We start from the raw sequence: 103,637 nt of genomic DNA, 5'->3' as shown, positions 1-103,637 counted from the left end.
GGGCTCGTCGAGAACGCAATCCGGGACGTGCAACTTCGGCGTATTGCGGATGCTGCAGCGGGTGATGCGCGAATCGGTCTCAGTATTCTCCGGAGCGCTGCCCGCCGCGCTGATCAGGCTGGTGATGAGCAGATTACTGATGAGCAAATCGACACCGCAATTCCCGCCGGTCGTGAGGAAGTCCGACAGAAGAGCATCGAGACGCTCATTCATCACCAACGCGTCCTCTATAGAATTATCGAGGAATACGGCGAGATCGAACCGAGCGAACTCTACGACGCGTATCGAGAGCGCGTCGAGGAGCCGAAATCCGATCGGACGGTGCGGAACTACCTGACGAAGATGGTCCACTACAACCTCATCATCGCAGATGGGACGAGTCGGGATCGGATCTATCGACTTCTCAAGTGACGACTGTCAGGAGGTTACAACCACTTTCTCGAGACTGATCTGGAAGTTACTGGTTCAGTGGTCACTTCGATAAGGCACTGTCTAGTTTAGCACCTCCGCTGGCGTCTGTCCGCTGAGTGATTGATGTGATCGTTGTGTTTTGTAGTAGTGTACGAACTGCTCAAGACATCCTCTGACGCTTGTCCGACTGCTCACCCACGAGTTATGCAAGCGGTCAACTCGCATTTTGAGGGTAGGAAACCACTTTCGATTAGGTCTCGTTTGACGTAGTCGAGTTGACCGCTCAATCCTAATCGGAAGAGGGCAGTCAGATATCATAACCATCGACGAGAAACACCGTGTCTTCAAGATCGTGTTTCTCAGTCAATCGATGCAGGAACGCAGCGGCTGGATCAGTGCCTCGCCGTCCGAACACTGCGATATCAAGAAGTAGCTGTGAATCTAGGCCTATTGCAGTGTACATCCAAGACTGACCGCCGTCAGTTTTGGCAGGATTCTGATCAATGGCGACCCGCGACGGCTAAGCCGTCGGCGGGTCTGGCACGCTATCAGAAAGCCGATATATCCAGTTCCAGATTGCTTGATGAGCACGTTCTACGCTGAACGAAGAATTGCTTGTGTCTCTCGAAGTGAACAACCGGTCGAGTGGAGCCGGACGGCAACACCCGTCAGGGTGTTCGCCGTCCGCTCACGCTCCCAAGGTTCATCAAATTCCGCCGCGTAGCACTCGCTGAACCGGTCTGTGAGCGACATGGCCAAACTAGCTCTACGGAATGTCATTTCTCAAATCAGTATAACTAGTGCTATTTCAACCGTGAGTGGATGAGTCAAATCGATAGACAAATCAAGCTTTGAGGTAATTTAAATGAATACTACAATTAACTTACACTACCATAATATTGTATTGCAAAATATTATTACAGATCTCAATAGACAATCAAAATCGGCTGTGCTAAACTATACGGTGGCTTGAGATTGAGGGTGTCGAACGAGACTAAAAAGATCTTATCACGACAACGAACATACCCAGAATAGTATATAACCAACACAACTTTTACACTCATACTGCCGTAATTGATGGGTGGTCTGATTCTGTGGTCGTTTCCAGGAGAAATCAGTAGCTGTAATTGAGAAACTGAATGTTTTTGCTCCACCGACTGGTTATACGCGGAGCAGGCGCAATACCACAGCATGAACGCCGTGGATACGCGCAGCCACTCAATGCCACGACCCAGCGCAGGAGCATAGCCTGAGTTTCCAACCCATACATTTAATTGATAAGAACAACCGCACGAGGGTACGGTCAGGTCGGAACAGAGCGGATTCCGAACGACGTTCAGAGGCGGTCTATCCGCCAACCCAATGAGACAGTATCCGAAACGCCGACGTGGTGAACGCGAATCCTCGAAGGGTTCATCTCGTGCCTCGTCGGTGGAGCAAGCCCATGACAACTCCAAGTCCGTCGACGTGTCAGCGACTCCCTGCTGGCAAAAACAACAGATGAGAGTCACCACGCCGAGGATAGGGGCAACGGCGGTTTGGCATCGTCCTCAGAACGTAACGCGTTCTGATGGGCTGCACGAGAGCTTCGCTCTCGTGAACGCCAGTCAGACACCGACCACGACGACTGGGTGAAACGGATTTCCGTAAAGTGGCGGAGTCATGGTTGCAAACCTGAAACTCCCACCGTTCGGGATTCCTGCATCTTCAGGCGCAGGAGAATGTCTATGGCACACGCCTCAGCTGTCACAGCAACCGATCGTCACTCGACAGTTCGGGTGCGTCCCCGATTATCACGACTGCTTCACCGTCAACTAACGCCGTATCTCGGTCCTCGGCATTAATTGTCGTTGAAAGACGATACTGATCGCCACCAATGAGTTCTCGAACTTCTACCCTGCTGCTCACTCGGTCGCCGATTCGTACCGGGTGGAGGAACTCTAAATCCTGTGCGAGGTAGATCGTCAGCCCAGGTAAGCGGGCGAGTGCGGCGCTGATGAGGCCCGCAACGAGCGTGCCGTGTACGATACGTCCTCCGAACCGCGTTTCAGTCGCGTACGCGTCGTCCAGATGCAGGCGATTGGTGTCACCCGTAACGCAAGCGAACGCCCGAACGTCTTCCTCGTCGAGAACCTTCGAGAAGGTGACCGTATCGCCGACCGTAATGTTGTCAGGATCGTCGACGGAGCGCTCGAACTTCCACCCCTGCTGTTCAAAGGCGTTCGAGTCAATATCCGGCGGCTTATCCTCCCGTGTCGACTCCAGAAGGAACGAGGACAGGACCGCCCGGTTCACCTCCAACGACCCTCGAATCATCGACCTCCCCACCTCAGTCCAAGGATTCATTGCCATGTGTTATCGTATATAGCGGTCCTACTTGCTAATTTCGGATCTAATACCGAAGGAAGGAGGGACTAGCGAGTTGTCAAATCGCCGCCCGTTCCCGGAAAATCCATATTGTGCGGGGGCGTTCAATTTCGCCACAGCATATCGTGGGGTTCCAATGTTCAAGGTGAAATGCCGGACATGCCAGGAGACGACGTCGTTCGTGCGATACACCGACGCTGACGCGTGGCAGCGCCAACATCTGAACGACGGACACGTTATCGAACTAATATACAAATCAGATAGGACGTACGTCAAGCGGTGACCGCCGCTTCAGGCCGTACCGAGCGGTGATCGCAATCGGACGGTCGGACCGCGAACGGTAGTAGGTACACCGACCACCACTAGCACACCGTTCGGAACAGGTGAATCAGTTATCCGGTTCGGATGCGTCGCTGATGGTGGTGCTTCCGGAGTCGTCGCGAACTTCCTAAAACTGTGCTCTCTGCGTTCCACACACGTCGCAGACGAGCGCGACGTTCCCTTGTATGCTGCCACCTCGAGCGCCCCGTCTTCGCAGTGGTGACAGCGGTCTTCGTCAATGTGCACCAGTACAAATCGCGTCGACCGTTCGGGTGACTCCCAATCGACTGCACCGACGGCCGGTTTAAAACCTCCCTCACAGTCGACGTGACAGCTAAACATTTCGATGGATATCGGAGATCTCAATGTTGGTTCTAGAGTCATTCTACCTGTCGAGATCGTCAGCAGAATCAGAAGAGGTCGGAACTGCGATTTAACCCTCGTCGTGAATCCTAGTACTAGTGGAACTTTCTCCTAGTAAAACTCAGCCATGATGATCTGCACACCGAAATCATGAGCATCCCCGAGTCTGTTGCGGATCACCAATGCGTTGAGACGGCTGCGTCACGAGCGGTCCACGGTGTCTCCCTTGAGAGCGGCGATGGGTCGGAACTCGTAACTGCTGGTAGTTGCCGTCCTTGGGCTGGGTCAGCTCTTGCCGGGTGGATTTTCGCATTGATTATGACACCAGAAATCGTGATACGGTGAGATGATCGTTGAACAAACTGGGCGCTTCTCCGATAGCACCCTGCTGGGCTCTCAGCGTTCGGTGTCCACTAGGGTTCTGGCGACTCCTGGAGAAGTTCTTGGGTGGCTGTTCGGACGGCGACCTCGCTTTCCATGGAGGGTTCCCAGCCTAGTGCTGAGAGTTTCTCGATCGAGAGTCGCATCTTTGGAACGTCGCCGGTCCAGCCGCGATTGCCACCTGTATACTCGTATTTCGGGTCGAGTCCCATTTCTTCGGAGACAATATCCGCGATCCGGGATACGGACGTCGTCGTTCGCGTCCCGAGATTGACTGACGACATCGGCCCGGTAGCTTCGTTGAGAACGTGGAGCATGGCGTCGATACAATCGTCGATGTGCATGAAGGACTTCTCTTGGCGGCCGTCACCGAGGATGGTCAGCGTCTCCGGAGTAGTACGGAGTTTCTCGATGAAGTCGGGAATGACGGCACCCTGAAGTCGTGGACCAATGATATTGGCAAATCGGACATTTCGGACCGTTACACCGTGCGAGTGAGCGGCCGTCGAGAGCATGCCTTCGCAAGCGAGTTTACTTGCTCCGTAGATGCTGATCGGCTCAAGGGGCGCGTAGTCCTCTGGCGTCGGTCGCGGTGCTTCGCCGTAGACGGTCGACGACGAGGTGAAACACAGCGTTCCCACGTCGTTCTTGCGTATCGCGTTCAAGAGTTTGGCGGTCATGGCCGTATTCTCGCGGAATTGACTCCGCGGATCGTCGTCGTCGACTCTAGTTCGAGAGGCGAGATGAAATACGACATCTAGGTCGGGCGTGATGACTGTATCAATCGTCGTGTCTTCCAGAAGATTGCCGTCGACGAAACGAGCATCAGCCGGGGCCCAGTTTCGACGCCCGTTCGAGAGATCGTCGACGACCGTGACGGTATCGCCTTGCTCGATCAGTCGCTCCGCGAGATGCGAGCCGATAAACCCGGCTCCCCCCGTAACAAGAACGTTCATTTTTCTCTGAAATCACTCCGCTGAATTTGATTGTGGCGACTGTCCGACAGTAGTTCCGGTTCTTCGATAGCGAGACTTGGTCCCTCCACGGTAAGGAAGGTAGCTCGCTTCGAGTCCAGTGATCTCCGCCCGATTACAAACGGACATACCAGACGACTGGACTACAATCGGTATAAATCCGTAGTACGAACGGACGTCATTCCACCCCTTAGGGCCGTATTCTAGGTGTTCACGGGCCGAGGCCACGCATTTCCCTCGTTACTAGTACCCAACATTATTTCGGTGGTCGTGGAATCCCGTTCCGGGATGGAAAATCGACGAATACTGGTAACCGGAGGCGCGGGATTCATCGGGTCGAACCTCGCAAACACCCTCGCCAACACGAACGACGTGATCGTCGTCGACGACTGTTTTCTAGGGACGCCAGAGAACCTCTCGTCCGACGTCGAATTTCACGAGATGAGCGTCCTCGCGGAAGCCTTGCCGACGGACGTCGATGTCGTGTTCCACCTCGCGGCACTGTCCTCGTACGCTATGCACGAAGAGAACCCGCGTATCGGCGCCCGGGTGAACGTCGAAGGGTTCGTAAACGTCGCCGAGCAGGCGCAGGCGGACGGCTGTCAAACGGTGGTTTACGCTTCGACGTCATCAATTTACGGAAGTCGAACGAAACCGTCGCCGGAAGAGATGCATGTGGCAGTGAATACGGGTTACGAAGCGTCGAAACTGGCACGAGAACGATACGCAGAGTACTTCTCGAACCACTACGGACTGGACACAGCCGGAATGCGCTTTTTTTCGGTCTACCAGGGATACGGCGGCGCCGAAGCGCACAAGGGCGAGTACGCAAACGTGATCGCACAGTTCGCGGACGATATTGCGAACGGTCGATCGCCGACGCTGTACGGTGATGGGACGCAGACGCGAGATTTTACGCACGTCGACGATATCGTTCGGGGACTAGTGGCGGCGGCAGAGCACGAACTCGATGGGATATACAACCTCGGAACGGGCGAATCGTACGCGTTCAACACAGTGGTCGAGATGTTGAATGACGAATTCGGGACCAAAGTCGAACCGGAGTACGTCGAGTGTCCGATTCCCGAATCCGTCTACGTCCACGATACCTGTGCTGACCCGTCGAAAATACGCCGGGAGACGGACTGGGAACCAAAGATCGATTTCGAAGAGGGTATTCGACGCGTCTGTGCACAGTACACCAAGGAACCTGCTGCAGTGCACCGACTACAGTGAGATGTCCACTGGTCTCAGGACGGAGGAGCGCCTCTCGACGTATGATCACCACGAATGAGGCCAAGTGCTATTAGAAGGATATATGTAAATAAAAAATTGTCTTGGTTAGATATAATACTTATATAGCTCTCGATAGAATATTGGAATGGTGACAGTTAGGATGCAGTTGCAGCCTACCGCGACTCAATCCTTGGCCGACTACAAGTCGATCGCAGACGACAAGCAACTCGACCGCCTTCGAAGGCTCGCTACTGACCTCGAGGGCGTCCGGGTGCTACACGTCAATTCGACGGCCAACGGCGGCGGCGTCGCAGAGATCTTGCAATCACTCGTACCGCTGTCGAACATCCTCGGAATTAATACTGACTGGCGAGTCATGGAGGCTGACAAGTTATTTTTTGATGTCACGAAAACGATGCACAATGGTCTTCAGGGACAGGACGTCGTGCTCGCTGACGCGATGAAGACGACGTATCGCCGGGAGACCCAACGAAATGCGGCAGCGCTCACTGATGAGTACGATATCATCGTGCTTCACGACCCGCAGACGCTAGGGATGGCGAAGGACTTAGCCGACCGGTTTCCGGACACGCAACTCATCTGGCGGTGTCATATCGACCTCACCGCCGCGTCCGAGCCGTGTTTGCAGTTCCTTGCGGACGATATTCGGCACGTCGACCACGTGGTTTTCAGCCGCCCCGAGTACGGCCGGGATTTTGATCTCCCGACGACCGTGATTCATCCCTCGATCGATCCGTTGTCGGAGAAAAACCGACCGCTGGATCCTGATGAAATCGCCGCCGAGCGTGATCGCCTCGCCCCGATCGACTTTACTGACGATTCGCCGGTAATCACGCAGGTCTCCCGATTCGATCCCTGGAAAGATCAGTTCGGCGTGATCGATGCGTATCGCCAGGTGAAAACGAGTTTTCCGTCCGCACAACTCCTTCTTGCGGGCGGAATGGCGGACGACGATCCGGAAGGCGTCGAAATCTACGAGCGTGTCGCCGACGAAACCGCGGACGATCCGGATATTCATTTGTTGACGAACGAACCAGATACGACGATCAATTTCCTGCAGCGTAAGTCGGATATTGTTGTCCAGAAATCGATTCGAGAAGGATTCGGGCTCGTCGTCTCCGAAGCCCTCTGGAAAAAGACTCCTGTTATCGGTTCGCGCGTTGGTGGGATCCCGCTACAACTTGATGACGGTACGAACGGCCATCTCATCTCCCCCGACGCTGCCGACATACTCGTTGACCGTCTCGAAGGACTGCTTACCGCCGACGCTCGTCGTCGGCAATTAGGAAAGCATGGACGCGAAACCGTCCGCGAGCAATTCCTCCTTCCACGACACCTCCTAGACTACTGCGAACTGTTTCGGGTCGTGCAAACCAAGGCAAGTCGCACAACCGAAAGCCTTGCAGAATAACCGGTGGTTGCGCTGGCTCGAAATTCAGTGCGTGGAACGGAAGAGTAGAGGTATGATTGCTGAATAGAACGATCCGAAATACCCATCTAACAGGCTGGACAGCGCTATACTCCTTGAACTGCCTCCGAGCGGTTGAGGAGTTCCTCTGCCCGATCCCGATCTTCAGGGTATCCGATATCAACTCGCCAGCCATCCATCCGAATCGCGTCGATGGTGCGCCCGGATTGCAATAACAGGTCAATCGCATCAGGGAGTTCGTACTCGCCGCGGTCCGATGGTTGCACGAGGTGGCAGGCGTGGAAAATCGCCGGCGAAAACGTGTAGATCCCGGTCATCACGAGATTTGATGGCGGATCGTCGGGTTTCTCCATTACTTCGATGATTTCCCCGTACTCGTTTGTATCAAGGACGCCGTATCTGCTCGCCTCCTCGTAAGGGACCTGTTCGACGAGGAATGCCGCATCGGTACGGTTCTCGCGCTGACGGTTGACTACATCACCAAGGTTCGCTCGGAAGATGTTATCTCCGAGCATGAGAACAAAGTCATTATCGACGTGGGGCTGTGCCTGAAGAATTGCATGGGCTAGCCCGAGCTGCTCCCGCTGGTGGGCGTACGTGATCGGAACACCCTTGTACTCATCACCATACCGTTCAATAATTTTTTCCTGCATATATCCAACGACGAGGATGAGTTCAGTCGCACCGATCTCAAGGAGGTTATCGAAGACGTCCTCGATGATCGGCTTCTCGTTGACCTCGACGAGCGCCTTGGGTTTGGTTTCGGTGAGCGGCCGAAGCCGAGTCCCCTTGCCTGCGGCAAGAACGACTGCCTGCATGCACTTACCGATCCCGAATTCTTGTAAATAGGAACGGCCTGCAGGTGCAGGTCACACCCCTCATTGCGGATTTTCGGGTTCGCTGCGCCGTTTTTCAGTAGATGCGTACATCATCGACTCGGTTCGATCGGTCCTCTCCTCGCTGAGTCGTTTAGAGGATTTGACCAATGTTTGTGAATTGACCCGTCACGTCTCCTAGCGGCTACAGGTATCGACTTACGTTTCAGATCCCATATTAGCACTAGGAAACTCGACCCATCTGTTGCAGCCCACCGGTGGCGTCTCGATCGCACCATTGTATTCGGTTCGCTAGATTCCGCTACTGGAGCAAACCTTACTACCCGATCTACTGAATTGGAAGGTGATCATGGGACGTTCGAACTCGACATCGGATACAGCGACAGTGGTTGCCGCTCCGGAGCAGATTTCCACAACGCTAGACGAGGAGGAGGTAATTCTTCACCTCGACTCGAATACGTATTTCGGTCTCAACGAAGTGGGCACCCGGATCTGGGAGCTCGTTCAGGAACCGCGGACAGTAGCCGAGGTATGCGATGCGATCGTAACCGAATACGACGTCGATCCTGCCCGTTGTGAGTCCGACGTTCGCGTCTTTCTCGATCGTCTCGCAGAAGCGGATTTGATTGAGCGACATCCTGACGCATGTCAGTCGTGAGTCTCTCTTCCGTGTATGGACTGGCCCAATTAGAGCGTCGTGATCGCTATCTGCTGGCGGAGACCATCATCTGGCTCGTTCTCGCCCGATTTACCCTCCGGTGGGCGCCAGTGAGGTGGATTTCACAGCTTCTCGGATGGATCGATTATATGACGGACACTAATAAGAAAGAGATCGTATCCGTCGAACGGATCGGGTGGGCTGTGAGGACCGCTGCCGATCGTCTTCCTGGACGGACGACTTGCTTTGCGCGGGCCATTGCAGGATACTCGTTGTTGGCAAGACACGGCCACCGTCCTCAGTTTCGGATCGGCGTGACGCAAACGACCGATAGGATGGAAGCACACGCGTGGATCGAGTGCGAAAATGAACCCGTAATCGGTAACATCGAAGCGTTAGCCGAATATCGACCGCTTCCCATTACTGAGGGTGAGCCGTGAGCGCGATCACCGGAATATATCGTCGTTCGGAGGAGCAACTCGACACGAACGGTCTCACACGGATGGCAAGGACGCTCTCTCATAGAGGGCCAGATGGTGTTGGCATCTGGAGCGGTGGCTCGGTTGAGTTCGGCCATCGAATGCTGTACACAACACCGGAATCGCGTCACGCGACCTATCCGCTCCAGCGTGGAAAGTACGTCCTCACTGCTGACGTCCGACTCGATAACCGTGCTGAATTAATTGCCGAACTCGATCTGGAAAGAAGACGGAATCGACCGACAACGGACGGCGAACTGCTCCTCGCGGCGTACGAGAGATGGGGAGATCGGTGCCCGAACCGCCTTTTGGGCGCGTTCGTGTTTGCGATCTGGGACGACGAGCAAAACCGGGTATTTTGCGCGCGCGATCATGTCGGGATCAGACCTTTGTATTACCATCTGTCCGACAACCTCTTCGTATTCGGATCCGAAATCAGGGCGCTTCGGGCCTCTCCGGACGTTCCGACTCCGCTGAACGAAGTGCGCATCGGTGAACACCTGGCGGGACTGTTCGAAGACAAAACGGGCACCGCCTATCGCTCCATCTCACGCCTCCCGCCAGCACACACGATGACTGTGACGCCCGAAGATGTGACCAGTCGAAACTACTGGACGCCCGATCCGTCACGAGAACTGCAATTAGACTCGGACCAGGCATACGCGGAGAGGTTCAAGGAACTCTTCGAGAAAGCAGTTCGATGTCGTCTTAGGAGCACACGTCCGGTCGGAGCAACGCTGAGTGGCGGACTCGACTCCTCGTCCATAACGACCACGGCAGCTGACCTCACTCCGGATCAATATGAACTTCCTACGTTCTCCGCCGTATTCGACGCTGTTCCCGAAAGTAACGAGCGGCGATTTATCGAGGACGTTATCGACGAGACTACCGTTGCTCCTACGTTCGTTTCCCCCAATAAAACGAGCCCGTTACCCGATACTGACGGTTTCGCGAGTAGAGATGGACCGATCGCGATTCCGACACTGTACGTACATCGGGAACTATGTCGTGCAGCTTCCCAGAGGAACGTTCGAGTGCTTCTGCATGGCTTCGGTGGAGACTCAACCGTTTCGTACGGGTTCACGGCGCTTCCGGAGTATACCCATACGGGATATTGGAGGCGTCTGCTTCACGAGACGGAATGTGTTGCCGACCGGTTCGATGTTCCAGTCAGAACCGTGCTCTGGGGTACCGTTCTCAAACCGATGATCCCGTCCCTGGTTAGAGACGTATGGGGCCGAGTGCAGGGTTGGGATTCGCTGATCGAACGGATCAATTCGACGATCGATCCTGAGTTTGCCGATCGTATCGGGCTCCAAGAACGGATTCAGCGGTTTGAGATCGATCGGCCGCCAGTGAAGGATTTCGTACGCGGACACCATTACCGCAATCTTACCTCGGGTTTCGTCCCATTCTCACTCGAATCGAGCGATCGAACGGCAGCACGGTTCGGTCTGGAAGTCCGCTATCCCTTCCTCGATAAGCGACTCATCGAATACTGCCTTGCGCTTCCCCCAGAGCAATTCCTCCGAAACGGGTGGAGTCGGTCGATATTACGGCGGGCGATGGGGACTCGGTTACCCGACACGGTTGCAGCTCGCGTCTGGAAGACGGACCTCTCTGAGGCGTTCAGTTCCGCGCTGATAACGCACGAACGTGACCGCCTCGAGAAACTCAGCAACTCACCCGCTCATGTTGATGCCTATATTGACCGACCCGCCCTCCAGCAAGCAATCGATCGGTTGCTCACCGATCAGACTCTCGATGATGCGCGACCGGTGTGGCGCGCGCTCACGCTCGAGGATTGGCTCCGAGGGTTATCATTTTCCTGACTGTCTCTTCTCGAAGCGTGGATAGTTTCCATACGAAGTTATCTGTATTGATACGAAAAGGATATGTTGGCTGGTGTTCCATGTTAACATATGTCAGAAAATGATAATAACGAGTATAACCCACCTAAATTAATCGAGTATGGGGATGCTATTGAGATAACCCAAAAGCGAGGACGGGGACAAGATTTGTTTCAGAATCAGGCGCAAGCATCAGGTCGACCACCCGGACAAAGTCGTTGGGGCCGAAAATAAGGAATGCCACGGAGAAGCGTATTACAATCACACTAATGTAATGAACATGTATTTTGTGAATGGACTTCGGATCCGATCCGCAGTTCCATTACCGGAATTACCCTCGATCGACTCCTCAGAGACACCAGGACCTGAAATCGCAATCCGGAAGCAGCCACTATCAGAACCCGTCGAGTCCGCCTCGGAGAAAAACGGGTGTCTTCGAGCGACTTCTGAAGAAGTGTGGTACCGATACGAGGGGACGGGAACGGCAGTCATCAGGAACGGTACCGAAATCATCGTCGATCCAGTTGAAGATGCCACTGCACACCGTCTTCGGCGCTTTCTTTTCGGTCACTGGTTAGGTGTATTGTTACACCAACGGGGACTGCTCGTCCTCCATGCTAGTGCAGTCAGCGTTTCCGACCGTGGACTCGCGTTCGTCGGGAACGCGGGCGCCGGCAAGTCCACGATCGCCGCCGCGTTCGCAGGGGACGGCCACGAAGTCTTGGCTGACGATCTCCTCGCGATTCGGCTAACAGATGACGGTCCCGTGATCGTACCGGGTCCTCCCGTACTGAAGCTCAAGCCAGCGGTCGTCTCGGCCCTTGATATTGATCTCCAGGCTGCCGCCCCAGCGAACGGATCAAAAACGCTGTACGCTGTCCCGGCTGGGAGTCCCCGAGAACCGATACCGCTCACACAAGTGTTCGTACTGACCGAGCCTGATCACGAGGAGGTGACGCTCACCGGCTCGGATGCGTTCTTTCCGTTACTCGAGAACACCTACACAGTCAATCTTCTCGAGGCGACGTGTACTCGGCAAGAACACTTCCAGCGGTGTGCTCGTCTCGCAGATTCGGTGACGGTTTCGCGGTTGCAACGTGAAGCAAACGTGGAAACGATCCCGAACCTCGTCGAGCGTGTCTACCATTTCGTTCACTAATGACCGGCCGCATCAAGGAAGACACGAGCGTCCGTCCCGAAGCGGCGTTGTTGATTCAGTGTAGCCGGCCGATCGTCGACGCAGACGCAAAACGACGAATCGAGCAACTCATCCGATCCGACGTAGAGTGGGAGTACCTGCGTCGAATCGCACGATTTCACGGTCTCCTTCCCGCCCTGTATCAGCGTCTGGCACGCACGTGTGCCGATTCGGTGCCATCTGCCCAATTGGCCATGCTTCAAGCGGACGCGAATCAAATTACCGGACGAACGCTACAGTTGACGCGGGAGTTACTTGACTTGCTCGAGCAGTGTGAAGCGCACGGGATCGATGCGGTCCCGTTCAAAGGGCCGATACTCTCGGTGAGCGCCTACGGCGATGTCGGGCGCCGTGACTTTCGCGATCTTGACCTCTTGGTCCGCCGGACAGACGTCTCGAAGACGATCACGATGCTCCGTGTGCGTGGATACGAACCAGCGTCGCAGATCAGCACCGAGCGACTGTCTGCGCTTTTCCAGTTCGATCACGAATACGAGTTATTTCACTCGGCCGATAATATCCACGTCGGCCTCCACTGGCAGATTGCAGACGACGACTATCTATTCCCTGTACATTACCAGTCGGTGGCCGATCGTCTCGAGCAGGTTCGGATGGGCGGGAGGAGTATCCAGGTGCTTCCGAAAACTGATCGAATCATCGCGCTGTGTGTCCATGGAACGAAACATCGATGGGGGCGGCTGCTCTGGGTAGCAGATATCGCAGGTCTCACGCAGAATTGGGAAGTAAGTTGGGGAGCTATCCTCGATCGCGCCCGACAACTGCACAAAGAGCGAATCCTCCTTCTAGGGATGCGTTTGGCGAACGTTCTCTACCGAATCGAACTACCCGAGGCGGTCCGAGAGCGATTAAACGCCCATTCCGCCGTCGATTCGTTGGTAGCTGAAGCGCGGGCGACGTTCCTGCACTCACCACTCGAGTGGCCGAACTACTTCGACAGATCGTGGTACTACATCAGAGCACACGAGCGACGAATGGACCGAGCGCGTTGTGCGGGGAGGCTCCTGCTGTCGCCGGAGAAGCAGGATGTGGAATTTGCGTCCGACTCCTTTGATCTCGACGAATGGCACTACTTAATACGGCCAGTTCGGATTCTTTTCGATCTGGTTCCTGTTGACAAACCAATAAGCCGGTGAACCGCCTCGGGGTCAAGCCCCAAGGCACTCAGCCTGCTTTTTTGTAGATAGTAGCGCCCACCGGTTTGTCGGGGTTCGAACATCCCCACTAGTAATCCTAGGTATGTCTCACAGACTCGGTTTGCATCCGGTTATTCGGGTGTCAAACGGACGACCGGAGCGTTCCCCTGATCCACGAGCACGTAGAGATAGCCCGTGTCAGGTGCGGCCTCCACGTCTCTGATCCGCCACCCTCGGTCGTCCAGCAGCGACTCGGCTTCCTCAACGGCGATATCCTCGTCATCCGCCCCGTCGACGGTAAACCGGCCGAGGTACTCGTCAGCCAGGTTGCCGATAAAAAGGTCACCCTGCCACTCCGGAAAGGCGTCGCCGTTATAAAACGTCGTGCCGCTAGGCGGAAAGCCACCGCTGGTACACTCCCAGTAGTAGATCGGATCCACCACGTCGTCGCGCTCTTCAGGCATGTCGCCGATCGGCTCTTCAGTGTCGTACTCACAGCCGTAGTGGGCGACCGGCCAGCCGTAGTTGCCACCCGCCTCGATGATGTTAATTTCGTCGCCGTCCTCTTCGCCGTGCTCGCTCTGCCAAATGTCGCCCGTCTCCGGGTGGACCGCCATGCCCTGTGAATTCCGGTGCCCGTAGCTATAGATCGCATCCGCTACGTCGTCCTCGTCGACGAACGGGTTGTCGTCGGGAATCGAGCCGTCCGGCTCGAGGCGCAGCGTTGCCCCGAGTTCGTTGGATCTATCCTGAGAGACGTGATCCGGGCCGAAATCCTTGAAGTCCTGATCACCAGTAGTCATGTAAAGCAGCCCATCCTCGCCGAAGACAACACGAGAGCCGAAGTGGAAGTTCGAGCCGGTGAACGGTTCGGCAACGTGCAGCTCTTCGAACTCCTCAAGCGTTGCCTCGTCGAGGTCGAGCTGCCCTCGGCCGACGTGCGTAGCGGACTCGTCGTCGCCATTCGTCGCGGAGTAGGTGAGATAGATCCATTGCTCGTCGGAGAAGTCGGGATGTATCGTAACGTCGAGTAGCCCGCCCTGGTGTTGCACGTGCAACTCGGGCATCCCGTCGACCTCCTCAAGGTCACCGGTCTCCCGATCGAGGAGCGAGAGGTGCCCGTCACGTTCCGTGACGAGCATCTGTGTCTCGTCCGGGAGGAACGCCATTCCCCAGGGATGGCTGAGTCCATGTTCCAGTTCCTCGACTTCGAACCCGTCAGTGTCTTCCTCCTCGTCGCGGACGCTACTGTAGCCGGCAACGGACATCATCAGGACCCCGCCGGAAACCGAAAGGATCGTACGTCGGTTCACGAGATAAGATGGCGAGAAAGACAGATAAAAACTTTCTATGGCCTTAATCCGGACAATCGACGTCGTGTAAAGTTATCGCCTCTTATCTAAAATGATCCTTAGTTAACAGAAAAGGATTGATTTGAAATATCGGATATAGAGAGGACCTCCTCACAGCGATCAGCCTCTTCTGAAACCGGTCGACGGGCCCTCGATATGATCGACTTCTTCTCGTCGAAGAGCCGGTCCTGTGGAACGAGAGGCCGAACAGTCCACACTAACGTATTAACTATTCTCCAGAGAACAACCAGTATGGCACTCCATCGACGGGCATTGCGCCTCTACAAAACCGAGGGATTCCTGTGGCTCGTGATCGAGGCTGCTGGCTTTTTGACGCGACATGTCCCGATACTGGGGTCTCACGTCCGGTATACTCGGCAATATTGCGAAGACTATCGTTCCGAAGGAGCACGCGCCTTCGTTGGTATCTACATCCGATACCTAGTCGGTCGATGTCTGGGTCACACCCTCTCGCACCGTGTGTCGGAACAGAAACTACGGAAACGACGGCGAACGGAAACGTCGACCTCCGACGTGATCGACACGGTTTATGAGTTCAGTGGCCTCGGTAGATACTGTTCGATCCGCCCGATGCAGGTTCGGCAGGATTTAGAAACGGTAGTGCAACGAGTCGACACAGCGGAACCAGAGACGATCGTCGAAATCGGGACGGCACGAGGGGGGACGCTCTACGCCTGGTGCCGGTGCGTTGAGACAGCATCGACCGTTGTGAGCGTTGATTTACCCGAGGGTGATAACCGACGATACACGTACGATATCATCCCGCTATTTTCCTCGTTGTTCGAAGACAAGCGACTCGTCTTCGTCCGGGGTGATTCGCAAACTGACGCGACCGTCAGAGAGGTGGCCGACTCGGCCACAAATGGGATCGGTTTTCTGTTCATCGACGCAGACCACAGTTACGAAGGCGTCAAGCGCGATTTCGAAGCGTACGAACCCTTAGTCGGTGATGATGGGATAATTGCCCTCCACGATATCCACAACCCCGCATTTGGCGTCCAGACCTTTTGGGAGGAACTCAAGTGCGAGTACGCCACGGAAGAGATTCACCATCCACCTGGCAGATATCGATTCGACGACCCGGGGATCGGCCTCGTTCACGTGGACCGGTGATACGGGTACCGAGATAGCCCACTTCCGATACTGAATCATCCGATACGGTGCGTACGGAGTGGCTTCGCGCTTCGTGAACCGATGACCCGGTGATTTCAACAGATCTGGTACGATACGCTCACGCCTCTCTCGGCGCCTCGACGCAGTCCCTGAACGTGGTGAACTCAACGTCATCGGCGCGTTTCACGTAACGCAGGTGCTCGTCTAGGACGTCCCACTTGCTCTCGCGCCTCTGCAGGAGCCCGCGAGCCAGGGATTTCGCGACGACGATCACTGGAAGCTCGTGATCTAGATAGGTCGTCACTGTCCCTAGGACCGACGTTGCCCAGCGGCCGGGATGAATGCACAGGACGTACAGTCCGTCACGGCGTTCACAGACGCGATCGAATCGCTGATTCCAGACGGCCGTCCCGAATTTCCCATTGTGTGTTACACCCCACTGTAACTGATCAGCCCCGTCCGGGATGGTATCGACCGAGGAGTATGGAAACCCGTCCGGATACGTGAGTCCGCACCCGAGTCCGAGTTCGTCGAGGATCGAGACGACGCGTTCGTCGAAGTCGCCGCAGGGATACGCGAAACTCGCGACCGAGTACTCGAGACCGGCCGACCGCAACCCCCGCTCGATGTCCTCGACGTTGCGTTCGATCGCCGCCCGGATCTCTGCCTCCGACAGCAAGCTGAGTTTCGGATGCGACCGCGTGTGTCCGCCTAGTTCCCAGCCGTACTCCTCGATCATTGTTCGAGCGCGCTGCCATGATCGCCGATCCCACGCCCGCTGCGTCTCCATCGCGAACGCTGCGCACGGAACGTCAGGATGATACGTCTCGAACCAGTCCGCGAGCGCCACCAGGCCTGGCCCGATGATGTCATCTGCGCGTACGATGACTCGAACCATTCGTTATCCGGGTTCCGACTCGTTCGTCCCGGAGTGCCCGTTTCCATTGTCGGTCGGGGGATGGCCATCGATGACGGTCGCCGGATTCCCGGCCACCGTCGCTGCCGCTGGGACGTCGTCCGTCACTACCGCCCCTGCGCCGACCGTTGCACCGGAGCCGATTCGAACACCCGGGAGTACGACTGCGCCCGCCCCGATCCCGACATCGTCTTCGATATGGGTCTCTTCCAGTTCCCATTCGTCCGAGGCGCTCGGGTATCGATCGTTCGTGAACGTGACGTTAGGGCCCACGAACACACGGTCACCGATCGTTACGCCCGTCGGAATGAACGTGGACGCTCTGATCGTACAGTTCGTGCCGATGGAGACATCCGATTCGACGTACACGAAGGCGTCAATCTTCGTTCCTTGGCCGATCCGACACTTGTAGAGGTTGACCTGATCGTGGATTGTGCAGTCGTCACCGACGTCAACGCCCTCGAGAATCGCGAAGCGGCTGTCGTCCATCGTTACCTCACCTCCGTGTGGATCTCGTCGATTACGTCGACCGTCCGGGCGCCGACGATCGCCGAGTTGAACGTGTTCTGTCCGGTCTCGATCGCGTTGATGAAGTTCTGCGCTTCCGTTCGTATTGTGTTGTTTTTCACCACATCGATTGGATCGGGAGCCGTCCCGGCTACGTCGATCGTCTGGTCGACGCACTCAACCACCGCGCTCCGCTCGGCACCGACGATCTCGAGCTGTCGGCGTCGCACTGGATCGACCCAGCTGAGCTGTACGACGGCGGTGAACTCCTCGAACTCGAGCGAGGCGGTTGCGAACTCCAGTCGGTCCGGTCGTCGGCAGGCGTCACCGATCACGACGGCGTCATCCGGCCAGTCACGGGCGACGAAATTGAGGATGTCCAGCGGGTGGGGGAGCAAATCCCAGAGTACATCCGTCCCGTCGATCGGCTCGGTCTGATGAGTCCAGCGGAGGGTGACGTAGTAGACGTCCCCAAAGTAGCCGTCATCGTACAGGTCGCGGACCTTCCGTACCACGTTGGCGAACCGGAACACGTGGCCGGACTGGAGAATCCGACCGCGCTCGCTCGCCAGTTCGACGAGATGGTACGCGTTCCGACGATCTAGCGTGAGAGGTTTCTCGAGGAGCACATCGGTGTCGCTGCGGAGGGCGCGCTGGGCGATCGGATAGTGCGACTCGTTGTTCGTACACACGTGGACGGCGTCGGCGGCTTCGAGCGTCTCCTCAAGCGATTCGTAGGTCGCGTCTGCGCCGTCGATGGCAGCCAACTGCCCGGGATCGGTGTCGCAGCCGACGACGGCGTCGGTAACTCCCTCGTCTCGTAAGCGTGCGTACTCTTCGAACACTCTGCGCCCCCAACTCCCCAGCCCGATGACGCCGATCTTCATGGGCGATAGCTCCTTAGCACGGCGAGTAGTTTGAATGTTACCCCGCGCACGGTGGCGCGGGGAATCCTCATCTCACGAGGGCAGGCTTCCTGTTTCTACGACGTGACTTGCAGACACGCGCTGGAAATCAGCGGTGTCCACAGCGGTCACAGTCTCCACAGGCGTTGATTCGGGCCATCCCAGCCCTAATTCGGAAAACCGCGTTGCAGGACGTTCATCGCCGCGTTCACATCCCTATCCGTCTCAAACCCGCACGACGGGCACGAATGCTCACGCACCCACAACGGTTTCTCAGTCTCGACGCCACACGACGCACACTCTTTCGTCGTACCTCGTGCTTCAACCTGCACGACGTGCGTGCCATACAGGTCGCTCTTGTATTCGAGGAGCGTGATGAACTGCCGCCACGCCGCATCCTGCTTGTTACGAGCGTTCCCCTCTCCTTGAAGCATTCCAGCAACGTCGAGGTCTTCCACGAACACAGCGTCGTACTCCTTGACAAGCCACGTCGTCAACTTGTGCTGGTAGTCCAACACCTTCCGGCGGATGCGCCGCTTCGCCGTGGCGACCTTCCGGCGTTGTTTCTCATAGTTATTCGACCCCTTCTCCTTGCGAGACAACTTCCGTTGTTCGCGCTGGAGACGCTCCTACTCGTCGTCTCGAGGTCGAGCCATTCGACGGTCTTCCCGTCACTGGTGTGGATGTAGTTGAGGATGCCGAGGTCAACACCGACGCTGTTACTCGCATCCAGCGAGTCCACGTCGGGTTTCTCGGGGACGTGTTCATCGTCGGTTGCCAGGCTAAGCGTGACGAACCACTCGCCGGTCCGCTCTTTCTTGAACGTGGCTTCCTTGATGGAAGCGTGGCCGGGAATCGGGCGTGAATATCGGATTTTGACCCAGCCGATTTTGCTGAAGCGCACGTACGCATACTTATCGTGGCCCCTCTTTTCATCGAGGTCGAAGCCAGACTGGTTGTACGTGACACTCCGGTAGTCGGTGGGTGATTGCCGCTTGAGCCGACCGACGTTGTATCCCTTCTCTTTCTTTTAGCGAAGGTTGGAGAGGTTGCGGTGAAAGCGTGCGACGGTGGCTTGTGCGGCCTTCGAGTGCAGTTCACTGAACACTGGCCACTTGCGCTTCCACTCGGGGAGTTTGTTATTCTGGTCGTACTCAGACGGTTTGTCGTCCTCTGGGCTGTTCCCGTAGTCCCAGCGGACGTGGTTGTAGAGTTGGCGATGAACGTTGAGATGGTGTTCCAGTCGTTCCGCTACCACTTGTGTCGGGTAAGCACGGTAGCGGTGACTGTATTCCATCGCTGTCTGTTGTTTTGTGGTATGTCTACTTAGTAGTCTGTTTTGCTAGCTGTCGGCTTCAGCCCCGACCACGGTGGGTCGGGGTATTCGCCTCGCAATCCAGTATAAATCCGAATCTCGTCTCACCGGTGCCGTACCCCTAGTCTGCCGACTAGTTACGACGGCGGTACCACTGGACCGGTGGGTCACCTAGGATGCACCTCTAGAGCGTTCAGTCGGTTGTAGAGCCCGACGAGCTCATCTACCCGTTTGTCCCAGGTGTAATCCGTCGCGAGCTCCCGTGCGGTGCGCCCGACCGCAGCCCGGCGGTCATCGTCTCGGAGAAGCACGCGTACATTGTGGACGAAATCCGCCCTGTCGTCGGGATCGGCAAACACTGCGGCATCCTCCGACTTGAACCGCGCCCAGATGTCACTGTCGCTGACGTCGTCAAGCACCATCGCTTTCCCCAGTGCAGCGTAGTCGAAAATCTTGCGGGAGGAAAGCATTCTCGTGTGGAGTGACTCCCGTATCGGGTACACGACGACCTGAGAGCTGGCTAGCAGCCCCATTGCCTTCTCGTGAGGGAGGCGGCCGGTCAGTGTGATCGTCCCGCTCGTTCGTCGTGCTAGCCTCTCCAGTTGTTGGTGCATCGATCCGTCGCCGATGACAACGACCGACTCCACTTCGGGTGCACCTGCAACCGCCGCGAAGGTCTGGAGGTCGAGTTTCGGGTGGAGCGTGCCGATGAAGCCGACCCGGCCGGAAACTTCTGGTACGTCGAGAAATCCGTCCGTTCGAACCGGGGAAAACCCGTTTGGGATCACCGAGATGCGACCTCGCGGAACGCCCCACCGCTCGACGAGGAATTCCTTTATCGGCGATGAGACGACGATAACGTGGTCCGATCGCTCGACCCCGGCGCGTTCGATGCGCGAGAGTACGCGTTTCGAGACGGGATCGAGGAGCGGAAGTCGATACTGGGGCGATGGAAAGACCAGATCGTGCATGTCCAACACGAAGCCCGATTTTCCCATAAGGGCAGCAACACCCGCCTGCGACGAGTGCTCGATTTGCACGTAGGCGTCGCGACGGCGGGCGATCCGGAACGCCCGATGAGACACCATCGCCGCACGGATCGGCTGATCGACGGTCCGTCGCGGCGTGATCGGAACGGTGACGTGTTCGACGCCCTCGAGATCCGCCGACAACCCATTCGACGGTTGGGGAGTCACGAGCGTCACGTCGTGTCCGACATCGACCAGACCAGTCGCAAACGTCGCGATGCGGTCCGTACCGCCGCTCGGATCGCTCGGATCACCACCGTGAGCGATACAGAGATTCATGATCGAGCTATTGACGTCGGGATAGTATACGGGTCTCGTAGTGAATGTAGGGGGTGTTCACGTACCGTCATGTGCCGAACACGGATCGATACCGGTCGTTCGGAATCGGCGATCGATACTATAAGAGTGGATTCTCCGCTGAATTCGAATCCGATTATCTTTCCGTGAGAACCGACGTGACCGATGTGCCAGAGAGCACTCTAGTCCGACTCGCGGTTCTCCGAACGCAGCGTGCGACGGGAACTACGTGCGGACACTACTCGATCCGTTGCGCGACCCCGTTTAGGACAGCTTCGAATCCGTCTCGAATTGAAACCGCCGGCTCCCAGTTCAATTCATTTTTCATTCGCGTCGTCTCCGCACACCGAAATCGCGGCCCCTCCGGCTTCTCAGGGAGCGTCTCGATGGACGGGTCGTATCCGGCGAGGTCCGCGAACGTTTCGGCGACTTCAATGAAGTCGGTCGGCGTGCCCGTGCCGACGTTGACCGCGGAGCCGTCAGATATTTGATCAACCGCTCTCAGCATCGCGTCGATGCAGTCGTCGATGTAGATGAAATCGCGGACCTGTCTCCCCGATCCCCAGATGATAAGCGGGTCCTCCTGATGGTGCGCCCGCCTCGCGATCGACGGGATCGGATAGTCGAAGCTCTGGTCCTCACCGTATCCCGAAAACGGTCTGATGACGGCTACCGACAGCCCGTACTCCGATGCAGCCGTTCGAGCCAGGTACTCCCCAGTGAGCTTCGACCATCCATACGTCATGTCCGGACTCCCAATCTTCGGTTCGAACCGAACGTGATCTTCCCGGAGCTTCACCGGGTCGGACCCGTTCTGCAAGTGTGTGGGATACGCCGCACTCGAACTGGCGTACAGGATGCGTCCCGGCCGATGGTCGATCGCCCAGTTGAAAAACTGAGAGTCAATGGAGAGGTCGGTGGCGACTTTCAGAGGTTCCCCCTCGATCGTGGAACGACCACCGATGATCGCTGCGAGGTGCCACACGTAGTCGTAGCTCGCTTCGCCGTCTGCTCTCTCGAAAAACTCTCTCACGTCACATTCGAATACCGTCAGAGACCCGTTCTCGTATTCGTATCTCGTCGACGACTGATCGTCGGCCGAGTTGGCCGTCGTACCGATCGGATTCGGCGCCCACGTTTCCGGTGGGGAACCGCTAACGAATGTGTCGACCACGTGAATGTCTGCGCCCGCATCGAGCAATCGGCGAGTGAGGTGGCGACCGACGAATCCACACCCGCCGGTTACTAGGTGCGTCGTTGACTGGGGATACATACTGGATTCGTCACCGTCAGTCCTATTGACGCGAGCGGACGTAGTGATTCCACGGGGTGACCCTAACCTAGGATCTACTTGTGTCGAAAGGCAGGTCCTAGGGATATCGACCGCGGATAGCCTAGTGCAGTACCACATCGCTTCCGAGGATCGGCCAGCTCTTCGAACGTTTCAACGTTTGACCACTAGTTCGAGCGACAAAACCTGCGCTATATGGCGGTTCCGATAGGAGTTATCGTGATCGCACATGACCTCGAGACAGACGACAAGAACAGATTCGGACCCTGGTGTCCGAAGAGGAGGATCGGGACTCGACGTCCTCTTTTGTGCCGATTACCTGCCACCGAGCGACGGCGGCGTCGAGCATGTCGTCGACGGTCTGGCGCGGCGATTGTCGGCTCGTGGGTACGCGGTTGGCGTTTTCACGCTCGCCGCGGACGACGAATCGATCGATCTCTGCAATCATCCCGACGTCTCCGTCTTCGCCGCGAGGAAGATCGAACTGACTGATTACATCGGTCTCCAAAGCGCAATTTCACCCGCTGCCGTTCGACGTTTCAAACGCGTGCTCGGCGAGACGAACCCGTCGATCGTCCACGTTCACAATCGGTTCTTCTTCACGTCCTATCTCGCCCTTGCGTACAAGCATTACTCCGGGTATTCACTCGTGACGACGTTGCACCTAGGTGAACTCGACCACCTGGACGGGCTCGGCGGCGGCGCCGCGAAGCTGTTCCAGCGGACCCTCGCTCGGCAACTCGTCACCCGGAGCGACGCCATCGTCTGCGTGAGCGACGCGGTGGGATCGGTCGCCCGCGAGCTCGGGTCGCCACCGGACCGGACACGCGTCCTACGGAACGCCGTCGATCTCGAAGCGTTCGACGTCGCGCCGTCGGCGTTCGACAAGACGCTGTTGTACGTCGGACGCCAGGTCCGAAACAACGGGCCACAGGATCTGATCGCGGCCGCGCCGGCCGTCGCCGACCGTCATCCGGACGCGAGTATTCACCTCGTCGGAGGTGGGCCCCTTGAGGACGAGCTGACAGCACGGGCGGTGACGCTCGGCGTCGACGACGTGGTCCACGTCCACGGATTCGTCGACGATGTGACGGAGTATTATTTGGACGCCGATGTCTTCTGTCGGCCCTCGTATTCGGAGGGGCTCCCCCTAACGTTGCTCGAATCGATGGCGACGTACACTGTTCCGGTCGTCACGCCCGTGGCGGGTTCTCGCGAGATTCTCGCCAACGGCTCGACGGGGCGATTCGTCCCCGTCGGCGACCCTGACGCGATCGCCGAGACGATCGCCGACCTCTTCGACCGCCCCGAGACCGTCGAGCACGTCTCGCGGAGGGCACGGGCGTACGTCGAGGAGAACCATTCCTGGGAGCAGCGGACAGACGATATGATTGGCATTTACGAGGAACTAGGGATGAAACCGTCGGCCGCCGCTACCGCTCGAAGCCGACGTAAATCACAAACGTCCGCCACGAGAAGCGACGGAGGAAACCAATGATCGAACGTCCCCTTCGAGGGGCGATTTGGCTTCGGGAGGGACTACAATGACGGAATTCACAATCGGTGTCGCGGGCTGCGGGGCGATCGCGACGGAGCGCCACATTCCTGCGATACAGGCCAACAAGCGGACCGATCTCGTGAGCGTCTATGATCACAAGTATCCAAACGCCGAACGGGCTGCCTCAAAATTCGAGATCAATGATATATACGACGATTTCGACTCGTTCCTCGACACCGTCGACGTAGTGACGATCGCCACGCCGCCGTTCACCCACGCCGAACTGTCGATCGCGGCGCTCGAGGCCGGGACGCACGTACTCTGCGAGAAACCGATGGCGGTCGATCGAGCCGCCGCCGAGCGGATGCTCGACGCCGCCGACAGATGTGATGCACGTCTCGGTCTCGTCCACAACTTCCTGTTCTCCAAGTCGATGCTGAAGGCTCGACGGATGGTCGAGCGGGGGGATGTTGGGACCATCCAGTACGTGAAGGGGTTCCAGCTGAGTTCGCCGGCGCGAGGACTGCCGTCCTGGTACACGGAGCTGCCCTACGATCTCTTCTTCGACGAGTCGCCCCACTTGCTGTACCTGATGGAGCACTTCATCGGGACGCCTCAGCCGCGACACGTGAAGCCGCAGTTCGCCGACGGCCGACTGCGGTCGTTGACGGCGACCCTCGACGGGGAGACCGACGCGGTCGGTCAGCTCACGATGCACTTCGACGCACCGCTCTCGGAGTGGTACCTGATCGTCGTCGGCGACCGGAAGGTGCTGATCGTCGACGTGTTCCGGGACGTCCTCTACCAGTTCGGTCGCGAAACGTCGCACTCGGCGCTGGAGGTCCTTGAGGTGTCACTCTCCGCCGTCTCCCAGATCCTCCTCGGCGTGGCCAAGTCCGGTACGAGACTGGTCCGCGATGACCTCTACTTCGGATTCGACGAACTGCTCGACCGATACGTCGAGGCCGTACGGTGGGATGGCGACCTTCCCGTAAGCGCTACCGACGGCCATCGGATCTTCGAGACGACGTACGAGATCATCGAGCTCGAGGAGCGGAGGTTCAAGGAGGAAGAGATCGGGGAGCGAGAGGTTGCGGACCGCAAGCCTGGGTAATCGTTTTCGTCTGGGTGACGTCGAGTCAGGGTGATTCGTTACCCCGCTCTCGTCGCTCCTGCCACTCAAGACCACCGTATACGAAGAGGAAGGTGAGCGTAGAGGCGACGCCGTATCCGTCGATGACCCCGTACGTGTTCTCGGTGACGTCTGGGTCCGTGGCGTGCCCGAGGCGCGGCTCGCCGAACTCCAGTGCGACTGGCGGTCCCTCGAGCGCGAACCAGAGCGCCCCCGCGTCCGGGCCGAAGACCACCGTCATGGGATAGGTGAAGCCGACGCCCGTCGCGACGAGCGGGTAGAGCAGCGGCACAGTCACGCCCTCGAGGATATCGAGGACCGGATGGCTCAGAACGAACGCCGATGTGAGGAGTCCGTACGTCGTGTCGTCACGGTACCAGTAGTCGATCACGATTAGTATCAGGCAGATTGGTACGAGCGTCACGAGCGAGTGGAGCAGTCCAGGCACGCCGAGCGGCTTGTCGAGGTCGGAGACCAAGCCAAAGAGGCCAAGGAGAAGATACTGTGGCTGCTGAAAGAGGTCCCGACGGAGGACGTAGGCGATCGTGAGCGGGAGGAAGACATGCGTGAGCGCGTCCATGATGGCGTCCGTTCGCAGCGTTGGACGAGAAGCTCACCCGTCGAGATAGCCCAGCGACTTGAGTCGATCTTTCACTTCCTCCTCGTCGACGGGCTCGAAGTCGTCGTCCTCAGTTTCCTGCTCGACGCGGTAGAGGACCTCCTCCATTACGTACTCGACGTACTCGTCGGCGGACTCGAATTCCGTGTACGGGAGGCGATCCTCTACTCGATCGACGATACGCGTTGGAAGTTCGACCGTTTCAGTTTCTTCGTATACTGCCATCGGTGCAGATTTTTACTTGGGCAGATTCAATAAAGATTCCAATCTACTAGTTGATCGCTCTCAATGCGCTTGGGTCTAGGACACAGTTCAGATCCGTACTAGTATCTAAAATCCGCTACCGATAGCTCGATTCCGATCGTCGGTCTCATCACAGTCTACGAGTGCTCGATCCGCGAGATACGGGAATCCTCACTCTCGTAACCGCCGGTTCCCCACTCGATATAATGAAATCGGCCCTCTGGACCGATCGCCATATCGATCGGCGATCTCAGGTCTAGGTCAGGCAGGAACGGTTCGAGTTCGAGCAATTCTTGATCTTCGTCGAACGAAGCATAGTGGAACGAACCAGTATTGAAGCCCGCGATGAACCACTTTCCGTCGAAGTAGTCGGGGAGGGCGTCGTCGGCACGCTCTTCAGGCAGCCGAACAAGGGGACCGCCTTTCGGGGCGCCGTCGGACAGTTCCGGAAACGGCGCGCTATCCGGAACGTCCCAAACATCCTCTTCCCACGGGTGGTCTTCCGGGGCATCGGTGTAGGCGTCCCAGTTCCCACCCGTCGGTACGTAGAACGTTGCAGGCTCAACCGGGGGCAGTTCCTCGAGGCCGTCGTTGTTGACGGAGTCGTTAGTCGGGCCATCGAGATCGAATGGACCGTTCGGTTCCTCGGCCTCGAAGTCGTAGTCCACGTAGGGGTACCTCGGACCGGTAACGAGCGGCCAACCGTGATTGCCAGGCTCCCGTATTTGGCGGTAGTTGCGGAGTCCGATCGGCCCGCGATCGACCTCCCAAGACGAAGCGCCCGGTCCGTGGTCGCCGACGTACACCCAGCCGGTCTCTTCGTCTACGCCGAACCGGAACGGGTTTCGCAATCCCATCGCGAAGATCTCCGGCCGGACGAGGCCCTCTTCAATCTCGTCTCCGTACCCTCGCGCCTCGGAGAAGAGGTTGTCGTCGTGGGTTGCGTACGATCCGTCCTCGCGGGGCCTGATGCGGAGGATCTTCCCCCGCAGGTCAGACGTATCGCCGGACGTCCCTCTCGCGTCCGTCGTGTTGGGATCGGTAGATTGGTCATCGATTGCAGCGTATGCGTCGGCCGGGGTGACGTTGTCTCCCGTCGAAAGGTACAGCCACCCGTCAGGACCGAACCGGAGAGCGCCTGCGGAGTGGCAACACGTCTGGCGCTGCTCGTGGACTCGGAGGATCTCAACCTCCGAATCGGGATCGATCTCGTCGTTTTCGACCGGAAAGCGCGACAGCTGGTTGTACGGCATCGGCTCGTCCGGGTCGAGATCCTCCTCCACTGGCGAGTAGTAGAGGTAGAGCCAGCCGTTCTCCTCGAACGCCGGATCCAGAGCGATTCCCAACCCACCCCAATTATGCCTTGGAGTGTCATGCTCGACATCAAGAGAGAGCGCAACGGTGACTCGGTCGGATTCCGGATCGATGATGACGACATCACCGGTACGCTCGATACAGAAAATTCGACCGTCGGGGGCGATCGCCATCGACATCGGTTCCTCAAGGTCGTCAGGTCCCGCGAGTTCGACGCGATCGTAGGCGTCCCACACGGTGGCCGTAGCATCCCCCTCAATCCAGCCAGCCGCCCACATGATGCCGCTGATTATGTGATAGATGAACGAGTCGTCCTCCCAATTCTCGGCAGTGTGTCCGCCCGCCGTGTACCACGAGCGGCCTTCTTCGACCTCCTGACACCACGCAATTGGATGGTCGGCTCGACCGTCCGTCATCGTCGCCCCTTCGTACGTGTCCTCGTCGATGGTCGCGAGCACGTGTACGTCACCCCGCGGGTTGGGGTCGAAGTCGTACCACTCGTCGGTGCGTTCCCAGACGCTCGGCAGGCCTGCCGTCGAGGGATGAACTTGGTCAGTGACGGCGAGTTCTGCGGACTGGACGTCCTCCGGCCGTCCGTCAGCTCGGGCACCGACGAGGTCCTCGTACCACGACCACTCCTCGTGGGCCTCGATGGCCGCGTGGATCCCCACATAGCCGCCACCCGATTCGAGGTACTCCTCGAACGCCGCCCGCTGGTCTTCGTTGAGGACGTTGCCCGTGACGTTGTGCCAAACGACGACGTCGTAGTGGGTTAGCTCCTCCATATCGTCGGGAAAAGCTGCGGCGTTGCCGTCCGTGTCGTCGATAATGTCAACCTGGATATCTTCGGCTTCCGTAGGGCCCAGGTGTCGCTCAATCGCGACCGAGCCGAGGCTCGTCAGGACTTCGTTACCGGCTTCGATGGCGTCCGCGTGTCGGTCTCCTGCGGTCGTCGACAGAACGAGGATCGCAGGGTCATCGCCTAAGCGGTCGTCATCGTAGACAGTCAGGGTCGTCGTGGCCGAATCGTCGGACGAGTGGGAAGCGAGGGTGTGTTCCCCCGGATCCTGGTTCTGCAGATTGTCGAATTCGACGGTGATGGATTCGGTGTCGCTTGGGCCGAGTAAGACCCGTTCACTAGCGAACTCGTCGTCGTTGAGGCGGAACTCAATAGCCTGTGTGTCCCGCTCGGTGCCGGTGTTCGTCACTGTCGCGTCGACTTGGAGGGGCTCGTCAGTCCCGTGAGTGGCGTCGTTCGGCAAGATCCGGCTCACCTCGAAGTAGGGTCCACTCGGAGAATCATCGCCGTCGTTCAGATTTTCGTCACCAAGACAACCGACGACGGCCGTGACGCCAGCTGCGCCGATGGTCCGCAAGAGCTGCCTTCGTTTGGGTCGGTTTGGTGGAGATTTCCGTCCGGCCGAAGCGATGGCAATGTGCGAATCCGTAAACTGACCATCGATCCGTTTGTCTTGGAACTTGTTCCGGTTGGCTGCAATGATCTGTTTGGGCACTAGTACTAGGGGATAGCGTCTCCCGGCCATACCGAGCATTGCGACTTGCACGATCATAATGTCTTAATCACCTTGTGTGAATAATCAATCGAGAAAGGTGATCGTTTTCGGAATGTAGAGAAGAAACAGACAGGACGAATCAGAACACCTCGTTCGATGCTCTTTTCCCTTTGAAACCGAGATTATGGACAGATGGCGTTCTTTACAAATTCTTTTTGTAGTTGTGGTCGAATACCTGACTATACTAGCGCGCCAAGCGGTCCGAAAATCCGAGAAGGCGGTCAAACTGACGACTTATCCTGCTGCTGTCTGCGGGTTCAATAGAACCCTCGGTTACTGCGTTAATCCGCTCGATACGTCGGCGGCGCAACTTAATTGCTGAGATATGGTCATGCTAGCCGATGTGTCATTCAAGCGTGTCCTAGTGCTAAGGTATGGTCACTAGCCGGGTGTCATTCAAGCGTGTCCTCGTAATTGGGTCCGTGTAGTGGCACTTATGATCGGCGCAATAGCCGAACGGGGTCGTACGAACGCATGACGCGATACGATTCGGAGGAAGAAGGTTCAAACCAGCTGAGCAGGCGACAACTGGTAGCAGCGCTCGCCGCTACTGGATCAATCGGGGGAGTGACTATAGGAGGCCTCGGAATCTCTACCGGCGCCACAAGTGACGGAAAACCGATGAGCGACGATCTCTCGGAGTTGCGAATCGAGTGGTACAAACTCTCCGAAGACGGGCTACCGGAACCGGGCATCGAGAACCGATTTGTCCTGATCAACGAAGCCGGAGATGAGTATGAGGTAGGCGAGATCCTTCAAGATACGGGAGAAGAGTGGGTGCGGTTCCCCCTCGACGTGTTCATCAACGTCTTCGAGGTAGACGACGGCACGCTAAGCCTGGCAGACGACATCGACGAAATCGAGCTCGGCGACGTGCCACTCGGTGTCGATCGTCTTCGTATCGAAGACACGGGTGAAGATCCGACTGAAGACGGCGAGATAACGAGGAACGGCGGCGCGTTACGCACTCGGAGCGGCGGGGACGTACACGATGTCGTTCCAGGCTGGCTCCGTGCTCACCGTGCGTTCACGTTCATCGATACGGAGACGGACGAGTACGTGACGCTCGCCGCCCGATACGTTGGCGCGAAACCCGAGGAAGTGTACCGCGGCGACGATGCCGCGACGGCAATCATGTCCGGCCAGAACGCGCTGCGCAACGTTGACGACGCGAGTAAAACCGACGATTTCGGCGACTTTTCGCACGAAGAGTCCGGAAACGACCGCGGTATGCAGTTCATTGCACCGGGAGTCTATAACCTGGATACGCCGATCACCCCACGCAGCAACTGTTTCTTCCACGGGTGGGGGGGCGCGGGTCACGGTGGAGCAGGCAACACTACGCTGACGGCTGAGAACGATGACGTCATAGACGACGCCGTGGTGGTCCTTCAACCCGAGGACGACGACCGCTATGGATGGGGCTCGAGCGGCTACGAGAACGTCCAATTCCACCACTTACGTGTCACCGGTAACAGCCAGCGAGATACCTGCGATCTCATCGTCAACGAGGCCGGCGGGCGTCAGAACTTCCTGAGCAATCTCGAGCTCGGAAACACGCAAGGGACTGCGCTCGATTTAGCGACGGGATCGCGGGAACAGGAGGCGCACAACATCCGTGCGAGCGACGTGGGAACCGGCAGTCACACCGATACCGTGGTCGATCTAGGAGGCCATGGTACACACCGAAACATCTGGGTCCAGGGCGTCGCGGATGAGGACGATCCGCCCGCGCACATGATCCGGATTCGGCAGCAGTGTTCGGTCGTCGGTGCATACACGTACCGCAGAGCGGTCGCCATGGACTCCCTTGTACGGATCGAAGACGACGCTACGTGCACTAGCGTGGAAGCTATCGGGAACGCACCGCGGGCGGTCGAGGTGCGCGACGGCGCGACCGTTTACAGCCCGCGCATCTCCACGGAATCAGACGGTGGTACCGGAATTTACGTAGCCGATCGAGGAGCCGTAGTCCGGCCGGAGGTGAGTTCTGGGGCGGACGGAATCGTCGTCGACGGTCAGGGATCGGTGTGGCACCCGATAATTTCCGAAGCATCGCTCGCCGATGCCGGCGAATTCGACGCGATCGTGTTCAAGGGAAGCGACGGCGGCGCCGTCTATTACCCTGACATCGCGACTGCTGATGCGCGATACGGCATTCGGTTTCAGTCGGATTCGTCAGAAGTGTACGGAATTCAGCAAATCGCGAACCAAAGCGACGCACGGATCCGATGGGACAACGTCGGCGATTGCTCCGTCTGGACCTCGGGTGTTCCAGGGAGGTATCCACTGACGGTCGACGACGTATCCGTCTCCGGGAATGCCGACCGCCCGCGGTGGAATGGCGTCATCGGCGGCGGGCCTCTCGACGGAAGAGATCTGACCGAAACCCGCAACGGCGGTGCGTTCGAGGGCGATGTGGCGATATCTGACGGATCCGGCGAGGAGTTCGACAGGGGCGATCTCTGCCGGTGGGATGCGGCGAACGAGGAGTGGCGAATCTGGAAGCCTGACGAAACGTACGCCCCGTCGTAATTGTCGATGACTACATTGACAATTCGAGATTCTCATCGTGGACCGTCCGTGATGTTACGCAGAGCGGCACCCGGTCCAGGTGGCCTTGTTTAGATGCTCGCAAGAGCGACTCTGTGGCTTAGCTCGACCCCCACATGCAAATTTTCATCGGGAGTTTTGGCACCTAATCGAAACAGAAGTGTTCTTCATCCACAATAGAACGGCTGAGATTAAGAAATTATGGAGATCAGTTCCCGTATGGCAGCTACATTTCCACCTCTTCCGCCACTACTTCCGTCTTGTAGTCGCTATAACCCCCAAATTCCGACGTCCAAACACAACCGTCGGCAGGGAATACCAGCGGTTCGTCTATAGGGTGACGACCGAGAATTGTCAGTAGCGGCTGTGACGGCGTCCTAGAATCAACCTTTATACCTCATTTTAGCAAAGGATTTCAGCGTACAGCGGTCCGGTCCTCTACCAACAATGAACGACCAAAATTACACGAGACGAGATATTCTCCGCGGTCTCATTGACGTCGCCAGATTCAATCCGAAACTCAGCGCGGTAATACTCTGCCTCGGGCTTGTCACGGCGGTGCTAGAGGGGATCGGCCTCACGTTCCTCTTGCCGATCATCGAAATCGCACAGCACGAAGATCCGACCGCCGAGGCTGAAGGAATTATGCTCGCGTTTGTCCTGATATATGAGACATTCGGGATCCCCTTCACGCTCGGATCCGTCATCCTCGGAGTCACGCTCGTCATGGGCCTCCGGTTCGGGACGCTATTTTTCCTGAAGTGGTTCAAGGAGGTTCTCAGATCCGCGTATATCAGAGATCTTCGTCGCCGCGGGTTCGAAAACGCGCTCAACGCCCGAACCGCTTATTACGACCAGAAGGGATCGGACGAGGTTCTCAACGCAATTATCACCCAGACCCAGTACGCAGGCAAGGTAATCGAGAAAGTGATCTTCTTCCTCGAGAAGGCGTTTCTCGCAATCGTGTTCGCTGCGATCGCGTTCTACCTCTCTCCGTTTCTCTCGATCTTCGCCGCAGTTACCTTCGTTGTTCTGACGTTCATCGTACAAAACGCGGTCGAAAAGGGGACCTCAGTCGGCAATCGGGTCGCAGACGCGAACGAGCGGATACAGGAGGTCGTTCAGATGGGCACCCAAGGTATCCGAGACGTGAAGATGTTCGGTATGGTTGAGGAAATCTACGGGGACTTTTCGACTGCGATCGATCAGTTCGTCGAATCCCGGGTCTCCGTGAAGCGCAACAAGGCCGCGATAAACAGTAGCTACCAATTCATCTCTGCCGCGATGCTCTTCGTGCTCATCTATCTCGCACTGACGATCGGAGCCATGTCGCTGGCTGCGCTCGGCGTCTTCCTCTTCGCCATGTTTCGACTGGCGCCGATCGTGAGCAACCTGAACGAAGAGGGGTACGACATCCTCGCCGACATGCCGCACTTGATCCGGACACAACGGTTTGTCGATGGGTTGCAAGAATATACCGAACCGTCCGCCGGCGACAAACAGGTGCCGGATCGGATCGATACAATCCAATTCGAGAATGTCACGTTCGCCTACAACGATGAGAACGTCCTGAAGAACGTTTCCTTCGAACTCACGAGCGGTGACTTCGTCGCGTTCGTCGGGCAGTCGGGGGCCGGGAAGTCCACGATCGCTTTGCTTTTGGCGAGTCTGTACGTGCCCGACTCGGGGCGGATAACGGTGAACGGGGCGCCGTTGAGTGACTTTCCGGTCACGGAGTGGCGCGAGAAGATCGCGATCGTTCGACAGGATCCGTTCATATTCAACGACACGCTAAGGTACAATCTGACGATCGGCAACCGTGAGGCAACTCAGCGGGAAATCGAACGTGCCTGCGAGATCGCCATGGTCACGGAGTTCCTCGACGGCTTGCCGAACGGCTACGATTCGATGCTCGGCGACGACGGAGTCCAGCTCTCGGGCGGACAGAAACAACGCGTGGCGATTGCCAGAGCACTCCTCAAGGACGCCGAGATCCTGATTCTCGACGAGGCCACCAGCGATCTGGACACGAATCTTGAAGACCGAATCAAACGATCACTCGAGGAGACGGCCCGTGAGTTCACGACCCTGGCGATCGCCCACCGGCTGTCAACCGTTCGCAACGCGGATCGAATATACACGCTCGAAGGCGGTCGAATCACGGAAACCGGCGAGCACGGGGAACTGCTTGACGAGGGCGGCAAGTATTCCGAACTCTACCGGAGCCAGGTGACCACCGATTGAGATGACCGACAAACCCAACTTTATATTCTACGTCTCAGACAGCCTGCGCGCGGACCACCTATCTTGTTACGGGTACGGACGGAAGACATCGCCACACATCGATTGCCTCTCGAGGGATGGAATTCGGTTCGAGCGGGCGTTCGCACAGGCTTACAAGACGGTCGAATCGAGCGTCTCCATCCTCACCGGTCTATACCCGCCAGCGCACCAGGCCAGGACGACCTACGACATCGTTCCCGACGAGGCTCCGCGCATCGCTTGCCGATTCGCTGACCACGGCTACACGACCGCCGGCTTCTCTTCACTCGTGCAAATCTCAAAACGACGGGGATTCGACGAGGGATTCCACACCTTCGAGGAGCTGTTTCGGACGCAAGAGGCGACCGACGGATTCACCGATTGGGCCGGCGTCTGTACTGACCAGGCTATCAATTGGATAGAAGAGTGCGACGGCGGCCCGTTCTTCCTCTTCGTGTGGTCGAATGGAACGCATGACCCGTACGGTCCGCGAGCGGACGTCTTCGCGGAAGATGACCCCGACCATCCGATCGACGGCAGTTTAGAATCGCTCCGGAGTGCGGATCCGGATCAAGCCTCACGTGTTCGCAACCTGTACGACGACACGATCCGCCACGCTGACGCGCATTTTGGGCGGCTTCTCGACTACTTGGAACGGAGCGGCCTGTACGACGAGACGGTTATCGTTTTCACAGCGGACCACGGCGAACTGCTCTCAGAACACGGTCGACTGGAGCACACATACGCGCCGATCCGGCGGGGAATGCAGGCTCTTGCCCCGAGATTCATTCACTCGCAAACGCTGTTTGAGCCGGGTGCGTTCGTCGGCCATCTAGCAACGTTACCATACGACGAGTTGTTACACGTCCCGGCAATTGTCAAACCGGATGGTAGAACCTACGATGGAGATACGCGAACCGGACTCGTCGAAACGGTTGATCTGATGCCGACGGTCGCGGATTTGGCGGGAATCCCGTTCGAGACGCAAGGAGAATCACTTCAGCCCCTGTTTGAGTACGATCGACCGTTCAAAGACCATGTCTTTTCCCACACAGACATTTCTCGAGGCCTGACAAACACGCAATCGGTGCGGTCAATGGACCACAAACTCGTGAGGGTGAACTGGGAGTTATCGCGTCTTCGCTCACGCGAGACGCTGGACCTTGAAAACACACTGTTGTCCGTATTCAAGAAATCGATTACAAAATCGGAACTTCTCTTTGAGCTCCCCGACGAGAATGCAGATGTTACGTCTCACCTCCCGGAGGCACGAGATGTGTTACGAAAGGCCCTCAACAAGTGGATCGAGAACGTTCGGGAGGTGTCGATCGACCCAGAGACATCTGAACTAGACGCAGTGACGAAGCAACAGTTGCGAGAGCTAGGGTATCGAAAATAGTTGAAAATAATATCTGATATATTATTTTGCCATCCTTAATAAAATTAACTTACTCTAATCAAAACGATGGGATTGGCATTGGTCAATCCGCGGTATCCGGAGGCAGAAGGAAGTAGCGGCGTACAGTTTGATTGAAAACTCTACACATGTACTTATTAGATCGGAATAGTTTATTTTTCGACCAGCAGATCATGGAGATCCGGATGAGTGGTGTATTCAGCAAGTGATGAGGTGGTTTCTTTCTGATCAGTTAGATTAGCCAGTATCCATCGTTTTTTCTGCCATCCTAAGTGGCGTGCTGCGACAACCACGGGGATTGAATCAACATCCAGTAATTTCGCAATTGATAGTCGGTGTGCACCAAAATTCGTCCATAACATTTCACCGTTGCGCCCGATGTCAACAGTTACTTCATTAAGTTCAGTCGGTACCGGTTCATTATTTAAATTATCTGTGCTCGATTGGTCTCTATCCATAAGTTCTTGTTGGGACAGGTACCCATCAGAATTAATTGAGTTATGAAGTGTCTGAATTTCTTGAAGGCGGTCATCAAACGTTTCAATTGAATTGTGCCCCCAGGGCCTTCCCCGTGGATGCATAAGCTTACTTTTGTAGTGTTCTCGAAGAAGAGACGGATCATCGTCAAATAGATATGATCGAATAGCTTCATAGGTTTGGTTTTTCTTTTTGAACGACCCTCCTTTCCGGTCCCAGTTTCCCTGACAAACGCATCCATAGAGATTTGGACTGAGTTCTGAAACATGCGTGATTTCGTCCGGTGAAACCTCAATGACCTTGAACGGGTCAGCATCGGTAAACCCACAACGGATATCTGTATGTAACCGAATGATGCGTTGTGATATTGAAGGGAATGAGTTTAGACCTCGTTCATACCCTCTCCCAAGAATTTCTCGACGTCCATCCCGGAATAGGGATAGAACTCCTTCTGTTCGAGCCTTGTTAATCCCTATTTTGGCTAATCTGATCATATTCTTTATAATTATTTCATAATTTTATATATCTAATAACATTCATGTCTTAGCGGTTGGTATAGTTCATCGGAACAATGAGCTAATGCATCAGAATACCTGTCTTCATTAGCATTTAGCAGTGCCACTACAGTTAATGGTATTGTGATGACTATTTCATGGGGTAACATTGTTCGGATATTATGTGTGAAAATCTGTTTTTCTGAGAAACCAATACGGTACATCGCCTGTACATCACGATACCAATCAGAAAGACGTTCTAAGGGAGTCATATCTTTTGACTGTTCTGCTGCAACAAATATGTCACCAGATGGTAACTGGACCTTCTCTACCCTCATATCACCATTTTCTTCGACAGAAGGAGGGGGTCCGAGGACACGGAGGACACCTGCCTTGTAGAGTCGATCATGGAGAGCGTGGTCCTCTCGATACTGTATAGGACGATAATGATATTGTTTTAGTAATGTTGTCGGGGCAACAATTAGACCATTGTTACCACGAACTAGTAACGCTATATTTTGTTCATCTATCCCTTCATAAGCTTCGAGGACGGCACCGAGCCCGGAATACTGAACATCAGGATCAATCTCGCTGATAATGTGGTCGTTTTGAGCAATCTCCACAGCGTGCTGTCTTCCCTCACCACGAGTACACCCATCACGTGTTTCGACTTGAACAGGCCCTTCGAATTGACGAAAAACATCCCGTGTTTCATCATTGCTTCCGGCATCTACGACAACCAGCTCAACCTTGCGATTATCCACCTCAAATGAATTGACAAAATCTCGAGCTTCGACTTCGCAATTATAGGTTGTTAACCCGACCGAATATTCCACCATCAGCATAACTTGGCGGCGAATCTAAAAAAAACTCCCGCTCAATCTATCGGTTGTGTTCAATCTAACAGGCTCCCTAGGGTTCACCGTCAAGGACATGAGGAAAGTCACGTCGCTCTCTACGGCTCGCTGCAATCCTCAGACTTCGATCTGCGGTTCGTATCTCGTTTCGTTTCTCGAAAGCGACGTCCCTTTCATTGTCGTTCGGCATGAGTTAACGAGCCGACCTACACCTAACTACACATCGCCTTCCTGACCGGGATCAGAGGCACTGTCTAGTTTTGCACCTCCTCGACTGGCACGTTTCCGTCGAGGGCTTGATGCGGTCTTTGGTGGTTGTAGTAATGCATGAACTGTTCAAACACTCTCGGACGCTCGCCCGACTGCCCACCCACGAGTTATGGAAGCGGTCGACTCGCATTTTGAGGGTGTGAAACCACTTTTCGATCTGTCCCGTTTCGAGTATTTAAATCCGGTGTCAGGCCGTCATGTCCGGCCTGATGACGGAAACGGTTCATTCCCAGACACAGCGTTCTTCTGACCAGAATCTCATCGGTGAGAGTAGTCAATCAGCCACGACTGCGAGCGAATTTTACTCGCTGCTCGACGCAGTCGACAGCGAGTACATTGCCGATCAGTTCGGGATCGGCACCTACACGAACAAGCACGGCTTTGAGAATCATCTCAAGGTCGGTATCTTCGAGGGAATCAATCCGTCTGACTCGCTCGCTGAACTTGCTGAGAAGACAGCCACGCATGATCAACTCGAGGAAATGGCTGCATCGACCTTCTCCCGGCGAACGAACGACCGCGACTACCGCGCGGTCGTTCGTCTCTTCTTCGAGTTGCTCCATTCGCCTCGGCTGTATCACCAACGCAGTGTTCAGCGCAAACGGCTCGAATGGCTCGATCGAGCAGTTGTCGCTCTCGACGGGACAAATCTCGCTCTCACCAGGTCGGTCGCTGTTCCAAGTGAACTGCATGACAGCGAAGTCATTGATGAGATTAAGCCAGGTGACCGTGGCCTCAAATTCAACCTCGCTGCACGTGTGGACGGACACGCCAAGCAGCCTCTTGGCGTGTCCGTCACAGCAGGCGAAACACGCGAACCAACTCAGTTCGATCATCTCCAAGGCGATGTCGAGGTCTTCGCAGACCTCGACTCACCAATTCGCGTGTTCGACCGTGGCTATCTCGACTATGACCGTTTCTGTGCGCTGAAAGAGCGTGAAGAGGACTTCGTGTGTTTGTTGCAGTCCGATTCTCGGGTCGATGTCCTAGAGCGAATCCAGGACATCGACATCACTGACGAAGCAGGGACACGACACGTACGCGACGACCTGATTGAACTGGCCGAGACCGGCGAAACGTTTCGGCGGATTGTGTTTGAGGATGTGGACGGAGAGGAGATAGCGTATCTAACGACGCTATCTCCGGAGAAGTACGATCCTGTGGACGTGACTCACCCGATAACGCCGTGAGAGCGCCGCCGCAGGAGCGGCGGCACTCTCCAGACAGGTGAATACCAGGCTATTGAGGTTGAGTCTGGACGATTGCGGCTGGTAGATTACGTTTTCGTTCCCTTTGAACTGATCTGTGATCTGATAGACCATAGTCTCTCGCGTTGTTGCTTGCTCGGTAACCTTATCACGTCGAAACGGGACAGGGTTCAGGGGGGAATCAGGACGATCTGCTCGTTTATTTCACGCATTTCAGCAATACCAGCGTTCGATAGACGTTCAGTAGTCAGCGTAGACTCGCAGTTCCGATCGAATCGAGTTGTAGGTCCCCTGACGGATGTTTTGGAGCACTACTTCCGAAGCATCAAAATAAATGAGCTCTAATAACTCACTCAACTGCTCCCATTCTTTGTCTCCCATTTGTTCCTTCAGTGCTTGACATCGTTCCTCGTAGTAGGTGGTAAATTCCCCGTCATATTCGAATACACAATGGGTAGCAATATGTGCAAGTTCATCGGGTGCTGCTGGTCGATAAAAATGTCCGTGCTTCTCCCGTCGACCCAACATCTGTTGTTCGATTGTCGGGTCAAGCCGCCAGCGGGTCCCGTTCCAGGGAGAAACGTGGCTTAGATGATTTTTCATATCCAATAGGACGCCATTCCGGTTAACCTGGTAGGCGTAACTGTTCTGTGTTGCAAGATCGTATGGAGATTCAGATGGAGTACTGATACTTTGTTTCGTCACACCAACAACGCGGCTTAGCGCTTCGGTAGTGTTGTTACTAATAAAGCTTGCAGCTTGTTTTGGGTTTTGAGCAGCGTGGAGTATCAACGCATTTATTCCAGGAGGAGAGGTGCTCTGATCAAACTGTACGTTTTTCACTACTTCGGCAGCATTATTGAAATCATCCTCAGCAACCAAGATATCCACATCTAATGTCTTGACATCATCACCAGGGATGTACTCAGGCAGTCCTTCCCAGCGACGGAGTAGGACGTACTCAATACCACTGTCATTAAATCGTTCAAACGTAGACGACAAAATCTCTGCCTGGTTATCAGTTAGCTGTAAGCTCATCTTTTCGATCAAGTAATGTTTCATGGCCTTCTGTTATTGCGTCAGAAAGTTTCAGAAACTCTTCCGGCGTCAGATCAAGGCGGATATGCTCTGTATGGAGATGTACAAACCCGTTTTCGTTGTACTCGATACGATACGTTTGTCCGCTTGGCGTTTCGAACTGTGCCAGTAGTTCTTCAACAATCGCCATCGTTGAATACCTCTGCTGCTGCCGCAACTTCCTCCGAGAACACGAGATAATCCTCGATAGACATCTCCAACCGAACATTCCGGAAATGAACATGAATGCCCTCGCCGATGTTGTCTTCAACAATGAGCTTCTGCTCATGGTGTGTTAATGGTGGCACGTCACCGGATGCTAACTTTTCAACAAAGATGTTCATGGCTACTATTAGTTTGTTTAGTGGTCACAAAAAGCCATCGGGCGCTAGTCCTTATCTAGGGTGATTTTGAGATGTGAGAAGATGGTAATAGTTTAGCATCCATGCAAATCACTACTCTACACGTTGAACTCGGCGGCTCTTGAGTGTTGGTAGCGAGAACGGACAGCGAATGACCTCACAGGAGTGTCATCCGCTTCTATGCCGCTCGCTTGTCGCTTTGGCAAATATCCGCCTTCGCAGGTGCTCAACGTTGATCGCTCCCAGGAAGCGATCTAGCAGTGGAAAGAACAACTGGCCGACAGCGTTTCCGACTCGCAGACTACGAAACTGTCGCGGGTTAGCGGCAACAAACACTATCTGGCTCAAAGACAACAGGTACAGGGTCTATGCCGCAATCAACATCAACATAAAGTACTTGCTCAGTTTGTAGAATCCACAGTTAAAATCAAGATATTGTCATTCAGTTCTCTCCAATGTCCATCAATTATTATTTTGTCGGGATCTAATTAACCCGATATGAATGTAGTTGGGATTGACTCATTACATTTACATTGTCTTGGCATGACGCAAGGAAACTCAGATTAGAATACAGTATGTTATAGTCCAAATTACCCAATTGTCAAATAATTATAAATCATCAGAAGTAAAATATATGTTACTATTTCCAGTGGTGTACACCCGGTTTTCATCGGACAATCGTTCTTCAACGTCAGATAGGTCCTCACCAGCGCGTGCACCTGTGTGATGTACTCCTTCACGTGGTATACCGACGCCGAGATCAGTATTATGCCCAGATAGTACCGCATATGATGTTCCTTCGTGATCGGGGAGGTCAAACAAGTCGTTAGTCCAAGAGTGTGAGACTGCTCGCTCGGGATCCTCGGCCGATCTCACTTGTGGACCGTACCAATCATTCGCCGCCGTTCGAGTGATTAAATCCGCGTGTATCCCGTGGCTCTGGTTTCCATGAGTGTTGATCCAGGCATAGGTCGCGACATCCTGTCCGAAGTGAAGATTACTATTTGCTGTAGGATTTTCGTCGGCATCCGCTACAATCTGTTCCTGTAGCGGAACGCTGCTAGGTGCACCGCCACCGAGCACTACTGCAGCAGCAGCGCCCGTATTCAATACAAGCAGTATTGCGATAATCATAGCAAAGAGGGATCGAGTAGCCGTCCGTTTTCTCTTCTGATCCACTTCGTCGGTCCCTGATGGAACTACGGTCTGATAGCTACCCCAGAGAACGTTGACGACTGCGTAAATCCCAATCACGGCGAGTACTGCGATGATACTGAACGATATTGCCATCGGTCGGCCACCCCCCCACATTGCTGAGAATATGAACGTAGCCAAAAACGATCCAATTATTCCGCCTGCAAGAACAATGTATTCGTCAAGAATATCCTTTCCCACTTGTTTTTGTCCGGTGAACCGTTGGATAAATATGTACATGAAACCAATAGCGATGAGAGCAGAGAGGAATACGTATATATATCGAGACAATTCAATAGAGATGGTTCCGTATTCTCTGGTGAGTCGAGCCGTCGTTCCTCCGCGTGGAGTCGCGGGGCTGGTAAAAAAGTCGATAAGTGATGCTTCGACGCGCGTAAAGAACCTCCACACCCGTCGCCCGTCATACGTAAATAAGTACCACACGTACACGAAGACCGTATAGAATATCGCGAACGCCGCTGAGAGAGTGTACGAATTTGTCGATACGACGGATCCCCAGCCGCGTCTGACCCCGTCTTTATTACGTCTGAGCTGCGGTTCGGTCAATCCGAAGGCGATTGTGTCGAAAAATCGTAAACCCACTAGAAGAAGAACTGCTAGTAGGAAGGCTAGCATCACGAAGTAGGAGGCGCCGTAATGGGACGTGGCGAGCGCAGCCACGAATCCGAGCGCCAATCCTTTCCGCAACACCGGGTCAAGATCAGTATCGGTAATGGCGACGCCAGCAAGCACTAAAAACAGGACCGGTGTCCCGGCCCGTCCCATCGTCGGCACTTGGAAATAAAAAGGATGAATGAACGTAATGAGTATCGCGCCGAGAGCAGCATCGGTGGGGTCGAAAATGCGCCCAAAAATGACGTACGCACAGACTGGAATCAGCGATGCGAGAAGTGGATTAAAAACATTGATTTGCGTGAGTACCTCTATTCCCCCGAGGTGAGCGAACGTCGGTGACAGCGTGACGTTAGGAAGGAGGGATGTTTCCGCCGCAAACGGCGGATCGGTGGTGATCGCCCATCTCCCTTCTCGCCACGCGTCGATTATGTTTGTTTGTCCGCCGAAATTGGAGAATTTCCATAGAGTGTCGTGATATGGCAACGACACGCCTACCGTCCAGACTGAGATTCCGAGCCAACGGCGACCAATTAGTTTGAGGGCAATCACCAAGGGAACGAGTCCCAGTATGGCGAGTACGACGAGCAGCGGTCGGTTGTCACTGGTGTGATTAAGCCAGACGACGCTCAGGATCGTAAGCGGAGGGAGTAGCAGAAACCCGAGAGTCGTCGGGTGGAGCCATCGTGCGCACCACTCTCTCCACGCTTCAGTATCTGGGACAGAGATCGTGCGCACACTAGGGTCGGTTAATCGTGCTGCAAATGCCAGAGCGATTACGAACAAGCCGTGTGCGATCCCGAGGGAAAGTTCCCCGATAGGACGTTCGACTCCAAACTCCGGGAGGAGGAGATTCAACAAGAACCCGATAGCCATGATGAGTAGAAGGCTCACGCCGATTGCGTACAGCAACCATGGAAGTTCGACTCGTGGGCCGTATCCTAGTAACGTTAGGAGCAACGCTCCCGGGATCACCCCGAAGAACGCGAAGGCGAACACCGCCCGCGGCTCGCCAATTCCGACGAAGACATCGAGGCCGACGAGAGCGACGAATACGGCGAGGAGAACGAGCGCTAACTCCTCCAGGCTGACTCGACTCTCGAACGGATCCGAATTGAATTCGTCTGGACGCCAAGGCATTGACTGTAGAAGTGCATCCGTCGGTAGATAAAGTTCGTTGCATCGTTTCAACTGACTGTCCTGAAGAGTTCCCCCGTCCTATAGCGTCCGCTCCTGTATCGAATCTCGTAAAGCACGGATGATATCATACCGCTCATCAAGAGCGCGATCGTGTCCCGCCACCCATCCGTCCAGTGCGGTTACGATCTCCCTGTGTGTATTGACCAGGTTTTGCGTCTCGTCGTTGTCGCTCGGAAGGTGATACAGTTCGTCCGCTGGAGACTCGCGAGCGAACTCGAATGCACCGTCGCTGTCGATCCGTTTCCACTCGGCGGTGCGAACCGCGACCCGTTCGTTCTCCTCTGTTTTCGCGACGACTGGGTTCTCTAGGATCTCCGCTGGATCGGGCTCGCCCGCAGCAATCGACGACAATAATCGCGGCAGATGCCGTAGCGCGGTCTGCTCTGACACCCAGCCCGTTGTTCCGACATTGTGCCCGAGAAGCGGGACCCTGAGATTTTCGTCGTACAGTTCCGGACGATGCCCGCGAGTGGCGTGCTCCATCATCGCCTCGCCATGATCAGCGTGAAACACGAGCGCCGGATTGTCTCCATCGAGATCCTTGAGCAATCGGTCCACGAAGCCATCTACCGACCGGATAGTATCACGGTACGCTGCTTCCAACCGGTCCTCCAAATATCCCGGCAACTCCTCGAATGCCGTATGGCCGTATTCATACGCGACGTTCGCATAATACATCTCCAGCCCGGTGTTCTCGGTCCTGTACCTCGATGGCGCGATGTACGGCTGGTGGGAATCGAGCAGAAACACCCACAGAAAGTACGGCTCCGCGAGCTCTTCCCTTATCTCGAGAATCCGATCGTAGAAATCGGTCCATGTGAGTGCCCACTGACTTACGTCGGGAACGCCGGGCAGTACGGATGACTTCGAGAGGAGACGCTTTCCCGTGGGCGTCGTATCGTCGCTCGGGAATCCATCTACCTTGACAAAGTGTGCAAACCCTTGAGTGAATCCTGTGTCTGTCGTCGTCCACGGGTTGGCGGTAACGGCGCCCGCGTCGTATCCCTTTCGAGACAGCCGCTGGGCGATTGTATCGAATCGAGTGACATGATGCTTGATCCGGCGTCGACGCTCTTGCCAGCGTTTCTTTTTCTCGTTTCGGCTGGCGTACACGCCTTTATTTTCCCGTCCGATGTGTTCTCCCGTCCAGAGAACAGGCATTGAAGATGGCGTCCGTGGTCCAGGCGCGATCGTGTTTTCGAATACTAGCCCGTCTTCTGCCAGCGTGTCGAGCGTCGGAGTCGTATCGATATCAGGGCTGAGAAATCCACAGTGATCGGCCCGAACGCTGTCGGCCGTCACGAGCACGATGTTGGGGCGATCCATCGGTGTTCTATGGTGTTCGTTTGCCATTTGTGACTGGTGATTACGTGAGTCCACCTTGATGCTCGTCGCCTAGTACTAGTCTATCATATATTTTCCAGCCGAATCGTCGCCCGGGACGACCGAACAGAGATACCAGAGCGTAGCCCGCGAAGCTTAACCGTAAACCCGGCACGTAATACAATGCTAGTGTTGCGGCCTTGATTGCTTTCAACGACCACGTGTTCTGATACAACAGAATGTGGGCTTCGAGCAGATACGTGTGGGCGAGAGCGCTCCGGTAAACAGATTGGGGAGGTTCTTCGTAGAGAGCGGCATATTCGTCGAGAATCTGCCGACGACCGACTACTGCGCCCATCGATCCGCCACGAGATTCGCCAGCGTGACCCTGGATCAACAGCGGTTCGTCAACGAAGTCGAATGCCGTCCGCCTAGCAAGTTCGATTTTCAACCCGAGGTCGTCACCACCCGGACGGTCAGTGAGCGGACGGATGTCGTCGAGAATCTCCCGCTCAATGAGCATTGCGGACGGACTGCTGGGCGTCATCTGGAACGACAGCGCATGGTGCAGTACATCTCCTCGAATGTCGGAGTCGGGCATGACCTTGTGGCCGTTCTCCCACTGCTTTCCACAGTACACGACGCCGACGTCTGGATTGGATTCGATCAGTTCGATTTGTTTCTCGAGTTTTCGCGGTCGCATCCGATCGTCGTCGTCAAGGAGATTTACGTAGTCGCCTCTCACCTTTTCGAGTCCGGTGTTTCTGGCGGCCTGTGCGCCCCGGTTTTTGTCGTGGGGGATGTATTCTACCTCAGGATAGCGCTTCACGACCGAAAGCGCGTGGGACTCGCCGGAGTCGTCTACGACGATAATTTCGACCGGCTTGTGTGTTTGGTCTATGACGCTGTCTAACGCTTCTGTCAAACACTCGTTGCGGTAATACGTCGGGATGACCACCGAAACGAGACGATCGGCCGTACTCATCGAACCGGTCACTGGAATAACATCGACTCGACCTGTTATGTTCGTTTCGGTCAGGGTAGCCTGTCCGAGATCGGTATGCTACCGCGCAGCCAACGTATATACTCGAGGCGGAAGATGCATTCGTACGGATGCAGCCACAGAACATCCTACTGATTGTTTGGGACGCCTGCCGGTTCGACGCCGCGACGGCGCATGCACCCGCGTTGCGGTCGTTGGCTGAATCGAACCTGTGGTTCGAGAACGCCGTCACGCCGGCGGGCCACTCCCTCCCCGCTCATGCCTCGCTGCTGAACGGCAAGTATCCACACCAGCACGGGATCTTCCGGCACGGACAGTCAATCGACTCGCTACCCTTGCTCAAATCACTCGGCAACGACGATTACACTCGCTACGGCGTCTCGGCGAACGGGTTCGCATCGCCGAAGTACGGGTTCGACGAGGGATTCGACGAATTCTATAATACCCAGGGGCAGATGGTGTTTCCGAGGGGGTTCGACATCCACCGATACGGGCGGCAGCTCCGCGAGGGAAACGACGGAGAGGTCGACCTCGACTCAATCAGCTATCCGGAGCTGCTTCGGATGGTAGTAGCTCACGAACGACCGATCCGGAGTGCCGTTAATGTGGCGGCTGCGGGCGTGATGGAATTGACGAGGAACCACTCATTCTTGGAGAAAATTCCTCACCCTCGGTTCAATCCCTACTCCGAATTCAACTACTCGCCCGATAAGAACACGGACCTGATTGAGTCGATCATCGAACGCGAATCATCGATCGACTCGCCATTTTTCGTGTTCGCGAACTACATGGATACACACCGACCCTATGCGCCGCTCTCGAAGTATCAGCGGGAGTACTGTGGCCAGACGTTCTCCTACCGCGAACTCTCGGCGCTGAACAGATCAGCGCAACCGTGGCGTTTCATCGAGCGCGAGCGAAACGGGTCGCCGCTCGACGAGGAAACCCTTCGGACGATTCGACGACTCTATCGCGGAGAGGTACGGACGGTAGACGAGCATCTGGAGCGGATCCTCCACGCCCTCGAGGAGGCGGGGCTTCGCGAGGAGACGCTCGTCGTCGTCACAGCGGATCACGGCGAAAACCTTGGCGAAACGGATCTGATGGGGGAGAGACGAATCGGCCACGTCGCGTCCGCCAACGACAATTTGCTGCGTGTACCGCTAGTCGTCGCTCACCCCGAGCTGGATGCACGCCTGGTCGAGCGACCGGTCTCGGTAAAGGATCTCTACGAACTGCTCACGACTGGCACCGAACCGCTGATCGAAACGGCCGGCGAGTGGGAGGGCTGGTACAGGACGGCGAACGGCATCGTCGCGAGCCAGGTGCCCGCCCAAGCGAACGAGGTATTGCTCGAACGGCACCCCGATCTGACGGACGTACTCACCCGACACATTTCGGTTTGCTATTCGGAGTCGTGGAAAGTCGTAGCGACGTCGACCGGAGAGGAGTACGCTTGGATCGATGGCGAGGAGATCGGGGTATCGGACGCGCCGGAGACACTCATCGAAACGTGTCGCGAGAATCTGGTACAACTGGAAACGAGTTCGACCGAGAAGAAGAACCTCTCGGAATCGGATGTTGAACACCTCGAGGCGCTCGGATACCTCTGACGTCCTTCGAAGATCCGTACCGAGCTCGTCCCGTCACGCCGGTCGCCGGTCTCGTCACCGAACGGTTTCCAGGCCCGAATACACGCGTTCGAGCGCGTCGATACGTCGACCCCACGTCGATCGAGCACCAGCTCGACGCGCCGCTCGCTCCATCTCCTCGCGACGCTCGTCGTCGTTCAAGAAACCGCGCACCGTGTCCGCAAACGCTCCCTCGGGTTCGACGAGTGTCGCGGCGCCGGCCTCGGCGAGCGTTTCGGCGAAGTCCGGCCCCTCCGTCAGAACCATCGGACGGCCGAGTGCCGCATAGTAGTACAGTTTCACTGGCGAGGAGGCCGCCTGCAGACCGGACGCGTGCTGAGGGTTTAGGGCGACGGCGGCGCTCGCCAACAGCGGAAACGCCTCCTGGTCGGGAAGTCGACCGGTCACCTGTAAATTCCCGACGGTCGCTGCCGCCCGTTCGAGTTCCTTGCGACACGGGCCGTCGCCGATTACGAGACACTCGGTCACCTCCGGCAGCTCCGCCACGGATTGCAGCGCTTCGTAGTCGACCTTCGGGTGGAGCGTTCCGAGAAAGACGACGCGACCCGGGACCGTCTCCACGTCAAGGTACGGCTCGACGACATCTGGGAAGTACCCGTTCGGGATGACCGTCAGCCGCTCGCGGTGGACGCCCCACTCCTTTGAAACCAGCTCGGCCATCTGGTCGCTTACGACGACCGTCTCGAACGCGCTCGAGAGGGCGCGTCCTTCGATCCGTCGGATGATGCGCTGCACCACTGGTCCGAGCGGGAGATCGCCGTAGAGCGGCGACCGGAAAGCGAGGTCGAGCATATCGAGGACGTCGACGGATGCCCCGAGCACGTCTGTCGCGCCGGCGAGTGTCGAGTGTTCGACCTGTAGGTGTGCGTCGCGCTCGTTGGCGATCGCCTGCGCTGTCCGGGCCAACTTGACGGCTCGGACCGGTTGATCGATGACCCCCCGGGTTCCCACGGAGACCGGAACGATGTCGACCGGATCGAGGCGCTCCGGTAGCGGTCCTCCGGGCTCAGGGATCACGACGGCAACGTCGTAGCCTGCTCTGTCCAGCCCAGCGGCGAACACCGACACGCGATCAGTGCCGCCGCTCGGTTCGCCGAGGTCGCCGCCGTGGACGAGACAGATGTCGGTCATATGAGGCTCGGTATCGCGTGGTGTATCGTCGATACTTCACGCTCGTGGGACAGTCGCCGCTCGACCAGCCGGCGGTATGCGGCAGCCAGCTCGGAGCGTTCGAACGCGAGGTCGATCTGTTCGGCCGGATCCGACTCAAGGTCGTACAATTCCTCGCGGATCACGCGTCGATGGCCGATGGCATCGGACGCGCCGTTCCCGGTATCGGCAGTGGTGGCGATGTACTTCCAGCGGTCGGCCCGGAGCGCCACGCGTTCCGGGCCGAGCGTGGTGGCGAGCACGTGGTCCGGCGACGGTATCGATATTGGGCCAGTCGACGCCTCTCGGAGCACCGCCGGAAGCGACGTCAGCGACACGGGTCGGTCCACGACACCTGTTGTCTCCGCGTTCCAGATGACAAAGGGGATGCGAAGGTTCTCCTCATACAGCTGTCCGTCGTGGCCGAACGAGCCGTGTTCGCCGAAGGCCTCACCGTGATCCGAGTGGACGGCGATGACGGGCTCTCCGGGGACGTCCTCTCGCAGCGACTCAAGGAACGCGTCGCTTGACCGGATCGTCGCGTCGTACAGCGATACCAGCGACTCGCCGTCCAGTGGTAGATCGATCCCCCATTTCTTCGCCGCCCACAGCTTCCAGTTCCGGTAGTACATCTCAAGCCGGGATGCGTCCCGGAACTCGTCGGGTGCGAGGTACGGCGTGTGCGGATCGAGGAGAAACACCCACAGGAAGTACGGCTCCGGCGCCTGTTGAACCCACTTGACAACATCCTCGTAGTATGCCTGCCACGGTTTCGATGCTCGGTCGCCCCGAACCAGGGTGAAGACGTGTTTCAGCTCCGAGAAGACGGGTAGATCCGCCGCTTTCCGCATCAGTCGCCCCTCGCCGCCGTCCATGAAATCCTCGTAGCGGTCGAAACCGCGCGCGAAATTGGTGTGGGCGCCAGTGTAGGGGTTCGTCGTGAATGCGGCCGTCGCGTACCCCTGACGCGCGAACCACTCCGCAATCGTCTCCCGATTGGTGTTCGTCTGGATAAAGGATCCGCGGCCGTCGTACGGGCTTTCGCCGGTCACCGGATAGTTGCATACGTGTCGTCCCGTGACGATGGCTGGCATCGACTCGTATGTGCTCGGTCCCGGGGCGATCGCCGTCTCGAAGGACAGGCCTTCACGCGCCATCGTGTCGAGCGTCGGTGTCGTCTCCCTCCCGTAACCCATAAAGCTGCAGTGATCCGCGCGGAGGCTATCGATCGAGACGAGAATGACGCTTTTCACGCTATTCCACCTCGGCTTCGATGACTACCGGAGAGATCGGTTTTGGTGCCAGTTGCGTACCTAGCTGCGGACAGAGCGGGATATGCAAACGGGCACGGAATTCCTTTCATTAGCATCTATGACCTTGCAACCATGTACGGTGGTAATCGTTCGATCCGGTAACCGATGTCAGTCAGGAAAGCCCGAATCATATCGGAATTACCGTGTGATTCAACGTAAATCGTTGGTTCGTATTCGCAGAGTGTTTCTCGTGCACCGTCGAGAACGGACAATTCGTGCCCCTCCACGTCTATCTTGATTCTGTCGGGAGGAGAAAGATCATCACCGACAAGCGTATCAAGTCGATACACCGGTACTTCGGCTGTCCTCGATCCATTTCGACCCCTGTCTTCAAACGTCGATTTCCGATGCGCGAGTTGTAGTTCGTGTACGCCGTCCCTGTCCGAAAGCCCCGTCCAATAGGTATCGATATTGTCACAGCTGTTCGCGCGAACGTTTGCTACTAACCATCGGTACACTTCCGGATTCGGTTCAAAGCACTTAATGGAAATATCATATTTCTTTCCCAACACTAGGCTGTGTGTGCCGACGTTTGCACCGATATCGTACATAACATCCCCATCACACATCTCGTCAGATATCCGTATCAATAACTCCTCAGCATCAACCCGGCGGTGTGCATTGAGGGGCTCATAACTTCGGATACTGACTCCGTCAACCGTGTGTGAACGCGAAATCAATTTGTAACGGTAATTCATCTCCCGAACATAATTGTAAAGTGAACGAAGTGGACCTGGCATGATTTTCTGTCACTCTCTGTTTACCCCTGTTACTTATACAGGATCTATCGCTTTCGATTGAATTGATCTCGAACATAAACTCTGAGAGTAGTTCGGGCATACCTTCTACGTAAACACTAATCATTTCCCACCCCACTCTTTTGTGTCGATTATATTGGTGATCTGAAGCGGCCCCAATTTGATTCTCATAGCTTACCCCGCAACTGGTCGACTGCACCACCGATACGGCGTTTCTCGCGATCTGAATATACTACGCTATTGACAAATATCTGACAGAGTTCATACAGCGCCAACTCCTCGAGCGGCGAGCGCTCTCCGGGATCGGTCGTTAGGTCGAACGCGGCATCCCCGTCCGGCCCCGTCAGGTACTTCCAGTTCCGGCCTCGGATCGCGGTCCGTTCGCCGTCGAGCGTCCGTGCGATCGCGGGTGTCCCGTCAACGTCCAGTTCATCGCCGACAGCGAGATCCAGCAGCAATTCGGGGAGATCCGCGAGGGAGAACGGGTCCGCTACGGTATCCGTCGAACCGCCGTGAACGACCAGCGGCACATGGACGTTCTCTTCGTAGAGGCGCTGCTGGTGACCGAAGGTCCCGTGTTCGCCAAAGGCTTCGCCGTGATCACCGTGAACCACGATTAGTGGATCGTGCGGTAGATCATTGAGTAGCCTGTCGAGGAAGGCGTCCGAGTACCTGATAGTGTCATCGTAGGCGCGGACCAGTCTATCGCGAGTTCGCTCGGAGATCGGGGGGGCGTGGCCCTGTCGCCAGAGCCGCCAGTTGGCGCGGTACGTGGCGTATCGCGACTGGGTACGGTACGAGGACGGAACGAGGTACGGATCGTGGGTGTCCATCAGGAGCACCCACAGGAAGTACGGCCGGTCGGTACCGCGCACCCACTCGAGGATCGAGTCGTAGAACGCCTCCCAGGGTTTGAACACCTCCTCACGCTGGATCCAGTTGAAGAGCACTCGCGCTGGAAAGAGCCCTTGTAGGTCAAGTCCGTCCAGTGTCCCGTTGAGCATGCCGTCGTAGAGACGTTCGCGTGATCCATCAATAAAGTCCTCGTACGCATCGAACCCCTCGTCGAACCCGAAGTATCGTGAGGTGTACGGATTCGGCGAGAATCCCGCCGTCGCGTAACCAGCTTTCGAGAACCGCTCCGCGAGCGTCTCGCGCGCCGCCATGTGTTCCCGCAGCATCGTCTGCCGCTCGACGAACTCGGTACAGTTCGATCCGGCGACTGACCGCGGGTGCGAGCCCGTCAGGATCACCGGCATCGCCTCCGGTGTGCTCGGGCCCGGGGCGATCGCGTTCTCGAAGACGATCCCCTCGTCGGCCATACGGTCGAGCGTCGGCGTGGTGTCCCGCTCGTAGCCCGCGAACCCGCAATGGTCGACGCGAATACTGTCGAACGTGACGAGGACGACGCTCTTCACGATCGCACCTCCGGACGGATGCCGACGTTCCGCTGGCCGCTCACGTCACGGTAGACGCTTACAATCCGTTCGGCGATGTGCTCCCACGAGAGTTCGTCCGCCCGGCGCTCGAGGGCTCGCGCCATCGCCTCCCGCTCAGCCCCGTCGTCCAGCAACTCGGCGAGCGCCGTTGCGAGGCCATCGATGTCTCCCGGGTCGACGAGGCGGCCGTGTACGCCGGGATCGATCTGCTGGACGATCCCGTCAATCGTCGTCCCGACCACGGGCGTACCGGAGGCGATCGCCTCCGTGACCGCAATGCTCGAACCCTCCTCGTAGGACGGCAGGACGAAGAGATCGGCAAGCCGGTAGAAAGCCGGGATCTGCTCGTCCGGAACGAAGCCGGTCAACACGACGTGCTCGCTGAGGCCGGTCGTATCGATCAGGTCGCGAACCTCGTCCGCGTACGTCGGTTCCATGTCCATCTTCCCCACGATTACCAGTCGAACGTCGGGACGGGGTCCTACCACCTGCGCCGCCGCCCGGAGTAACTCTACGACCCCCTTGCGCGGCGTCACTGTGCCGACGAACAGGACGATTCGTGACCCCTCAAGGTCGTGTTCCACGCGCACCTGCTCGCAGACACCCGGATCCACCTGCTGGAACCGGTCAATGTCGACTCCGTTCGGAATCACAGCGAGCTTTTCGGCCGCCACGCCCCGTGACTCGAACGCGCTTCGCATTTCCGGGTTGAGGACAATCGTCCGCGCAGCCCGTCGGGCGAGGTACGCGTCCGGGGAAAACCGGGTCTCTCGAACCCGAGTTTCCGTCTCGCCGATGTGTGCCGTGTACACCATCCGGTTCGCGATCCAAGGGGCGACCGTGGCCAGCACGTTGCCGGCGAACGGCAGGTGGACGTGCACCACGTCGAACTCAAGTTCGCGGAGTCGGCTGAGCGCCCGAGCCGCGAAGTTCGTCCGGTCAAGGAGAAGCGTCGCGGCGCCGCGCGGCGAGGACACCATCTCGTACGGGATCTGTTCCCACGGCTCGGTCGGTCCCGTTCGCAGTGGGATCCGCTCGAACCGAACCCCCTCGTGAACGGACCGCTCCGGGAGGCCGTCCCATTGTCGTTCGAGCACGGTCACTTCGTGTCCGCGAGCCGCCGTCTCCCGGGCCAGATTCCAGACAACGTTCGGTACCGAGCCGCGGCCTTCAAACACTTTCTCGTGCCCGTCATAGAGGTGCAGTACGTTCATGCGTTAGGCAGGTGCTCCGTTCGATGATGGATGCACTGCCGAAGGATGTCAACCTACGTAAGGCCTTGGATGATACCGTTTTCAGACACGGTGGGTGCCCGGTCTAGGGGGTATCCGCACTAGGCGTATCAACTGACCTTTCGTGCTATCGTCCCCCAAGACGACCAGCAGACTCCTGTTCGTTGTCCCTCCTCTCGGTACTCCGCAGTTCAAACGGATTCGTTCGAGGGAGTTACCACACTATTATGAGTGCTGCTACGGGAGTACTAGACGCGAAATCGAACCGCCCTAGCATGTCCCTTGTCCTCACTCACTTCGCGGTCGGCGCGATCGCGACGGCCATCCTCGTTCACCTGTTCTTCCCCTCCCTTCGGTATAAGATGACGGTCATCGTAGGTGGCGGAATCTGGGCGTTGATTCCCGATCTACATGGGATCACGCCGGTGTACACGGACGTGTTTTACGCATTGGACACGTCCCGATGGGCCGATCTCTTCTGGTTCCACCGGACCATGGACCGGCTGGAGGTAGGAGCGGGATCGCCGCGCGTCGCTCTTGTCTTTGCCGGTGCGTTAGTCATCATCGTCGCGCTCGGCGAATGGTATGAAAAAGGCGTCCGGTGCAACGATGCAACCGGTGATACCGGAGACGGAGGGACCTAAATCGTGGCGCGTCTGATGACCCACTTCGCACTCGGGATCGTGTTCACGGCTCTTCTTGTTCAGGTGTTCATTCCGGACGCCAAGTACAAGCGGACAGTGATCTTTTTCGGCGGTGCGTGGGCACTGCTCCCCGATCTGTATCGTCTCAGTCCAGCTTTCGACGGTGCGTTGCGACAGCTTCCAGAATCCCGTTTGGCAGACCTATTCTGGTTTCACTGGACGCTGAACCAATATGTGACCGGCACCGAGTTCCGCTACGTTGGTGCGTTCACGATCGGCGTCTTGTTCGTAGTTCTTTTCGGAATCGAACTACATGATGCTATCCGAAAGCAGGGCGACGCGAAACACGGCCACGGATAACTCGCTACGCGGGAGCGATTCGAAGAACGGCACCGCCCCCGAGTGTATACGGCGCACTGTTTTCACCAGGGCCGAACGGGATAAATGTCAAGAGCGTTAACGGTCTTGTCGGCGACCTCACCGGTCCTAGGGCTACTCGGATGCGATATCGCCGAGCGTTCCGTCCCAAAGCGGCGAACTGTAACGGACGAATAGCCACCAATAGCAGCGAAATCAGGGTAAGCTCCATCCCGAGGACCCTCATCTCATCGCAGTAGCCGGCCTCTCCTGTCGAACGGCTGACTCTTGTTGCGGTTCCAACGAGTGCGGTCCGGAGGACTGTCCGCCAATGTCTGGAGAGAACTCTGACGACCGCAACGACCGCTGAATGGAAGAGACGCGAACCGGTCGGCCGCTCCGCTCTAGGGTGGCAGGAGGCAAACGAATTTGACAGTTGACACCGTGTGGGACGCCATGAACGTCCTGCAGGTGACGCCGGCGGACGTGTATCCGCCGACGAACGGGAGCGATCACCGAACGCACGCGATGGTGACCGCGTTCCCTGAGCACGGCGACACGGTCTACCGGTTTTGCCAGGTTCGCCAGTTTTCGACGTTCCGGAAGGGCGATCTGCGCCGCCGCGTCCCTGTCGACGAGCACTACGTCGAGTACCGGGCCCTCAACCCGTTCTACGAGCTGGTCCGCGCGGCGGCGTCGGTCGCCCCCGGTCGATCCTCCCTCGAGTTCACCGGCACGTGCCTGTGCACGTGGTCGACTGCGCGACTCCGGAAGCTCCTCAACTGGTGTGACGTCGTGATCGTCAGAGGATCGTGGCAGGTGCCAGCAATTACAGCCCTCACTGACGAGGTGCTAGTCCTCTACTCGGTGCACGGCACTCGGCCGCCCGACAACGAGGCGGAACAGCGCGCGCTCGACGACGCGGACGCGGTCCTGTTCGAATCCGAGTGGAGCGTTCAGGAGTACGAGCGACGATTCGACGTCCGGACGCCGCATATCGTCGCCCCCGTCGCCACCTACGACTCGAACGTTCGGGACAGCTTCGCGAACCCCGAGCGACGGGCGCGGATCCGATGCGAGCTCGGCGCTGACGAAACCACGGTCGTCGGCCTCTTCGTGGGAACCGTCCACCCGCTCAACGTAGAGGCGGCCGAGTGGTTGCTCGAGATGGCAGCCGCGGCGCGCGATCGCGGCGAGAACATCCACGTCGCAATCGCCGGCTCAGTCGGGTCCGAACTAGACGCGTCGCCACCTAACGCGTCCGTCCTCGGCTTCGTCGACGACCTCGAGCCCTACTTCGACGCCGCCGACATCGGGCTCAACCCGGCGACCGTCTCCGAGGGGGGGCCCAACATCAAGATGCTCGACTACTTCGCCCGCGGTCTCCCCGTCGTCTCAACCGAACGCGGCGTCCGCGGTCTCGAGGTGAGTCACGGCGAAGAGGTGGTCGTTGCGCCTCGCAAGCGCTTCCTGAACGAACTTGTCGACCTCGCGGAGGACGACGATCGACGCAAGGCGATGGGCGAATCGGCTCGCCGGTTCGTCGAGGAGAACCACACGTGGAGCGCCGTATCCAGGGGATTGCGCGCCGACATCCGGGAGTTGCGATCCGAGGTGTCCCGATCACGGCCCGTCCGTTCAGCGGAATGATCTCGACGCGATTCCCGACCGGGATTCGAGCGGCGGGCGTTCCGTCCGGATACCGAGCAGTTCAGTCCCGCGAACGCCACCGGCCGAATCGAGTACGCGCGAGCAGCAATCGACCACTACGGAAAGACGCGCTCGTGTCCGCCAGGGAACCGCCCGCTCACCAATGAGTCGAAGTCGAACAGATCCGCAACCAGACATCGACGAATCCGCCGAGTCAATCCGCGTCCACTTCCTCACGTTTACCGATACGTACACAACGAAACACCTAGTGAAGGACCAGTTGCAAGCGGCGCTGTCGGCGTACGGCGTCGTCCCAGTTGATGACTGGCGCGATGCAGACCTCGTCCACCTCTTCCAGGACTTCATTCTCACCACCGACAACGTCCGTTCGTTTCGCTTTCCCGCGCTGTTTCAAATCCTGTACTCCGAGACGCCGCTTGTCGTCTCGACAGACGATCTCTTCTTCACCGATCGTCCCGACCTCATCAGCCATCCGCGTTTCTACGGACTGCATCACCGGACGAACCGGTGGATGCTCGAACGCGCCGACGCGATCGCGGCTTACTCCGAGAGTGTCGCGCGAGAGATCGGACGGTACGTCGACAGCACTGATCTGCACGTCGTCCATCTAGCCGTGGACGACCGATTCTGCCCGACCACGTCCAATACGGACACTTGGACTCGAGACGACCAATTCGTCTTTCACGCCAGTCTCGCGTCGAAGCGAAAGAACCCCGAGGCGATCGTGGCGGTCGCGGAGCGCCTCGACGAGCAGTTCGTCATTGCTGGCACGGGCTGGGAGGAGATTGTGCCGGAGCGGCTCCGAAGACGATCAGTCGACGCCCTCGGGTATGTCTCGGACGACCGCCTGGCAGAGCTGTACCGTCAGGCGACTGTCTTCTACTTTCCGACGCGACACGAGGGGTTCGGCCTGCCGGTGCTCGAGGCGATGGCCTCCGGAACCGCGGTCGTCACGACGACCGCGTACTCCGTTCCCGAGGTGGTCGGTGACGCCGCGATCCAGTGCCATCCCGAAGACGTCGACGCGCACGTCGAACAGATCCGGTCGCTCCTGCACGACGACGAGCGACGGGCAGCCATCGAACGGGCTGCACTAAAGCGAGCGGACCAATTCTCGTGGGACCGCGCGGCGACCGAGACGATGGCTGTGTATCGCGAACTCCTCTAGGCAAAGCATCCGACCGGCGGCCGCATCGATCAACGGCTGAATCGACCGTCTGTCGAATTAACAAGGGAGGTGGTGACATACATAGCGCGGCATCAAGTCGATGCCCTATATACCTGCCATCCGTCGGTTTGAATCGGCCGAACGACTGGCGGCGAAGCGTACGCTGACCGCATTCTCCGTCGGAGGTAATCCGCCTTGATCGAATGGGTTGGATCCTAGCCTAGAGATTAGATCCAGCCATCTGCTCGTCCACCCGCGGCCTCAAAATCGCGAGACTGGCCCGATCCCTTCTCTAGACGACCCCCGTGTGCACCGTCATACACGATATACGCGTCGACCATTTCGGTATCATTATTGACATTCCAGATCGAAACAGAGGTCGGTCGGTCGGCGCCCGAAGTGAGGTGTGAAGAAATGTCTAATTACACCCATACTGCTGTAAATATCCTGTCCGGACGAACGGTAGTTACGGTTGACTTCCACCGGGCTCAAAAAAGCGCTTACGGGCCTAGTGTCGCTAGCCCGATTCCTAGGGGCAAACGGGAGAGGGCATCCGACTTCTAATCGCACCTCTCATGCCGCGATGGTCGCCGGTAGCTTCGATGCCGTGAGAACGACGCAGCTCACAGGGCCGAATCGATGTGGTCCGCCGCCTTCAGCGACAGCGCGGCGATGGTGAGCGTCGGGGGCATCGCGCCGCCTGTGACGAAGACGCTTCCGGAGGCGAGGTAGAGATTTCGTACGTCGTGGGTGCGCAGCCGCGCGTTCACGACGCTCTCGTCAGGATCGTCGCCCATGCGGGTCGTGCCCAGGTGGTGGGCGACGGTCCCGGGCGTTCGAGGATCCGTCTGCCCGGTAATCGTCCCGTCGATCCGATCGACGATGTTCCGGTGTATCGAGAGGGCGTGCTCGAGTGTCTCGACGGCGTGGGAGCCGACCCTCCACTCGATGTTGGGGACCGGATTCCCGAACTCATCGGACGTCGACCGGTCGAGAGTCACACGACTCTCCGCATCCGGCAGCTGTTCGGCCGTCGCGCTCACGGCGACGGTGTTTCCGTATCGGTCGCGCATCGTCTCGAGGAGGTCGTCGCCCCACTCGGCGCCGTACAGCGGCGCGAGGATTCCCCCCATCCCACCGCCGCCGTCGTAGCCGTGTACGTCGGAACCAGCCGTGTTCTGAAACTCGAGTGTGAAGCTGCCCGGCCGCGGCTCCTCATGGTCGTAGAACTGGTGGGACTCGCTCGTCGGGAAGCCGATGTGGTGTTGGCGGGTGTCCTGGTCCAGTTCGGCTGTCGTGGACACCGACGGGTGCTCCATAAAGTACCGTCCGACCGCACCGCTCGAGTTTGCGAGTCCGTCGGGGTGCGCGTCGCTTTCGGAGAGCAACAGCAGCCGCGGCGTCTCGACGCCGCCGCAGCAGACGGCGAACGCGTCCGCGCGCTGTGCATGCGTCTCACCGGCCGGCGTGACGTACACGGCGCTCTCGACGTACTCACCCGACTCGTCGTGGCGCAGGCGCTGCACGGCCGCGCGATCGACGACGCGTGCGCCCGCCGCCTCGGCTTTCCGGACGTGAACGTCCGCACTGTACTTCGCCCCTGCCGGACACACCGGCATACACGTTCCGTACCCCGCACACTGGCTCCGGCCGTCGTACGCCTCCGAGTTGCGGGCCTGCGGAGCCGAGTGCATCTGTATACCGATCTCCTCACACGCGTCGGCAAAGATCGAATCCGAATGGCTCGGCGGAAACGCCGGGAGCGGATACGGCTCCTCTCGAGGCGGTGCGAACGGGTTGTCCTCGGCGCCGGCGACGCCGAGTTCGCGTTCCGCGGCGGCGTAGTACGGCCGCAGGTCCGCGTAGTCGATCGGCCAGTCCGCGGCGAGCCCGTACCGCGAGCGCATCTCGAAGTCCTTCTCGTGCAACCGTGGCGTCATCCCCACCCAGTGAAGCGTCGAGCCGCCGATCCCCTTCACGCGCGTCCGGTTCAACTGGTAGAACCGATCGCCCGAGACCGTGTACCGGTCGCGCCGGCCGCCCATCTCCCACACGTCCACAAAGTCGTGGCCCGGTCGGAGCGCCATCTCCATCCGGCGCTCGCGGTTAGCGGGATCGAACCGCTTGCCGGCATCGAGCACCACGACGTCGTGACCGCGCTCGGCGAGCGTGTACGCGATGAGCGCGCCCGCCGGACCGGAGCCGATCACGCAAACATCGACGCGATCCGACGGCGCCCGATCGATCGATTTCGCTCGCGTCGTTCGTCGGGTCTTCGCTTGCATGCTCGTATCCTTACTCGTCTGCGGGTCGGTCTTCTGGCGCTTGCTGGTATGACTCAAGCCCGCCAGCGTACCCCGGTGGATTCTCGAGTCCCACGAGTTCCCCGCCGGTCGGTGTGCTGTACAGCGCGTAGAGGAGTTCGTTCACCAGATAGTACCGGACCTGTTCGGGAACCGTGCCCTCCGGTTCCGGCTGGACCCGGTCGACACCCATCTCCCGGAGCACCTGATCCCGCGCCGAGGGTGCCAGATCGGGGAACGGCGTCCCCGTGTACCGTCCGGCGTACGCATTCACGTCTGCAATCGCTCGTTTCATGCCGGTTCGGTACACTTCCCGATCTTGGACCCGACCGACGCTATACGTTTCTATGAACTCCTCGGTGACGGAGACGGCAGACGGGTACACGACATCTGCCGTCGCCAGCAGGACGTCGAGGTCGCGAGCCGTAAACGCACCCGATTCGCTCGCTCGGTCGTCGAGACGAGCCATCGCGACAGCACTCGCGCTGACTCCTGCGGCGGTCAGGGCCGCTACCGCATCCCGTCGAGTGAGCTTCACGGTCAGTCCGTGGACAGATGCCGACAAAGATGTTTCCGGGCCGGGTATGCGATCGCTAGTAGTCCTAGTCCGGTTCGCGGTCGTCGCGGTCCGACGCGGGATCGGGACGGCGTGGCGCGGCATCGCCGTGGCGCGACGCGAAACCGAGCCCGAGCGTCGCGGCGTACCGGAGAACGAGAAACAGCGCTACGGTACCGAGCGCGACCTGTCCGGCCCACCCGAATAGGAGGAGCCACGATCGTTCGTGGGCGACCCGCTCGGTGACATGCTTCGCGAGCGACTCTGTCGGAATCGCGCCGAACGCGTGGGCCCCAACGCTGAGAACGGTTCCGACGAGTAGCCAGCAACCGACAACGGCGACGATGATCACGGTCGTGACACCATCTCCGTCTGTCGGTTGGGCCGATCGGACGGCCGTTCCGTGATACGTCAGGCCGCGTGATTGCACGATCGGATAAAGGGCGTAGAGGAGCGGCGGTCCAAAGAGGAGGATCGCGACGGACGCGCTGCCCATCGTGCGGACCACGGTTACGAAGAACGGAAACGCGCCGAGGAGTTCGAGTCCCCAGGCGAGAATCGCCGCGTTGACTGCTGCCGCGGTAATTCCGACGACGCTGAACTCCAGGAGCTGCGCGGGCGCTCCCATGGCCGGCGGCTCCCCGCTTGAGAGTCGGCCGTACCGGCCCCAGAGCGCATAACTCATGATACCAAGCGTGAGCGTAGCGAGGAACTCGAAGAAGAGTAGCGGCTCGAAACCGACGCCGATGAGCCCCGAAATCGCGGCGCCGACGGCGGTACCGACGGCGCCTGACGGACCGAAAAGAAGTCCAAACACGACCGGGAGCGCGGTTGCAGGCCGAATCGACGGAACGGGTGACCCGACGACGACCCCGCCGATACCCAGTGCGACGCCGGCGTACACGATGCCACTCGTCGCTCCTAGCCCGATCTGTTGTCGGTCGAGCCTCGCCTCGAGTTGGGAGCGCATCGCCGACGTACGATACGGGCGTCGCGCATAAGTATTGATCTTGAGAGCTCCATTTCGGACCTCGATGAACGCGAACTCAAAAGCGCCCCGGATCCAGTTCGGTCCACTCGAGTGCAGTCTAGTCTAGTTCGTCCGGATCCGTCCCAGCGGATCGAACGCGATCAGCCGTCGATATGCCGTTCGTCCATCGTTATGACTCCCAGACAAGAGTACGCTTCACAGCATCCAACCGACGAACCGGGGTTGCAATGGCACCAGCCTCGTCACTCGGTAACCGTAACCTGAAGCTGAAGGCTCCGATATGGTTCGTCCTGGAGATTCGGAGACTCACTTTCATACAGGAGGATTTCCAGTTCGAATTCCCCCTCGTCGTCGGGAGAGAACAAGAACGGGTCCTCCCACGTCTGCTCGTGATCGAGAGTCAGCGTTTCATGATCAACCACGTTATCATCCAGTACGAGCACGATCGTGTAGGTCTTCTCCTCAAACTCGTGATTGGTGACGCCGACAATGATCGTCCCCGATTCATCGACGGAGAGGTTCGTAGGATACTCATCAGCCTCGCCAGTGGCGTCGAGGACATAGAATTCGGTGAAGGCGTCTTCGGGGTACTCCTGCGGAGTTACAGCGACGTATCCGACTCCGCCGAGAGACACTAGAAGGGCAAGTCCAAGTGCGACGGTGAGTATCGTTTTTGGGTTCGTTCTCATCGATCTGGGTGGCGTCAAACCGGAGCAGGCCGGTGGCCGATCACCCTCGTTCTAAGACGCTGTCGCATATAGTACTACGGTGTCCCCGTCAGCGCCCTCAACAATCGTCTCCTCAATGCAGTACCGGTCCCGGCAGAATGTCGGCCAGGGTCTCTACGTCCGATCCAAACAACAGATAAACTTTAACGACTATCATTCAGATAGGTATGTTCAGCTCGCGCAATACGGTCGTCTCCGCACCATCGCAGTCAAGGACGAGTACCTCGCAATCGGGGAGATCGAACGCGGGGGTATGTCACCCCAGTCAGTACCGTCGACGGCAACGGCGTCCCCGACGATAGCGTGTCCGGAGATCGTTCGATCCAATCGCTGCACCGAGCACTTCCTTCGTACGTGGACACTGTCCCCTCAGGTCCGGTAAATCGTGCTGCCAGAATGGGTCAACTACCCCACCCTCAACGAGTGAGCGCGTCAGGGCGAGCGAAGTAGGTGGGGCTTGTCCGCAGACTCGGCCTCTGACGCCTCAGCGTACGAGGTGTATCCCCAGTTCGGCGTCATTATCCCGTACTTCAGGGCGTATTGACTGACACCCCTCCACCGTGAAGACTGTTGCTCACGACGGAAATACACGACTGCCACATTCTTGGCAGCGTTGTAGTCGGCGTGATTCCGATTCCCGCACTTCTGGCACTCGAACGTGTCCCTACTCAGGCGGTCGTCGTCGTGAATGAACCCACACTCGGCACACCGCTTGCTGGTGCTCTTCGGGTTCGTAGTATCCACGCACAGGCCTTTTGCCTCGGTTTGTACTCGACGTAGGCGTACAAGCGGTCGAACGCTCACTCGGAATGTCATGCAGCTTCAGACAGTCGCTCACGGATGCCGTCCAGCTCCTCGAACACATACCATACAGTCGTAACGCAGAGCTTCCTCAACGATGCCGTCCAGTGCGCTGTACAGGACTGTTTCACGTTGTAGACGGCCAGCTTTTGAGGAAATCGGGATCGAACCGGATGATAGAAGAATGGGTCTCATTATCCGGCGGAGCGAATGTACAGCCATCGTGGCCGTTGGCAGCGAACGAGCTTGAAACCGAATCAGAATCGAAATCATCCTAGGACTCATGGGCCTCGTTAGTATACCCACCACGTTCTTTACCCGGACGCGTCCAAGCTTAGGATCGTTTATGAGCATCCGAGAAATGACGCCGGTGGCGAACATCGATTTGAACCCGACCACGCTCCTCATCGGCGTAGCGGCGATCGGGATCGTTCTCAGCGAATCAGCACTCTACGCCGGTAGCGTTGCGATCGCGCTGTGGGGACATTTTCTGGTACTCTTGCTGTGCGCGTTCGTTCCTGTCCGGCTGCGGACCGTAACGAGCCTCTGTCAGGTCATCGCCCTCTTACCGGTGTTTCGGATCGTCAATCTCGGGATGCCAGCGCTCTTCGACGCTCCGCTAGCGTCGATCGTGCCGATATACGGCGTCCTGTTGCTCGCCGTTCTCTTGGTCGCCGGCCCGTGGGGAGCGACCAAGGTGACGGTCGGATGGAAACTCGGGCTGTTCTCGATCCCGATCACCATCCCCATCGCGTTCGTCCTCGCAGAGTTCGAGTACGCACTGTACCAGCCGGATCCGTTCGTCGGAAGCTGGACGGGACCGCAGATCGTACTGTTCGCCGTCGTGATGATCGGTTTCGTCGCGCTCGTCGAAGAACTCCTCTTTCGGGGGCTGGTGCAGGGAGCGTTCGTGGACTATCTCGGTCGGTGGAGCGGGATCACGCTGGCCAGCGTCCTCTTCGCGGCCATGCACTCGGGACACGGAGTTCCGGAGCTCGTCGCGTTCGCCTTCGTCATCGGATTCGCGTTCGGGGTCCTGTACGACCGAACCGGAAGCCTCCTTACAGTCATCGTACTGCACGGGTTCCTGAACGTGTTTCTCTTCGGCTTCCTTGCCGTTCACGGCTCGATTCTCGGCCCGTTCATCGCGTGAGCGCATTGATCTGACTGATCCCGCTACCGCCGCGGTGGCACTCGAACCCGCGCATCGTTAGTCCTCGAGGCCAACATCGACGGTGATAGCCCTCACGGGTTCAGGTCGCTCGATCGGCGCACTACTTCGAGTTCGGTTCATTCGAGCGTCGCAAGACGATCGCAAATGCGGTCGATCTCCGCGTCTCGCAGCGTTGGTCCGGACGGGAGATTGAGCCCGCGGCGGTACCGGTCAGAGGCGACGGTGATCGTGCCACGCTTCGACTCCGCGTACGGCGGCTGGCGGTGTAACGGATAGAATAGCGGCCGCGTTTCGATGCCGTCGGCCTCGAGTACGTCGACGGCCAGATCACGGGTGTCCGGCGAATCGAACATGACCGTGTTCATCCAGAACACAGACGTGGCCCACGATCGCTCATCTGTCAGCGTCACGTCGTGGCTGGTAAGCCGATCCCGATACCGATTCGCGATCGCGCGTTTTCGCTCGACGATCTCGTCGATGCGTCCCAACTGGCCGACGCCGATCGCGGCGTGGACGTTCGACATCCGATAGTTGTACCCGATGACCGGGTGATAGTACGTCCGCTCTGTCGACATCCCGTCTCGATTGTACAGTCGCAGGCGTTCGGCGAGTTCGTCGTCGTCAGTCGTGACCATCCCTCCCTGTCCGGTCGTAATCATCTTGTTGCCGTAGAAGCTGAAACAGCCGACGTCGCCGATACTTCCGACGGTCCGGTTCCGATACTCGGCTCCGTGAGCTTCCGCGCAGTCCTCGATCACGAGTGCGTCGTACTCTCGGGCAATCTCGACGAGTCGGTCCATCTGGCAGGGATGGCCGTACAGGTGTACGGGCAGGATCGCCGCGGTTTCGGACGAGACGACGTCACGAACGCGCTCCGGCTGGAGTGTCAGCGTCTCCGGATCGACGTCTGCGAAGACGGGGTCCGCGCCCGCGTATCGCACTGCGTTCGCGCAGGCGATCCACGTGAGGTCGGGCACGATCACCTCGTCCCCCATCTCGATATCCGCTGCGACTAGCGCGAGGTGGAGCGCCGCCGTGCCGCTGGACGTCGCTATCGCATGTTCGGTGCCGACGAACTCGGCGAACGATCGTTCGAACTCCTCAATGAAGTCGCCGACAGGCGAGACCCAGCCGCTGCTGACGGCACGGGTCACCAGCTCACGTTCGCGCTCGCCGAGCCAGGGTTCGTAGGCCGGGATCACATGTTCCGCGCGGTCGGGGTCGTCGGAAGTGATGTCTATTGACGCGGTAGCAGAGTGCTTATAGGTTGTGCAGCCGATGTCGTTCCCTCTGGCTTCTAGTCGGCGCTCCAGTCGTTAGCTATGGGCAACCGGATCGGTCTACGAGACGAGGAAGCTGAGCAGGTAGAGCCCAAACGTGAGAACGAGCGGGGTGATGGCGGCGATAGTCGTTATTCGGATCGCTCCGTAATCATCTGGTGCGGCGTCAAGCAAGTTCAGGTACGCCAGCAGAACGACGGCAGCGAGGGCGGTGAACAGACCGCCCAGCTCCAGTACGTCGGGCGAAGCGCCCGCGAACTCTCCGATTGCGATCAGTCCCATACGTCTCGTTCGTCGTTCTCCTCGAAATAGCTTTTTCTAGGCTCTAGAACCGTCAACTACTCCCCTGGTCGTGAAACGCTAGGTGTAACTCGCTGTAACTGTCGATGAAGGCAGATCAATGGTATACCAAGCATTAGGTTGTTTTATAATATCTCATAATTGAGTGCCCGAAAAGTAGATTGGACTATTATATGTTCCAGTGTCTCGGGTTTTCAGTACATTGGCCGCTGCTTACTTTTCCGTTGTCCACACAACTAGGAGCACACTCCGAGACGGCATTTCGAGCACAGTTATTGGGATTACAGAGGATTTCGCTGGTTTCATCTGCCACGGCGACTATCTGGTTTCCTTGAAGTTGGCCAACTCCCACACAGAATATTTCGTCCCGGTCATACGGCCCCGTATCGAAGGAGTCAGAATAACAATCGAATCCATTGTCAGTACTAGTTGCCGTGTGAACCGTAACAGTACCCTGCGAGCCGCGAACGCATACCTGTGAACACCCGCAGAAACGCACTTCGTCCATGTGAGCGCTGACGCTGCCGGTCATCGCGATCGTTCCGACGGTCCCAACTCCAGTTGCTTTCAAGACTGTCCGCCGCGGGATCGAATGTGTGGATTTCTCGCCCATAGTCCAGATAATTGGCTAACTCCAAGGCACATATGTATTCGATTCTTGTTCAGCTATAATTGTATATTGGATCGCTGCTGCATCATTCTCCCAGTAGAACAAAGAATAAGGCACCAATATTCATCTTTGGGTGAATTAATAAATTTCCAATCAGTCCACCGTTCTCGACCGTGAGAAACGGCTAGTGTGATGAGATGCAACGATTCGCTCTTGCCTCAGAACAGTAACAGAAGTCTTTACCGGAGAGAATGTTTGGATTTTCCGCTCAGTTGCTCGACGACTTGGCAACGAGTAGTCAGGTTCGATGAGGATGAGACGATACTCGCGTGCACTTTTCTATCAGTCAACGACCCCTGGTATCGGGTTCGGTTAAGTCATTCTCTCTCATCGGATTTGTCCGGCTCTCCATCTACAGTCGAGTGCCATGTGTGGATCGGATAATATACTCTCCACTAACCCGTCTATTATGTATGAATATCAAAAAATATAAATATTGAAGATGTAATGAATACAGCAGAAATAGACAGCATAAACAAGTACGACCAGGAAATGTGTTCGATTATAGGTATATTTAACCAAACTGCTATTCCACCGAGGAAACACAAGACAGCTAATCTAAAATATGTCCAGTGAGGTTGCGCTTTTTTCGCGGAGACTGTTTGGAGATAGGTGTAGATGTCGTCAGCACATTCGTTTAGCTCGGCTTTTCCCCGTGTCTGATTATAAGTGATCACACCAGTATCGTGTAATTTTGGTAAATGAGACTGACGAAGTGAGGTGTATACGCTCTTCCGAGCGTTATAATTCACCTCGTCGAGGGTCAAACCGGTCTCGCGAATCGCAACGTAATCAACGAGTTCTCTGAGGTCTGCGGTCCCGTCTTCTGTTTGTTCTAAGTATTCCAGAACATATCGACGACGATCATTGCTTAGTATCTCAAATATACTTGTGCGTGAAATACTCTCTCCTGAACGGTCGTCGCTATGAATTATTTCTGAGTCCATTTACCCGGCCTTCTATTATCTGCTTGATATACTACTTTCCAGTCATTCTTAGGGTTTCTCCTAGACAAAGGCGATCGCTTCCGATGAGGTTTTGCAACTCAATCTGATTTCTCGTGTGTGCCCTCAGGCGAGGCTAGTACGTTTGTTAGAACTCTGGCTTGGCGTCATATATAGAAAATGAAGATTGTATATCTAAACTGATAATTCAGATATTATAAGTTGTTCTGATGATAGTAATTCTCGGTTTGCTATCCGTCGACCACGTGAACTCCGGAGGAAAAATGCCACTATTTTTAATATGTTATAGATGATAGATACCATCGTGTTATTACATAACATTGGCCATGCCCCTCATAGGGGGTATGGGGCGATATCCACTGTCAGTGCGGGACGCACAAATCAAGTGTGTCTCATGCAATGCACCGGGTGCCGTTACAATCGACGATCGCCATGTGTGCGTGGAGTGTGGTGAGGTGATCCTACAGACAAATCGGTCGCCGAAGTCTGCGGACGGGGGAACAAAGAGCCTCAATCCGGCACACTCGGCTGCCGGTACCCTCGAGCACGATTCGTCGGTCGGAAGACTACTTCAGGCAGACAGCGATGAACAGCCGTATCTCAGTTTCGTCCTGCCGACCAAAAACGAAGAGAGGGGGGTCCAGAAATGCCTCACGAAAATACGATCGGTCGTTGAGGACCTAGAGATACTAGCCGAAGTGATCGTCAGCGATAGCTCGAGCGATCGGACGCCAGAGATAGCCCAACAGATGGGCGCGATCGTCGTCGAACCGAACGAACTCGGCTACGGGGCGGCATACCAGTACGGGTTCGAACACGTCCGTGGCGACATCATCGTGATGGGCGATGCGGACACAACGTACGATTTCGGGGATCTGCCGAAGTTGCTCGAACCGGTCGAAAACGACCGCGCGGACATGGTTCTCGGGAGTCGACTCGAAGGAGAGATCGAACCCGATGCGATGCCGCCGCTTCACAAGTACATCGGGAATCCGGTGTTGACCCGATTCCTGAACATCTTCTATAATGCAGACGTCAGTGACGCCCACAGCGGATTCCGCGTGTTTACGAGAGAGGCACTCGAGTCACTCGAGTTGCAAAGTCCCGGAATGGAGTTCGCCAGCGAAATGGTCATGAACGCAGCCACGCAGGGACTTCGCATCGAGGAGGTGCCCATCACCTACCATGAACGGGAAGGCGAGGCCGAACTTGACAGTTTCCGCGACGGATGGCGCCATGTGAAGTTCATGCTCATGAACTGTCCATCCTATCTCTATGCCATCCCCGGCCTCATCTCACTCGGATTCGGACTTTTACTCATGGGACTTTCGTTTTTCAATATTCAACCCGGGCCGGTCATGTTCGGGACGCACACGATGATCGCGGGAAGTCTGCTTACGATACTCGGGTATCAGGTTAGTTCTCTCACGTTGTTTAGCGCCGCGACGACCGATCCGGTCAGAAAGCCGAACGATCGAATTTCGCGGGCGATTGAATCACGATTCCAGCTCGAGTACGGGGCTTCCTTCGGATTGCTCCTCTTCGGACTCGGTGCGGTGTACGCCGGCTACCTATTCTTAGAGTGGATCGCGAGCGGGTTCTCCGCCGTTCCGTTCGTGCCGGCGAATCTCCTAGCCGTGACGGCGATCATCCTCGGCCTAGAGACCATCTTCCACTCGTTCTATCTGAGCACCTGCCTAGACTGAGGGACATCCGCAACTGAATTAACTGGTTTTCTCGGCTGGGTCACGATATTACTCGAGTCTAACTCGACAAGTCCGTACGGGTTCGTCTCAACGGCTGCATCAGTTTCGAACCCGGCCCGAGGCGTCGTCGAGAACACTGTACTGGCTACCCTTGCACGGCAACGTCGATCCGCCCCGCGCCAAGACGATTTCCATCGAGTACGTAAGTCCGATTCCGGTTTCGACGATCGGATAAGGTGGATACACGCCACTTCTGTCGATGAGATCGAGCGCGAGGTGACTCGCGATGAAGAACACGCTGAGGCTGCTGTAGGTGATCTCTCTCCGCCACGTGTATTCCGTTGCGAGCAGGGTCACGCAAACCGGAACCAGTGAAACGAACGAATGGAATAGGCCCGGTATACCCAGGAATTTATTGAAGTCGGGGAACAGACCAACGAACCCAATGACTAGGACCACTTCCGTTCGAATAGCTCCGTGCAGAGGACACACACGATCGTGAGCGGAAGGAAAACGTGCAACAGGCCATCCATGCAGTTACGTTCCCTGGTAGCGATCAGTTCACAATCTACTCTTGCAAATAGCCGAGCGATTTGACTCGTTACTCGGTTTCCGCTTCATCGACTGGCCCTACCTCCTCGTCGTCGAGTTCCTGTCCAGTGTAGTAGATGGCCACCTAGGACTGGATACTACTCCTTCTTAACAAAACAGATATATGAACTGGAATGGTATATGGTAACGTATGAGATTCCCGAATTGGCGCTGTGATCAGTGTGGCGAACGATTATACACAACCAAAAACGGACTCAACTGGTGTCCGAACTGTGCGCAGCGTTTCCTTCCTCACGAGAGATGATCTTCCTTCCGCTGACCGCAGGAAAGCTTTGCCCCCCATCGGATAAATAGCCTACGTCATCAGCGATCGGCCGTTCAGTTCTGCTATAGTAACAACTGCGACGATTTACACACTGATCGCACAACCGTCCTGCGATCAGGTGTGCATTGACTTACAGTGGCTACTATAGGTGCCATCGATACTGACCAACGAACTGGCATCTGTCTCGGAGCACCTATACCCCTCTCACGATCGAGCGTTAGCATCATCGAATGTGAGTACGACAATCCGCTTCAGCCTCACCGAGAGAACGGTGCCTAGCCCACCTGAGCGGAGGAGGGCGGATAAATTGACCCAGAGATTAAGTGGCCTCGTGTTAAGGCACTGATTGTCTCTGTTGACCGTGTCATCGACGGTGGATTTCACGGAACTACGCCGGTTGAAATCGTTTCACTACTCGAGGGTCATTAGTCGTCTTACTTCTCGATATCGGACGGCGTACAGTGAGATGGAATAGCCAAATCAGTCATGAAAAATCATATAATAACTGTGGATGAATCCTTTAGCGAGTAACCATGGGTGGACAGCACATAGTAGATGACCGTTCAAGAAGCGGTTTAGATATCTCAACAGGGATACTCACTGGCATGATCGGGGGAGGAGTCTTCGGCGTTGTCCTTCACACTCTAGGGGAAATAACTGTTGTCAGTTACCTCGTCGGAACGAGAGCGGAACCGCTCGCCTGGATACTTCTGTTGGTCATCGGAATATTGGGGGCAATAACGTACTATCTGACCATCAGGCGGTTCGTCCTGCTGGAGTTTCTCGCCGCCGAGCCGCGGACCGGTGCCGCTCTCGGACTCGCATTCGGTATACTTCTCTGGTTCGCCGCGATTATCATAGTCCCTGTATGGATCGTCTTTTACGGAATCACGTCAACGATCCCGTATGTCCATATCCCGAGTCTAGTGGGCTTAGTCGTATACGGGATGATCGTCGGTGGTCTGACCCCACTTATCGCGAAACATATTGACAGTGAAAAGAAAAAGGTATCCGGATAGACCTCCAGAAAATTGGCGGCAATGGTCAATCGTGGCACCGGACGAGAAAAGAGGAGGGCAAAACGAACGTAGCGACAGTAATCAACTGGCCTCGAAAGACTCGGATTGAGTTCGACTCACTCACATCAGCTGTTAACTACATCCTCTAAGAGTTGCAACTCCTCGTCTTCGGTGATCTGGTCGGATTTGAAGCAGGCATGGATGACTTTGTGGGCAAGTTCGGTGTCACCTAGTGTGGACGTTGAGGTAGGATCTCTGTCGAGGCTTTGTTCGAGAGCCTCGATTCGGTCGGTCAGTTCGTTAACTTGAGCGCTCAGGTCGGTACACTGCGGGCTATCCGATTCGTCGTCCACTTCCACGCCAACAGTCTCGTTTATGTCGGTAGGATTTGTGTCTTCCATAGCATCCGATGTAGCGGTATTATCTGTGAATTTATTTGCTTTATCTGCAACATTCACCTCCTTCTCCGCGGAGTCTTCACTACTATCACTCAGTTGATCGAATACGTGGTCCACGAACGTTTGGCGATTGGACCAGTCGAATCCGTCGATCGAGTTTACGCGCTGGTTGATTGTCGCGCTAGTGACACCGAGTTCGTCCGCGAGCTCCGCCTGGGTTGCTGTTGGACGATTTTGGATCGCCCGCAGCGTTTCTCGTTGTTTCTCGGTGAGATCGGATACCTCGACGAGGAGTTGACCCTGATCCGGTTGTGATTCGTTGGTTTGCGTGTCTAAACCGTTGGTTATCTCGTGCGCGTTCATGGCCTTCTCTGAATCGGAATCGATCTCAGCATCCGGTTCGTCGGAATTTTCGGTCGACTGAGTTGCAGCGAAGTCGCTTTCTGTGGTACCCTCGGTCGCTGTCATCTCAGTCTCACCACTCGTCGACGAATCAGTGGTCATCGCCGTTTCATCGGTCTGTTCTGTCGATAAGTCGGTGGTCTCCGCTGGGATCTCACCAGGAATCGTTGTGGAAGCGGCTTCGTCATCGCTTTCGTCTTCCTCTTCCATCGGCTCACTCGTCTTCTCGTCACCGTCATCTTCCTCTTTAGCACCCGGATCACCGTACTCATCGAGAACGCGCTCAACGAGGTCGGTAGTCGCGAAGCTAATATCCTCTGCGAGCTCCTCCATCGACGCATCGGGGCGTTCTGCCGCAGCGTCGAGGATTTTCTTGTGCAAGACGGCGCGTGGCACCGTTGTTTCTTGTTCGATACGCCCGTCGGCGATCGTACCCCCAGACTCACTCATTGGTCTCCTCCATGAGGTTCGCTAGCATCCACCTATCAGATCTTGCCTCTTATACATTTTTCAAAAAGAAGATACTGACTCTTGGTCCGAGCGGTCTCTGCTGGGATAGAAGTACGATGTTCCGTTCTCAGAAGTAATTTTTAACGGTTTTTGTTACCAGTATTTTCCCCATCTTCCGTAGTGAGAGTGTCTTCCCCGAATTTCGGCAATCATTCGTTTGATACTGCCATTTCCTTTAGATAGGTATGAATATAGGGTCTTCCAAACGTTATCTAGTCCAAGGGTCAGTCACTAGAAACGGTCCGACGCTGATGCTCAATTATGAACCGTCTGGAAGGGGATTCTCTCGCCAGTACTAGGACCACCGGCCTATCGGTTCTCGTAATCGCTCGGGCAAATACCACCCGCCGATCAAATCACCATCTAATGTGATCACAGCTACTCTGATCAGCTATCACTATCGATTCACGATGATTACTCACCAAAAAAATTGAAGGGCAACGAGAGAATCGCTTTAGCTCCCTTTGGCGAATGCAATTTTTCAGAGAGGATACCTCCGATAGAGCCTTAGTGTGGATCATTGAGTAATAATATAAGGATTGTAGTTCTAGAAACTCTGGTTCCGTACTCGTCCGTTGATATGACTTTGTTAAGACGGTTTCCCTATCCCAGAGAGCGGGTCGATCAGCACCGATTCCGTCGTTTGTCAGACGATTAAATTCCGTATTTTATTATGCAACAATTACTTCAAAATTAACCTTTCCGGGTTGCAGCTGCCTGCCAATGGTTTAAATGTCTATTGCTTACACGGGGTTGTGCCGCGGTTTTTCTATTCGTATTGCTCTCACACAGGGATCTACAGACAGAGAGAGGCACCACACCCAGCTCAAGTGGCAGGCACTACTCATCCCTGAAGAGACACATAGAGTGAAATCAAAATAAACTGAAAGGGATAATTTACATCTGTACTACTGTAATAGGATGCTCGGCGATATTACACATATATTGATAGTTAACAGATGGAACTGTCGAGTTTAGCACCTCCGCCATCTCCTATCCGCTTAGTGACTACTAGGATCAATATGTGTTGTAGTAGTGTACTATCTATCCAAGGTCTTCTCTGACGCTCGCCCGATACTCACCTATGAATTCTGGAAGCGGTCAGTGCGCACTCAAAGGTATGAAACCATTTTTCGATCAGTTTTGTTCGACGTAGTCGAGCCGACTTCTCAACCCCACTCGAGAGAGGGCAGTCAGATAGCTGTAGCCATCGACGAGAAACACCGTATCGGCGAGATCGTGTTTCTCGGTGAATCTGTGAAGGAAAGCAGCGGCTGGATCAATGCCTCGGCGGCCAAAGACTGCGACGTCGAGAATCAGCTTTGACTCAACATGTATTGCAATACATACCCAAGACCAGTTCCAGTTGATCTTGGCAGCAGTCTTATCAATTCCGTCCTACGACGGCGTCGCCGTCCTCAGAACGCGAAGCGTTCTGATTGGCCGCACGAGAATTCCGTTCTCGTGGATGCCGGCGAGGTTGGAACGCTGTCAGCCAGCCGATGTACCCAGTTACAGATTGCTTGATGAGAGCGTTCAACGCCAGTTAAGTGAAGAATCGCTTGTGTCTCTCAAGTGTACAACCGTCCGCTCGCGTTGCCAAGATACACCAAATTCCGCCGCATAGTCCTCGCTGAGCAGGTCTGCGAGTAGCATGGCCAAACTAGCTCTCCGACCTGCTCGCTTCTCAAGCCGCCTTAACTAGATGGTGCAGTCTATCGGTTTGACTCATCTATTCACGGTTGAAGTAGCACCAGCCACTGACCGTGAATGAATCAGTTGTTAGTCGGACGCGATTGCCAATCCAGCAGTCGTCGATAGTCAGTTGAGGCACCGTCAGTTTCCAGATCCGGGGGAACGAAGTTCCCGCGCGCGAACCGAAAGTGTCGTTCCGTCGTCAAGCCGGACATCAATAATCCAATCGTCGCAAGGATTGCCCGTCAGTTCGCTGAGGTTGTTAGCCGTCACGTTCGTCACGGTTCCTTGTTTTCCGTGGTGCCGGTGGCTGCGATCATTGGGGTGAGGGATCACCATTTCGATCCGATCGCCCCCCGTGAAGGGCGGCGTTGACTTATCGTCTGACCCCATCAGTCTACCTCCGTGGTCATGGACGACATTTGTTAATATTGTACTCCTCGGATTGGGTCAACATAATAGCGCTGTCTAGTTAAGCCAGTTTGAGAAGTAAGCAGATCGTGAATTTGAGTTGGATACTCGCAGACCTGCTTAGCGAGGGCTATAAGGCGGATTTAGAAGAACCTTGGGAGAACAAGCGGACCAGTTGTTCGCTTCGGGAGACAATAACGACACTCGCTGAATTAGGCGTTGAACGATCTCATGGGGTCGTCTGGGACTGAATAAACCTCATTTCTGATATGATTTCAGACCCACCGATGGCGACGCTGTCGCGGGCGAAATTGGTGAGACCGCTGCCAAATCATCAGCAACGGATCAGCGATTTATACAAACACTATTACAAATAACGTGTTGAATAGAGTGCTTTGTAGGATCACTAGACTGCGGCGACTTCGGGGCAATTGGCTGTGATTGGTTGCGGTGTGATTCGGATGAATCTTAGCCAGATGCTGGTGGCGGGGTGAGCAGATTACTGCAAAAACAAGAGACTGCGGTAGATTCCGGATACTAGTTCAGTGGTTGACTATTCTCCACCGATATTGGGCCAATCACAGCGACGTCTAGCGATCATACAGTATAGTGGGGCTTGTTTAGACGCATAAGATCAGTGGTGTTAGAGCCTCACAGCTTGCTCGATGTTTCTGACGGCGGCCTTTAGGACGAGTTCTCTGAACTGGCCAAACCACGTTCTGGCTCGCAACGTCTCGCCGAACCGATGTTTCAGGGCGAAGAAAATCGCTTCAACGATTGACCGGCGGTGATACACGTTCTCGTCGTGGCGAGCGTTGTGCGCTTTGTCAAGTGCGTAGAACTCACGATGTTTGATCACTGGGCGAATGCCAGCATTCCTGAGTTCGTGCCGCAGCGCGTCCCAGTCGTAGCTTTTGTCGGCAGTGATCGTGGTCAGCTGTGCGAGATTTCTCGTGAGTACCTGCCGTCCAACTTGTGTGTCATGCGGCTGTTTCATCGAACAATGAATGTCGATGATGACGCTGGTCTCGCAATTGACGAGCGCTGTCGTCTTGATATCGTCAAAGTTGTAGCCAACGCGAAGAACGTAGTGACGGCTGGCTTGATGGCGTTTGAAGCCAGTTGCGTCGATCGCCTGCACGTCACCGAGTTCGTGCAGTGAGACAGACAGCCGAAGTAACACCCGCCAGATCCGCATTTTGAGATCTTGTTTCCGCGTGCAGACGGTGGTGAAATTCGGCAGCTGATCCACCGCAAGATCGAGTTTCGCGACAATTCTGGGCATCTCGTACAGAATGTCGAGCAACCGGCGGTACGGCTGGTTCAGGTACTCTCGAAGGCAGTGGATCGAGACGATCACCCAGTCAGCGTACCCGCCGTCACTTTTCCTGATCGCCGGTGCTGGCTCGCCAGTGACAGCGTTTTGGGACAAATCGACACATCGGTCGGTAAATTGGGCGAGTTGAGACGGCATACTCGCCGCTTCCTCACTCAACTCCACATAATCCCGGTCGAGACGGCAACTGAGCGGCGTCTAAACATGGCCCGCGCTCTGTATTCAGCAGAAACTGAGTTTCCTACTTATATTCTGTTAGAAGATGCCTGCTGAATATAGAGCATTAGTGTAGCACGACACCACCGTTTGTTTCACGACGAAAGCAGTGAACCATCCGCTCACTACACGTGCAATCGACCGCCTCAGTTACATTTTCAAACTCGGCATTTATCCGGTTACATCCACTGTCCTCGATAATGACGCTTGAAAATTCGGAGCAGCCTTTGCTGGTGGAATACGACATTCCGGAGGCCGAATCTGTGAGTATGGCGGCGGTCCATGCTGTAAGTTCACTAAAGGAGTGTGAACCGTAGGAGGTGATTCCATTGTACGAGACGATAGATCCAGAAATGCTGGATGAACTGTGTGAGTCACAGCAAAATGGAACAGTCAAATTCGTCTACAGCGACTTTCATATTACTGTCGAGGAAAATGAATATCTTCTACTGCAACCATCAGATTAAGAATCACTGTCAAATCGGTCAGCAGAGTTTGCAGATTAGTTCTCATCCTGTGCCACATTCGCACTCTCTATCTTGCACGCCTCGCTCAACCTTGACCTCAAGTGTCACAAACAGCGTGCAATATCCAAAGGCTACAGCAACACGAATCGGATCAATAACGAAATTCGTGTCTGCTTCATGGATAAACCGCGTACAGTGGTTTCATCAAGCGAGTCCGGAACACGGAACGTGCCGTGGGTTCAGCGACGAGTTGCGAGGATACTAAATATGGAACTAAAGAGTCAGCAGTCTACTGGTTCGACCCACTCCGTCGCCGGCTCGCCGTCGGGGACGCCGATGTACATCGCGTACCCGCCGGCCTCCTCGGTGTCGCTCGCGTTGGTCGCGACGTGGACGTTGCCCATCCCGCGCGCGACGAACGCCTCGCCCGCCGTGTAAGTGCGGACGACGCAGTCGTCCTCGTTGAGAAGCTCCACCTCGCCCTCCGTGATGAGGACGATGACTGAGCCCGGATGCGTGTGCCAGCCGGTCCGTCCGCCCGGCTCCCAGGCGATCTCCGCGAGAACCGCGGTCTCGCCGTCCGGCAGCGAGGCCTCCTGGGTCCCCATCTCGCCCTCGGCGTACGTGATCGTCGTGTCCAGGGCCACGTCGTCCTTGAACACCACGTGCTGGGCGAGCAACTCGGCGCCGTATCCTTCCGGCTCGTCGACCTCTGGTTCTTCGCTTTCCGGTTTGTCCTCGGGCTTGTCATCAGGTTTGCCGGTCCCTTCTTCGTTTTCGTCCTCGTGTTCGTCGATGGCGGTCGCCGAGCCGCTCAGTGCGAACGCGCCTGCTGCGACCGTGCTCGCTTTCAGGACTGTTCTGCGCAATATGCTGTCTGTATGTTCGGTTTTGTCAGTCATCGTGTCACTCTTTTAGTCGTTTTTCTGAGCACTCACCGAAATGCTCTTCACGCCGTACTTCTGACACGCGTTTGCAGCCTGGTCAGAGATGAACTCGTACTCTGTGTTCTCCCGAACCGCCGTGAGGTCGAAGCCGGCAGCTTCGATGAGCGACGTGTAGCTATCGACCTGTTCGGCCCCACCGATACAGGCGGCCCAGAGATCCGCATCGGCTTTGATGCTCTCGGGCAGTTGCTGTTCGCTGATGATATCCGAGAGGGCGAGCCGCCCGCCCGGCCGCAACACTCGATGTGCCTCCTCGAACACTCGGTCTTTCTCTGCCGAGAGATTGATCACGCCGTTCGAGATTACGGCGTCGAACGAGTCGTCCTCGAACGGGAGGTCCTCGATGTAGCCCTGGCGGAAGCTGACGTTGTGAAAGCCATTGGCCGCGGCGAGGTCGTTGGCCTTCTCGACCTGCTCGGGGGTCATATCCATACCCGTAACCGACCCGGTCTCGGTTACGGCCATCGCGGCATAGAAGGCATCCATCCCGGAGCCGCTGCCGAGATCGAGCACGTCCTCGCGCGGTTCGAGCTCCGCCATCTCGAAGTAGTACCCGACGCCGGCGAACGAGTCGATCGCCTCGTCCGGAACGTAAGTGAGGGTGTCCGGATCGTAGCCGAGGCGCTCGGCGAGCTCACGGCCCGTCTCGAAGTGGAACTCCGCGTCGGCAGACTCTGCGACGTCTTGGTACATCGACTTGACCTCGCGTTCGAGCCTGTCCGTATCGAGGGATTCACTCATTGCTGCTCACCGGTTAGTCGTCGCCTATGACGTCGGTGGAGTCGTTTAAGGGCTATACCGTCCGAACTGTATTGTTCGTCCATCATTTGTTGTCGCCTGCACGCATTCCTTTGGCGTCGGGAGTAGAGAAGCTAATTCGTGCCTGATCAGCAACCCTAGACGGGACGCCACCCGCTGTCGTACCGGCGACCCCAGACTTTATAAGCGGTTGCAGGTCGGTGCGCTGAGCGTTGCGACGCTGGGCCGAGACACCGTCGAGTACCTGTAGCGCATCCGTTGGTGTGGAGCCGAATCGTCCCATCCTGTTCCGGTCCAGGTTTCCCCCCGCGGGAGGCGGCCCGAGACTCCGACGTATCTGAGCCGACGGAAGGCTCGGTCGTCCACACCCGTCTCGATTCCTAGCCACCGTGTCGAAAGGTCCGGTGAAGGTGACTAGCTGCCGATTCCAGGGATCAAGCCGTCTTCTATACTGCTGAGAGGCAGATCCATGACCCGCACCACATCCTCCCTGCAGACGGCGACGCTGGATGCGTCGCTCGCCGAACAGTGGACGCTCCACCACGTGCTGCTCGACCGGCTGGACCGGGAGCGCGCCGAGGACACACCGGCCCCGCTCTCGCCCCGCCTGGTTGAGGTGTCCCACGCGTTCGAGACACTCGATGCCGGCGAACGGCGTTTCACGACCGCACAGCTCGAGGTGATCCAATCTCTCCTCGCCGAATATGCAGTCTCGAAGCGGTGGGCAGACGACCGCGAACGGCTCGAGCGGCTTCAGGACCACATCGACGATTTGCTCGCCCAGCAGCATTCGGCCGGAACCGTCGCAGACTGAGACGGATGATCGTAATCAGTTCCGGCAGATCCCCGGATATCGGACGTTTTAGCAGCCGACACGGAGATTCGTGAAAAGCCCGTCGGTGGACACCCAAAGCGAGCATGTATAGAGGGACGCTTTCACGTATGTATTTCGCTCATAGCGCGATGGCGTCGGTAGGGAGCGCGTTGTCCCTCGCGTGCCAGTCCGCTCTCGGGTCGCTCGGCCCGGAACGAGGTAGATCTAGAATGCTAGATTCCTCGATCAGTGGGTTCAGTCTAGTATGCGTGATACCTAACTCTTAGGACGACCGCCCGAACTCTCGCCGTGATGTCGTCCGCCGACAACGACGGGCTGGCGCTCCTCGAGGGCTTCCCGGACCCAGTGATTCGATACGAAAAGACCGACGAGGGTCGGATAGTCCAGTGGGCGAACGACCGGGCGACGGCCCTCTTCGGGTCGGTGGCGGCCGAAGGCCAACCCCTAACAGCGACCATCGAGTCCTTCGAGGTGCTGACTGAGACGGAGCCGCTCGTCGGCCCAGAAGGAGAGGTGGTGGCGGAGTACGAGACAGCGGCCGCCACCAAGACGTTTCGCATCCGGTGGGCGAGCGACGGCACGAACGAGCCCGCGACGGGGGTAGTGGTGTTCACAGACGTGACGGCGGCCGTCGCGAAAGGCCGGGACGACCAGACGGACGCGCCATCGGATCCGACCGTCGAACAGGTCGTGCACGTCCTTTCCCACGACCTCCGCAACCCGCTCGAGGTGGCGGAGCTCCGCCTCGAGGCCGCCCGCGAGACCGGCGAGGCGGTCCACTTCGAGAAGGTCACACTGGCCCTCGACCGCATTGAAGCGCTCATCGAGGACCTTCGAACCATCGCCAAGGGAGATGTCATCGTGACGTCGACAGCACCGGTGGCACTGGAGGAGGTCGCCCGCAACGCGTGGTCGACGGTCCAGACCGGCCCGGCGAGCCTCGAGGTAGACGGTGCGGTGACCATCGAAGCTGACGAGGACCGTCTCCGACAGGCGCTCGAGAACGCCTTCAGAAATAGCGTCGAGCACGCGGGCGAGGGTGTCACCGTCCGGGTGGGTCCGATCTCGGACGGCGACGGATTCTACGTCGCCGACGACGGCCCGGGCATCCCCTCGGACCGCCGCGACACCGTGTTCGAACCCGGCGTCTCGGCACGTGAGGGCGGTACGGGCCTCGGATTGACGATCATCGATCGAATCGCGACGGCCCATGGCTGGTCAATCACGATCGCGGACGCCGCGGACGGCGGGCTGCGCCTCGAGTTTCGGGAGGGAACCGTGCATGACTGAGCCAGCACAGGCGATCGGACCGCACCGGTCGGCGCAACTAGCTGGAGTGTTGGCCCGCCGAGCGCCCTACAACTAAGATGATCGTACGCTAGTGTGTCCCATGGACGACCGATTCGACCACCTTTCGGAGGGCGTGCTGACGCTCGACACCTCGGGGTCGATCACTGAGGCCAACGCCCCCGCCGCGCGGCTGCTAGGGCGAGAGCCGGAGGACCTGTGCCGCGTCTCCATCGAGGACGCACTCCCCGAAGCAGCCCAGCCGCAGGTCGCCTCTGCTGCCGAGTGGGTCGAGGGGGAGGTGGCGTTCGTGGAGTACTTCCCGGCGCTCGATCGCTGGCTGGCGGTCAGATCGGTCCAGACTGACCACGGCCCGACGGTCTACCTCGACGACGTCACCGACCGGGAGCGCCAGCGCCGCGACCTCGAGACGCGGCGAGCGGAGGTCCGGACGCTTGCCCAGATCGTCGCGACCATCAGCGACGTCCTCACCGAATTGGTCCACGCGAGCTCTCGAGAGGAGATCGAGCTGACGCTCTGCGATCATCTCCACGCTGCAGACCTGTACCGGTTCGTCTGGATCGCCGAACCCGACGTCGGTGAGGAATCGATCGTCATCCGCGCGAGTGCCGGCGACGACGACGTGCTTGAGCAGCTCCGCGACGGATTCGGCGGTGAACCGCCCTCTCCGGAGCAACGCGCGCTCGAGACCAGCGAGGTTCAGCTGGTTACCAGCCTGGCCGATGCCGGGACCGTCCCGAAGCCGATCCAGCGAGCGGCCTTCGCCCAGGGCCTCTACTCCTGCGTCGCCGTCCCGCTCACGTACGGCTCGACCGTCTACGGCGTCCTCGGGATCTACACCGACCGGCAAGACACCCTCACCGATCGCGAGCAGGGGAGCTATGCGGCGTTGGGCCGCGTTACGGGCTTCGCCATTCACGCCACGCGCCAGCGTCGCCTCGTCCTCTCGGACACCGTCGTCGAGGTCACCTACCGGATCACCGATCCGACTGCGCCGCTGGCCGCCGCTTCGAGCGCACTCGGTGAGCCACTCACCGTCGACGGCGTTGTTCCCGTCGGCGAGGGCGAGCTGTTGGTGTACGTCTCACTGACTGACGCCACGGCCGGCAACCTGGTCGCACACCTCGAGCCGGAGACGCCCGCACGACCTATCCGGGGCGAGGGGAGCGATCTGGTGGAGATCCGCCTCGTCGACGGGAGCCCGCTGACAGTCCTGGCCGACCTCGGGACGAGCCTCCGCGCCGCCACGTTTGACGCCGGGACCGCCGAGGTGGTCGTCGAGATGGCCCCTGAGACTGACCTCAGGAAGTTCAACCGACGACTTGAAGAGGTGTTCGACACTGTCGAACTGGCGAGCAAGCGGGAACAGGAGCGGTCGATCGAAACAGCGGGTGAGTTCCGCCGCACGCTCCGCAACCGCCTCACCGACCGGCAGCTGACTGTCCTCAGGACGGCGTACCTCGCGGACTACTTCGAGTCCCCACGGGGCAGCACCTCCGAGCAGGTTGCCGAGTCACTCGACATCACCAGCCCGACGTTCCTCCATCACCTTCGGGCCGCCGAGCGAAAGCTTCTGGCGGCGTTCTTCGAGGACCTTGACCAAAACCGCCATCTCGTCGGGGCGGCCGACGACGCCGAGGAAACCTGAGCTACTGCTGTTCGCGCTTGATCGCCCGGAACTCCTCGACGACCCGGTCAAAGTCGGCCAACAGCCCCCGGAGGTCGGCTTCGAGCGCTTCCGCTGTGGCTTCCGTCGCCTGATAGTCCGGGTGGTCCACGAGCGCGTCTTGGGGCACCGCTGCCGAGAGCACTGCGCGCTTGGACTCTAGCCGGAAGAATTCGCTCAGCTTCTCGAACGCGAGAACGCGGAGCTGATTATCGATGGCGGCGACGAGGTCCTCGCTGCCCACTGGCTTGCAGAGGTAGTCGTCGAATGGCATCTCGAGAATATCCAACTCGGGGTCGACCGCGGTCACCATCACGATGTAACACTCCGTCCCTCGCTCGCGTACTCGCCGAAGGACCTCGTCGCCGGAGACGTCGGGCATGAACCGGTCGAGGAGGACGACGTCAGTGTCGTCGTCGATCACGGCCAGCGCCTCCTCGCCGCCGTAGACCGTGACCACGTTGTAGCGGTCCTGGAGCCGGAGCGCATAGGCGTCCGCGACCTCCTTCTCGTCGTCGACCACGACGACGGTTGCCTCGGACTGATCTGCGAGCATTTATATCTGGAGCCGTATCTTAATTATTCGCCCATTTCCTGCGTACATAATTGCCGGCAGCCAGCAGGACGACACCGGCTAGCCGGCATTATAGTGTTCATTGTTACCAATCACCATAGACTTTTCTACACGGCGGTGAAAACAGTTGAAGTAGGGAGGCCGCTCCATGACAGATCTATTCAATGAGGCCGAGCTCGAACACAAGGTCAAAGGGGTCTACCGGGATGTGGCGGAACGTCCGGGCGGCGACTTCCACTTCGAGATGGGCCGCGACCTCGCCGAACAGCTCGGTTATTCGCCGTCGGACCTCGACGCCATTCCTGTGCGAGCTGTGGAATCTTTCGCCGGCGTCGGTTACCACTTCGATCTCGCAGCCTTAGAGGAGGGCGACGATGTCCTCGATCTGGGCTCGGGCTCGGGGACCGACGTCTTCGTCGCTGGGATCCACGTCGGCGAGTCGGGGAGCGTGACGGGCCTCGACATGACCGAGGAACAACTCGAGAAGGCGCGGACACTCCGAGACGAGGCCGACATATCGAACGTCCGGTTCGAGCAGGGGAAAATCGAGAATCTCCCGTTCGAGGACGACTCGTACGACGTCGTCATCTCCAACGGGGTCATCAACCTGTCCCCGGCGAAGCCACGCGTCTTCGAGGAGGTAAGCCGCGTGCTCCGAGGCGACGGCCGGTTTGCCATCTCCGACATCAACAGCGAGTCGGAGATGCCCGAGAGTATCAAGGCCGACCCGGACATGTGGGCCGCTTGCGTCGGCGGCGCCTGTCCAACCGACTACTACACGCGCCACCTCGAGAAACTCGGCTTCACAGACGTTACCATCCGAGAGAACCCGGAATACGAATTCATCTCCGAGCAGGCCAAGAACGCCTGCGAGAAGTACGGCATCAGAAGCGTTTCGCTCCTAGCACACAAGGCCTGATCAGTTAGACCGTTCCGGGTCCGGCTTTATATCTAGAGGCACGGGCCACGGCTATTGCTAGCGACCGCACCGAAGGGTGATCGGTGCGTCGGTAGAACTGGATGGACCGGCCCCATCCGTGAACGACAATGCAGACAACATGGAACGATAACCGATGGTGCGACACGGAGCCTTCGACGCGGGGGGACGATCAGCTCCCCCGACGGTCGATGGAACCAAATCCAAACGCTCGACACACTAGCCACCCATGACGGACGATGACACGGTGGCCTCCGATGATGGTGGATTGTTGCTCCGGCCCGCCAGAAGCAGGACTGACCTTCAGTTGGCGGCGGAAAGCGTTCCCGACGATGACGCCGACGAGAACGACACGTCTGACGATCATCACCTGACCGGTAGGGAACGCACTACGGGCGAGTTCAGGAATCTTGACGTTGATCTGTCAGAACCGTCTACGGGGATCGATGACGTGGCGTTCCTCACACGATCGCCGCATCGGGTCGTCGCGCTGGAGGCACTCAGCGACGCCCCACAGGATCGGGACGATCTCCGGGCAGTCACCGGTTCGTCGTCCTCGACGGTCCGGCGATTGCTTCGTGAGTTCGAGGACCGTAATTGGGTCGAGCGGACCGGCCACCACTACCAGGCGACCCAGCTGGGTGCCTTCGTCGCGCGTGCCATGACGGCGGTCATCGACCGGATCGAAACTGAGCGGCGGTTCCGGGAGATTTGGGAACACGCCCCTGGCGAGGACGACGGCTTCACGATCGATATGTGCATAGATGCGACCGTGACAGTTGCCGAGCCCACCAACCCGTACTGCACGATCGACCGGTTCAGATCGCTCCTCAAAGCGGCGAGTGAGTTCAGGTTCGTCGGGCCACAGGTCGCCCTCGTAGAACCCTGTCTGGATGAGCTGCGCAACCACCTCGACGACGGGCTTGACCTCCGGGTGATCGACCAACCGGAGAGAGCAGAGTCCTTCTTGCGGTCGCACCCGGAGTACACCGCACTGCTCCTCGAGGGAGACGACCCGCCGGTCTTGGTCCACGATGACCTGCCCACGTACGGGATTGTGATCTCCGACGACCGCGTCGCGATCTGTTGCTGCGATGGTGACACCGGCACTGTCCAAGCCGTGATCGACACCGACGCACCAGCGGCCAGGCAGTGGGCCGAATCGGCCTACGAACGCTATCTACACGAGGCGTCTCCCCTCGACCTTGAGTGACACGAGACGGAGCCCGAGACGCCTCGATTCTCGTCGTGTGAGGACGAGCGTGTCACAGAACGTTTCGCACAGGATGATGTTCGTCCTGATTGAGTCGAATCACCTGATCGCTGACCGTGCGTATCTCCTGATCAATTCGCGGAGATCCCGTTCTGACGGCACCCCGATAATCCGCTCGACTCGTTCTCCATTACTATACAGTTCTATCATCGGTACACTTCTTGCACGGTGCACAAAGGCGAGTTGCGGGTTCTTGTCTATGTCAACTTTTGCGACAGTGATCCCAGTGTCAGCAGCGATTGACTTTAACACGGAATCAAGCCGTTTACACGGTCCACATCTGTCGGCACAGAACTCCACGAGTACAAAGGGGTGGTCAGTGGTGATTTGCGTGAGGTCGTCCAAACCGTCCACGTAAACCGGCTTGACCGGGGTAGAAGCTTCACTTTGTGCCGTCATCTGAGGAGATCCGTTAGCTATGCTAAAATGAGCATATCCACTATATACGGGGATGGTAACTGCCCCGCGTACGGTGGCGCGGGGAACCCGTCTCGTTACCTATAGTGACAACTGAAACGAGTTACAAAACCGATCGCACAGCCGTCGTGCGATCGGGTGTGCATTGACTTTCTGTGGCTACTGTAGTTTGACTCCAGCTATCTGCACCGTCGTCGGCACTGAGCCTGAGCGGACGATGATCGTCCGGTGAAAATTCGCCATCGCCGCGGTTCAGTCCGAATACCGGAACAGACGAGGCTATTCCGGACTGCTAGTTGGTCCCCTCGACGGCTGGAATGCATGGATCTCGGATGGGGCAGTGGGGGCGATCGCCGATGCCAAGACGAACACGGGCGACTCGACGCATGGACCTCACTGGCCACCAGCCGGTAGCCTCATTGCGGTTCACTCCGTCGCGCGTCTGTCCTCGGCCGCGGTCATCTCGACAGTGACCACGCTCCCTCGGGGCTCGTTCGCCTCGAACGAGAGCGTTCCGCTAGAGACTTCCACAGCCCAGTGTGCCAGCCACAGCCCGAGGCCCTGTCCGTGTTCGAGGGGCGACTCCTCGCCTGCCTCGATGACGATCCGCTCGTGCTCGGGAATTCCCGGTCCGTTGTCGGCGACGGTGACGGTTGCCCGGTCGCCACGACGGTCAACGACTACCGTCACGGTTGGCTCCGCCGCGTCGTTGTGGACGCATGCGTTCTCTACTAACTCCCACAGACCTGCCTGCAACGACGTCGTCGCCTCGATGTCCAACACCTCCGGTCCCTCGTACTCGACCGTCACGTCCGGATACTCTTCGCGTGCGCGGCTGACTAGTCGCCGGCCGAGGGACGCGAGATCCTGTTCCGTGATCGTCCGGTGCTCCGGCTCGAGTGTCATCTGGATCTGCCGAGCGGTTTCGCTGAGGTCCGCCAGACGGTAACTCGTCTCGACGATGGTGTCGAGACACCGGTCGACCAGCTCGGGGTTACCCTCGATCCGCTCACAGGCGTGCTCCGCGTGCGTGATGACCGCGTTCAGCTCGTTGCGGATATTGTGTCTGAGAACACGGTTGAGCACCTGAAGCTGCTGGATCCGTCGCTGGCGCTCGGTGATGTCGTGGAAGAGGAGGAACCGGCCGACGTTCACACCATACCGCTCGTCGCGGAGTGGCGACGCCGTCACCTCGAACACCGCTTGGCCGTCGTCAAGGGTAACTTCGGTCGTCTCTCCCGGATAGAGGATGGCGACTGCGTCACCGTAGACGTCCGCGACCGGCGTTCCTATGATGTCCTCCCTGTCCCGACCGACAGCCTCGAGCGCTGCGGTGTTGACGTGGACGATGTCACCCTGGTTGTCGACCGCGACCACGCCGGTCTCGAGCATTGCGAGCGCGGAGGTGTGCGCGACCCGTGCGGCTGGCGGGATCGTCGCAAGAGTGTCGCGGACTTCCCGGACAGCGGCGATTCGACCGTCATCGACCTCCACGCGGATGAGTGTTTGGTGTCGCTTGGGTTTGCCCGACGGCTGGATGCCGCGGTACGGCGCGAGGTACTCGGTGACGCCTTCCCAGAGGGCCATTGCCTCCTCGGCTGACGCAAGGATCGAGACGATTTCGACATCGCGGATCGAGATGTGAGCGTGGAACTCCTCATAGCTCGCCTTCAGTTCGTCGACGCCCTCCGCGAGGTTACCATCAATAGTCGGGACCGGCTCGTCGAACGACTTGACGAAGAGGTCGTCGATCGCCTCGTGATTCTCGTCGACGAGGACTTCCTCAATGAACCGCCGCACGAGCGTTTCAGGGTCGTCCGTGGCCATATGTATCACCGGCCCACTGGGAGCAGTTCGAGGCCGTCTATCTAAATAACGATGGCCGAACCAAAACTGTTCTCCCGGTTTCGACGCCGATCCGACCGATGAAGTAGGCCAGCACGTGCCACTCCGCCTATCGACTCGGGACCATACCGGACAGTTGAGGCCGTCAGTTGAGGGGGCAAGTAACGAATCGAGAGGACTGCGAACCCGATTGCTCACTCCACCGGATTCCATTCCCAGGCGTCGTCCGAGGGAGCAACGTGTCCGAGGCCCGGCGCAGGGAAGTGAAACGCAAACAGGAGGGATTCGCTTTGGGTCGCCCGATCGAGCAGTTCCCGGCGCGTTTCGACGGTCTGGTCGGGATCGTAATCGACTGCGGCAGTCCAATCCGGGTGGGACACGTGCAGCGGATGCAAGACCGCATCGACGAGGTCTAAGAGTTGCTCTCCATTCGAGGTTATTTCGACGGCAACGTGGCCGGGTGTATGGCCCGGTGCTGAAATAGCTGTGATCCCGGAGACGACCTCAGTCGTCCCCTCGATCAACTCGACCTCACCTTCAAGCGGTTTGAGGTTCGCCCTGGCAAACTCGATGAGCATGGTCTGGAACTCCTCGTCGACACGGAGCGACGAGAGGTCCGGTTTCTCGCCAGTCCAGAACTCCCATTCCGCTTCGGTCATGACGTACCGAGCGTTCGGGAATGCCGGTTCGCCATCCGAGGTCAGCGTCCCGCCGACGTGATCCGCGTGACCGTGAGTGAGGAGGACGATATCGACTTCCGCAGCGTCGATACCGGCCGCTTCGAGTGAGGACTGGAGATTGCCGGTCGTCGGTGCCAACTCGCCCCCGCCGGTGTCGACGAGGACAGTTTGTTCGCCAGTATCGATCACGAGACTGGGATACGGACTGATGTATTCCTCCCACTCGTCCGGCTGTATACCCTCGTCGGCCAATGTTTGCTCTCGATCGTCGGGTGGGGCATCGACGAAGAACGTTTGCGCTGGATGAGGATACGCGTACGACCCGTCACTTACGAGCGTGCACTCGAACGCTCCCACCTCGAACCGGTACGGATCATCACCTGATCTGGTATTGGGTGTCATGTATCACCACATTGGCTGAATGGAGTTAGACTGTCGAGAGGAGCTCGTACGGTGAGGACGATGGCCCTAGACAGTCTCCATGTGTTCGCGTCGCAGTTCGTCGTTCGTGTAGTCCTGCCCGTGGACGTCTCTCATGTGGTTTTTGGCCAATTCGATGGCTTCGTCTTCGTTTTCCGATTGGATAATGAACCGGCAATCAGCGGCTTCTTTCTCACAGTCGAGTCGGTGTGCTTGTGCCACGTGTGATCCCTCGCAACAGAATTTGCTACGGAGGCAACGGTTAGGTAGCTAACGAGTGCCATATCTGCAGCTACTGACGATTCTGCAGACAGTGACGAAACGAGCACCATCTCATGTCGAAACCTAGGCACAACACCGTGTTAACCCTGGCACATTACTGTTTTGTAATTAGATATACTAATCCGCAGCACTGTAGGATAGACTCTTGAATTAGACTGTAACAAGGACCGATTATCTCTATCTCTATTAACTACGTATAGACCTGTTTAGATGGGAACGATTGGATGAAACGAACATCGTCATGCCTCGTTTCTGCTAATTTCGATAATAGTGTCTAAGGCTGGTTCTCACGGCTTCTTTCTCTCGTTACCATATCTGTGTTTGGTATAGAACATAAACAATCAGTTCATGGATAAGGATTCGATAGAAGAGTGAGTCGAGGTTTCAGATCTCAGATGGGTCTACTCCAAGTTGCTGAAACCAGGAGAGCGTGTCGAATTCCTCGGTTCTCTCTACAATTTTTCCGTCTTTGAATCGGTCGATCATGACGGCTGTACCTTCGACCTCATTTCCTGTCGGTTCAATACCTTGATACTCCCCTTCGTGTGTGCCTTGATACGAGAAGTGAACGACGACGACGTCATCTTCTGCTACTATCTTATGGAACGTATGGTCGGTATCCGGGAGCGCCGAGTGTCGACCTCGCATCAGATCTTTGTAGTCATCTAGTCCTTCTATTTCCATGAGTGGATCGGAGAACGTCATGTCTTCGTCCATCAGGTCGTCCAAGGCGTCGAAGTCGTGACTCGCCATTACTTCGAAGGTTGTTTCCACTGCATTTTTGTTGGCTTCTAGCTGCTGCGTTGAGTCTGCCATTGGATGATTCCCCTATTTTGAGTATGCGAGACGGCTCCATGGCGTTATTTCCTGAAAAACCTGCAGGGTCTGAAGCAGAGTCAGGGTGTGCTCCGCATTGATCAGTCGACGAATGATACGCGCTGTGTATTCAGCAGAGACTGAACGTTCTACTCAGATTCTGTCAGAAACTCCGTGCTGAATCCAGAGGATGAGTTCAGCACAAAGACCCTGTTTTTCTTGATAAATGTTTGGATTAATGGCCAGTGAGTCTGTGTATAGGTTGCCCTGCTGTTTAAGGGTAGCATAGAACGGTTCGCACACCCCTTCTGCGACTCTCGAAATGTCGCCGGTTATCCATCGTCGCCGTCTGGGGAGTCGTCATCGCCGTTATCGGTAGCCGATTTGGTATCATCGCCTGCCGAGTTGTCATCGCTGTCAGCGTCGTCCTCGTCGGACGGCGGGACGACCTCGAACGGGCGCATCATGTCGTGATCCTCGTGCTCGACCATGTGGCAGTGCCACATGTAACGGCCTGTTTGATCGGTGAACAGCCCCTCGAACTCCCCGAAGCGGGCGATGACGTGGACAACCTCGGCTGGGTGGACGGTCACGACGTCGTTCCAGCCCAGTTCGAACGGTTCGGGGTCCTCGAGCGCGTCGAAGTTGATCGCGTCCTCGTCCGGATCGTAGTCGCCGACCGGCTGCCGGCCGAGCACTTGGAAGTGGACGAGGTGGAGGTGGATCGGATGGGACATCCCGGTGAAGTTGGCCAAGCTCCAGATTTCGGTGTCACCGAGCGTCGGCGTCTCAGTAACTGGGTCCATCATCGGGATGCCGGATCGTTCGTCCTCCGTGCCAAGCAGATGACGGGACCGGCCGTACTCGTCCGTGTCCATCGCGAGCGTGAGGTACCGCTCGGTGTCGACCGAGTCGACGGGAATCTCCGGAACCCGGGTTAATTCGCTCGGGAGGGGGTCGACTTCCGTGTCGGAATCGTTGGCGACCGTATCGCCCTCGGACTCCGTCGCGTTTGATTCGGCGTTGGCCGCTTCGAGTCCGGAATCGGCCGTGTCGGCTCCGGAATCGGCGACATCCACGAGCATCACTTCGTGAAGCGGGACGATGTCGTCGCTTTCGCCACTGTCGTCACCGCGATACATAGCGGGTGCGTCGTTGTGTAGCAGCAGCGTCTCGCCCGCGTAATCGGAGAAGTCGACGACGACGTCGGCCCGCTGGCTCGAGCCGAGCTCAAGGCGATCCTCGAGTTCGATCGGCTCCGAGAGGAGTCCGCCGTCGTTCCCGATCAGGACGAACGAGGGGCCATCGGCCCCGGTTTCGCCCGACGATTCGTCGTATCCCAGGAGTTCGAGCCGATAGAACCGGCTGTTCGAGCCGTTGAGGAGCCGAAGCCGGTACGGGCGGGGTTCCACCGACAGCCGGGGCCAGGCTTTCCCGTTGACGACCGGCGTATCGCCGTAGAACTCGGGCACGACGCTCGGATCGGGATGGGAGTCGTCGCTGCCACCCTGCTCGTCCGCGACGGCGGTCGGGTAGAACAGCGAGCCGTCGTCCTCGAAGCTCCGGTCCTGGATCGCGAGCGGGATCTCGCACTCGCCGCTTGGCAGATCGAGCTCCCGTTCGTGGTCGTTCCGAAGGAGGTAGAACCCCGACAGGCCGGTGTAGACGTTGAGACGCGTGATTCCCATTGCGTGGTCGTGGTACCACATCGTCGACGGCGGCTGCTCGTTGACGTAGTAGTAGTCCTTCTGCTCGAAGCCGGGCCCCGTCTCCTCGAAATCGCGGGTGAACCACGCCTGCGCGTTGCCGTCGCTCTCGGCCTCGACGTTGCCTCCGTGGAGGTGCGTAACGGTCCGGACGCCCGGCATGTCGTACGGAATTGCGTCGCTGTGCAGCGTCGTATCCACGGGCAAGAGGTGTTCGTCCGGCAGGTCGTTTTTCCACCGGACGTAGATCGGTTCGCCCTGCTCGGCTTCGATCGTCGGTCCGGGATATTGGCCGTCGTACCCCCAGACAGTCGTCGGCGACAGGTCGCTGTGGAGTCGCTGTTCAACCTCTCGCATCTCCACCTCGTAGTAGGGCTGTCCCTCCTTCGTCCCCGACGGCTCGAGAATCTCTGGTCGGGGAACCTCGTCGACCCACTTCTCGAGGTCGGGCGAAGAGTGGTCCGTGATCGTGACTCCCGTCTCCGTTTCGTCCCCCGACAGCGGGCTCGAGTCGTCTGTCGTACATCCCGCGAACGCCGAGATCCCCCCGGCACCGGTTGCGAGGACCAGTTCGCGGCGCGATAGCTCCAGTCCGGGACGCTTGGTGCGGTCGCCCATAGCGTGTGAAGACATGAAAGCCCCAGATATACAGGGTCCAACGATTCCTACGGAATCGGAATCGGGGCCGAACACGTTACCGAGAGACACTGGAGTATTTTGCCGTACTGAGGTCCCCAACGGCGGCTCGTGTACTCAAGGATCCTTGCGGACGGGAGGCAGAGACGAATCGGCGTTCAGGTCCGTTCGGTCGATGCAATATTTGGCTATGACGGCCGACTCGCCCTATGACGAATACCTTGTATGAGCGAAAGGAACGCCATGCACATCGTTCTATGACACTCTTAAAGGGTTATGCAATTCGTTTCCTGTATAGACCGAATCGAGTGACCCTCGGTCTCAGTACTGCGTCGTGCCACATCGCGCTCTCTATTCAGCACGACTCTCTCAACACATCCATTAGCTGATGGAAGTAATCGGGTTAGGTTCGCATATAGAGATAACAGCTATTTCAGATACAAGTATAGCTGAAGAAGATGGATATTATCGCGGCCGGTATAGCGGACCACTTCTGGAAATCGACGCTTCACCGTAGTGGAGCGTTCCTCTCACCGTGTGTGCACTCTCGAGTCAGCATCTGGCAGTTCCGGAAACGGCACGCGTCTGCTTTTGCTGGTCTCACTGGACCTATGACATATGCATTCGACAGGAACCCGGGAAGACGTTCCGGAACTCCCGCAACTCACCGCGGGTGTGACGCTCGTCGAAGTCGACGAACAAGCGATCGCTCCAATACAGGCACTGGTCCTCGATCATCTGCTGCTGACCGAAGCGACACCAACGGCGCGGTGGATCGACGTCTTCGACCACATCCAGACGCGGTCCCTCTCGAAGTTAGCACCCAGCAGACCAATACTGGATCGGATTCAGGTGGCGCGTGCGTTCACGCCGTTTCAGCACTTTGCGCTCGTCGAGGATCTCGCGGCCGAAATCGCCAGCGGTGGGGAGACGCCGCTCGTAGTTGCTCCGGCACTGGATGGCCTGTATCGGGAGCCCGACGGTAATCTCTCATCACAGCAGGCGTCAACCCTGCTCGTCCGGGCCGTTGCGAAACTCGCGGGAATCGCACGCCGTCACGACGTTCCGGTCGTGCTCACACGAACGCGAGACGACGAGTTCAGCGCCCCCATCGCGAGGGCTGCCAACTCGGTGATCGAGGTCACCGATACGCGGTACGGTCCACGGTTTGCGAGCGACGAGTTCGAGACACTCGTCTACCCCGTTGGCAACGGGATGATACAGACGACACTCGCCTTCTGGCAACGCGTTCTGGAAGCACGGCAGCCAATCCACGCCATCGACAGTAGCGGTCACGAGCCGACGATGGAGGTGGCGCATGGGACGAACTAACCCGACGTTCCGAAACGTGCTTCGCGGCCTCGAAGACGAGTGGCAACCATATCGACGCGCACTCCGGTATCGAGACCAGCAGCACTTCGACCAACTGCTGACGTACGCCCGCGAGCACGCCGACGCCGGTGGTCAGCTCAATCACACCGAGCCGATGTACCCGGTGTTGCTGTCCATCGCTCTCGAGCAGGAGATCCGCCTTGCCAAGTTGGAAGAACGCGTCCGCGACCTCGAAACCGAAGTCGATGAACGAGACTCGAATCCGGGATAACGATGCCGTATAAGATCGATTATCTCGACGGAGAGGTCCTGGAATGGTCGCTGACGAAGGAGGGTGTGACCTGCGAGCATATCACCGACTACACACCGAGTCTGTACATTTCAGCACCGTCCCATGACGATCTCGTCGACGTTCGAGGGTTCGTTACCCGGCTCACGGAGGTCGTTCAAACGGAGCTCGAAGAGTGGCGGACCGGCTGGCGACACACCCCCGAAACAGTACTTCGGATTGACGTCGACGATATTGCTGACGTCACCTCGGTTGCATCCGATCTCCGTGGCTGGGACGTTCCCGGGACGTACAAGTGCTACAACGTGGATTTCTCGCGGGAATTCAGATACTGTCTCGAGACGGATACCGACCCAACACCGGCTCGAACGCCGTCGACGCTACGGATAGATGCATCGGAGTCCGAACTGGCCCGCGGCGACGGAATCCGTTCTCTCACGGTCGGCGACGATTCGATCGAGGGGAGTCCCGCGGCGGTCGCCGAAACCGTTGCCTCTCGAGTCGCAACAGTCGATCCGGACGTACTGGTCCTGAGTGCTTCGTCTATCGTTCCCAAACTGTTCGAGGCGGCACCGTGTAATTGCAACGAGTATCGACTGGGGCGACGCCCCGGCTACCAGCGGCTCGCCGGTCAATCCACGTACGAGAGCTATGGAAACGTTGGGCACTCGCCGGCGCGATACAACCTCCCGGGACGGGCGATCGTCGACGAGTCGAACACGTTTCTCTGGCACGAAGCAAACCTCTCCGGCCTTCTCGATATGGTCACGCGATCGCGGAAACCACTACAGGAGGCCGCGTGGGCCAGCATCGGGAATCTGCTGACGGCGATCCAGATCTGCGAAGCACGGCAACAAGATGTCTTGACTCCGTGGAACTCGTGGCGCCACGAGCAGTTCAAGAGCGCGAATCAGTTGCACGAAGCCGACCGCGGCGGATTCATCTTCTCGCCCGACGTCGGCCTCCACGAGGACGTCCACGAACTCGATTTCAGTTCGCTGTACCCGAATATCATCGTGACGCGGAACCTCTCGCCTGAAACCGTTCGCTGCGAGTGTCACGCCGAACGCGAGGACGTGCCCGGACTCGGCTATGCCGTCTGCGAGGATCCGGGCTACTTGCCCGACGTGCTCCGTCCGCTGATCGAGGATCGGGACGCGATCAAGGCAGAAATTCGCGAGACGGACGCTCCCGAACGGCGCCACGAACTCGAGGGCAAGTCGGAGGCGATCAAGTGGATTCTCGTCAGCTGCTTCGGGTACCAGGGCTTCAGTAACGCAAAGTTCGGACGCATCGAGTGCCACGAGGCGATCAACGCCTACGCACGAGAGATCCTGCTGGACGCGAAAGCGATCCTCGAATCGAACGGCTGGCGCGTCGTCCACGGGATCGTCGATTCGATCTGGGTCACGCCCATGGAGGGTGAAACACAGACACCACTGCCCAATATCGCGTCGGACATCTCCGAACGCGTCGGAATTCGATTCGAGTACGAAGGGGAGTTCGACTGGGTCGCGTTCGTGCCGCTGCGAACCGAAGAGAGCGGTGCGCTGACGAAGTACTTCGGCGCACGTGCGGACGCGACCGACGGCGAGAGCCGTTACAAGTTTCGTGGGATCGAAGTTCGGCAGCGGTCGACGCCGCCGTTCGTCGCCGAGACCCAGAAGGAACTCGTTGAAACGCTCGATCATCATCGGACGCCCGAAGCGGTGTGCGACGTGCTCCAGCGCCGACTGACCGAGCTGCGACGCAGTGCCGTCGATCCACAAGAACTGGTCGTCGACAACCGCGTCTCGAAACGCCGCGACGCGTATTCTCGAGCGACGCGGAACGCTGCTGCGCTCGAGCGCGCAGCTGCCGATGGGATCGAGAAATATCCCGGCGAGAGTCTCGCATACGTCGTCACCGACGACGAAAAACGATCTCGCGAGCGGGTAACCCTCGCACACGAGACGCCCAAGACGTACGACGCTGCGTTCTACGCGGATCTGCTGGTTCGTGCGGCCGAAAGCGTGGTCTCGCCGCTCGGCTGGCGAGAATCGGATATCCGGGAATATCTTTCGGAACAGACGGATACTAGCCTTGTTAGATTTTGCTAACTAATTCACATGTAGAGTATTTATTTCACACCTTAGTGTGCCTAAGAATCAATCGATTATACTAAATTCGCTTGAAAAGGGTTTGAGACCACGGCGAATCCACAGGGGCGGTCGCCCGTGGTACTTCACCACTAGGCACATCGGCTGACAGCGCTCCAGACCCGTCGACGTCCACAAAAGCGGAGCAGCCGTCAATATACGTGGCGCCATTTATTTATATGTCGTTGCGCAATATCAGATAGTGTCTGAAATGGCGAAACAAGAGATAGCAGTCTGTATCGATGTTAACCCGAGTGAAGATATCGATATTTTTCGCATCCACGCAGCGGACGACATTCTTCGTCTCTTAGCCGATGCTCACGAGACAGAATTCACAATAGCTGAACTGGTAGACGCCACAGATGTGACCCGCTCAACGGTTTGGAGGGCCGTTGATCTACTTGACGGAATCGGCGCCGTGCGTGTTCGTGAAACACCACAGCGAAATTACGTTGCGATCGATCCCGATCGGCTCCAAAAAGACGATCCAATACTCGCAATCGCACAAACTGAGTTCCATGACCCGGTACGCGAATTTGTCGGACGGGTCCGCGAGACTATTGCTGACTCCAACGAAGTAGATGCTGTGGTCGGAATTATGGTATTCGGCAGTGTCGCCCGCGGTGAAGCCGATAGACAAAGTGATATCGATCTGTTCGTCGTCGTCGATGGCAACCGAACGAGTGCTCGACGTCTTGTGACGGATGTAGTTAGTGACCTCAGTGAGCAGCGGTTCAACGGTGATCGGTTTGACTTCGAACCATATGTTGAATCAACGGAGAGTGCACAGCGTGCTGGGTCGAAACTCCGAGAGATCTTCCAAGAAGGGATTACAGTATACAGAAGCAGACGACTTCAATCACTCCGAAAGGAGGTGTTTGCGGATGAGTAGTACACGTATTGAACAGCTGATCACCGACGCACAAGCGGCATTTGACGAGCGGCCACTCGAGATTGAGTCCGGTCTTGATATCGAAGATGCTGCTCTCCTCCAGTTTCGGAAAGGATGTCGCCTGCTCGCTGGTGCAGAAGCACTTCGCGAAGAAGGATATTATACACTTGTCATTGAAGCGTCGTTCGTTGCGATAGAGCGAACTGTCGAGTTCCGGCTCTTGGAACGGGGAACACTGCAACCGGACGATTTACCCGGAACACATCCAGGAGTCTATCGAGAAGCAGCTTCGGTTGGCATTTTCTCAGAGGCGACTGCAGAAGATCTTGCGGATCTGTGGCGTGATCACCGAGCAAAAACGTACTACCAAGATGGACGCGCTACGGCACACCGCGCTGAGCGAATGTATGCTCTTGCAACCGAAATCCACGCCTTCATCGTTGGTCGTTCATCACAAGGCCACCAGTGTCTCTGCAATTCAAAGATCTAACGCACCTGTTGTCTCTCTTACCTATTAGAATATCCGGAAAGAAGGTGCCTATCCCGGGGGCGGCAACCGGAATATCAAACCACCAGTCATTCCTGAGTATGAGTTCGATGGCGATCATACCGACCCCGAATGGGATGTGATCATCGTTTCAGCGAACGCTCGGACGCTACTCGATCTGCACCTTTACGAGGATACCGAACAGATATCGCTTCCTGATCTCGTCGAACACGATAGTACCTCGAAGGCAGAAACGGAGACGGCAGCAGTCTTAGACGATGATGACGATAGAAAGAAGGGCGACCGCGATCAGTTTGATGCTGCACGTAACGCGTTCGAAAGCGAGACTACTGATGAGCGACCATCGATTCGTCGTACCGCTTTGATCTGATGACAGAGGTTCTTGACGACATAATTCTCACAGGCAACGTCAACGACTTCGAAGCCCTCGGCGTTCCGGTCAAAATGTATTGAGTTGGCGAACTATCGAAACGCTGCTCACTGCCAGTCAGCCGAACGAATCTGGTTCTCTCAGAAACGGTCCGGACTGAACGGCAAGATCTCAGCTTCAGGTTCATTTCCTTGAACGAGATCGGCAATACATTTGCCGCTGTAGGGCCCCAGTTGCAGTCCTGTTGCACCGTGGCCAGTCGCAAGATACACGTTCTCTATCTCGGCCGGCATCCCGAGAATCGGTAATCGGTCTGCCGACGTTGGACGTAATCCGACACGAATCTCTTTGAGATGGGCATCCGCAAGGCCAGGAGCTATTCGTAACCCTTCCTCGAGCACTTCGTGAATCCCACCCGCGGTTGGTTCTGAATCGAAGCCTGCATCGCTTTCTCGAGTCGCCCCGAACGCGACGCGGCCGTCAGCCCAGGGGACGATGTAATGACCGCGAAATCCTTTCACAACCGGCCAGTCCGCCGTCTCGTACTCACAATCGAGATGGATGATCTGACCGCGCTCTGGTTCGACCGGAATCTCGATTCCCAGTTGATCGCCAAACGTCGCAGACCATGCGCCACCTGCGATCACAACGGCGTCTGCCTGGTAGCGCTCTCCATCAGCGGTTTCGACCTCGACTTCTGGATCGGGATCGATGTGTTCAGCACTTGCAGAGACCGTTTCGAGACCGAGGTCGGTACCGGCTCTGCGTAATGCACGTGTCAGCAGACGGCCGTCGACACGAGCGCCACCATCGTAGAAGAATGCACGATGAGTCTCGGCGAGCGGTGGGAAGCGATCGCGAGCACTGGCTGTAGAGAGTTGCTCTATGCTACCGGGGGCAGGCACACCGAGTCGTTCCTGCCGATCATCGATCCGCTCGATTGCTTCTTCGAACGAAGCGATCTCATCATCGTCGGCGGCAACAGCGAGGAGTCCACGGCTAGCGTAGCCTGTCTCGTACCCGGCGGACTCGAGGCGATCGATCAACTCGGAATAATACTCGACGGCTTCGATCGCAAAAGTAAACCACGTATCGTCGGCGGTACGACTGCTCGTCGGAGGCGAAATGATCCCTGCGCCCGCAGCCGTTGCCCGACCATCGTCCTCGCGGTCGATCAGTAGTGTCTCGACCCCGCCCCGGGCCAGAGAATAGGCCGTTGAAGCACCAATGATTCCACCACCGACGACGATTGCGGTGTTCATACGCTTCTCTTTGTCGGGATACTGTTACTATTGTTCCGACTGTTTCAGGGAAGACTGGCTCCCATTCCACGAGGCCATCAAAGGTTGATCGCATTTGGCGTGTCCTCAATCTGCTGAAAATGTGGACGCTGCCCGAGATCACCGAGAGCCGTCACACTGGCGGCGGGAGAGGTTGAGGGTTTTTTTTCGGACTCACCGGTTGCTCCACGATGCCAAGACCGTGGTGGTGCCTGTCTCAGCCCGGAGAGCCAGGAGCGGGTGACGATGATCGATATGCTCTCGTCCCGATCGCAAGTGGTGTCGCTCGGACTTAGGGTGCGTTGGACCACCAGACTAAGACGAAATAGACCGGACCATAACGCCGAAAATCAGGAACGCCTCCCACCAGTTCGCATGTACCAGAAGCCAAAAGACGAGAAACCTCGCCCGGTTGGGCGGGACAAGCGAAAGGGCCGACCGATCAATCAGCGGCGATAGCTTGGCTGGGCCTCAATACATACGTAGTAGAATTAGTATGAACTGTACTGTCCAGCCAGTGGGTTGTCAGAGCGTCGGCGATTGATCCACTGCTGCAGGTCGTGAACGAACAGATCAGGGCTATCCACCGGGAAGAGACGCAGTGCCGAATTCGCCGGCGACCGGAACGTCGCGATCAGTGTCCACATCACGCCCGTAGCGAGCGCACCAGCAGCGGAGAACGTCATCCCGAGCGTGAAGAACGTGAAGGCGTACACTAACCCAATCGCCATCGAAGGGAGACTGGTCCCCAGTGGGACGTTCGCCGCTGCATTGCGGAGCGTCGGCGCGAGAAACGCGATCGAGAGCCCACTGCCAACCGTAAAGACGAGATCTTGCCACATCATCAAAAGCACTTACTCGGCCACGAGTTAAAAGTATCTCGATCAGCGTATCGGCCGTGGTACGGCATTTCAAGGCCTGAAAAGCCAATTTCACGATCCATCATTCTCGGTGTGAAGGAGTGAGAACTCCCAAATTCTTTTGGAGTCACACACATGCCTGGTGCAGCGTTACTGAAAAGTACGGCAGGGCGCCACGCCACATCATCACCTCCGCCCTGCCAGCGTACCCTTCTCCGCGGTCGGAATCTCGCGTAGCGGAAGCAGGCCGATCCCTGTCGCGAGGCGACAGCTACTCCGGGCGACGAATGATCGTCGCGGGTCAGCCCTGTGCGGAATCCAGGCAGAAGGCAGTGAGAGGAGGACAGAAGGAATGATTGAGACTGACTTACATACGCGAGGGTACCGTCCCCGACTGGAAACGCAGCGCTGCTCGGGAACGGGGAATGCACGGCCAGCAAGACGATAGAGACAGAGCGCTGTTTCGACGTCCGCAGGAAGTGTTTCGATCGGGCGGCTATTCGCCATCGCGTCGAGAAGTGCCACGCTCACCGCCCCACTCGTGTAGATACGGATCACCAGGACGGCTATTTGCATACATCAGGTCACTATCCCGGGAATTTACTGGTCGGTACCGATCGTGTGGCGGAGGAGCCGGCTTTGGCCGCGTCGAAGCAATGCGGATATCGCCTGATTCGAAACCTCGAATTCCGCCGCGAGCTCTTCGAGCGAGGTCTGTCGTGGCACCTCGAAATACCCGTCTTCGAGGGCCTGACGCAGCACTTCGCGTTGGCGGGAAGTGAGCCCGTATCGCCGCTCGTTGAGAGATCGCTTTTGGTAAATGTTCGTTAGCTCAAAGTTGAGACTCCGATCCGAACAGTGTTCACGGTAGTGGGAGAGCGCCTCTAACGACGGAACTTGGGCCCGGTATCGCATCCGCTCACCCCGTGCTTCGACGTTCAGGAAGGTAATATCGAAATTTACCGCCACCGGATAGGTCATCCCCGTGAATCCCGCTTCGGAGAGGGTGATCTGAATTAATCTGCCCTCGCCAAAATCTGACAGCGAGTCGTACTCCTCGATAGAGGGGTCACTCGGCAGCCGCTGCTCGAACGCCTCCAGATCGGTATTGCTCCCGGTGACCAGCATCACTAATTCCGGGGTCCCGCCCGCCGAGATCCGTTCGTCTTGCACCTCCATGCGGACGTCCGGGAGGGCTTTCCGCGTCTCCCGTAAAATCGGGTTAGAGAGTGTGAATTCTACGACCGGGGCCATGCATGTTACCGCATGGCTCGCCTGGTTAGAAGTGTTGTGTGATCCGGATTGATTCGTTATTCACTCCGACTTCACGCTCGAGGCCTACCGGCCGGCACATCGGGAGCTCTTCAGTCGTGGGGGGTGACCCCCCGCGGTGGCTACGAATCGGGAACTGGCCCGCTTACACCGGCTCGAACCGATAGCCATCCCAGTCCTGACTCTCGGGTTCTCTGATGCCGGCACCCGGTTCTCGGAGTTCATCGACAGGGACTGGCTGGACTTCATCACCCGTCTCGAGCTCGCCGGTCGTCAGTTGGCCGATCGCCCGAACAGATTCCCCGTCGACATCGAACTCGACGAACGCGAGGTGGTTGGGCTCACGGACGCCGGGTGGCGTCGCCGTGCTGGTCGTCCAGGTGATGATCTCGGCAGTGTACTCGCTCAGTTCGATCGTTTCGACCGGCTCCGCGCCGTCTCGGCTGCGCGGATGACCAGGGTAACTGATCGTGCCGTCCGCGTACCGGATCGCTTCCATCGTCATCGTGCCGCCTCCATGATGGTGGTAATGACGCAGTTGCCGAAGCCGCCGACATTACAGCAGAGGCCGACGTCAGCCTCGACCTGTCGCGGGCCGGCCTCGCCGACGAGCTGTTCGTAGATCTCGACGGCCTGAGCAACGCCGCTCGCACCGAGCGGATGTCCTTTCGACTTGAGTCCGCCGGAGGTGTTGACCGGCAGCTCGCCGTCGCGGTCCGTATACCCCTCTTCGACGACGAGGGCCACGGCATTACCCGCACACAGAATCGGGTCGAATACATCGAGCGGACGGTCTCGTTCTTCGAGACGCATCTCTAATCGTCGAGTACCCTCGAGAATCGATCTGACGAGAATCTAGTGGCACTGCCTCTCCGCGAGGGGGACCGTACGCTGTCGCGGTCGACACGGATCCTGGGTGGATCACCGGATGACATATCCTTAACACTCGACAGTTTGTTGTGATAACGAGGAGCGAACTACATGAGTGATGATGGAACTCGAACGGAACCGTACGGTACCTGGCCGTCACCGATTTCGGCCGAGTTGGTCGCGAGCGAGGGTCGTACGTTCGGTCACGTCGCGGTCGACGGTGAGGACGTGTACTGGCGCGAACAGCGCCCGACGGAGGACGGCCGTGGCGTCATCGTTCGATACGACGGAGAGGCGACCGAAGACGTCACTCCCGAGGAGGTCAACGTACGGACGCTCGTTCACGAGTATGGGGGCGGCGATTTCACGGTCCACGACGGCACCGTGTTCTTCGCCGCGTTCGACGACCAGCGCGTCTACCGCCAGCCGCCAGATGGCGAACCGACCGCCATTACGCCTGCGCCGGAGAGCGAGCGAGGGCTGCGGTACGCCGACTTCGAGGTGAGCGCGGACGGTCGCCACGTCTATTGCGTCAGGGAGAACCACGACGTGACGACCGACGAGGACGGCGCCGAGGAACCGACGAACGCGCTGGTTCGGCTCGCGGCGGACGGAAGCAACGAGCCGGAGGTAATCGCATCGGGTCACGATTTCTACGCCGCGCCGCGGCTCTCGCCCGACGGCGATCGGCTCGCCTGGCTCACGTGGGATCACCCGCGAATGCCCTGGGACGGCACCGAGTTGCACGTCGCCACGGTAGCAGACGACGGAACGCTCGCCGACGAACGCGTGGTGCTCGGCGGGGACGCGGAGGCAATCTTTCAACCGACGTGGGCACCCGGCGGCGACCTGTACGTCGCCTCCGATCGGAGCGACTGGTGGAACCTCTATCGGGTGCCCCTCGACGGAAGCGCCCCCGAGCCGGTGGTCGAACGCTCCGCCGAGTACGGGGCTCCCCTCTGGAAGTTGGGGATGGCGACGTTCGCCGTCCTCGACGACGGAACGATCGTCGCCACCGTTACCGAAGACGGAACGCAACGGGTGGAACTTCTCGACGGAGAGGATCGAAGCGTGGTGGACCTGCCCTTCGAAGTCTTCGCCCCACGCGTCAGTTCGGACGGGGAGACGGTGACCTTCGTCGCCGGCGGCCCGCGGACACCCACGAGCGTCGTCCGATGGGCGCCCGGAGACGATCCGGAGATCATTCGCCGGAGCACGACGCTCGAGGTTGACGACGAGTACCTAGCGACGCCAGAACACGTCACTTACGAGACTCGCGATGGTGAGGCGTCCCACGCGTACGTGCACCCACCGACGAATCCCGATGTCGAGTCGCCGGCGGACGAGCGGCCGCCGCTGGTGGTGTTCGCCCACGGCGGGCCGACCGGCGCGACGTTCCCGGACCTTAATCTCACCCTTCAGTACTTCACCTCTCGCGGGTTCGCGGTAGCCGATGTCAACTACCGCGGATCAACGGGGTACGGTCGCGAATATCGGGAAGCGCTCTACGGCGAATGGGGCATCACCGACGTCGAAGACACGATCGACGCCGCACAATACCTGGCCGACACGGGTCGGGCCGATCCCGACCGGTTGGCTGTCCGCGGCGGCAGTGCTGGCGGCTTCGTCGTACTGGCGGCCCTCGCGTTTCACGATGCGTTCGACGCCGGAGCCAGTTACTTCGGCGTCGCTGATCTCGGTCGCCTCGCGGAACTAACACACAAATTCGAGTCGCACTATCTCGATCAATTGGTCGGCCCGTACCCCGAAGCGGAGGACACATATCGCGAGCGATCGCCCGTCGAACACGCCGATCGCATCGACGCACCCGTGCTCCTGTTGCAGGGTGAGGACGATCCCGTGGTTCCACTCTCGCAGGCGGAGGCGATGGTTGACGCGCTCGACGAGAACGATGTCCCAAACTCGTTGCTCGTATTCGAAGACGAGCGCCACGGCTTCCGGCGGGCGAACTCCCGCGAACGCGCCACCGAATCGGAACTCGCGTTCTACAGCGAGGTCTTTGGGTTCGAACCGGCAGACGACCTGCCCCGGATCGATCCGGCGGCGGGCGATGACGCTTGAGGCGACCCGGCCTCGAATCCACATGTCGACGAATTGGGAAGGTCGACTGCGAGCACCGGACCCACCCCTTTCCTGCGCCGACTCTATCTTTAAACAGCGAGAGAATCCCGCCGTTCACGGCGGGCGTGAATCGCGTCACTCGACTATGCAACCCACAGTCTACAGCAGCCCGAATACCGAACCGTAGTTATTAGTGCCAGAATAATGTACAAAGAATTGTGCGAACTGAAATCGATATGGAGCGAGGGAGCGACCTCCATGAACGGGTCAAAGACTACGCCCGCGACAATGGCATCCGACATCCTCGTGCCTACGCTGAACTAATCGAGAAAGGATTAGACGCCAGTGACAACGATAACTAAGACGCTTCAAGCGACGTTCGCCCCACCGACAGCCCACAAACAGTCGAAGCTGAACGACCTGCTCGAAACGTACCGTGACGGTCTGCAAGAGGCGTTCGACGCCGGGGCAAGTACCATGTCGTCGGTGAGCGACATCGTGACACCCTACGAACTCCCGTATCAGGCCAAAGCAGCACTCTGCAACTACGTCCCGAAACTCCGCAAGACGTACAACGCCAAGAAGTTGGACGACGAACACCCGATACGACTCACGAATCAGGCTGCCAAGTTCGACCACTCCGAAGAACGCGACTACGAGTTTACGTGGTGGGTTCCGCGTCCCGGTCGGGGAACGAACTTCTGGATACCGCTCCGCATCAACCCCGAACAGGAAGACCTCTGGCACGACCTCGTATCGGAGGACGCGAAGGCGGGCGAGATACGCCTTCAGAAGCATCGGAAGAACTGGGTACTGCACGTCACCGTCGAGTACCCAGTTGAAGAACCAGCGACGGACGGTGACGCCACGCACATCGGCTTAGACATCGGAGAAACCGCCCTGATAACGGGCTGTGCCCTCAAGGACGGTTCTCCGACTGACCCGTTCGTGTGTAGCGGAAGCAGAGCGAAGCATCTCCGCAAAGAGATGCACACGACCCTGAAACGCCTCCAAGAGCGTGACGCATCCGAGTGGCGGATTGACGACCGATTCGCCCACTACCAGAACGCCCTCACCGACATCGTGGAGAAAGCGTCTCGGCAGGCCGTCGAGTACGCCAAACAGTACGAGAATTCGGTATTGGTGATGGAGGATTTGACGTACATCCGTGAGCGTCTCGACTACGGGAAGTACATGAACCGTCGGCTTCACTCGTGGGCGTTCGCCCGACTCCAAGGGCGCATCGAGGACAAGGCGACGGAAGCAGGCATCCCGGTTGAGTACGTGAATCCGGCGTACACCTCGCAAACGTGCCACTCGTG

86 protein-coding genes and 6 pseudogenes are annotated in these 103,637 nt (G+C 57.5%); 37 read left to right on the top strand and 55 right to left on the bottom strand.

The window, feature by feature from the left end; all coding sequences use genetic code 11:
- Positions 1-411: pseudogene (locus CV102_RS22620) on the top strand (orc1/cdc6 family replication initiation protein); the annotation flags it as partial.
- 81 nt (positions 412-492) lie between these two features.
- Here the strand turns inward: CV102_RS22620 and CV102_RS22615 are convergent.
- From CV102_RS22615 to CV102_RS22605, 3 genes and pseudogenes are all read right to left on the bottom strand, one after another.
- A pseudogene (locus CV102_RS22615) lies at positions 493-1,164 on the bottom strand (IS6 family transposase).
- 993 nt (positions 1,165-2,157) lie between these two features.
- On the bottom strand, positions 2,158-2,763 hold the full coding sequence (locus tag CV102_RS22610) for a MaoC family dehydratase (RefSeq protein ID WP_148860281.1): 606 nt from the start codon (positions 2,761-2,763) through the stop codon (positions 2,158-2,160).
- A 1,112-nt stretch (positions 2,764-3,875) separates the two neighbouring features.
- Complete coding sequence (locus CV102_RS22605; RefSeq protein ID WP_148860280.1) at positions 3,876-4,799, bottom strand: NAD-dependent epimerase/dehydratase family protein; 924 nt, start codon at positions 4,797-4,799, stop codon at positions 3,876-3,878.
- 306 nt (positions 4,800-5,105) lie between these two features.
- Here CV102_RS22605 and CV102_RS22600 point away from each other — a divergent pair, with 306 nt between their 5' ends.
- A complete protein-coding gene (locus CV102_RS22600; protein WP_148860279.1) occupies positions 5,106-6,053 on the top strand; it encodes an NAD-dependent epimerase/dehydratase family protein in 948 nt (315 codons plus the stop codon).
- A 190-nt stretch (positions 6,054-6,243) separates the two neighbouring features.
- On the top strand, positions 6,244-7,485 hold the full coding sequence (locus CV102_RS22595; RefSeq protein WP_233710786.1) for a glycosyltransferase: 1,242 nt from the start codon (positions 6,244-6,246) through the stop codon (positions 7,483-7,485).
- A gap of 104 nt (positions 7,486-7,589) precedes the next feature.
- Here the strand turns inward: CV102_RS22595 and aglF are convergent, their stop codons facing one another.
- On the bottom strand, positions 7,590-8,321 hold the full coding sequence (gene aglF, locus CV102_RS22590; RefSeq protein WP_148860278.1) for a UTP--glucose-1-phosphate uridylyltransferase AglF: 732 nt from the start codon (positions 8,319-8,321) through the stop codon (positions 7,590-7,592).
- 367 nt (positions 8,322-8,688) lie between these two features.
- Between aglF and CV102_RS22585 the strand changes: the two genes are divergently transcribed.
- The 5 genes from CV102_RS22585 (at position 8,689) to CV102_RS22565 (ending at position 13,678) form a co-directional block, all read left to right on the top strand.
- The gene (locus CV102_RS22585; protein ID WP_148860277.1) at positions 8,689-8,997 is read left to right on the top strand and encodes a PqqD family protein; all 309 of its coding nucleotides are present in this window, start codon (positions 8,689-8,691) and stop codon (positions 8,995-8,997) included.
- On the top strand, positions 8,985-9,437 hold the full coding sequence (locus CV102_RS27300; protein ID WP_148860276.1) for a lasso peptide biosynthesis B2 protein: 453 nt from the start codon (positions 8,985-8,987) through the stop codon (positions 9,435-9,437). Before CV102_RS22585 ends, CV102_RS27300 begins: the two co-directional genes overlap by 13 nt.
- Complete coding sequence (locus CV102_RS22575; RefSeq protein ID WP_148860275.1) at positions 9,434-11,308, top strand: asparagine synthase-related protein; 1,875 nt, start codon at positions 9,434-9,436, stop codon at positions 11,306-11,308. Before CV102_RS27300 ends, CV102_RS22575 begins: the two co-directional genes overlap by 4 nt.
- Before the next feature lie 601 nt (positions 11,309-11,909).
- Positions 11,910-12,485 (top strand): hypothetical protein, encoded by a 576-nt coding sequence (locus tag CV102_RS22570; protein WP_148860274.1) that lies wholly within the window; start codon positions 11,910-11,912, stop codon positions 12,483-12,485.
- Complete coding sequence (locus CV102_RS22565) at positions 12,485-13,678, top strand: nucleotidyltransferase domain-containing protein (RefSeq protein ID WP_148860273.1); 1,194 nt, start codon at positions 12,485-12,487, stop codon at positions 13,676-13,678. The genes CV102_RS22570 and CV102_RS22565 overlap by 1 nt, the downstream gene beginning before the upstream one ends.
- A 131-nt stretch (positions 13,679-13,809) precedes the next feature.
- Here the strand turns inward: CV102_RS22565 and CV102_RS22560 are convergent, their stop codons facing one another.
- Entirely contained in the window at positions 13,810-14,991 is a 1,182-nt protein-coding gene (locus tag CV102_RS22560) for a PQQ-dependent sugar dehydrogenase (protein WP_233710785.1), read from the bottom strand.
- 573 nt (positions 14,992-15,564) lie between these two features.
- Here CV102_RS22560 and CV102_RS26245 point away from each other — a divergent pair.
- Entirely contained in the window at positions 15,565-16,164 is a 600-nt protein-coding gene (locus tag CV102_RS26245; RefSeq protein WP_187433086.1) for a class I SAM-dependent methyltransferase, read from the top strand.
- A gap of 118 nt (positions 16,165-16,282) precedes the next feature.
- Here CV102_RS26245 and CV102_RS22550 read toward each other — a convergent pair whose 3' ends face one another.
- The 6 genes and pseudogenes from CV102_RS22550 to CV102_RS22525 all read right to left on the bottom strand — a co-directional run bounded on the left by CV102_RS22550 (position 16,283) and on the right by CV102_RS22525 (position 22,543).
- On the bottom strand, positions 16,283-17,062 hold the full coding sequence (locus tag CV102_RS22550) for a polysaccharide deacetylase family protein (protein ID WP_148860271.1): 780 nt from the start codon (positions 17,060-17,062) through the stop codon (positions 16,283-16,285).
- Between the two features lie 3 nt (positions 17,063-17,065).
- Positions 17,066-17,569, bottom strand: a complete 504-nt coding sequence (locus tag CV102_RS27175; protein WP_148860270.1) for an acyltransferase — start codon at positions 17,567-17,569, stop codon at positions 17,066-17,068.
- A gap of 2 nt (positions 17,570-17,571) precedes the next feature.
- Positions 17,572-18,474 (bottom strand): Gfo/Idh/MocA family protein, encoded by a 903-nt coding sequence (locus CV102_RS22540; RefSeq protein ID WP_148860269.1) that lies wholly within the window; start codon positions 18,472-18,474, stop codon positions 17,572-17,574.
- Between the two features lie 72 nt (positions 18,475-18,546).
- Positions 18,547-19,789, bottom strand: a pseudogene (locus CV102_RS22535) (RNA-guided endonuclease InsQ/TnpB family protein).
- Between the two features lie 185 nt (positions 19,790-19,974).
- On the bottom strand, positions 19,975-21,114 hold the full coding sequence (locus CV102_RS22530; protein WP_148860268.1) for a glycosyltransferase: 1,140 nt from the start codon (positions 21,112-21,114) through the stop codon (positions 19,975-19,977).
- A 256-nt stretch (positions 21,115-21,370) separates the two neighbouring features.
- Complete coding sequence (locus CV102_RS22525) at positions 21,371-22,543, bottom strand: NAD-dependent epimerase/dehydratase family protein (protein WP_222863729.1); 1,173 nt, start codon at positions 22,541-22,543, stop codon at positions 21,371-21,373.
- Between the two features lie 109 nt (positions 22,544-22,652).
- On the opposite strand from CV102_RS22525, the gene CV102_RS22520 reads away from it, so the two are divergent.
- On the top strand, positions 22,653-23,921 hold the full coding sequence (locus tag CV102_RS22520; RefSeq protein ID WP_148860267.1) for a glycosyltransferase family 4 protein: 1,269 nt from the start codon (positions 22,653-22,655) through the stop codon (positions 23,919-23,921).
- A 46-nt stretch (positions 23,922-23,967) separates the two neighbouring features.
- Complete coding sequence (locus CV102_RS22515) at positions 23,968-25,035, top strand: Gfo/Idh/MocA family protein (protein WP_148860266.1); 1,068 nt, start codon at positions 23,968-23,970, stop codon at positions 25,033-25,035.
- Positions 25,036-25,060: 25 nt separating this feature from the next.
- On the opposite strand, the gene CV102_RS22510 is transcribed toward CV102_RS22515, so the two are convergent.
- From CV102_RS22510 to CV102_RS22500, 3 genes are all read right to left on the bottom strand, one after another.
- A complete protein-coding gene (locus CV102_RS22510) occupies positions 25,061-25,633 on the bottom strand; it encodes a metal-dependent hydrolase (protein ID WP_148860265.1) in 573 nt (190 codons plus the stop codon).
- 33 nt (positions 25,634-25,666) lie between these two features.
- A complete protein-coding gene (locus CV102_RS22505; RefSeq protein ID WP_148860264.1) occupies positions 25,667-25,897 on the bottom strand; it encodes a hypothetical protein in 231 nt (76 codons plus the stop codon).
- A gap of 155 nt (positions 25,898-26,052) precedes the next feature.
- Entirely contained in the window at positions 26,053-28,503 is a 2,451-nt protein-coding gene (locus CV102_RS22500; RefSeq protein WP_187433085.1) for a ThuA domain-containing protein, read from the bottom strand.
- Positions 28,504-29,424: 921 nt separating this feature from the next.
- On the opposite strand from CV102_RS22500, the gene CV102_RS22495 reads away from it, so the two are divergent.
- The 3 genes from CV102_RS22495 (at position 29,425) to CV102_RS22485 (ending at position 35,017) form a co-directional block, all read left to right on the top strand.
- Complete coding sequence (locus CV102_RS22495; RefSeq protein WP_148860262.1) at positions 29,425-31,338, top strand: hypothetical protein; 1,914 nt, start codon at positions 29,425-29,427, stop codon at positions 31,336-31,338.
- Positions 31,339-31,914: 576 nt separating this feature from the next.
- Positions 31,915-33,600 (top strand): ABC transporter ATP-binding protein, encoded by a 1,686-nt coding sequence (locus CV102_RS22490; protein WP_306438868.1) that lies wholly within the window; start codon positions 31,915-31,917, stop codon positions 33,598-33,600.
- A gap of 1 nt (position 33,601) precedes the next feature.
- Entirely contained in the window at positions 33,602-35,017 is a 1,416-nt protein-coding gene (locus CV102_RS22485; RefSeq protein ID WP_148860260.1) for a sulfatase, read from the top strand.
- A gap of 170 nt (positions 35,018-35,187) precedes the next feature.
- Here the strand turns inward: CV102_RS22485 and CV102_RS22480 are convergent, their stop codons facing one another.
- From CV102_RS22480 to CV102_RS22470, 3 genes and pseudogenes are all read right to left on the bottom strand, one after another.
- A complete protein-coding gene (locus CV102_RS22480) occupies positions 35,188-36,006 on the bottom strand; it encodes a hypothetical protein (protein WP_148860259.1) in 819 nt (272 codons plus the stop codon).
- A 32-nt stretch (positions 36,007-36,038) separates the two neighbouring features.
- A complete protein-coding gene (locus CV102_RS22475; RefSeq protein WP_187433084.1) occupies positions 36,039-36,845 on the bottom strand; it encodes a glycosyltransferase in 807 nt (268 codons plus the stop codon).
- Between the two features lie 272 nt (positions 36,846-37,117).
- Positions 37,118-37,290: pseudogene (locus CV102_RS22470) on the bottom strand (integrase core domain-containing protein); the annotation flags it as partial.
- A 40-nt stretch (positions 37,291-37,330) separates the two neighbouring features.
- Here CV102_RS22470 and CV102_RS22465 point away from each other — a divergent pair.
- A complete protein-coding gene (locus CV102_RS22465; protein ID WP_233710784.1) occupies positions 37,331-38,323 on the top strand; it encodes an IS4 family transposase in 993 nt (330 codons plus the stop codon).
- A gap of 258 nt (positions 38,324-38,581) precedes the next feature.
- Here the strand turns inward: CV102_RS22465 and CV102_RS22460 are convergent, their stop codons facing one another.
- The 6 genes from CV102_RS22460 to CV102_RS22435 form a co-directional block, all read right to left on the bottom strand.
- Entirely contained in the window at positions 38,582-39,403 is an 822-nt protein-coding gene (locus CV102_RS22460; RefSeq protein ID WP_148860257.1) for a hypothetical protein, read from the bottom strand.
- The gene (locus CV102_RS22455) at positions 39,360-39,569 is read right to left on the bottom strand and encodes a hypothetical protein (protein ID WP_148860256.1); all 210 of its coding nucleotides are present in this window, start codon (positions 39,567-39,569) and stop codon (positions 39,360-39,362) included. The genes CV102_RS22460 and CV102_RS22455 overlap by 44 nt, the downstream gene beginning before the upstream one ends.
- Positions 39,556-39,762 (bottom strand): hypothetical protein, encoded by a 207-nt coding sequence (locus tag CV102_RS22450; RefSeq protein WP_148860255.1) that lies wholly within the window; start codon positions 39,760-39,762, stop codon positions 39,556-39,558. Before CV102_RS22450 ends, CV102_RS22455 begins: the two co-directional genes overlap by 14 nt.
- A 627-nt stretch (positions 39,763-40,389) precedes the next feature.
- Complete coding sequence (locus CV102_RS22445) at positions 40,390-42,747, bottom strand: DUF2206 domain-containing protein (protein ID WP_148860254.1); 2,358 nt, start codon at positions 42,745-42,747, stop codon at positions 40,390-40,392.
- 78 nt (positions 42,748-42,825) lie between these two features.
- Positions 42,826-44,160: a sulfatase-like hydrolase/transferase gene (locus CV102_RS22440; RefSeq protein WP_148860253.1), complete on the bottom strand. Its 1,335-nt coding sequence runs from the start codon at positions 44,158-44,160 to the stop codon at positions 42,826-42,828.
- A 13-nt stretch (positions 44,161-44,173) separates the two neighbouring features.
- Positions 44,174-45,127, bottom strand: a complete 954-nt coding sequence (locus tag CV102_RS22435) for a glycosyltransferase family 2 protein (RefSeq protein WP_222863728.1) — start codon at positions 45,125-45,127, stop codon at positions 44,174-44,176.
- Between the two features lie 116 nt (positions 45,128-45,243).
- On the opposite strand from CV102_RS22435, the gene CV102_RS22430 reads away from it, so the two are divergent.
- Positions 45,244-46,746 carry a sulfatase-like hydrolase/transferase gene (locus CV102_RS22430; protein ID WP_148860252.1) on the top strand — a complete coding sequence of 501 codons (1,503 nt, stop codon included), beginning with the start codon at positions 45,244-45,246 and terminating at the stop codon, positions 46,744-46,746.
- A 54-nt stretch (positions 46,747-46,800) separates the two neighbouring features.
- Here the strand turns inward: CV102_RS22430 and CV102_RS22425 are convergent, their stop codons facing one another.
- The 5 genes from CV102_RS22425 to CV102_RS22405 all read right to left on the bottom strand — a co-directional run bounded on the left by CV102_RS22425 (position 46,801) and on the right by CV102_RS22405 (position 52,658).
- A complete protein-coding gene (locus tag CV102_RS22425) occupies positions 46,801-47,916 on the bottom strand; it encodes a glycosyltransferase family 4 protein (RefSeq protein WP_148860251.1) in 1,116 nt (371 codons plus the stop codon).
- Positions 47,913-49,187 (bottom strand): sulfatase, encoded by a 1,275-nt coding sequence (locus tag CV102_RS22420; RefSeq protein WP_148860250.1) that lies wholly within the window; start codon positions 49,185-49,187, stop codon positions 47,913-47,915. The genes CV102_RS22425 and CV102_RS22420 overlap by 4 nt, the downstream gene beginning before the upstream one ends.
- Positions 49,188-49,303: 116 nt before the next feature.
- Positions 49,304-49,798, bottom strand: coding sequence for an FkbM family methyltransferase (locus CV102_RS22415; RefSeq protein ID WP_187433083.1), 495 nt, complete (start codon positions 49,796-49,798; stop codon positions 49,304-49,306).
- A gap of 374 nt (positions 49,799-50,172) precedes the next feature.
- A complete protein-coding gene (locus tag CV102_RS22410; RefSeq protein WP_187433082.1) occupies positions 50,173-51,423 on the bottom strand; it encodes a sulfatase in 1,251 nt (416 codons plus the stop codon).
- The gene (locus tag CV102_RS22405) at positions 51,420-52,658 is read right to left on the bottom strand and encodes a glycosyltransferase family 4 protein (RefSeq protein WP_148860247.1); all 1,239 of its coding nucleotides are present in this window, start codon (positions 52,656-52,658) and stop codon (positions 51,420-51,422) included. The genes CV102_RS22410 and CV102_RS22405 overlap by 4 nt, the downstream gene beginning before the upstream one ends.
- A gap of 245 nt (positions 52,659-52,903) precedes the next feature.
- Between CV102_RS22405 and CV102_RS22400 the strand changes: the two genes are divergently transcribed.
- From CV102_RS22400 to CV102_RS22385, 4 genes are all read left to right on the top strand, one after another.
- The gene (locus CV102_RS22400) at positions 52,904-53,320 is read left to right on the top strand and encodes a hypothetical protein (RefSeq protein WP_148860246.1); all 417 of its coding nucleotides are present in this window, start codon (positions 52,904-52,906) and stop codon (positions 53,318-53,320) included.
- 15 nt (positions 53,321-53,335) lie between these two features.
- Positions 53,336-53,680: a hypothetical protein gene (locus CV102_RS22395; protein ID WP_148860245.1), complete on the top strand. Its 345-nt coding sequence runs from the start codon at positions 53,336-53,338 to the stop codon at positions 53,678-53,680.
- A gap of 453 nt (positions 53,681-54,133) precedes the next feature.
- Positions 54,134-55,327 (top strand): glycosyltransferase family 4 protein, encoded by a 1,194-nt coding sequence (locus CV102_RS22390; protein WP_222863727.1) that lies wholly within the window; start codon positions 54,134-54,136, stop codon positions 55,325-55,327.
- A gap of 268 nt (positions 55,328-55,595) precedes the next feature.
- Positions 55,596-56,516 (top strand): glycosyltransferase family 4 protein, encoded by a 921-nt coding sequence (locus tag CV102_RS22385; RefSeq protein WP_187433080.1) that lies wholly within the window; start codon positions 55,596-55,598, stop codon positions 56,514-56,516.
- A 623-nt stretch (positions 56,517-57,139) separates the two neighbouring features.
- On the opposite strand, the gene CV102_RS22380 is transcribed toward CV102_RS22385, so the two are convergent.
- From CV102_RS22380 to CV102_RS22360, 5 genes are all read right to left on the bottom strand, one after another.
- A complete protein-coding gene (locus CV102_RS22380; protein WP_148860242.1) occupies positions 57,140-58,801 on the bottom strand; it encodes a GMC family oxidoreductase in 1,662 nt (553 codons plus the stop codon).
- A gap of 10 nt (positions 58,802-58,811) precedes the next feature.
- Positions 58,812-59,357, bottom strand: coding sequence for a gluconate 2-dehydrogenase subunit 3 family protein (locus tag CV102_RS22375; RefSeq protein WP_148860241.1), 546 nt, complete (start codon positions 59,355-59,357; stop codon positions 58,812-58,814).
- A gap of 64 nt (positions 59,358-59,421) precedes the next feature.
- Positions 59,422-60,345, bottom strand: a complete 924-nt coding sequence (locus CV102_RS22370; protein WP_148860240.1) for a hypothetical protein — start codon at positions 60,343-60,345, stop codon at positions 59,422-59,424.
- A gap of 263 nt (positions 60,346-60,608) precedes the next feature.
- Positions 60,609-61,055, bottom strand: coding sequence for a DUF1616 domain-containing protein (locus CV102_RS22365; RefSeq protein WP_148860239.1), 447 nt, complete (start codon positions 61,053-61,055; stop codon positions 60,609-60,611).
- A 471-nt stretch (positions 61,056-61,526) separates the two neighbouring features.
- Positions 61,527-61,910 (bottom strand): transposase, encoded by a 384-nt coding sequence (locus CV102_RS22360; RefSeq protein WP_233710783.1) that lies wholly within the window; start codon positions 61,908-61,910, stop codon positions 61,527-61,529.
- Between the two features lie 331 nt (positions 61,911-62,241).
- Between CV102_RS22360 and CV102_RS22355 the strand changes: the two genes are divergently transcribed.
- Complete coding sequence (locus tag CV102_RS22355) at positions 62,242-63,048, top strand: CPBP family intramembrane glutamic endopeptidase (RefSeq protein ID WP_187433079.1); 807 nt, start codon at positions 62,242-62,244, stop codon at positions 63,046-63,048.
- A 137-nt stretch (positions 63,049-63,185) separates the two neighbouring features.
- Here CV102_RS22355 and CV102_RS22350 read toward each other — a convergent pair whose 3' ends face one another.
- The 3 genes from CV102_RS22350 to CV102_RS27435 all read right to left on the bottom strand — a co-directional run bounded on the left by CV102_RS22350 (position 63,186) and on the right by CV102_RS27435 (position 66,266).
- Entirely contained in the window at positions 63,186-64,271 is a 1,086-nt protein-coding gene (locus tag CV102_RS22350; protein WP_187433078.1) for a DegT/DnrJ/EryC1/StrS family aminotransferase, read from the bottom strand.
- Between the two features lie 138 nt (positions 64,272-64,409).
- Positions 64,410-64,631 (bottom strand): hypothetical protein, encoded by a 222-nt coding sequence (locus tag CV102_RS22345; RefSeq protein ID WP_148860236.1) that lies wholly within the window; start codon positions 64,629-64,631, stop codon positions 64,410-64,412.
- A gap of 1,095 nt (positions 64,632-65,726) precedes the next feature.
- The gene (locus tag CV102_RS27435) at positions 65,727-66,266 is read right to left on the bottom strand and encodes a DUF7344 domain-containing protein (protein ID WP_449289637.1); all 540 of its coding nucleotides are present in this window, start codon (positions 66,264-66,266) and stop codon (positions 65,727-65,729) included.
- A 383-nt stretch (positions 66,267-66,649) separates the two neighbouring features.
- Here CV102_RS27435 and CV102_RS22340 point away from each other — a divergent pair, with 383 nt between their 5' ends.
- Positions 66,650-67,990 carry a glycosyltransferase family 2 protein gene (locus CV102_RS22340; protein WP_233710782.1) on the top strand — a complete coding sequence of 447 codons (1,341 nt, stop codon included), beginning with the start codon at positions 66,650-66,652 and terminating at the stop codon, positions 67,988-67,990.
- Positions 67,991-68,089: 99 nt separating this feature from the next.
- Here the strand turns inward: CV102_RS22340 and CV102_RS22335 are convergent, their stop codons facing one another.
- Positions 68,090-68,347 carry a hypothetical protein gene (locus CV102_RS22335; protein ID WP_148860235.1) on the bottom strand — a complete coding sequence of 86 codons (258 nt, stop codon included), beginning with the start codon at positions 68,345-68,347 and terminating at the stop codon, positions 68,090-68,092.
- Between the two features lie 1,053 nt (positions 68,348-69,400).
- Here CV102_RS22335 and CV102_RS22330 point away from each other — a divergent pair.
- The gene (locus CV102_RS22330; RefSeq protein ID WP_148860234.1) at positions 69,401-69,886 is read left to right on the top strand and encodes a hypothetical protein; all 486 of its coding nucleotides are present in this window, start codon (positions 69,401-69,403) and stop codon (positions 69,884-69,886) included.
- Positions 69,887-70,011: 125 nt separating this feature from the next.
- On the opposite strand, the gene CV102_RS22325 is transcribed toward CV102_RS22330, so the two are convergent.
- The 3 genes and pseudogenes from CV102_RS22325 to CV102_RS22315 all read right to left on the bottom strand — a co-directional run bounded on the left by CV102_RS22325 (position 70,012) and on the right by CV102_RS22315 (position 73,284).
- Entirely contained in the window at positions 70,012-71,136 is a 1,125-nt protein-coding gene (locus CV102_RS22325; RefSeq protein ID WP_148860233.1) for a winged helix-turn-helix domain-containing protein, read from the bottom strand.
- A 1,104-nt stretch (positions 71,137-72,240) separates the two neighbouring features.
- Positions 72,241-72,852, bottom strand: a pseudogene (locus CV102_RS22320) (IS6 family transposase).
- A gap of 180 nt (positions 72,853-73,032) precedes the next feature.
- Positions 73,033-73,284: a hypothetical protein gene (locus CV102_RS22315; protein WP_148860232.1), complete on the bottom strand. Its 252-nt coding sequence runs from the start codon at positions 73,282-73,284 to the stop codon at positions 73,033-73,035.
- 122 nt (positions 73,285-73,406) lie between these two features.
- Here CV102_RS22315 and CV102_RS22310 point away from each other — a divergent pair.
- Positions 73,407-73,550 (top strand): annotated as a pseudogene (locus CV102_RS22310) (IS6 family transposase); the annotation flags it as partial.
- Positions 73,551-73,945: 395 nt separating this feature from the next.
- Here the strand turns inward: CV102_RS22310 and CV102_RS22305 are convergent.
- Entirely contained in the window at positions 73,946-74,776 is an 831-nt protein-coding gene (locus CV102_RS22305) for an IS5 family transposase (protein ID WP_148860231.1), read from the bottom strand.
- Positions 74,777-75,174: 398 nt separating this feature from the next.
- On the opposite strand from CV102_RS22305, the gene CV102_RS27295 reads away from it, so the two are divergent.
- Entirely contained in the window at positions 75,175-75,321 is a 147-nt protein-coding gene (locus CV102_RS27295) for a HalOD1 output domain-containing protein (RefSeq protein ID WP_394349518.1), read from the top strand.
- Positions 75,322-75,602: 281 nt separating this feature from the next.
- Here CV102_RS27295 and CV102_RS22300 read toward each other — a convergent pair whose 3' ends face one another.
- Positions 75,603-76,223, bottom strand: coding sequence for a cupin domain-containing protein (locus CV102_RS22300; protein WP_148860230.1), 621 nt, complete (start codon positions 76,221-76,223; stop codon positions 75,603-75,605).
- Between the two features lie 12 nt (positions 76,224-76,235).
- Positions 76,236-77,009 carry a methyltransferase domain-containing protein gene (locus CV102_RS22295; RefSeq protein ID WP_148860229.1) on the bottom strand — a complete coding sequence of 258 codons (774 nt, stop codon included), beginning with the start codon at positions 77,007-77,009 and terminating at the stop codon, positions 76,236-76,238.
- 487 nt (positions 77,010-77,496) lie between these two features.
- On the opposite strand from CV102_RS22295, the gene CV102_RS22290 reads away from it, so the two are divergent.
- The 3 genes from CV102_RS22290 to CV102_RS22280 all read left to right on the top strand — a co-directional run bounded on the left by CV102_RS22290 (position 77,497) and on the right by CV102_RS22280 (position 80,818).
- Positions 77,497-77,841: a DUF7853 family protein gene (locus tag CV102_RS22290; RefSeq protein WP_148860228.1), complete on the top strand. Its 345-nt coding sequence runs from the start codon at positions 77,497-77,499 to the stop codon at positions 77,839-77,841.
- A gap of 312 nt (positions 77,842-78,153) precedes the next feature.
- Complete coding sequence (locus tag CV102_RS22285) at positions 78,154-79,152, top strand: sensor histidine kinase (RefSeq protein WP_148860227.1); 999 nt, start codon at positions 78,154-78,156, stop codon at positions 79,150-79,152.
- Between the two features lie 100 nt (positions 79,153-79,252).
- On the top strand, positions 79,253-80,818 hold the full coding sequence (locus tag CV102_RS22280) for a bacterio-opsin activator domain-containing protein (RefSeq protein ID WP_148860226.1): 1,566 nt from the start codon (positions 79,253-79,255) through the stop codon (positions 80,816-80,818).
- A gap of 1 nt (position 80,819) precedes the next feature.
- On the opposite strand, the gene CV102_RS22275 is transcribed toward CV102_RS22280, so the two are convergent.
- A complete protein-coding gene (locus CV102_RS22275; protein ID WP_148860225.1) occupies positions 80,820-81,392 on the bottom strand; it encodes a response regulator in 573 nt (190 codons plus the stop codon).
- Between the two features lie 166 nt (positions 81,393-81,558).
- Between CV102_RS22275 and CV102_RS22270 the strand changes: the two genes are divergently transcribed.
- Together CV102_RS22270 and CV102_RS22265 are read left to right on the top strand one after the other, a co-directional pair.
- The gene (locus CV102_RS22270) at positions 81,559-82,329 is read left to right on the top strand and encodes a methyltransferase domain-containing protein (protein WP_148860224.1); all 771 of its coding nucleotides are present in this window, start codon (positions 81,559-81,561) and stop codon (positions 82,327-82,329) included.
- 247 nt (positions 82,330-82,576) lie between these two features.
- Positions 82,577-83,560 carry a helix-turn-helix transcriptional regulator gene (locus tag CV102_RS22265; RefSeq protein ID WP_306438867.1) on the top strand — a complete coding sequence of 328 codons (984 nt, stop codon included), beginning with the start codon at positions 82,577-82,579 and terminating at the stop codon, positions 83,558-83,560.
- Between the two features lie 99 nt (positions 83,561-83,659).
- Here CV102_RS22265 and CV102_RS27290 read toward each other — a convergent pair whose 3' ends face one another.
- The 6 genes from CV102_RS27290 to CV102_RS22235 form a co-directional block, all read right to left on the bottom strand.
- Positions 83,660-84,019: a thioredoxin family protein gene (locus tag CV102_RS27290; RefSeq protein WP_148860223.1), complete on the bottom strand. Its 360-nt coding sequence runs from the start codon at positions 84,017-84,019 to the stop codon at positions 83,660-83,662.
- Between the two features lie 444 nt (positions 84,020-84,463).
- Positions 84,464-85,864 (bottom strand): ATP-binding protein, encoded by a 1,401-nt coding sequence (locus CV102_RS22255; protein ID WP_187433076.1) that lies wholly within the window; start codon positions 85,862-85,864, stop codon positions 84,464-84,466.
- A gap of 212 nt (positions 85,865-86,076) precedes the next feature.
- Positions 86,077-86,964, bottom strand: coding sequence for an MBL fold metallo-hydrolase (locus CV102_RS22250; protein ID WP_148860221.1), 888 nt, complete (start codon positions 86,962-86,964; stop codon positions 86,077-86,079).
- Between the two features lie 66 nt (positions 86,965-87,030).
- The gene (locus tag CV102_RS22245) at positions 87,031-87,204 is read right to left on the bottom strand and encodes a DUF1059 domain-containing protein (protein ID WP_148860220.1); all 174 of its coding nucleotides are present in this window, start codon (positions 87,202-87,204) and stop codon (positions 87,031-87,033) included.
- Between the two features lie 444 nt (positions 87,205-87,648).
- Positions 87,649-88,080 carry an ester cyclase gene (locus CV102_RS22240; RefSeq protein WP_148860219.1) on the bottom strand — a complete coding sequence of 144 codons (432 nt, stop codon included), beginning with the start codon at positions 88,078-88,080 and terminating at the stop codon, positions 87,649-87,651.
- A 332-nt stretch (positions 88,081-88,412) separates the two neighbouring features.
- Positions 88,413-90,404, bottom strand: a complete 1,992-nt coding sequence (locus CV102_RS22235; protein WP_148860218.1) for a multicopper oxidase family protein — start codon at positions 90,402-90,404, stop codon at positions 88,413-88,415.
- A gap of 636 nt (positions 90,405-91,040) precedes the next feature.
- Between CV102_RS22235 and CV102_RS22230 the strand changes: the two genes are divergently transcribed.
- The 5 genes from CV102_RS22230 (at position 91,041) to CV102_RS22210 (ending at position 95,563) form a co-directional block, all read left to right on the top strand.
- On the top strand, positions 91,041-91,754 hold the full coding sequence (locus CV102_RS22230; RefSeq protein WP_148860217.1) for a hypothetical protein: 714 nt from the start codon (positions 91,041-91,043) through the stop codon (positions 91,752-91,754).
- Entirely contained in the window at positions 91,741-92,025 is a 285-nt protein-coding gene (locus CV102_RS22225) for a hypothetical protein (RefSeq protein WP_148860216.1), read from the top strand. Before CV102_RS22230 ends, CV102_RS22225 begins: the two co-directional genes overlap by 14 nt.
- Before the next feature lie 2 nt (positions 92,026-92,027).
- Complete coding sequence (locus CV102_RS22220) at positions 92,028-94,142, top strand: type B DNA-directed DNA polymerase (RefSeq protein ID WP_148860215.1); 2,115 nt, start codon at positions 92,028-92,030, stop codon at positions 94,140-94,142.
- Positions 94,143-94,392: 250 nt separating this feature from the next.
- A complete protein-coding gene (locus CV102_RS22215; RefSeq protein WP_148860214.1) occupies positions 94,393-95,073 on the top strand; it encodes a nucleotidyltransferase domain-containing protein in 681 nt (226 codons plus the stop codon).
- Complete coding sequence (locus tag CV102_RS22210; protein WP_148860213.1) at positions 95,066-95,563, top strand: hypothetical protein; 498 nt, start codon at positions 95,066-95,068, stop codon at positions 95,561-95,563. Before CV102_RS22215 ends, CV102_RS22210 begins: the two co-directional genes overlap by 8 nt.
- Before the next feature lie 528 nt (positions 95,564-96,091).
- On the opposite strand, the gene CV102_RS22205 is transcribed toward CV102_RS22210, so the two are convergent.
- From CV102_RS22205 to CV102_RS22180, 5 genes are all read right to left on the bottom strand, one after another.
- Positions 96,092-97,213, bottom strand: a complete 1,122-nt coding sequence (locus CV102_RS22205) for an NAD(P)/FAD-dependent oxidoreductase (RefSeq protein ID WP_148860212.1) — start codon at positions 97,211-97,213, stop codon at positions 96,092-96,094.
- A gap of 509 nt (positions 97,214-97,722) precedes the next feature.
- Positions 97,723-98,076, bottom strand: a complete 354-nt coding sequence (locus CV102_RS22195) for a hypothetical protein (protein ID WP_148860211.1) — start codon at positions 98,074-98,076, stop codon at positions 97,723-97,725.
- Between the two features lie 615 nt (positions 98,077-98,691).
- Positions 98,692-99,270 (bottom strand): helix-turn-helix domain-containing protein, encoded by a 579-nt coding sequence (locus tag CV102_RS22190; protein WP_233710780.1) that lies wholly within the window; start codon positions 99,268-99,270, stop codon positions 98,692-98,694.
- 238 nt (positions 99,271-99,508) lie between these two features.
- Positions 99,509-99,868 (bottom strand): nucleic acid-binding protein, encoded by a 360-nt coding sequence (locus CV102_RS22185; RefSeq protein WP_148860209.1) that lies wholly within the window; start codon positions 99,866-99,868, stop codon positions 99,509-99,511.
- Entirely contained in the window at positions 99,865-100,176 is a 312-nt protein-coding gene (locus CV102_RS22180; protein ID WP_394349517.1) for a thiolase C-terminal domain-containing protein, read from the bottom strand. Before CV102_RS22180 ends, CV102_RS22185 begins: the two co-directional genes overlap by 4 nt.
- A 168-nt stretch (positions 100,177-100,344) precedes the next feature.
- Between CV102_RS22180 and CV102_RS22175 the strand changes: the two genes are divergently transcribed.
- Positions 100,345-102,315, top strand: coding sequence for a S9 family peptidase (locus tag CV102_RS22175; RefSeq protein WP_148860208.1), 1,971 nt, complete (start codon positions 100,345-100,347; stop codon positions 102,313-102,315).
- A 345-nt stretch (positions 102,316-102,660) separates the two neighbouring features.
- Positions 102,661-103,637, top strand: a 977-nt coding sequence (locus CV102_RS22170; protein ID WP_148860207.1) for an RNA-guided endonuclease TnpB family protein, incomplete at its 3' end; no start/stop codon positions are given.

Source organism: Natronococcus pandeyae, from assembly GCF_008122205.1.
GTDB classification, from domain to species: domain Archaea; phylum Halobacteriota; class Halobacteria; order Halobacteriales; family Natrialbaceae; genus Natronococcus; species Natronococcus pandeyae.
This window is presented reverse-complemented; position numbering and strand designations above follow the sequence as displayed.

Coding starts and splice junctions, on each gene's coding strand:
- CV102_RS22360 (WP_233710783.1), bottom strand. CDS start 61,910: ATGACATTCCGAGTGAGCGTTCGACCGCTTGTACGCCTACGTCGAGTA.
- CV102_RS22515 (WP_148860266.1), top strand. CDS start 23,968: ATGACGGAATTCACAATCGGTGTCGCGGGCTGCGGGGCGATCGCGACG.
- CV102_RS22305 (WP_148860231.1), bottom strand. CDS start 74,776: ATGCCGTCTCAACTCGCCCAATTTACCGACCGATGTGTCGATTTGTCC.
- CV102_RS27435 (WP_449289637.1), bottom strand. CDS start 66,266: ATGGACTCAGAAATAATTCATAGCGACGACCGTTCAGGAGAGAGTATT.
- CV102_RS22395 (WP_148860245.1), top strand. CDS start 53,336: ATGACCCACTTCGCACTCGGGATCGTGTTCACGGCTCTTCTTGTTCAG.
- CV102_RS22465 (WP_233710784.1), top strand. CDS start 37,331: ATGTCCGGCCTGATGACGGAAACGGTTCATTCCCAGACACAGCGTTCT.
- CV102_RS22190 (WP_233710780.1), bottom strand. CDS start 99,270: ATGGAGGTGCAAGACGAACGGATCTCGGCGGGCGGGACCCCGGAATTA.
- CV102_RS22480 (WP_148860259.1), bottom strand. CDS start 36,006: ATGATCAGATTAGCCAAAATAGGGATTAACAAGGCTCGAACAGAAGGA.
- CV102_RS22460 (WP_148860257.1), bottom strand. CDS start 39,403: ATGAAACATTACTTGATCGAAAAGATGAGCTTACAGCTAACTGATAAC.
- CV102_RS22195 (WP_148860211.1), bottom strand. CDS start 98,076: ATGATGTGGCAAGATCTCGTCTTTACGGTTGGCAGTGGGCTCTCGATC.
- CV102_RS22355 (WP_187433079.1), top strand. CDS start 62,242: ATGAGCATCCGAGAAATGACGCCGGTGGCGAACATCGATTTGAACCCG.
- CV102_RS22605 (WP_148860280.1), bottom strand. CDS start 4,799: ATGAACGTTCTTGTTACGGGGGGAGCCGGGTTTATCGGCTCGCATCTC.
- CV102_RS22585 (WP_148860277.1), top strand. CDS start 8,689: ATGGGACGTTCGAACTCGACATCGGATACAGCGACAGTGGTTGCCGCT.
- CV102_RS22430 (WP_148860252.1), top strand. CDS start 45,244: ATGCAGCCACAGAACATCCTACTGATTGTTTGGGACGCCTGCCGGTTC.
- CV102_RS22525 (WP_222863729.1), bottom strand. CDS start 22,543: ATGTGGTACTGCACTAGGCTATCCGCGGTCGATATCCCTAGGACCTGC.
- CV102_RS22510 (WP_148860265.1), bottom strand. CDS start 25,633: ATGGACGCGCTCACGCATGTCTTCCTCCCGCTCACGATCGCCTACGTC.
- CV102_RS22455 (WP_148860256.1), bottom strand. CDS start 39,569: ATGGCGATTGTTGAAGAACTACTGGCACAGTTCGAAACGCCAAGCGGA.
- CV102_RS22220 (WP_148860215.1), top strand. CDS start 92,028: ATGCCGTATAAGATCGATTATCTCGACGGAGAGGTCCTGGAATGGTCG.
- CV102_RS22390 (WP_222863727.1), top strand. CDS start 54,134: ATGAACGTCCTGCAGGTGACGCCGGCGGACGTGTATCCGCCGACGAAC.
- CV102_RS22225 (WP_148860216.1), top strand. CDS start 91,741: ATGGGACGAACTAACCCGACGTTCCGAAACGTGCTTCGCGGCCTCGAA.
- CV102_RS22265 (WP_306438867.1), top strand. CDS start 82,577: ATGACGGACGATGACACGGTGGCCTCCGATGATGGTGGATTGTTGCTC.
- CV102_RS22400 (WP_148860246.1), top strand. CDS start 52,904: ATGAGTGCTGCTACGGGAGTACTAGACGCGAAATCGAACCGCCCTAGC.
- CV102_RS22275 (WP_148860225.1), bottom strand. CDS start 81,392: ATGCTCGCAGATCAGTCCGAGGCAACCGTCGTCGTGGTCGACGACGAG.
- CV102_RS22215 (WP_148860214.1), top strand. CDS start 94,393: ATGGCGAAACAAGAGATAGCAGTCTGTATCGATGTTAACCCGAGTGAA.
- CV102_RS22330 (WP_148860234.1), top strand. CDS start 69,401: ATGGGTGGACAGCACATAGTAGATGACCGTTCAAGAAGCGGTTTAGAT.
- CV102_RS22445 (WP_148860254.1), bottom strand. CDS start 42,747: ATGCCTTGGCGTCCAGACGAATTCAATTCGGATCCGTTCGAGAGTCGA.
- CV102_RS22530 (WP_148860268.1), bottom strand. CDS start 21,114: ATGAATCTCTGTATCGCTCACGGTGGTGATCCGAGCGATCCGAGCGGC.
- CV102_RS22210 (WP_148860213.1), top strand. CDS start 95,066: ATGAGTAGTACACGTATTGAACAGCTGATCACCGACGCACAAGCGGCA.
- CV102_RS22255 (WP_187433076.1), bottom strand. CDS start 85,864: ATGGCCACGGACGACCCTGAAACGCTCGTGCGGCGGTTCATTGAGGAA.
- CV102_RS22180 (WP_394349517.1), bottom strand. CDS start 100,176: ATGCGTCTCGAAGAACGAGACCGTCCGCTCGATGTATTCGACCCGATT.
- CV102_RS22380 (WP_148860242.1), bottom strand. CDS start 58,801: ATGCAAGCGAAGACCCGACGAACGACGCGAGCGAAATCGATCGATCGG.
- CV102_RS22315 (WP_148860232.1), bottom strand. CDS start 73,284: ATGGGGTCAGACGATAAGTCAACGCCGCCCTTCACGGGGGGCGATCGG.
- CV102_RS22365 (WP_148860239.1), bottom strand. CDS start 61,055: ATGAGAACGAACCCAAAAACGATACTCACCGTCGCACTTGGACTTGCC.
- CV102_RS22565 (WP_148860273.1), top strand. CDS start 12,485: ATGACCGGCCGCATCAAGGAAGACACGAGCGTCCGTCCCGAAGCGGCG.
- CV102_RS22325 (WP_148860233.1), bottom strand. CDS start 71,136: ATGAGTGAGTCTGGGGGTACGATCGCCGACGGGCGTATCGAACAAGAA.
- CV102_RS22475 (WP_187433084.1), bottom strand. CDS start 36,845: ATGGTGGAATATTCGGTCGGGTTAACAACCTATAATTGCGAAGTCGAA.
- CV102_RS22285 (WP_148860227.1), top strand. CDS start 78,154: ATGTCGTCCGCCGACAACGACGGGCTGGCGCTCCTCGAGGGCTTCCCG.
- CV102_RS22505 (WP_148860264.1), bottom strand. CDS start 25,897: ATGGCAGTATACGAAGAAACTGAAACGGTCGAACTTCCAACGCGTATC.
- CV102_RS22205 (WP_148860212.1), bottom strand. CDS start 97,213: ATGAACACCGCAATCGTCGTCGGTGGTGGAATCATTGGTGCTTCAACG.
- CV102_RS22540 (WP_148860269.1), bottom strand. CDS start 18,474: ATGAAGATCGGCGTCATCGGGCTGGGGAGTTGGGGGCGCAGAGTGTTC.
- aglF (WP_148860278.1), bottom strand. CDS start 8,321: ATGCAGGCAGTCGTTCTTGCCGCAGGCAAGGGGACTCGGCTTCGGCCG.
- CV102_RS22240 (WP_148860219.1), bottom strand. CDS start 88,080: ATGGCAGACTCAACGCAGCAGCTAGAAGCCAACAAAAATGCAGTGGAA.
- CV102_RS22280 (WP_148860226.1), top strand. CDS start 79,253: ATGGACGACCGATTCGACCACCTTTCGGAGGGCGTGCTGACGCTCGAC.
- CV102_RS27300 (WP_148860276.1), top strand. CDS start 8,985: ATGTCAGTCGTGAGTCTCTCTTCCGTGTATGGACTGGCCCAATTAGAG.
- CV102_RS22270 (WP_148860224.1), top strand. CDS start 81,559: ATGACAGATCTATTCAATGAGGCCGAGCTCGAACACAAGGTCAAAGGG.
- CV102_RS22425 (WP_148860251.1), bottom strand. CDS start 47,916: ATGACCGACATCTGTCTCGTCCACGGCGGCGACCTCGGCGAACCGAGC.
- CV102_RS22370 (WP_148860240.1), bottom strand. CDS start 60,345: ATGCGCTCCCAACTCGAGGCGAGGCTCGACCGACAACAGATCGGGCTA.
- CV102_RS22290 (WP_148860228.1), top strand. CDS start 77,497: ATGACCCGCACCACATCCTCCCTGCAGACGGCGACGCTGGATGCGTCG.
- CV102_RS22235 (WP_148860218.1), bottom strand. CDS start 90,404: ATGGGCGACCGCACCAAGCGTCCCGGACTGGAGCTATCGCGCCGCGAA.
- CV102_RS22550 (WP_148860271.1), bottom strand. CDS start 17,062: ATGGTTCGAGTCATCGTACGCGCAGATGACATCATCGGGCCAGGCCTG.
- CV102_RS22300 (WP_148860230.1), bottom strand. CDS start 76,223: ATGACTGACAAAACCGAACATACAGACAGCATATTGCGCAGAACAGTC.
- CV102_RS22485 (WP_148860260.1), top strand. CDS start 33,602: ATGACCGACAAACCCAACTTTATATTCTACGTCTCAGACAGCCTGCGC.
- CV102_RS22230 (WP_148860217.1), top strand. CDS start 91,041: ATGCATTCGACAGGAACCCGGGAAGACGTTCCGGAACTCCCGCAACTC.
- CV102_RS22295 (WP_148860229.1), bottom strand. CDS start 77,009: ATGAGTGAATCCCTCGATACGGACAGGCTCGAACGCGAGGTCAAGTCG.
- CV102_RS22520 (WP_148860267.1), top strand. CDS start 22,653: ATGACCTCGAGACAGACGACAAGAACAGATTCGGACCCTGGTGTCCGA.
- CV102_RS22450 (WP_148860255.1), bottom strand. CDS start 39,762: ATGAACATCTTTGTTGAAAAGTTAGCATCCGGTGACGTGCCACCATTA.
- CV102_RS22600 (WP_148860279.1), top strand. CDS start 5,106: ATGGAAAATCGACGAATACTGGTAACCGGAGGCGCGGGATTCATCGGG.
- CV102_RS22175 (WP_148860208.1), top strand. CDS start 100,345: ATGAGTGATGATGGAACTCGAACGGAACCGTACGGTACCTGGCCGTCA.
- CV102_RS22250 (WP_148860221.1), bottom strand. CDS start 86,964: ATGACACCCAATACCAGATCAGGTGATGATCCGTACCGGTTCGAGGTG.
- CV102_RS22415 (WP_187433083.1), bottom strand. CDS start 49,798: ATGTACGATATCGGTGCAAACGTCGGCACACACAGCCTAGTGTTGGGA.
- CV102_RS27290 (WP_148860223.1), bottom strand. CDS start 84,019: ATGACGGCACAAAGTGAAGCTTCTACCCCGGTCAAGCCGGTTTACGTG.
- CV102_RS22440 (WP_148860253.1), bottom strand. CDS start 44,160: ATGGCAAACGAACACCATAGAACACCGATGGATCGCCCCAACATCGTG.
- CV102_RS22185 (WP_148860209.1), bottom strand. CDS start 99,868: ATGACGATGGAAGCGATCCGGTACGCGGACGGCACGATCAGTTACCCT.
- CV102_RS22495 (WP_148860262.1), top strand. CDS start 29,425: ATGAGCGACGATCTCTCGGAGTTGCGAATCGAGTGGTACAAACTCTCC.
- CV102_RS22405 (WP_148860247.1), bottom strand. CDS start 52,658: ATGAACGTACTGCACCTCTATGACGGGCACGAGAAAGTGTTTGAAGGC.
- CV102_RS22345 (WP_148860236.1), bottom strand. CDS start 64,631: ATGGGACTGATCGCAATCGGAGAGTTCGCGGGCGCTTCGCCCGACGTA.
- CV102_RS22610 (WP_148860281.1), bottom strand. CDS start 2,763: ATGGCAATGAATCCTTGGACTGAGGTGGGGAGGTCGATGATTCGAGGG.
- CV102_RS27175 (WP_148860270.1), bottom strand. CDS start 17,569: ATGGACGACAGCCGCTTCGCGATTCTCGAGGGCGTTGACGTCGGTGAC.